83 protein-coding genes, 11 pseudogenes and 1 other annotated feature are annotated in these 92779 nt (G+C 58.4%); of the genes and pseudogenes, 38 read left to right on the forward strand and 56 right to left on the reverse strand.

What is annotated here, in order from left to right; translation table 11 throughout:
• Window positions 1–1040: biotin/lipoyl-containing protein (locus PRI8871_RS16220; protein ID WP_146188701.1), on the forward strand; the 1040-nt coding region annotated here is incomplete at its 5' end.
• A gap of 107 nt (window positions 1041–1147) precedes the next feature.
• Window positions 1148–1345, forward strand: a complete 198-nt coding sequence (locus tag PRI8871_RS16225; RefSeq protein WP_108887254.1) for a hypothetical protein — start codon at window positions 1148–1150, stop codon at window positions 1343–1345.
• A gap of 6 nt (window positions 1346–1351) precedes the next feature.
• On the opposite strand, the gene PRI8871_RS20020 is transcribed toward PRI8871_RS16225, so the two are convergent.
• From PRI8871_RS20020 to PRI8871_RS16280, 11 genes and pseudogenes are all read right to left on the reverse strand, one after another.
• Window positions 1352–1804, reverse strand: a complete 453-nt coding sequence (locus PRI8871_RS20020; protein WP_245897904.1) for a hypothetical protein — start codon at window positions 1802–1804, stop codon at window positions 1352–1354.
• Window positions 1805–1960: 156 nt separating this feature from the next.
• Window positions 1961–2311: pseudogene (locus PRI8871_RS20240) on the reverse strand (TniQ family protein); the annotation flags it as partial.
• A 125-nt stretch (window positions 2312–2436) separates the two neighbouring features.
• A complete protein-coding gene (locus PRI8871_RS16235) occupies window positions 2437–3165 on the reverse strand; it encodes a TniB family NTP-binding protein (protein ID WP_245897906.1) in 729 nt (242 codons plus the stop codon).
• Complete coding sequence (locus PRI8871_RS16240) at window positions 3143–4777, reverse strand: TnsB C-terminal domain-containing protein (RefSeq protein WP_108887256.1); 1635 nt, start codon at window positions 4775–4777, stop codon at window positions 3143–3145. The genes PRI8871_RS16235 and PRI8871_RS16240 overlap by 23 nt, the downstream gene beginning before the upstream one ends.
• Window positions 4778–5512: 735 nt before the next feature.
• Window positions 5513–6304: an AbiJ-NTD4 domain-containing protein gene (locus PRI8871_RS16250; protein WP_108887258.1), complete on the reverse strand. Its 792-nt coding sequence runs from the start codon at window positions 6302–6304 to the stop codon at window positions 5513–5515.
• Between the two features lie 12 nt (window positions 6305–6316).
• A complete protein-coding gene (locus PRI8871_RS16255; protein WP_219929035.1) occupies window positions 6317–7534 on the reverse strand; it encodes a type II toxin-antitoxin system HipA family toxin in 1218 nt (405 codons plus the stop codon).
• Entirely contained in the window at window positions 7527–8126 is a 600-nt protein-coding gene (locus PRI8871_RS16260) for a helix-turn-helix domain-containing protein (RefSeq protein WP_108887259.1), read from the reverse strand. Before PRI8871_RS16260 ends, PRI8871_RS16255 begins: the two co-directional genes overlap by 8 nt.
• A gap of 243 nt (window positions 8127–8369) precedes the next feature.
• A complete protein-coding gene (locus PRI8871_RS16265; RefSeq protein ID WP_108887260.1) occupies window positions 8370–9845 on the reverse strand; it encodes an argonaute/piwi family protein in 1476 nt (491 codons plus the stop codon).
• Window positions 9842–11269, reverse strand: a complete 1428-nt coding sequence (locus PRI8871_RS16270; protein WP_245897908.1) for a DUF4365 domain-containing protein — start codon at window positions 11267–11269, stop codon at window positions 9842–9844. The genes PRI8871_RS16265 and PRI8871_RS16270 overlap by 4 nt, the downstream gene beginning before the upstream one ends.
• 72 nt (window positions 11270–11341) lie before the next feature.
• On the reverse strand, window positions 11342–11932 hold the full coding sequence (scpB, locus tag PRI8871_RS16275; RefSeq protein ID WP_108887261.1) for an SMC-Scp complex subunit ScpB: 591 nt from the start codon (window positions 11930–11932) through the stop codon (window positions 11342–11344).
• Between the two features lie 2 nt (window positions 11933–11934).
• Window positions 11935–12819: a DUF1403 family protein gene (locus PRI8871_RS16280; protein ID WP_108887262.1), complete on the reverse strand. Its 885-nt coding sequence runs from the start codon at window positions 12817–12819 to the stop codon at window positions 11935–11937.
• Window positions 12820–12975: 156 nt separating this feature from the next.
• Here PRI8871_RS16280 and PRI8871_RS16285 point away from each other — a divergent pair, with 156 nt between their 5' ends.
• A complete protein-coding gene (locus PRI8871_RS16285; RefSeq protein WP_108887263.1) occupies window positions 12976–14091 on the forward strand; it encodes a tyrosine-type recombinase/integrase in 1116 nt (371 codons plus the stop codon).
• Here the strand turns inward: PRI8871_RS16285 and PRI8871_RS16290 are convergent.
• From PRI8871_RS16290 to PRI8871_RS20200, 3 genes and pseudogenes are all read right to left on the reverse strand, one after another.
• Window positions 14086–14421: a type II toxin-antitoxin system RelE/ParE family toxin gene (locus PRI8871_RS16290; RefSeq protein ID WP_108887264.1), complete on the reverse strand. Its 336-nt coding sequence runs from the start codon at window positions 14419–14421 to the stop codon at window positions 14086–14088. The two genes, PRI8871_RS16285 and PRI8871_RS16290, sit on opposite strands and share 6 nt — an antisense overlap.
• The gene (locus PRI8871_RS16295; protein WP_108887329.1) at window positions 14418–14675 is read right to left on the reverse strand and encodes a type II toxin-antitoxin system ParD family antitoxin; all 258 of its coding nucleotides are present in this window, start codon (window positions 14673–14675) and stop codon (window positions 14418–14420) included. The genes PRI8871_RS16290 and PRI8871_RS16295 overlap by 4 nt, the downstream gene beginning before the upstream one ends.
• Before the next feature lie 120 nt (window positions 14676–14795).
• Window positions 14796–14909 (reverse strand): annotated as a pseudogene (locus tag PRI8871_RS20200) (hypothetical protein); the annotation flags it as partial.
• Between the two features lie 217 nt (window positions 14910–15126).
• On the opposite strand from PRI8871_RS20200, the gene PRI8871_RS20030 reads away from it, so the two are divergent.
• A complete protein-coding gene (locus tag PRI8871_RS20030; RefSeq protein ID WP_245897910.1) occupies window positions 15127–15360 on the forward strand; it encodes a DDE-type integrase/transposase/recombinase in 234 nt (77 codons plus the stop codon).
• A gap of 197 nt (window positions 15361–15557) precedes the next feature.
• On the opposite strand, the pseudogene PRI8871_RS20150 reads toward PRI8871_RS20030, so the two are convergent.
• From PRI8871_RS20150 to PRI8871_RS16325, 5 genes and pseudogenes are all read right to left on the reverse strand, one after another.
• Window positions 15558–15683, reverse strand: a pseudogene (locus PRI8871_RS20150) (LacI family DNA-binding transcriptional regulator); the annotation flags it as partial.
• Between the two features lie 63 nt (window positions 15684–15746).
• On the reverse strand, window positions 15747–16898 hold the full coding sequence (repC, locus tag PRI8871_RS16310; protein WP_108887266.1) for a plasmid replication protein RepC: 1152 nt from the start codon (window positions 16896–16898) through the stop codon (window positions 15747–15749).
• 186 nt (window positions 16899–17084) lie between these two features.
• Window positions 17085–18086: a plasmid partitioning protein RepB gene (gene repB, locus PRI8871_RS16315; RefSeq protein WP_108887267.1), complete on the reverse strand. Its 1002-nt coding sequence runs from the start codon at window positions 18084–18086 to the stop codon at window positions 17085–17087.
• A complete protein-coding gene (gene repA, locus PRI8871_RS16320) occupies window positions 18083–19270 on the reverse strand; it encodes a plasmid partitioning protein RepA (protein ID WP_108887268.1) in 1188 nt (395 codons plus the stop codon). Before repA ends, repB begins: the two co-directional genes overlap by 4 nt.
• Window positions 19271–19427: 157 nt before the next feature.
• Entirely contained in the window at window positions 19428–20321 is an 894-nt protein-coding gene (locus PRI8871_RS16325; RefSeq protein ID WP_108887269.1) for a LysR family transcriptional regulator, read from the reverse strand.
• 108 nt (window positions 20322–20429) lie between these two features.
• On the opposite strand from PRI8871_RS16325, the gene PRI8871_RS16330 reads away from it, so the two are divergent.
• The gene (locus tag PRI8871_RS16330) at window positions 20430–21710 is read left to right on the forward strand and encodes a gallate dioxygenase (protein WP_108887270.1); all 1281 of its coding nucleotides are present in this window, start codon (window positions 20430–20432) and stop codon (window positions 21708–21710) included.
• A gap of 112 nt (window positions 21711–21822) precedes the next feature.
• Here the strand turns inward: PRI8871_RS16330 and PRI8871_RS16335 are convergent.
• Window positions 21823–22020: pseudogene (locus PRI8871_RS16335) on the reverse strand (tyrosine-type recombinase/integrase); the annotation flags it as partial.
• Window positions 22021–22075: 55 nt separating this feature from the next.
• Between PRI8871_RS16335 and PRI8871_RS16340 the strand changes: the two are divergent.
• The 5 genes and pseudogenes from PRI8871_RS16340 to PRI8871_RS16360 all read left to right on the forward strand — a co-directional run.
• Window positions 22076–22653 (forward strand): annotated as a pseudogene (locus PRI8871_RS16340) (transposase); the annotation flags it as partial.
• Window positions 22357–22473 (forward strand) — a sequence feature (AL1L pseudoknot). It overlaps the preceding pseudogene by 117 nt.
• Window positions 22649–22783: pseudogene (locus tag PRI8871_RS16345) on the forward strand (electron transfer flavoprotein subunit alpha/FixB family protein); the annotation flags it as partial. The pseudogenes PRI8871_RS16340 and PRI8871_RS16345, both read left to right, overlap by 5 nt.
• 504 nt (window positions 22784–23287) lie before the next feature.
• Window positions 23288–23494: a cold-shock protein gene (locus PRI8871_RS16350; protein ID WP_042463316.1), complete on the forward strand. Its 207-nt coding sequence runs from the start codon at window positions 23288–23290 to the stop codon at window positions 23492–23494.
• A gap of 97 nt (window positions 23495–23591) precedes the next feature.
• Window positions 23592–24563 carry a fatty acid desaturase gene (locus PRI8871_RS16355; RefSeq protein ID WP_108887271.1) on the forward strand — a complete coding sequence of 324 codons (972 nt, stop codon included), beginning with the start codon at window positions 23592–23594 and terminating at the stop codon, window positions 24561–24563.
• Window positions 24564–24612: 49 nt separating this feature from the next.
• Window positions 24613–25290, forward strand: coding sequence for a hypothetical protein (locus PRI8871_RS16360; RefSeq protein WP_108887272.1), 678 nt, complete (start codon window positions 24613–24615; stop codon window positions 25288–25290).
• Window positions 25291–25465: 175 nt separating this feature from the next.
• Here the strand turns inward: PRI8871_RS16360 and PRI8871_RS20245 are convergent, their stop codons facing one another.
• Window positions 25466–25750, reverse strand: coding sequence for an SIS domain-containing protein (locus PRI8871_RS20245; RefSeq protein ID WP_219929036.1), 285 nt, complete (start codon window positions 25748–25750; stop codon window positions 25466–25468).
• Window positions 25751–25774: 24 nt separating this feature from the next.
• Entirely contained in the window at window positions 25775–26701 is a 927-nt protein-coding gene (locus PRI8871_RS16370; protein ID WP_108887273.1) for a LysR family transcriptional regulator, read from the reverse strand.
• Between the two features lie 123 nt (window positions 26702–26824).
• Here PRI8871_RS16370 and PRI8871_RS16375 point away from each other — a divergent pair, with 123 nt between their 5' ends.
• The 3 genes from PRI8871_RS16375 (at window position 26825) to PRI8871_RS16385 (ending at window position 29546) form a co-directional block, all read left to right on the forward strand.
• A complete protein-coding gene (locus PRI8871_RS16375; protein ID WP_108887274.1) occupies window positions 26825–27814 on the forward strand; it encodes an aldo/keto reductase in 990 nt (329 codons plus the stop codon).
• 164 nt (window positions 27815–27978) lie between these two features.
• Window positions 27979–28977: an aldo/keto reductase gene (locus PRI8871_RS16380; RefSeq protein ID WP_281258641.1), complete on the forward strand. Its 999-nt coding sequence runs from the start codon at window positions 27979–27981 to the stop codon at window positions 28975–28977.
• A gap of 335 nt (window positions 28978–29312) precedes the next feature.
• A complete protein-coding gene (locus PRI8871_RS16385; protein ID WP_108887275.1) occupies window positions 29313–29546 on the forward strand; it encodes a DDE-type integrase/transposase/recombinase in 234 nt (77 codons plus the stop codon).
• Between the two features lie 54 nt (window positions 29547–29600).
• On the opposite strand, the gene PRI8871_RS16390 is transcribed toward PRI8871_RS16385, so the two are convergent.
• The 6 genes from PRI8871_RS16390 to PRI8871_RS16415 form a co-directional block, all read right to left on the reverse strand.
• On the reverse strand, window positions 29601–30932 hold the full coding sequence (locus PRI8871_RS16390; RefSeq protein WP_108887276.1) for a lyase family protein: 1332 nt from the start codon (window positions 30930–30932) through the stop codon (window positions 29601–29603).
• 16 nt (window positions 30933–30948) lie between these two features.
• Window positions 30949–32556 (reverse strand): dipeptide ABC transporter ATP-binding protein, encoded by a 1608-nt coding sequence (locus tag PRI8871_RS16395; RefSeq protein WP_108887277.1) that lies wholly within the window; start codon window positions 32554–32556, stop codon window positions 30949–30951.
• Window positions 32553–33467 carry an ABC transporter permease gene (locus tag PRI8871_RS16400; protein ID WP_108887278.1) on the reverse strand — a complete coding sequence of 305 codons (915 nt, stop codon included), beginning with the start codon at window positions 33465–33467 and terminating at the stop codon, window positions 32553–32555. The genes PRI8871_RS16395 and PRI8871_RS16400 overlap by 4 nt, the downstream gene beginning before the upstream one ends.
• The gene (locus PRI8871_RS16405; protein WP_108887279.1) at window positions 33464–34381 is read right to left on the reverse strand and encodes an ABC transporter permease; all 918 of its coding nucleotides are present in this window, start codon (window positions 34379–34381) and stop codon (window positions 33464–33466) included. The genes PRI8871_RS16400 and PRI8871_RS16405 overlap by 4 nt, the downstream gene beginning before the upstream one ends.
• Window positions 34382–34436: 55 nt before the next feature.
• Window positions 34437–35966 (reverse strand): ABC transporter substrate-binding protein, encoded by a 1530-nt coding sequence (locus tag PRI8871_RS16410; RefSeq protein ID WP_108887280.1) that lies wholly within the window; start codon window positions 35964–35966, stop codon window positions 34437–34439.
• Between the two features lie 108 nt (window positions 35967–36074).
• Window positions 36075–37607 (reverse strand): ABC transporter substrate-binding protein, encoded by a 1533-nt coding sequence (locus tag PRI8871_RS16415; protein WP_108887281.1) that lies wholly within the window; start codon window positions 37605–37607, stop codon window positions 36075–36077.
• 127 nt (window positions 37608–37734) lie between these two features.
• Between PRI8871_RS16415 and PRI8871_RS16420 the strand changes: the two genes are divergently transcribed.
• A complete protein-coding gene (locus PRI8871_RS16420; protein WP_108887282.1) occupies window positions 37735–38664 on the forward strand; it encodes a LysR family transcriptional regulator in 930 nt (309 codons plus the stop codon).
• Window positions 38665–38805: 141 nt separating this feature from the next.
• On the opposite strand, the pseudogene PRI8871_RS16425 reads toward PRI8871_RS16420, so the two are convergent.
• Window positions 38806–39168, reverse strand: a pseudogene (locus tag PRI8871_RS16425) (IS6 family transposase); the annotation flags it as partial.
• 665 nt (window positions 39169–39833) lie between these two features.
• Between PRI8871_RS16425 and PRI8871_RS16430 the strand changes: the two are divergent.
• Complete coding sequence (locus PRI8871_RS16430) at window positions 39834–40823, forward strand: hypothetical protein (RefSeq protein WP_108887283.1); 990 nt, start codon at window positions 39834–39836, stop codon at window positions 40821–40823.
• 111 nt (window positions 40824–40934) lie between these two features.
• On the opposite strand, the gene PRI8871_RS16435 is transcribed toward PRI8871_RS16430, so the two are convergent.
• A protein-coding gene (locus tag PRI8871_RS16435) for an IS3 family transposase (protein WP_108887284.1) occupies window positions 40935–42076 on the reverse strand; the annotation gives its coding sequence in 2 pieces (ribosomal slippage) (window positions 40935–41839 and window positions 41839–42076; 1143 coding nt in all).
• A gap of 60 nt (window positions 42077–42136) precedes the next feature.
• Here PRI8871_RS16435 and PRI8871_RS20040 point away from each other — a divergent pair.
• Window positions 42137–42457 (forward strand): annotated as a pseudogene (locus PRI8871_RS20040) (IS30 family transposase); the annotation flags it as partial.
• 45 nt (window positions 42458–42502) lie between these two features.
• On the opposite strand, the gene PRI8871_RS16445 reads toward PRI8871_RS20040, so the two are convergent.
• From PRI8871_RS16445 to PRI8871_RS16490, 10 genes are all read right to left on the reverse strand, one after another.
• Window positions 42503–43366: a PfkB family carbohydrate kinase gene (locus tag PRI8871_RS16445; protein WP_108887285.1), complete on the reverse strand. Its 864-nt coding sequence runs from the start codon at window positions 43364–43366 to the stop codon at window positions 42503–42505.
• Between the two features lie 7 nt (window positions 43367–43373).
• Window positions 43374–44237, reverse strand: a complete 864-nt coding sequence (locus PRI8871_RS16450) for a MurR/RpiR family transcriptional regulator (protein ID WP_108887286.1) — start codon at window positions 44235–44237, stop codon at window positions 43374–43376.
• Complete coding sequence (locus PRI8871_RS16455) at window positions 44234–45190, reverse strand: ABC transporter permease (protein WP_108887287.1); 957 nt, start codon at window positions 45188–45190, stop codon at window positions 44234–44236. The genes PRI8871_RS16450 and PRI8871_RS16455 overlap by 4 nt, the downstream gene beginning before the upstream one ends.
• 36 nt (window positions 45191–45226) lie before the next feature.
• A complete protein-coding gene (locus tag PRI8871_RS16460) occupies window positions 45227–46714 on the reverse strand; it encodes a sugar ABC transporter ATP-binding protein (RefSeq protein ID WP_108887288.1) in 1488 nt (495 codons plus the stop codon).
• A gap of 65 nt (window positions 46715–46779) precedes the next feature.
• Window positions 46780–47829, reverse strand: coding sequence for a sugar ABC transporter substrate-binding protein (locus tag PRI8871_RS16465; protein WP_108887289.1), 1050 nt, complete (start codon window positions 47827–47829; stop codon window positions 46780–46782).
• Between the two features lie 39 nt (window positions 47830–47868).
• Window positions 47869–48861: a TIM barrel protein gene (locus PRI8871_RS16470; RefSeq protein ID WP_108887290.1), complete on the reverse strand. Its 993-nt coding sequence runs from the start codon at window positions 48859–48861 to the stop codon at window positions 47869–47871.
• Window positions 48862–48956: 95 nt separating this feature from the next.
• Complete coding sequence (locus PRI8871_RS16475) at window positions 48957–49427, reverse strand: RbsD/FucU family protein (RefSeq protein ID WP_108887291.1); 471 nt, start codon at window positions 49425–49427, stop codon at window positions 48957–48959.
• Window positions 49427–50341 carry a carbohydrate ABC transporter permease gene (locus PRI8871_RS16480; protein ID WP_108887292.1) on the reverse strand — a complete coding sequence of 305 codons (915 nt, stop codon included), beginning with the start codon at window positions 50339–50341 and terminating at the stop codon, window positions 49427–49429. The genes PRI8871_RS16475 and PRI8871_RS16480 overlap by 1 nt, the downstream gene beginning before the upstream one ends.
• Window positions 50338–51414, reverse strand: a complete 1077-nt coding sequence (locus PRI8871_RS16485; RefSeq protein ID WP_108887293.1) for a carbohydrate ABC transporter permease — start codon at window positions 51412–51414, stop codon at window positions 50338–50340. Before PRI8871_RS16485 ends, PRI8871_RS16480 begins: the two co-directional genes overlap by 4 nt.
• Before the next feature lie 69 nt (window positions 51415–51483).
• Complete coding sequence (locus PRI8871_RS16490) at window positions 51484–53136, reverse strand: extracellular solute-binding protein (protein ID WP_108887294.1); 1653 nt, start codon at window positions 53134–53136, stop codon at window positions 51484–51486.
• A gap of 214 nt (window positions 53137–53350) precedes the next feature.
• Here PRI8871_RS16490 and PRI8871_RS16495 point away from each other — a divergent pair, with 214 nt between their 5' ends.
• The gene (locus PRI8871_RS16495) at window positions 53351–54430 is read left to right on the forward strand and encodes an ABC transporter ATP-binding protein (protein ID WP_108887295.1); all 1080 of its coding nucleotides are present in this window, start codon (window positions 53351–53353) and stop codon (window positions 54428–54430) included.
• A gap of 726 nt (window positions 54431–55156) precedes the next feature.
• Here PRI8871_RS16495 and PRI8871_RS16505 read toward each other — a convergent pair.
• Window positions 55157–55914 (reverse strand): IS5 family transposase gene (locus tag PRI8871_RS16505; protein WP_108887297.1). Its coding sequence is split into 2 segments (ribosomal slippage): window positions 55157–55578 and window positions 55578–55914, totalling 759 coding nucleotides; the frame shifts between segments, so codons are not numbered across the junction.
• A 440-nt stretch (window positions 55915–56354) separates the two neighbouring features.
• On the opposite strand from PRI8871_RS16505, the pseudogene PRI8871_RS16510 reads away from it, so the two are divergent.
• The 13 genes and pseudogenes from PRI8871_RS16510 to PRI8871_RS16570 all read left to right on the forward strand — a co-directional run bounded on the left by PRI8871_RS16510 (window position 56355) and on the right by PRI8871_RS16570 (window position 68203).
• A pseudogene (locus PRI8871_RS16510) lies at window positions 56355–57192 on the forward strand (IS5 family transposase).
• A 310-nt stretch (window positions 57193–57502) separates the two neighbouring features.
• Window positions 57503–58396, forward strand: coding sequence for an alpha/beta fold hydrolase (locus PRI8871_RS16515; RefSeq protein WP_108887298.1), 894 nt, complete (start codon window positions 57503–57505; stop codon window positions 58394–58396).
• Window positions 58393–58827 (forward strand): Zn-ribbon domain-containing OB-fold protein, encoded by a 435-nt coding sequence (locus PRI8871_RS16520; RefSeq protein ID WP_108887299.1) that lies wholly within the window; start codon window positions 58393–58395, stop codon window positions 58825–58827. The genes PRI8871_RS16515 and PRI8871_RS16520 overlap by 4 nt, the downstream gene beginning before the upstream one ends.
• A gap of 1 nt (window position 58828) precedes the next feature.
• Complete coding sequence (locus tag PRI8871_RS16525) at window positions 58829–59974, forward strand: thiolase family protein (protein ID WP_108887300.1); 1146 nt, start codon at window positions 58829–58831, stop codon at window positions 59972–59974.
• 39 nt (window positions 59975–60013) lie between these two features.
• On the forward strand, window positions 60014–61252 hold the full coding sequence (locus PRI8871_RS16530; protein ID WP_108887301.1) for a CaiB/BaiF CoA transferase family protein: 1239 nt from the start codon (window positions 60014–60016) through the stop codon (window positions 61250–61252).
• Window positions 61249–62067, forward strand: coding sequence for an alpha/beta fold hydrolase (locus PRI8871_RS16535; protein WP_108887302.1), 819 nt, complete (start codon window positions 61249–61251; stop codon window positions 62065–62067). Before PRI8871_RS16530 ends, PRI8871_RS16535 begins: the two co-directional genes overlap by 4 nt.
• Entirely contained in the window at window positions 62064–62840 is a 777-nt protein-coding gene (locus PRI8871_RS16540) for an SDR family NAD(P)-dependent oxidoreductase (protein WP_219929038.1), read from the forward strand. The genes PRI8871_RS16535 and PRI8871_RS16540 overlap by 4 nt, the downstream gene beginning before the upstream one ends.
• Before the next feature lie 16 nt (window positions 62841–62856).
• Complete coding sequence (locus PRI8871_RS16545; RefSeq protein WP_219929039.1) at window positions 62857–63618, forward strand: SDR family NAD(P)-dependent oxidoreductase; 762 nt, start codon at window positions 62857–62859, stop codon at window positions 63616–63618.
• 12 nt (window positions 63619–63630) lie between these two features.
• Window positions 63631–64161 (forward strand): type II 3-dehydroquinate dehydratase, encoded by a 531-nt coding sequence (locus PRI8871_RS16550; RefSeq protein WP_219929040.1) that lies wholly within the window; start codon window positions 63631–63633, stop codon window positions 64159–64161.
• A gap of 66 nt (window positions 64162–64227) precedes the next feature.
• Window positions 64228–65190, forward strand: a complete 963-nt coding sequence (locus tag PRI8871_RS16555) for a TRAP transporter substrate-binding protein (RefSeq protein WP_219929041.1) — start codon at window positions 64228–64230, stop codon at window positions 65188–65190.
• Between the two features lie 68 nt (window positions 65191–65258).
• Entirely contained in the window at window positions 65259–65783 is a 525-nt protein-coding gene (locus PRI8871_RS16560; protein ID WP_108887305.1) for a TRAP transporter small permease, read from the forward strand.
• A 10-nt stretch (window positions 65784–65793) separates the two neighbouring features.
• The gene (locus PRI8871_RS16565) at window positions 65794–67065 is read left to right on the forward strand and encodes a TRAP transporter large permease (protein ID WP_108887306.1); all 1272 of its coding nucleotides are present in this window, start codon (window positions 65794–65796) and stop codon (window positions 67063–67065) included.
• Between the two features lie 286 nt (window positions 67066–67351).
• Window positions 67352–68203, forward strand: a complete 852-nt coding sequence (locus PRI8871_RS16570) for an IclR family transcriptional regulator (protein ID WP_108887307.1) — start codon at window positions 67352–67354, stop codon at window positions 68201–68203.
• A 33-nt stretch (window positions 68204–68236) separates the two neighbouring features.
• Here PRI8871_RS16570 and PRI8871_RS16575 read toward each other — a convergent pair whose 3' ends face one another.
• The 15 genes and pseudogenes from PRI8871_RS16575 to iolG all read right to left on the reverse strand — a co-directional run bounded on the left by PRI8871_RS16575 (window position 68237) and on the right by iolG (window position 83474).
• A complete protein-coding gene (locus PRI8871_RS16575) occupies window positions 68237–69067 on the reverse strand; it encodes an N-acyl homoserine lactonase family protein (protein ID WP_108887308.1) in 831 nt (276 codons plus the stop codon).
• 31 nt (window positions 69068–69098) lie between these two features.
• On the reverse strand, window positions 69099–69806 hold the full coding sequence (locus tag PRI8871_RS16580; protein WP_108887309.1) for an ABC transporter ATP-binding protein: 708 nt from the start codon (window positions 69804–69806) through the stop codon (window positions 69099–69101).
• A complete protein-coding gene (locus PRI8871_RS16585) occupies window positions 69799–70605 on the reverse strand; it encodes an ABC transporter ATP-binding protein (protein ID WP_181389502.1) in 807 nt (268 codons plus the stop codon). Before PRI8871_RS16585 ends, PRI8871_RS16580 begins: the two co-directional genes overlap by 8 nt.
• Window positions 70606–70621: 16 nt before the next feature.
• The gene (locus tag PRI8871_RS16590) at window positions 70622–71653 is read right to left on the reverse strand and encodes a branched-chain amino acid ABC transporter permease (RefSeq protein ID WP_108887310.1); all 1032 of its coding nucleotides are present in this window, start codon (window positions 71651–71653) and stop codon (window positions 70622–70624) included.
• Entirely contained in the window at window positions 71646–72503 is an 858-nt protein-coding gene (locus PRI8871_RS16595) for a branched-chain amino acid ABC transporter permease (protein ID WP_108887311.1), read from the reverse strand. Before PRI8871_RS16595 ends, PRI8871_RS16590 begins: the two co-directional genes overlap by 8 nt.
• A gap of 112 nt (window positions 72504–72615) precedes the next feature.
• The gene (locus tag PRI8871_RS16600) at window positions 72616–73845 is read right to left on the reverse strand and encodes an ABC transporter substrate-binding protein (RefSeq protein ID WP_108887312.1); all 1230 of its coding nucleotides are present in this window, start codon (window positions 73843–73845) and stop codon (window positions 72616–72618) included.
• A gap of 788 nt (window positions 73846–74633) precedes the next feature.
• Window positions 74634–74825, reverse strand: a pseudogene (locus PRI8871_RS20255) (SMC-Scp complex subunit ScpB); the annotation flags it as partial.
• 558 nt (window positions 74826–75383) lie between these two features.
• Window positions 75384–75851: pseudogene (locus tag PRI8871_RS20260) on the reverse strand (ParB/Srx family N-terminal domain-containing protein); the annotation flags it as partial.
• 294 nt (window positions 75852–76145) lie between these two features.
• Window positions 76146–76979: a MurR/RpiR family transcriptional regulator gene (locus PRI8871_RS16610; RefSeq protein WP_281258642.1), complete on the reverse strand. Its 834-nt coding sequence runs from the start codon at window positions 76977–76979 to the stop codon at window positions 76146–76148.
• Between the two features lie 70 nt (window positions 76980–77049).
• Entirely contained in the window at window positions 77050–78120 is a 1071-nt protein-coding gene (locus tag PRI8871_RS16615) for a Gfo/Idh/MocA family protein (protein WP_108887315.1), read from the reverse strand.
• Window position 78121: 1 nt separating this feature from the next.
• A complete protein-coding gene (locus PRI8871_RS16620; RefSeq protein ID WP_108887316.1) occupies window positions 78122–79249 on the reverse strand; it encodes a Gfo/Idh/MocA family protein in 1128 nt (375 codons plus the stop codon).
• Window positions 79230–80204, reverse strand: a complete 975-nt coding sequence (locus PRI8871_RS16625) for a hydroxyacid dehydrogenase (protein ID WP_108887317.1) — start codon at window positions 80202–80204, stop codon at window positions 79230–79232. Before PRI8871_RS16625 ends, PRI8871_RS16620 begins: the two co-directional genes overlap by 20 nt.
• Entirely contained in the window at window positions 80204–81025 is an 822-nt protein-coding gene (locus PRI8871_RS16630; protein ID WP_108887318.1) for an HpcH/HpaI aldolase family protein, read from the reverse strand. The genes PRI8871_RS16625 and PRI8871_RS16630 overlap by 1 nt, the downstream gene beginning before the upstream one ends.
• Before the next feature lie 9 nt (window positions 81026–81034).
• A complete protein-coding gene (locus PRI8871_RS16635; protein ID WP_108887319.1) occupies window positions 81035–82465 on the reverse strand; it encodes an NAD-dependent succinate-semialdehyde dehydrogenase in 1431 nt (476 codons plus the stop codon).
• A gap of 1 nt (window position 82466) precedes the next feature.
• Complete coding sequence (gene iolG, locus PRI8871_RS16640; protein ID WP_108887320.1) at window positions 82467–83474, reverse strand: inositol 2-dehydrogenase; 1008 nt, start codon at window positions 83472–83474, stop codon at window positions 82467–82469.
• Window positions 83475–83591: 117 nt separating this feature from the next.
• Between iolG and iolD the strand changes: the two genes are divergently transcribed.
• The 8 genes from iolD to PRI8871_RS16680 all read left to right on the forward strand — a co-directional run.
• The gene (gene iolD / locus PRI8871_RS16645) at window positions 83592–85451 is read left to right on the forward strand and encodes a 3D-(3,5/4)-trihydroxycyclohexane-1,2-dione acylhydrolase (decyclizing) (RefSeq protein ID WP_108887321.1); all 1860 of its coding nucleotides are present in this window, start codon (window positions 83592–83594) and stop codon (window positions 85449–85451) included.
• Between the two features lie 6 nt (window positions 85452–85457).
• The gene (gene iolE / locus PRI8871_RS16650) at window positions 85458–86357 is read left to right on the forward strand and encodes a myo-inosose-2 dehydratase (RefSeq protein WP_245897918.1); all 900 of its coding nucleotides are present in this window, start codon (window positions 85458–85460) and stop codon (window positions 86355–86357) included.
• The gene (locus PRI8871_RS16655; protein WP_108887322.1) at window positions 86354–87169 is read left to right on the forward strand and encodes an SDR family oxidoreductase; all 816 of its coding nucleotides are present in this window, start codon (window positions 86354–86356) and stop codon (window positions 87167–87169) included. Before iolE ends, PRI8871_RS16655 begins: the two co-directional genes overlap by 4 nt.
• Window positions 87169–88206, forward strand: a complete 1038-nt coding sequence (locus PRI8871_RS16660) for a Gfo/Idh/MocA family oxidoreductase (RefSeq protein ID WP_108887323.1) — start codon at window positions 87169–87171, stop codon at window positions 88204–88206. The genes PRI8871_RS16655 and PRI8871_RS16660 overlap by 1 nt, the downstream gene beginning before the upstream one ends.
• Before the next feature lie 122 nt (window positions 88207–88328).
• Entirely contained in the window at window positions 88329–89288 is a 960-nt protein-coding gene (locus tag PRI8871_RS16665) for a substrate-binding domain-containing protein (RefSeq protein ID WP_108887324.1), read from the forward strand.
• A gap of 89 nt (window positions 89289–89377) precedes the next feature.
• Entirely contained in the window at window positions 89378–90421 is a 1044-nt protein-coding gene (locus PRI8871_RS16670) for an ABC transporter permease (protein ID WP_108887325.1), read from the forward strand.
• Between the two features lie 2 nt (window positions 90422–90423).
• Window positions 90424–91212 (forward strand): ATP-binding cassette domain-containing protein, encoded by a 789-nt coding sequence (locus PRI8871_RS16675; RefSeq protein WP_108887326.1) that lies wholly within the window; start codon window positions 90424–90426, stop codon window positions 91210–91212.
• A gap of 87 nt (window positions 91213–91299) precedes the next feature.
• Window positions 91300–92779 (forward strand): ATP-binding protein (locus PRI8871_RS16680; protein ID WP_146188703.1); only part of this gene is annotated, 1480 nt, incomplete at its 3' end.

Genomic DNA, 92779 nt, shown 5'->3' on the forward strand with positions numbered 1-92779 from the left:
TCTCGAACTATTGGGAAGCGGTGCGCGGCCAATATGCTGCGTTCGAGTCGAGCCTTCAGGCCCCCGCGTCCGAGGTGTACCTGCACGAAATGCCCGGCGGCCAGTTCACCAACCTCAAGGCGCAGGCCCGTTCGATGGGCCTTGAAGAACGCTGGCACGAGGTCGCGCAGGCCTATGCTGACGTGAACATGATGTTCGGCGATATCGTCAAGGTGACGCCCTCGTCGAAGGTTGTGGGCGATATGGCCCTGATGATGGTCAGCCAGAACCTGACCCGGTCCGAGGTCGAAGACCCCAAGGTCGATGTCAGCTTCCCGGATTCGGTGATCGACATGATGAAGGGCAACCTAGGCCAACCGCCGGGCGGCTGGCCCAAGGCCATTCAGTCCAAGATCATGAAGGGTGACAAGGCCTTCACCGTGCGCCCCGGATCCTTGGCGGCCCCGGTCGATATCGAAGACACCCGCGCCGAGCTTTCGGAAAAGCTGGATGGTCTGGCCGTCGATGACGAGGATCTGAACGGCTATCTGATGTATCCCAAGGTCTTCCTTGATTACATAGGCCGCCACCGCGACTACGGCCCCGTCCGCACCCTGCCGACGCCAGTCTTCTTCTATGGCATGGAGCCCGGCGACGAGATCAGCGCCGAAATCGACCCCGGCAAAAAGCTGGAGATCCGCCTGCAAGCCGTGGGTGAGACTGACGAAGCGGGCGATGTGAAGGTGTTCTTTGAACTGAACGGCCAGCCGCGCACCGTGCGAGTGCCGAACCGCATGGTCAAATCCGCCACCGCCGCGCGCCCCAAGGCGCAGACCGGTAATGCCGACCACATCGGCGCGCCGATGCCGGGCGTCGTCGCCTCGGTTGCGGTGCAGGTCGGCCAGCAGGTGCACAAAGGCGATCTGCTGCTGACCATCGAAGCGATGAAGATGGAGACCGGCCTGTCCGCCGACCGCGACGCGACCGTCAAATCGATCCACGTCACGCACGGCGCACAGATCGAAGCCAAAGATCTGTTGATTGAATTGGAGGGACCGTGAAATAGCCTAAAAGACATAATCAACCTTGTGCAAATTTGGTAACCCCCAAATTTCGCGGTAGAATTCAACCTCTACAACCCTTCCACGCAAATACAGATTTTTAACCCATGACTGACAAAACCCTTGATGTAGTGACGATTGGCCGGGCTGGCGTTGATTTGTATGGGGCGCAAATTGGCGGTCGGCTGGAGGATATGGGGTCTTTCGAGAAGTACATCGGGGGGTCTCCGACGAACATCGCCTGTCATGGTCACGTTATTCTTGAGACTCTTTCGAAGTGGCCCTTCATTTTCGATATTTGGTAAGGCTATTCATGAGATATCCACATTGGATTGGGATGCGCTTTCGAAGAACTTCACCGCGCAATTGAGCAAATCGGACCGCTCCGCGTTTTCTCCAAGCTGATCAATCGCTCTCCGTGCCGCCTGAAGATATTCCTGTCGTGGTGAATGGGTCATACCTGTGCTGTTCGTCCGTGATTGGTTCTTGGGGGCCCCAACCTCTCGAGACCTCTGACTTGGTAAGCTTTCAGCAAGTCGCGCAAGACGATCCACCAGTTTCCCCTTGTGCGGGAAGGCAATCCGAAGCTTGGTCTCGCCAACCCGGTCGCTCTTCATCGTCAACGCGGTTGCGAGCAAAGGGCGGGTCATTCCGAGATTGATGACGGCGAGGGCTTTGAAGCGATCTATTTGGTTCAGGGAAAAGAGCGCACCGTGACGGAGTTCCGGCGCGAGCACAGCAGCGACTTGCAACGTCAGGTCCATCCGTCGACCCGAGTGGACATTCCCATGTCGGTAGACAGTCCTTAGACGCACTGCCCCTTCTTGTGCACGGTGGCGAAGCCGGCTGGGCAGTTGCGCAAGCCCCTCGCGATTACCATGCAAAGGCACCAACTCAGACCCGCAGACTTTGCATCGCAACGACCATGCGAAGCGCCAATGGCGCAGCGATATCCCAGGCTGTTTGCCTGTGCATGTCGGGCAGTTCTGAAAATCCGACCACGAAATGCACTCGATCGGGAAATTAGCCCGTCTCTGGATCAACATGCTGTCGAGCTCCTCGAGCGGGAGACGTATCGTTGCACAGAACCCGCCGATGTCTACGCCAGCCAAATCTGATTGCGTTTCCGGCGGACGTTCTTGTGCAAGGCCCAGATATCGGCGGAGCTCTGGGACCGAACAATAGTTGGCCTCTGCCAGGCGAGCGATCCAGCTGGACAGCAGTTCGTCCCGAAAAGGTGCCGGACGCCTTGGCAGAGGATTGCGGGTCACTAAAATGCCGGTTGTGGTTGGTTCCGAACGGTCCAGCTGTGCTTGGCCCAGATTGGCTGCCAGGATTGGACGGCTTCGTCAGTGATCCTCTCTTCGCCGGTTTCAATGGCATCGATGGCTAGTGCCTAGATCATCGTGAACACGCGCGATGTGACGCCGCCGGTAATACCGAGAATGGTACGTAGAGACTGAACACACAGACCAGATCCGCGCTCCAATTGCATGGCGGCGATCAGTGTCTGGACCAGACGGGAAAACTCAACATCGTCATCCCAGAGTGGCAGAAAATGTTCGTCCAGCCGGCGCGCAAGTTGCTCGTCACCGCGAACCGCCTCAGCAGCTTCATTGACACCAAAGACGACAAGCGATGCGCACAGATCATTGGAAAGGAAGCGCAGCATGTTCAAGAACCGGCGTTGCTCCCGATAGCTTCCGGCAAGGAGATTATGGACCTCGTCGATCATGATCATCTTCAAGTCCATTCCGCGCAAATGGCTGAGAGCCCGCACCTCCAGTTCGGAGATTGTGTGACGGCCCCACATCGGTGCGCCGATCGACGCCAGGATGTGTTGATAGAACCGCCGTTCGTCCGGTGCGGGTGGCGCTTGCAACAGAAGGATCGGCGTTCGCGTCACCCCAAGGTCTGAGCGATAGTTGCTCGGGTAGAGGCTTTCCATCCGCTTGGCGATCATGGTCTTGCCGATGCCAGAGCTGCCATAAACCATGAGGCCCGGCATTCTGGACTGCCGAGGCATTTCCATCAGGGATATCAATCTGTTGAGAACAATGGTTGCGCGATCAAAGGCGATCCAACGATCACTGCGAATGAGATCAAGTCTTTCGTCGAGGTCCATCAAAATCATCTATCGGGTAAGTTGGGAGATTGGGGTTACTGGTATCAATAGCAAACATCTCGCGGGACGGATCACGCTTCGGTTTGTCGTTTGGCAGGCGCGCTTTTCGTTCTTCGTCCAGGCGCGTCGCAAGCGTTCGTTGCCGCGCCGCATTGGCGATACGACGTTGTTCGTCGATAATCCCGAAAAGAATTGCCTCCGATATCCTGCCGCCGTGACGCTCATGGAAAATTGCACTGGCGCGCCTCGACTCCCAAAGGGAAACTTTGGGGCGAGAAAGATCCTTGTAGCGCGCGGCAATTGTTCGACCATCGTCGGTGACTACCCATATCCGGGACATATCTCGCGGGTCGTACTTGACCGTAACCTTCCCCGCCCCGCGACCGATCATGGGCGCGAAGGCGTCGCTCCAATAACCGATGGAAAACAGGTTGATCCCGGTCCTGCCAAGTTGGCGGCGTTCGGAAGGAAGGAAACTGATCCGGAAGGCATCTGTATCCACGACCTGCCGGCCGGCATCGTCGCCCCCAAGATCGGCCCAGGCGGCCAGCGGGGTCCGCTTCAATCCGCTGTGGCGTGTATTATGATACCGACAAATCTCCAGCTGCAGCCAGTCCTCGAACTCGTCCAACGTCATTGAGGCCCTGGCAGCGCTGTCATACTCACCCTTGTCTTTTGGCGAGGATTGCGTCGTTCCGGGTAGTACATGCACGGCACCCATCGTCGTGCCGATCAACCGCTCGATATGTCCGCCAAAATGAACCCGGCCCGGCGGCCGGTATTTGATCGCGATCCCCCACTCCGCGCAGGCCGATCGGAAGGCGTCACTGCGAAAATCCCGCCCGTTATCGACATGGATGGCCTGTGGAATACCGGCTGTCGGCCAATAGAGTTGCTCAAGCGAACTCGGTGTCCGGATGGACTTCGGCTGCACACAGTGGTCAAGGCAAAGGCAAATGGACAAGACGGACGGCGCGTCGAAAGTGACATAGGCACCCAGGACCACACGGGTCGCGACGTCGATCGCGAGTGTCAGCCAAGGCCGTGCCAGAGGATTGCGCTCAACCTGATCAACTAGAATAATATCCGCCAACGTGTGATCGATCTGGACGACTTCCAGTGGCCGTTCCACCTCCAACCTCCCTGCCCTCGCTTCGAAAACTTGTTTTGCGGCCTTCGCCCCTTTCCGCTTCCGCAACACCTCGCGCTGATCCATGGCATCAAGGCGAGCCTTGATCGTTTGCCGTGCTGGCGGTTGAAAACCTCTGGCAACGCACTCGGCACGGATCTCGCCCACAATCCTGCGAAAGCTCGGGCGTTCAGGAACCAGATATCGTTCACGTAAGACCCGGGCGATCATGCTTTCAACTTGCGCTGGTAGACGGAGGGAGCCAGGCTTGGGGCCGCTGCGTTTGGGAAGGAGCGAACTTGCCCGGCCATCGTTCTCGCGCAACTTGCTCAAAATACGCCAAGCTGTACTCCGTGAAATGTCCAACTGAGCCGCCGCCGCATCCACCGCCCGCCCGATACTTTGGCCTTGAGCAAGCGGTGACAACAGTGGTCTTAGCACCTCTGCCCTTTCCAGCGCTTTACCACCTGCTTCTTCGGTCAAAATCTAAAGTTATCCACAATGAAAACCGTCTCACGGTTAAAGTTACCATCTCATTAATGACCTTACCATCTCAAAGTTAACCTTACCAAACCACCGCTGAAATCAAACAAGAAAATCAATCGTGAGTCTCACGAATAACGTGACCATGACAGAAGATCCCGCGCACATGATCTGTTAGGGCGAGTGTATGAGACCCTGGCTGCTCGAGGACTGGCGCCGAACCAATCCAAGACGACGATTGTTTCTCCGGGAGCACGGAAAGTCGTGCTCGGCCTTTTGGTGGACGGAGACACGCCGAAGCTGACACGCGATTTCCGCTCGCGGCTTCGAAAGCACCTGTATCACATAAGCGCTCCCGATCAGGGGCCGGTCCAACATGCAGCGCGGCGCGGATTCGCCTCCGTTGAAGGCCTCCGCCAACATCTGTTGGGCCTTATCGCGTTCGCCGGTCAGATCGACCCGGTCTATGCGGCGAAATGTCGGGCGATTTTAGAATCGTCAGATTGGTCGCAGACAAGGAGGTGAGTTTAGTCTGTTCGATGGGCATCTTCTACCTACGGATCTTCATCAATTTGGAGAAGCTTCTGAGCTCAAATCACCGCCGGAGAACCTAGAAGGTCTTTTCAGCCTGAGATCGCACTGATTTTGAACCGGTCCTGTGAATTAAGTGTCGGCCTTCTACGTTGCTCCAGTATCTCTGAAATCCCAGTCACTTCATCAGACTGTTCGGGCCGACTATATCACCGCGCGTTTGGCCAAATAGGTGCAGACCGCGCAGGCTACACTGACAACCAGCTCGGCCTCTGGCGTATCAACCTGCTGTCCTTCCAACCCGTGACGAGCATTATTGGACGCATAGCCCCACAGTTTCTCGGTTGCGGTATCAAGAGGTTTTGGAAGGTCCAATCGCTTTACAAGCTGGCCGAATGTTGCTTTGGAATCGCCGGCCAGATCCCGCGCGGTCGCTTCCATCGCAGCGCAGGCATGCTGGATTGCCCCGGTCTCATCCGGCTCCGGCCGCCGAGAAATATCGCGCAGCGCTTCGTGGATCTCGCGTGCGGCGGCACTGCGCCCGGTTTGTTCGAGGATTTCGACGGCCTCTTGTGTCGCGCCGGTAAATGCTTCGGAGCCGCGATAGACTATCTGGCCGTCGTTCATATGCCAGCCGATGCCATTTTCGACAAAAAACTGATTCAGCCGGTCATCGAACCTGCTTGCATTGTCGTTGAACCCTTGCGCGAGTGCCGTATGGAACGCTTCAGCAATGTCATAGACCTTGTACCAAGGACAGTCGGCAACAAGCCCGACGACCTCTTCCCAGATGTTGGGGTGCTCCGACCAGTTGTTCCGGTCAGGCGGGACGAGCAACACCTGACAGATGATCCGGCGCATGACGGACGGGCTCATGCCGATGTCCTGCCCAATCAGCGGGATCGCATAGCGCAGGTTTTCGGGCGCGTCCTCGTGAACGGTTATCTCCGCGGCTGCGCTGCGGTAGCCGTGCCGGTTCGAAAAACTCTCTGCCATTCTGTCAATCCCCTACGCTATCGGCACTGTGTGCAAATGGGCTTCAATCGCCTTGATCGCATCCGCGGTCAGCGGCAGGTTTCCCTTTTCGGCCTGCCAGTGCTCATGGAAGCGCGCGACAGTCTCGCGTGCGGTTCCCAGAACCAGCTTCTCGGATAGACCGGCGTTTGCAGCCAGGTGCGACAGCTCGTCCTGCGAGAACCCGGAGAACTTCTTGGTGCGGCTAAAGGTGAGCGCCGCCTTGTCGTCGTCTATGTAGGCAATAGTCGAGACAAAATCGTAGCACGGCGCGAGCGCCGCCTGCCTTCGATCCGGATAGATCAGCGACCAGTTCTTGAGGTGCATGTCGGCATTGCCGATCAGCACATTGAAAGTCAGCCGCCGGATAAACTCTGCGATGTCGGCCTCTCCGCATTCAGCGGCCAGTACCTGTGCGATGTTGCGCTGGCTTGCCTTCTCGTACTTGTCCTTGGGATAAACGCGAAAGACCTGCGCGAAGTCTTCAATGTGGACGGCACTGCCATCACTCAGACGGTCAAATCTTTCGACAGCCAGCGCCTGACCGCTGACCTTGTCCATGCCTTCTGGCAGATTGCCGATCTCGGCAACATCGATCAACCTGATAGGCGGAACGTCCATGCCGCAGAGACGCGCGAGCGTCATCATCGAGAATTCATTCTCGGGGACAGCATCGAAGCCTTGCGCTGGTAACTTGACGATCCAGGACCCGCCGACCCCCTTGGCCGGAATCGCAAGACCGCCTTGTTTGTCTCCCAAAGCCGAGAACTTCAACTGAACGCCTGCCAGCGAGAACCTCAGCGCCTGATCTCGATGATCATCGTGATGATCTTCACCATCATCAGCGTCGGGGGGCCACGCCTCACCATCGGCGGGCCGAACAGTGATCGCACCGGGAAGGTCCTCGCCGAGAACCCAGAGCAGAAAAAATTCACGGACGGGCTTCACGCCCGCGCGCTCGGCGAGATAGTCCCGCATGTGACCTTCGGGCAGAAGATTTGAGAAGAAGGGCAGCAGGTGCATGTTCTGCGTACCGAAATCAGTGGTTAGTTCCCCAAGCTCATTCTTGAAGCCGAGGCTCAGAACCGGCCTGCCCGTATCGGCGGCATAGCCTTCAGAGAAAGCAAAGAGCGAGGTATCACCGCTGACCCGCGTCAGCGTACCTATCGGCTCTCCGTAGAGCAGGACTTCAAGGACACTGACATCAGCCACGATCGTCACCGTCCAGACGATAGGCCGGACGCGGCAAGGATGGTGCAGATATACCCGCGCCATGGGCGAGTGCGTTGCGCAACATGCGCAACTGGCTCTGCGCCTGCTCGACCGCTTCCAAGTTGCGCGGATCGCTCAGAAACTCCTGCATGGCAGCAGACGCTTCTTGCAACTGAACAAGGTCATCGGCTGAAAGCTTGAAGTGCATCAATTCGCGCGCCCGGCGCTGCAATTCCTGAACGACAATCTCAGAGAGCGTTTCACTGGGAAGCGCTGCTATCTGGTCATCAAGGCGCTGCAATAGGTTCGTCGCCTTACGCGCGCTCTGAACGTCAAGGTGACCATCGTCATCACCGCGAATGATCGCCCGAACGGCAGGCAGCTTCTTGCGCGGGACTAGAGTCAATTCCAGATCAAGTACACGTGCAAGCTCGACCAGACTGGACAGACGCAGATCGACCGCCCCGTTCTCGATCTTGGAGATGTGGCTCTGTGGAACCCCAGCCTTCGCACTGAGCGCGCGCTGAGAGAGCCCCTTGCGTTCCCGCGCGACTTTGAGCGACTCTGCTATGTGCTCTGTTGCGTAACCCATGATCTATCTTGCTGCTTCGTTTTTCACCCATGATGTGCAAAAACATATCACTCACTGAAGCAGACTTCAAGATTGATGTAGATTTCTACATCAAGAGATGCGCATGATATCCTTTTATGCATCAAACGCCAGAGAAGTCACTTGCCGAAAAAGATCCGCTGGAAACTCGGGAGCTTCGAGGATCGACAATCAGATGCTCTTAACAGCAGCCATGGAGCCGACGGCGTGCTCCGTGTGCAGCTTCTAAATGTACTTCCGATAGTCACTGCTGACCCTTTGCCCCAAGGGAACGTATTTCAACACGTCACCAACCTTACGGGCTGCTCGGATCGGAATCGGCAAGCGTTGGTTCATCTGGGTCGAGTTCCAGTTCACCTTCGTGAGGCTGAAAACTTCCTTCGCAATCTGTTCGATCGTGCTCTCGCTTTGCGGGTGCGGACAGAGCAACAGGGGGTTCGGGACATAGAGGCCAGGATAGGTCCCATAGTAGGGAATGCTGCCGTTGGTATAGAGCAGCCCATTGCCGTCCAGTTCAACGAAGGTGCCGCGGAGGACAGGGAAGTCACCGTCGCGCAGCACCTTGACTGAATAGCTCTCATGAATCCAAACGAGATCGCGCAGTTCCACACCTGCCTCGTCGAGCGCCTTGCCAACACCCTCGGCCTCGTCCTCGCGAAAGCGCGACGTCTTCATGACGATCACGCGTGCCGGCATCGTTCTATGGACCGACTTGTAGGCAGCCAAGGCGCTCTCGGTGAGCTTGTGAGCCTCATCGATAGTGAGGAACGGGTGGCGACCCCGCGACTCTAACTGCGCAGGACCGCCTCTAAGAATGAACCCTCTGCCCCGCTCGTCGAACATTTGCGCAGCACTGGTCCATATCTCGTCGGTGTCGGCATCCTTGAAGAAGCTGATGCCAATGTAACAAGCGGTGAACTCGCCTTCTTCCGGCAATCTGCGCCAGGGCACCTTGCCGCTGCCCTTGTAGTAGAGCGTTGTCATAAGGTTCCATGCGAGATCAGCTCGATCTTGGGTTTGGCGGTCAGAGTTCTCCTTGATCTTGCGAGGGATCTTGGCATCGGGGTTGATGACATCCTCCCAGACAATCTCAATTGAGAATCTGAGATTCATCGCTCTGGCCTTGAGCAAGCCGCGGAAGTTCGGAGAGGTTTCCTTACCAGCTTTCGCCTCGGCTGCTTCGTACTCTACGACCTCGTCATCGCGCGCCTGCTCGTTCCTCCAGACTCGTTCGATCAGCTTGACAGGGAGCGAAACCATGACCACGTCCGGCCGTTCATGATGCGCCTCCAGCTTTTCCAATTGCTCCATAACTGCATCGACCGCCATCTCCACAGCACGCGCATCGCTCGGTTCCTTGGCAATCTTCTCGATCTGACCTTTCGTCAGCAGACCGACGTCGGCAGCCACCATTTCGAACCGGCACCGATAGGGGTTCTGATTTCTCAACCCGGGAAAGTCCGGGTGCAGGTTCGGGTGCTTTTCGGTCTTCCCCTCGAACCCATCTTCGATCGCATCCAGAAATTCGCCTGATTTTTCGACGGTAAGAGCGCTGCCAACAACGCCGACTTTGATGGTGTCCCCCAGGTTTGTTTGCAGTGGGCCCGCCTGTAGCAACCCTAATCGCGGATCAGGATGATGGTGTTGGTCACCAAATTCCAGTTCAGGCTCAGGGAAGATTTTTGTCTTGAAGTCGCTCATAGGTCTAAGCTGCCTTGTTCATTCGAGCCGGACGGCTTCCTCGACTTCTGCGCCTTCGCGCCCCACACGTCCTCGGGCACACTCTTTGGCAGTTCAACGGAAGGCGGAAGACCAAACTTGATGATGCGATCCGTCTTGGTGTCGGGCGTCAGCAGTTCGCCGGCATCTTCAAAATCCATACCCGATAGCAATCGATGCCACATGATCACCTGGCCTCGAACTGTGCTGTTCGTGTCGAGGCGTTTCTTCCCGGACAACAAGGCATCTGGATAGTTGAGCGCGCGTTCTCCATCTGAAGTGAAGTAGTAGGATGGGTTGACGATCAGGTACCATTTATCCGCCAAGCGCTCGAACCGAGGGTGGAATGAATGGTGCCGTACATAGTCGACGGGCCCCTCCCCCTTTGACTTCTGATAGACGCTGACAACGTCGGCCTGCGTCTTCTGCTTCGCTCCAAGATAGCGGAACTTGCGCGCGACGCCTCCAGGTGATGGCAAGAAGTAGAACTGCTTTTTCTTTCGGTCCCACCCAAGCAAGTCCCGAAAGTCATGCGCCAGAGTATGTCGCAACAGGCCCGCAAATTTGTGCTGCTGATCTACGGCGTCGTGTTGCGCCAGAAAATCGGTTTCGATCCGTTCGACCTGATCCCGTTCGACCAAGTCGCGAACGGTTGTGGTTAATGGGTCGCAGAATGTCCAAAGCGAGGTTTCATCGATCATCCAATCGTACCGCTGGCCCTCCCGGACCTTATTCATCCGGGCGAGCGCCTTCTGGGTGGAGAGCTGAGTCTGTGCGACGAAGATTTCCTCAGGAAGCTGCAATGGCACCATGTTGATGATCGCTTCCTCCCCTCCCCCAAGTGGCGGGACGTAGTAGCCGTGTCCTTGCTTGGCGACGGTCAGGGCAGCAAGGCGATCCTTCGCACGTCCGTCCAAGACGTCGCGCTCTTTGTCGATCTGCAATGTGCGTTCGGCCTCGCCAACGAGGTTTTCGAGTGACTTCCAGAAGAACGTGTCATCCGATTGCCTGTAGAGAACGAGAATTACGGGTAGGTTGGAGCCGCGCCAGTACTCAAAGTCCGAAGCGCGGACACGATAGGTGAACCCGGCATCCGTCTCTCCAGCATAGCTGCCGCTCTCGGTAGCCTTAACCTGCACAGCAATCATCTTCGCCGTCGGTTGATCATTGTCCATCACCTCAGCGATGCCGTCTATCCCTGCTTCCAGCCGTGAACGCCCATCGAATTGGAACCCAATTCGCAAGAATTGAAGATTAGCCGCCTTCTCCCCGATTTCGCCAATGCGCTGACTGGCAGTAATCTTCTTGTTCACGCCAATAACCCGTACCGACCAGATTTCAACACGACTGACGTTGTCCTCACGATGGAATTCGTTGCTGCCGACGATGATGCCCCGAGGTAGCATCCGCGAGAGCAAAGTCGGGATGAATTCTATGCCGAGGATTCCAGTTCGTCAGCCGACGCCGACTTGAAGCAGCTACTCCACAACCCCCGCATCCTCCAACTGCTCCCGATCGGGAAGATCGCGCAGACTCTCCAACCCAAAAGCGACCAGGAACTGCTCGGTGGTGACGAAGGTATAGGGGGCCCCTCGCCTGGGCGACTTTGGCCCGGTCCCGATCAGGTCCCGCGCATGCAGTCGGCCGATCAGGTCGCGGCTGATCTCCTTGCCAAAGATGTCCTTCAGCCCGTCGCGGGTGATCGGCTGGTGATAGGCGATGGCGGCCAGCACCGCGACGTCGAACTCGCTCAGATCGAGCAGTTGGTCCCCGACATCCGCCGCAGCGCGGATCGCGGGCGCATAGGCCGCCCGCGTCCGAAACATCCAGCCGCCGGCGACCTGGGCAATCTCGAAGGCCCGCCCTTCCAGATCGGCGGCAAGGTCCTCGACCAGCAGGTCGACCGAAGCCCTCTGCCCCACCACGCGTGCTAGGTCTTGGCGCGGGACACGCGAGGCGGAGGCAAAGAGCACAGCCTCGATCCGGCGCATCCATTCCCGCCAGCGCAGCTCGGGCGGCAGGTCGGCCAATTCGAGGTCCAGGTCAGGTTCCGAGCGATCCTTCGCCATGCTCACACCCCGTAGAGCCGGAAGGTGTCGCGCCCGGTCAGCTCGCGCACAGCGCCGAGGTCGACCAACCGATCGCAGAGCCGCCGCGCGGCGCGATCCGGCAAGGGCAGCGCCGAAGGGGCAACCGCATCGCTGGTCAGGAACAACTCGACCGCCTGCCCTGCCCCCTTGGCCCGGAGTTTCGGCGCGACGGATTTCAGATGCGTCGTTCGGCGCGCGAGGTCAGCGGCAAGGCGCACGGCCTCGACTGCCGATGAGACGAGCGCCCGATGACTGGCGAGACGCAGGTCTACGCCATGCTTGCGCAGGTCGGCGCGTTTCAGGGCTGGGGCCAGCAGCGGCACGAGATGATCCCAGCCGAGGGCTTGAGCGAGGGCCGCATCCGCGAGGATCAGTCCTACTACATCTGCGCGCGGCACCTCGTGCAGTACCGCCTCCAACACCATCGCGGCCCGGGTTACCGGCGCCCCTTTCCCCACATCAAGCCACGCGGCAATTTGGCGGAGGTCGAAGCTGGGCAAGGCTCGACCCAGAGCCTTGATCGATACCGGCCGTTCCACAGCGCGCCGCCAGGCGAGGCTAGTTTCGCCCGCCGGTCCGGGCAGATCGCCGGGTCGCAGCAGGTGCACCGCGTCGCGCAGGTCCCCTGCCCGCTCCGGCCGCCCAGAGAACGCGATACAAGCCTCGGCCGCGCGCAGCGCGAGCCGGTCCAGCAACAAGGCGTGGGGCACTTCCTCGCGTCCCAACACAAGATGCAGGTGGTTCAGCGCGGCGCCCGACAAAAACGCAACATTTTCAAGGGTTTCAGCGCGTGCAGAGGTGACCCAGACGGGCATCCGGGGTAAGGTGTCGAGGTCGCTGGTGTGATCCGGGTGGGCAAATGTCATGCCCAAAGACTACACTTGCGCGGCGCTTTCTGCCAGAAAATAACATATAAACCGCCCTACTCTGCGGCGCTCCGCTATGTCCAATAAGTTTGCATTATCGGACATGCAGAGATATGCTCGGAAGCAGTTGAATTTCATTGCCGGATTCAGTGGAAAATGGTCTCAGAGACCGAGAAATCGACGTCAGCGCACTCTGGTGAGGTGGATGATGCTCGCGTCTACGAGAGAGATCAAGAGGAAGGCGATGGCATTGCTTTGCCGTCTCATGTCGCTGGCTCCGGCACGCTTAATCGACTGGTCGACACCGCCCGAGACTACGCACGTGCAGCGGCTTCAGAGAACACACTGAAAGCATACGCGAATGACTGGGCGCATTTTGCGCGCTGGTGCCGGATGAAGGGCACCGAGCCCCTGCCCCCGTCGCCCGAAATGATCGGGCTCTATCTGGCAGACTTGGCGTCCGGATCGGGCCCCTCCCCTTCGCAGTCGGCGTCCCGACCCCTTTCGGTCTCGACAATCGACCGGCGCCTTTCGGGTCTTGCCTGGAACTACGCACAGCGGGGCTTTTCCCTCGATCGCAAGAACCGCCACATCGCCACGGTGCTGGCCGGGATCAAGCGCAAGCATGCGCGTCCACCGGTGCAGAAGGAAGCCATCCTGGCCGAGGACATCCTCGCGATGGTGTCCACCCTATCCTACGACCTACGCGGGTTGAGGGATCGCGCAATCCTGCTGCTTGGCTATGCCGGTGGTTTGCGCCGTTCGGAAATCGTCAGCCTGGACGTCCACAAGGACGACACGCCAGATTCCGGCGGCTGGATCGAGATATTCGAGAAAGGCGCGCTGTTGACCCTTAATGCCAAGACCGGCTGGCGCGAGGTCGAGATCGGCCGCGGCTCCAAGGAGCAGACCTGCCCCGTGCGCGCGTTGGAACAATGGCTGCACTTCGCGAAGATCGACTTCGGTCCAGTCTTCGTCGGCACGTCGCGGGACGGCAAACGCGCCACGGAAACACGGCTGAACGACAAGCATGTCGCCCGGCTGATCAAGCGCACGGTCCTCGACGCTAGCATTAGATCCGACCTGCCCGAGAAAGAGCGCCTGGCGCTGTTCTCCGGCCACAGTTTGCGCGCAGGTCTCGCCAGCTCGGCGGAAGTCGACGAACGCTACGTCCAGAAGCAGCTGGGGCACGCCTCGGCCGAGATGACCCGCCGCTACCAGCGCCGCCGCGACCGATTCCGGGTGAACCTGACCAAGGCCGCAGGGTTATAATTCTTTACTTTTCAGGGCTGCCAACGCCGCGACATGGCGCGGAAAATCACTGCGAGAATGCATGATATCTACGATGATGACCTCGTCGGACCGGTCCATGAAAACCAGGAAATGCTCCCCTGCCCTGACGAACCGCAGATCGGCCGCATCATCGACCAAAACCGCACAGCTTCGGCTATGCGCCTGACCGTTCAGGATTGTCTGACAACGGGTGAGCACCTCATTCTCATAGAGTTCAGCCTGTTTGAGCCCGAATTGTTCGATCGTCCATTTGGCAATCTCGACCAAGCTAGCCTCAGCGCGGCGCGTCAGCCGAAGGGATCGGCTCATGAAGTTGCGCGCGCTTGTCGAAAGGCCCGGCGGATTGCGTCCACTCCGTTGCCTTCAGCGAACTCACCCGCCTTTGCCTGCGTCAATCCCTCGAACAAGCCCTGTCGGATACCGGCGATCTGAGCTTCTTCCTGTTCCAGCAGACGGAGCCCCGCCCGCATCGCCTCGCTGACGTTCTGGTAACGTCCGGACGCCACCAAAGCCTGCACCAGCTGGTCCTGAGTTTCTGTCAGAACGACATTGCGCGTAACCATCGATCGGCACTCCTTTGATGGCAATATATGCCAATACCCCCATTTGATCAACAACTCATGCCGCCTGCCATCAAAGCTGCGCTCGAGTTGCAGTTCCCCTGCTTCGGCCTTTTCGAACATGCCGCGCAGGTATCCACTCGGCGAGCAAACTTCCCCTGCGCTATGCTTCTCGAACACAAGCGCCAGCGCCACTGTCGCCACTTGTTTGCCCAATCGGTCTGGGCAACGTTCCACGTATACTCCTGCAAGGGTTTCAAAGCACCATCGTCCTCGTCGTAGGGCACGTTGACGTCTGTCCGTGGCTCATCGCATGGGTCTGTAGCATTCACTAGCCTTCCGCCGCAGGCTCAGTGTGTTCATGATAATGGAGGAGCCGATGGCACAGCTCCAGAACCCGTTCAAGCGGCATCGGTTTCCGGGTGAGATCAATGCCCAGCTCTGACCGGAAGATGTGATCCGGCACGTGGATCGGAAGTCCCTGAACAACCGGATAGAAAGCGATCACGCCGCGTTGAAGCAGCGGCTGCGACCAATGCGGTCCTTCCGAACTTTGGCCGGCGCCAAAGCGGCCCTCGCAGGGATCGAGACTTTCCGCACAGTCAGAAACGGCCAGTTCGAGAACTGCAAAGTCTGCGTGGCCAATGAAATCATCTTCGTCGCCAATCTCTTCCCCGAAGCCGCATGATGGAAACTAGGCACGCCCCTATTGTGCGGTTCCCAGGTTAATGCAGCAGACCCGCTTGAATCGAGCGCTGCCGAAATCCGTTTGAACGCTCGGGCAAGCCGGTCAAAAAACGATGTCTCGGGCCGAACCAAAACCACCTCAAGCCGCATGATCCCGCGATGTCGTTCCGGCATCCTCCCTGGCCAGTCCAAAGCCCGCGCGGCCACGATGACTTTCTCAACCGTTTCTGCACGCACACCGCCTCGCCCATTCAGGACACGTTCAACAGTTGCAGTGCCTACTTGGGCTTTGGCGGCGATATCGGTGTATGTTGGTTTGGGCATGAGACTACGGGATTGAGTTAAGTTCACAGCTGTGAACCACCGTCGAATTCACAGCTGTGAACTTTAGGCAGCTCGTCGAACCAAGGCCATGACCATGGGTTCCAGCGAAAATTGATGCGCTTTTGCCTTCTCTGTCAAATGCCGCAAATATCCGCCCGGCGATTGAATTGTGCTGATCCGTTCCAGAATCGACATCAAAACCACAGATGCAGCCTCAATACCCATGGTGCGTTTGGCCATTTCCCAAGCATCTTCTCCTACGCCCATCATTGGTCGCAAAGTGTTGGCTAGGTGTACAAACTCATGCCAGTGACGGATTGGGGTTTCGGCGTAACTTTGGCAGTCTTGGCAAGCGGACAGGACCAAAGACAATGAGACCTTCGGCGGGGTAGGGAAGGCGATTGCCGGTTCGATTGCTGTTTTTCGTTCTTCAGATTCAATTAAATCTTTTTTTAGAGTCTTATGGTGCTGCTCATTTTGCGCAGGCTTGATGCTCATTTCTTCTGAATTTTCGGTCAAGGCATCGCGCGCTTGGGTCAGGGCGTCTGTCAGGCGGGTTTGCCATTCCGTCAGGTCTTCGAGGTTTGGCTTGCGGCGCAGGGCGCGGGCTGAGAGTTGGGCAAGGTCGTCAACCGCATCCCACAGGCCGAGATCGGGCGCTTGGATGCGGCCCAATTCGGCCAAGCCCATCAGATCGCGGCGCATCAGGCTGACCGTTTCACGCAGCCGTTGCAGGCGCTGTTCCTCGGCGCGGACCGCCTCGGCGGCATCGCAGAATTCGGCGTAGCGGGTGACCAGCGGGCGCAGGTCAAACCCGAAGGCTACCTTTTCGGTGCCATACCGGCGGGCGTAGCGTTTGCCGTTGGGGCTATCGCGGCGGATCAGGATACCGGCGTCGATTAGTTTGGCCAGATGCCGCCGCATGGTCGAGCAGGGCATGCCATTCAGTCGGGCGCATAGGGTCTTGTTTGAGGGATAGACAATCAGCCCGTCCAAATCGCCCAGCGTGTCCGAACGGTGAAAGCTGATGAGTGCCTGAAGCACCGTGATGTCGCGGTCCGATAGCCCATAGGCTTTGCGGGCGGTGGCAAGCAGTTTCAGCGCTTCCCATTTGTTGACGTCACAGGGAAGCGATTGCGCAGGCGCATGGGTTTGCTGCGACAACATCGCAGCAGTGACCGGCCGCCGGAACGGCGAAATAGGGGTGTAAGTCATGGTCGATCATCGACGACAAGAAAAATGACGCAAAAATCGGTTCCGCGAATCACTTTGGACTTGCGGTTAAACGCTCGGGTCACTACCTTGAAGATGCTAAAAACAAGTTAGGGTCTCGTAGAGCGTCGCTTTGCGGGGCCTTTTCTTTTGTCGGCGTATGCCTCCTTTTTATTTGTTTGCTCGTCCTCAGTCTTCCGCGCGCTGCCAGCGGGCGTGAAGATCGTTCAGTACCTCTTGCGCATTGGCTTCGAACCAATTGGCAAAGGCGCTGTCATTCAATGTCATGGTCACCCCTTTGGGGCCGCGTTTCAGCGTGCCGCCCTGCGCATCGCCCAAATGCAGGGCACGGGCAGGGGCGGATTTGGCTTTGGACGGGGCAGGGGAGGCGGTCTTGGGCTGGGGCAGGGCGGACATCACCGCCTCAAACGCCTGCACCGATACATCCGCCGGATCTTGGTCGCTGCCTTCGACCAGCGCCAGATCCGCTGCGGTATAGGCCTTTTCGACCACGGCAATCAGGCTGTCAGGGTCGACGCCTGTTGCCTCCAACGCTTTGCCCAAAGCTTCCCACCGGGGGCGGCCAACGCCATGGGCGGGCCCGATGGCGCGGATCAGGTCCGGGCCGACCATTTCCACAATGGCCAGCGCCATTGAGATCGCCGATTTTGTCACCGTCAGCACTTCGGCGACCTGCGATTGATTGCCAAAGCCCTGCGCCACCAGTTCCTGCGCGAATAGGGCCTTTTCAATATAGGACAGATCGCGCCGGGCCATGTTTTCCGAGATTTGGGCGCGGACGGCGGAGTCTTCGTCCAAGTTGGCCACAAGGGCACGGACCTTGGTCACTTTTTCGGAGAGTTTGATCGCCTCAAGACGGCGGCGGCCATAGACCAGTAGGTATTGATCGGCCTCAGTCGGGTGACGGCGTACCAAAATCGGGACGGTCTGGCCCGTTTGTTCAATCGAGGCTTTGAGATCTTCGACATCTTCCGGCTCTAGCCGGTCTTTGACGCGCAGGTCGCGGATGGTGTGCGGGTCCAGTTCCCAGACGTGGTGGGAATCCACCGCATCGCGGGCCGACCGAAGCGCCCGATTGGTGGACATCATCGAACCGGGCGATGCGCCACCTGCCCCCGCTGCCGCGAGGCTGTCGAGCATGGACAAACGTTTTTTCTTACTGGTCGTCATGTCCGTCCCCATGTCTTTTGGATCAGGTCCGCGATTTCATCGTTCACCGCGTTCACGCTCTCGATAGCGCGGTCATAGGTGGTGCGGGTGAAGGCGCTGCGTTCGACTTCGTAGAGCGTTTGCTTGGTCAGACCGGCGTCAGAGATGGCGGTCGATTTCAGCATTGGGGCATTCAGAACGTTGTCGCCGTACATGGTGCGCAGGAAGGCAACGATCCGGTTTTGCGGTGCGTCTGACGGTTCATACCGGGTTAGGACATAGCGCATCCAGTCGTGGCTCATGTCGGCGCCGCTCTCGGCGATCACGTCCATCAGATCGGCGGTCATGCGCAGGAATTGCGACATGGACATCACGTCGAGCATTTCGGGGTGAATGGTGACCAGCACGCCGGTGGAGGCCGAAAGCGCCGACATGGTCAGGAAGCCAAGCTGTGGTGGGCAGTCGATGATGACCACGTCATAGTCTGATTCAACCTGTGTTAGAGCCTCTTTTACCCGGAAAAAGAACAGACCCGCGTTGCCTTGGGATAAGGCGCGGGGGGTTTCATGTTCAAATTCCATCAGTTCGAGGTTACCGGGGATCAGGTCGAGATTCGGCAGGTAGGTCTTGCGGATCACGGCCGAAATGGGCGCGGGATCATCGTAGCGGATCGCGTCATAAAGCGTGCCGCCATCCACGAGATCAAACTCGGGCTGCACGCCGTAAAGCGCGGTCATCGACGCCTGGGGGTCAAGGTCAATCGCCAAAACCCGGTAGCCCAGAAGGGCAAGGCGTTGCGCCAGATGGGCCGAGGTGGTGGTCTTGCCCGAGCCGCCCTTGAAGTTCATAACGCCGATGACTTGCAGATGGTCGCCTTCGCGGCGTCCGGGCAGGTAGTCACCGGGTTTTCTGGCCGTCTTTTCAAGTAGATCGCGCAGTTCTTGGATGTCATGGACGGAATAGAGCCGCCGATTGCCCGGTGTCATTTCGGGCGAGGGGCCTTTGCCATCCAGATGCAGTTTGCGCAGGTAGCTGTCGTTCACGCCCAGCAGGGTCGCGGCCTCACCCGAGGTGAATTTGCGCATGGCCTTTTCGGCGTCGGGGGGAAAGAGGCTTTCGCGCTGCGAATGCAATTGGCCAGCGAGCCATTCGGAATGGTCGCGGATGACAGAGTTGAGATCTGCGGTCTTTGTGTCTTTGCTCATTGCCCGACTGCCTTTGTGGCGTGTTCACGGAGTTTGACGTTTATCGCCAATTTTTCGTGACTATTGCCCAGACCGTGGGTGGCGTGCAAGTGTTTTCTAGTCTGGCCGGTATGTTGGGCGCGGGGATTGGTGCCTGAAAACAGGCTCTAACACAGGGCTAAACGCCTGAACAGACCTCGGTCAGGAAGTCCAGAAACACCCTCAGGCGGGGGGACATCAGGCGGCGACTGGAGTAGACGGCCGAGAGTTGCGACGCCGCCAGATCCAGCGAGATATTGGCAAACACCTCTTTCAGCGTACCTGCGGCCAGCTGATCGCGGCAGTACCGGCGGGGCAGGAGCGCGGCTCCGCCGCCGCTCATGACGGCTTGGCGGACGATCAGCGGGTCGTCGGTGCGGCTGATCCCGGTCTGCATGTCGATCTGCGCGGCGCGGCCTAGCACGTGCACCGGCAGGCGGGGCAGGGCATATCGGCGTTCGCAGATGGCGACATAGGCCGGAACCTCGGCGGGGTCTGGCGCGGCGGGAAGGGCGGCGGCGACCTTGGGCGAGGCGACCCAAACCAAAGGCCCGGCAATCAGCTTGCGCGCCACCAGATCGGAATCTTCCAGCGCGCCGACCACAACGGCGATGTCGCATCCTTCGGGCAGCACCTCTTTGCCCGGCGAGGTGCCAAGATCGAGAGCGACTTCGGGATAGCGGGCGTGAAAGGCGGGTAGGCGCGGGGCCAGCACCTCTTGGGCGAAGGCGGGGGGCAGAGATACGGTCAGCCGTCCGCGCGGCGTCTGGGTCAGCCCCATCATCAGCGCATCGGCTTCGCGGGCCTGTTCGCTGATGGCCTGCGCCAATTGCACAAAGGTTTCGCCTTCGCCGGTCAGCCGCAAACTGCGGGTGCTGCGTTCAACCAAGCGCAGGCCAAGCGCCTCTTCCAGGCGCGCCAAGGCGGTCGAAACCGATGACTTCGGCATATTCAAACGGGTGGCGGCGGCGGTGATCCCGCCGGTTTCAGCAATCGCCACGAACACAGGCAAATCGTCGATCTTCCAGCGCATGAGGGCCCTTTATTGTCCGAATAATTGAACGCTGATGACGGTATTAGCATGATTGTTCGGATATATGGAAGGCGTTAGCGAGTAGAGAACACGATAGGAGGACATATCATGGCTCGACTCATTGGCGGCATCGGCGCGTCACATTCCCCCACCATTGGCTTTGCCAAGGACACCGGCAAACGAAATGATCCGGCCTGGGCGCCGATCTTTGAAGGGTTTGACGTGGTGCGCGACTGGGTCAAGGAAAAGGAAATCGACGTCATTTTCCTGATCTACAATGACCATGTGACCTCGTTCTACTTCGACCATTATCCGTTCTTCTCCATGGGGATAGACGCGGAATATGTGCCAGCGGATGAAGGTGGCGGCCCGCGTGATGTGCCGCCCGCCAAGGGGCATCTGGGGCTAAGCCAGCATATCGCCATGGCCCTGACTGCGGATGAGTTCGATATGTCCTTCTTTCAGGGTAAGCCGGTTGATCATGGGTTTTTGTCGCCGCTGTCGATGCTCGGCGATGAAAATGGCGCGTGGCAGGGCAAGGTTGTGCCGCTGCATTGCGGTTTGCTGCAATTGCCGATCCCCACGCCCAAACGCATGTGGAAGCTGGGCAAATCGCTGCGCAAAGCGATTGAGAGCTATCCCGAGGATATCAACGTCGCGATCATGGCAACCGGCGGGCTGTCGCATCAGGTGCATGGTGAACGCGCCGGGTTCCTGAACGAAGACTGGGACGAGCGGTTCTTGGATCTGCTTCATTCTGAGCCGCAGACCTTGGTGGATATGCGCTTGGCCGAGTATGTGGTCAACGGCGGCATGGAAGGGGCCGAGGTGATCATGTGGCTGATCATGCGCGGGGCCTTGTCGGACGATGTGTCCTTGGTGCATCGCGCCACCTATGCGCCATCGGTGACCAATATCGCGACGCTGATTTTCGAAGATCAAGGCACGACCCCCGATGCCGCCGAGCTTGAGGCCTATCGCGCCCATATGGGCTATCATCTGGCCGGGGCCGAAACCGTGGCGGGCACCTATCCGTTCACCCATGCGGTCAGTCAGGCGAATTTCCGGCTCAACAGCTTTTTGCACGATCTGATCATTCCGGCGCACCGGGCGCGGTTTGTCGATGACTTCGATGCGCTGGCGGCGGAATGGGGCCTGACCGATGACGAGATTGATTTGGTCAAGGGCCGTAAGTGGATTGAGCTGATCCGGCGCGGCGTGTCTTTCTTTATGCTGGAAAAGATGGCCGCCGTGGTCGGCGTCTCCAACCCGGAGGTCTATGCCGCCTTCCGGGGCGAAACGCTGGACGAATTTCTGGCGACGCGCAAAGTGCCGATGAAATACTCGGTCGCTGGGGGCGATAAGGTCCGCCAGATCGACAAGGCGTAATTGACGAAACCTTTGACCCATGGGCCTAGGCCTGTGGGTCTTGTTGTTTGCGGGGGCAGTACTGTTTGCCTGTCCAGAGAGTGCGCGGCAGGCGGCGTGATGGGGCAGGGCGTCAGAGACCGGCAGCTTTGGTCAGGTTCACCCGGAACCGGTCGCGGCGGCGCTGGTAGCGGCGGGTCATCTCGGCCGAGGCGTGCCCCAGTTGCTTCTGGACGTAGCGCTCATCGACTTCTGCCGAGCTGGCGAGACCGGCGCGCAAACTGTGGCCGGAGAACAGCGCCAGACGCTCTTTCTCGGGCAGGTCGGATCGACTGAACCGCGCCGGGTTTTCCGGAGGCTCCAACTGCTGAGTGGGATGGAGCATCATGAGCAAGCCTACGAACAAGTTTTCCCCGGAAGTACGCGAACGCGCGGTGCGGATCGTACTCGACAATGAGGGTCAGCACGGATCTCGCTGGCAGGCGATCACGTCGATTTCTGCGAAGATCGGATGTTCGGCGAACACGCGGAATGACTGGGTCAAGAAGGCTGAGGTCGACGGCGGCAAGCGCGCGGGCGTCTCGAGCGAGATGGCCGAGAGGATGAAGGCGTTGGAGCGGGAGAACCGGGAACTGCGCCAAGCGAACGAGATCCTGCGCAAGGCGTCGGCTTATTTTGCAATGGCGGAGCTCGACCGCCGGTCGAAGTGATGGTGGATTTCATTGAGGCGCATCGTAATGCGCACGGGGTCGAGCCGATCTGCGCGGTGCTGCCGATCGCCCCTTCTACCTATTACGATCACCTGGCGAAGCGGGCTGATCCAGCGCAATTGTCTTATCGCGCCGGTCGTATTGTCGCCCTGCGTCCCGAGATCGAACGCGTCTAGGAGGAGAACTACCAAGTCTACGGCGTCCGCAAAGTATGGCGCCAGCTTGTCCGGGAAGGGTTCGATGTCGCGCGTTGCGGGCATGAAGGACTCAAAGGTCATCGTCGCGATCAACAAAGACGAAGAAGCCCCGATCTTCCAAGTCGCCGACTTCGGCCTCGTCGCGGACCTCTTCGACGCCGTCCCCGAACTGACCGGGAAGGTGTGACTATGTAATTTCGACTATTTTGCGATATTTCGTGCATCATGTCCGTCTCAACGGCATGAACCTGCGGAACCGTGTGGCACTGTACATCAATAGGGCCAGACGCTACGCCGACAGGATCCGAGGTCGCATTCTCGGGAACCAGAGACCCACCGTTGGCCCAAAGCAAAGCCGACAATACGCCGTTAAGCGGCGATCCGTTCCGGGCGTCACGATGGCCCCGCGACGTGGTTTCCGTCTGCTCATGCGAAAGAACGATGGCGAGACGCGGAGCTTGAAAGGAATTTTGTCATTGGCCGCAAAAAATGTACGGTGATTTCGGAAACAAATTCCCATCCTTCGGTCTTGGCTCTTGTGTTTCTGCTCCCAAGTCTCCATCTGTGGCGTGCTAACGTGATTCTCTGCGACCCTCTGCTTCCGTTCATCCGGCTACAGTCGATCTCTAAGTCTGACTTTGCCGGGCTGCCGCATGTTGTGGGCAGCATTCTAGAACAGGAGACCACGGATATGGCTAATGGCACCGTGAAATTTTTCAACACTCAAAAAGGCTTCGGCTTCATCGAAACCGAAACCGGTGGCAAGGACGTTTTCGTCCACATCTCTGCTGTTGAGCGCGCTGGCCTGACCGGCCTGTCGGACGCCCAGAAGGTGACTTTCGACGTAGAAACCGGTCGTGACGGCCGCGAAAGCGCGACCAATCTCGCGCTCGCATAAACGCGACGCTCGGGCTCTCTCCTCAGAGAGCCCGGGCACCGCGACCGACTTCAGTTCCAGCACCGAAGGTCCGGTTGATGCCGGTCAATGGAACCGTGTGCTGACCCGGTATCGGGCGCCCGACCCCGTGCGCAGCGTTCTGGAATTGATCGTCACGCTTGTGCCGTTTTTCGCGATCTGGGCAGTGGCGTGGTGGGTGCTTTCATACAGCACCGCGCTGGCCTTGTTTCTGGCGCTCGTGAATTCGGCCTTTGCCGTGCGGCTGTTCGTGATCCAGCATGATTGCGGCCATGCCTCTTACTTCCGCAGCAAGCAACTTTGCAATTGGCTCGGACGCGCTATCGGCGTGATCACCCTCACGCCCTATGACGTCTGGCGCGAAACCCACGCCATCCACCATTCCTCCACTGGCAACCTCGACCGGCGCGGTGTTGGCGACTTGCCGACCCTGACTGTGGATGAGTACCGTGCGAAAAGTCTGGTTGGGCGGGGCCTGTACAGGCTTGTCCGGCATCCGCTGTTCCTGTTCGGAATAGCGCCCTTCTACACCTTCTTCCTGCAGAACCGCCTTCCGGTCGGTCTCATGTGGTCGGGGTGGAAATACTGGCTTAGCGCCATGGCCACGAACGCCGCAATCGCTGCGTTCCTCTCTGCTGTGATCTGGTTCGGCGGATGGCAAGTGGTACTCATTGTTTACCTTCCCACGATGTTCCTCGGGGCAAGCATCGGCGTATGGTTTTTCTACGTCCAGCACCAGTTCGAGCACACCAGCTGGAACAGCGAAGCGGACTGGGCCATTCAGAACGCTGCCCTTGAGGGCAGCTCGCACTACGATCTTCCGCCAATCTTGCGCTGGGTCACGGGAAACATCGGCGTTCACCACGTCCACCATCTCGCCAGCCGGATCCCGTTCTATCGCCTTCCTGAAGTGCTTCGCGACCATGACGCGCTGGTGAATTTGAACCGTGTGACCCTGCGCGAAAGCCTAAGTTGTGCCCGCCTCGCGCTTTGGGATCAGAGCGGACGCCGGTTGGTGACATTCGCGGAGGCACGACGTCTGCCGGCGTAATCCGGCTACAAGTTAATATCGCCTACAACCATCTCGGGAGAAAGCCATCATGACGCGCTTCAGCACGGAAGGTAAAACGGCAACGGGCCGGGATCTCTTCAAGGACACAAAGGAAAAGAAGGCGGTGGAACGGTCATCGGATACGCCGGTGGCGATCCAACTGGGCGAACATGGGCGGTACCAGATCAAATCCGGTCGCCTTTCCGGGGAATACGTAGCCCGGGCCTTTCCGAAACCGCCGACAAACGCACGCGGCCTGATTGCCGAAGCAAGAGGGGCGACGGAAGAGGCTGCGATCGCCGCATTGCACGAAGTCATCGACGCACGGGAAGTCCGAAGAACAGACGATCGTCGGGCCGATCCGACAACAGGCTTTTCAATTCCGAGCATTGAAGAATATGCCGAAGCGATGGCCCAGGTCGCGCTTTCGCGCCCGCAACACGCTATGCTGACCGCCTTGGCCTTTGCCGAAGATGGCGGAATGTCAGAAGCAAGCTTGGCAAACGCGGCCGGATACAAATCAAGGGCGTCATCCAATCGCGCTTTTGCCTCTGCTGGCCTGTTGATCGCCAATTATCTTTCCTTGGAAGCAACGTCTTCCGTCGCAACAGACGAACACGACGGCACAAGGTTCTTGGGATACCGCGGCAAGCAAAGAAACGATGAAGATCCGGGGAACTGGCTACTTCACGCAGAGCTGCGCGACGCCGTCAGAAACGCACGGTAACGCCCTAGTTGCCAAGGCCCCTACCCTTCCGAGTTTGCGCTGTGTCGCTTTGAATTCAACGAGGGACAGCAGGCCACTGCGTCGACTTCGGACTCGCCCGATCAATCGACGCCAGAACGGCCAAGCGAAGCGTCTACAAATCGGCAGGCTCTTCTCAAGGTCGATCAGCCTTGCGTCACAATTGGAATTTCAGGGTGTGTTGACCCGCTCTGCAAACGGGCAGCCGTCGCAAGGACAATAGCATCGCGACGCAAGGTGGCGCTGCAATCGACCTTGAAAACCTGTGCCTAGACTCTGGCACAGCGAAAAATGCATCAGCGGATTTTGCGAGTGGAGAAAGTGTACTGTCAGAAATCGCGACGGTTTCCACTTCTTTTTCGCGGGTGTCATGCACGATTGAGACCACTTCGTTGGCATAACAACGAAACGAGACCCCGACCAGAACGTCTTGGTTTGTCATCACCAGTGCCGTACGCTCATAAATTCAGTGAAGGTCGGTCCGCACTTTTGCGGCCACGTCCGCCCCCCCACGCAACGCATCCACCACCAGCGAAAACGCGGCAGACGGTTGTCGCCGCGTGGGGTAGTAGAGGTGATATCCGGAAAATGGCGGACACCAGTCTTCCAGAACGCGGACGACCGAGCCATCGGCGATCATCGGGCTGGCAATGTCGTCAGAGACCATGGCGATCCCGTAGCCTGCTTTCACTGCTGCAAGCACGAGCGGCGAGCCACTGAATGTCAGTTGGCCGTCCACCCGGACGCGAACCTCTCGGCCATCCTTTTCGAACTCCCAGGCAAACAGCCCCCCCAAGGTGCTCTGACGGATGTTAATGCAACGATGCTGGGCCAGATCGTAGGGCGTTTTCGGAATCGGGTTTCGGGCAAAATACTCAGGCGAGGCGATTGCGGCCATGGTCAGATCAGGCCCAATCCGCATAGAGATCATGTCTTTGGCGACGGATTCGCCAATGCGCACTCCGGCATCGAAGCGATCGGCGATGATATCGACCAATTGATTGTCGATGCTGAACTCGACATGCACATCCGGGTAGTTACGCAACATGGGTTCCAACCGTGGCCAGATAAGCGCACTGGCGGCATATTCCGGCATCGTAATCCTGATCGTGCCTGAGGGTTTGTCGCGCAATTCAGTCGCGTCCTTTAGCCCGGCTTCGATCTCGCTCATGGCCGGTGCGAGCCGCGCAAGAAGCCGTTCACCGGCTTGGGTAACGGATACCTTGCGGGTCGTCCGGGTCAGCAATCTGACACCAAGCCGTTCCTCCAGCTTTCGGACCGTGTAGCTCAGCGCCGATTGCGACGTGCCTGATTTTGCCGCCGCGCGGGTGAAGCTCCGCTCCTGTGCCACTGCCAGGAACGCCGAGAGTTCACCCAGTTCATCGCGCTTCATTTATCGAAATCCAATATTACTTCATGCCAACTATATCATCTAATCTAACAATGAAAAAGACGATAACTTCTCCACACAGACAAATCCCGGTGGCGATGCGCCGTCGTGTAGAAGGAGAAAACCGTGGAGAAACGGCGACTTGGCGCTCTTGAAGTGTCCGAAATCGGCTATGGCTGCATGGGGTTGGACGGCTCTTACGGCCAAACAGTTGCGCGGGACGAAGGCGCAGACCTCATCCGGGCGGCGTTCGACCGCGGCGTGACGTTTTTCGACACTGCAGAGGCCTACGGACCTTTCACCAACGAAGAACTTCTGGGCCAAGCGGTGAAGCCGTTCCGCGATCAGGTGGTGATCGCCACCAAATTCGGTTTCGGCATCAACCCCGATGGTTCACGCTATGGGCTGGACAGCCGCCCGCAGAATATCCGCGACGTCGTCGATGCCAGCCTGTCGCGGCTGAAGGTCGATTATATCGACCTGCTCTTTCAGCACCGTGTCGACCCAGAGGTGCCGATCGAGGATGTGGCCGGGACCATCAAAGACCTGATCGATGCGGGCAAGCTTAGACATTACGGCCTGTCGGAAGCCAGCGGGACGACCATCCGCCGCGCCCATGCGGTACACCCCGTTGCGGCCGTGCAAAGCGAATACTCGCTCTGGACCCGTGACGTTGAGCAAAACGGTGTACTGGCGGCCTGCAACGATCTGGGGATCGGCTTCGTACCCTGGAGCCCGCTCGGGGCTGGCTTCCTGACCGGGACCATTACGGCAACGACTCCGCTGGACGCGACGGATTTTCGCGCGATCTCGCCACGGTTCACGGCGCAAGCACGTGCGGCGAACATGGCGTTGGTCGACCTGATCAAGGCGATCGCCACCCGCAAGGGGGCCACGCCAGCCCAGATCGCACTCGCATGGCTGATGGCGCAGGGCCCCAGCGTTGTCCCCATCCCCGGCACGACCAAGCTCCACCGCCTGGAAGAAAACCTAGGCGCGGCAACGGTGGTTCTGACCACCGAGGATCTGGCAGAGATCGAAACGGCCACCCGGCAGGTCGTGATTGAGGGCGCGCGTCTGCCGGAATTTATCCTGACAATGACAGACAAGGACTGATCACTATGACAAACAAAACCAAAACTTCGATGGACCGCCGGACATTTATGGGTACGGCCGGGATGTTGGTGGCGGCGCCTCTGCTGGCCGCTGGCACGGCAAACGCTTAAACGGCGACACCCCAGACGCCGCTGACCTCTGGTGCCGTCGGCAACCATCGCCTCTTGGGCGGAAAACTGGACGTTTCAAGCGTCGGCCTCGGGGTTCAGAACATGACCCGAACCTACCAGACCCTGATCCCCAATCGATCCGAGATGCTTGAGATCATCCGCCGAGCCCATGACGAAGGCGTGACCTTCTTCGACGCAGCCGAGGCTTATGGCCCCTTCGTCGTCGAAGAGCTTTTGGGCGAAGCGATCGAACCCTTCCGCGACGAGGTCGTCGTCGCCACGAAATTCGGTTGGAACATTGACCAGGATACCGGAGCACGGCTGCCGGGGTTGAACAGCCGTCCGGAGCATACGCGCGTTGTGGTCGAAAACATGCTTCGCCGCCTGCGGACCGACCGGATCGACCTGCTATATCAACACCGGGTCGACCCCGAGGTGCCGATCGAGGATGTCGCCGGGACCATCAAAGACCTGATGCAGGAAGGCAAGGTTTTGAACTGGGGCATGAGTGAGATGGGGCAGGCAACGCTGCGCCGCGCCCATGCCGAAACGCCGCTGACGGCAGTGCAGAACGAATACTCGATGCTGTGGCGCGGGCCCGAAGATTGGGTGCTGCCCACCTGCGAAGAGCTGGGCATCGGCTTTGTTGCCTGGAGCCCGCTCGGCGTCGGCTTCCTGACCGGTGCCATCGACATGCAAACGAGCTTCGCCCCAGCCGATACCCGCGCGATGGAGGGCCGCTTCGATCCGGAAAACCGTGAAAACAACCTTGCGCTGGTTTCTCTTACCAAGGAATGGGCCGCGCGCAAGCAGGTCGCACCGGGGCAGATCGCGCTGGCGTGGTTGCTGGCGCAGAAGCCCTGGATCGCGGTGATCCCGGGGACAACCCAGATGGCGCATATGATGCAAAACACCGGTGCGCGCGACGTCCGTTTCACACCCGAGGAACTGGCCGAATTCACCACCGCCCTGAATTCGATCGAAGTCCGCGGCGAACGCCTTCCGGCATGGGTGCTGGCCTTCTCAGAAGTCGAAGCACCGCTGAAAAAGTGATGGGCCTCATGCGGCATAATTGCTGACTTTCGCCCCGTGGGTGCGATTTGATGAGCGACCTTCATCGGACCGCACCCTGAGGTGAGATAACAACGTCAACCGCCGACAGTCTCTCGCAGCAGGTTTCCTAGCCGGCAAATGACAACAACCGCGCAAGCGATGCCAAAGCGAAGTACTTTTCGGAACCAATCAATACGGGTCTGTAGCATTCACTAGCCTGCCGCCGCAGGCTCAGTGTGTTCATGATAATGGAGGAGCCGATGGCACAGCTCAAGAACCCGTTCAAGCGGCATCGGTTTCCGGGTGAGATCAATGCCCAGCTCTGACCGGAAGATGTGATCCAGCAGGTGGATCGGAAGTCCCTGAACAACTGGATAGAAAGCGATCACGCCGCGTTGAAGCAGCGGCTGCGACCAATGCGGTCCTTCCGAACTTTGGCCGGCGCCAAAGCGGCCCTCGCAGGGATCGAGACTTTCCGCACAATCAGAAACGGCCAGTTCGAGAACTGCAAAGTCTGCGTGGCCAAAAAAATCATCTTCGTCGCCAATCTCTTCCCCGAAGCCGCATGATGGAAACTGGGCACGCCCCTATTGTGCGGTTCCCAGGTTAATGCAGCAGACCCATTACAATCGTTCGGCCGTTCTCCGACCCGCGATGGCCGCGTCGCGGGCGATGGATGAACTGTCTCCGCAATAGCCCGTAGGATCGAGCGCATCGGCGATCTGGGCGTCGCTGAGATGGGCGAGAACCGTACTGTCATTCCGGAGTGCGTCAGCGACACTGCACTGTTCCTCAGAGTGGTTCTCTATCGCATGATGGACCAGATCGTGGGCCTCTGCGCGACCGATCATCGGGGCAAGCATCATCATCAGCCGTTCCGTGGCGATGGCACCGCCAGTCAGGTTGGCGTTGCGCGCCATGACCGGCGCATTCACTTCGATGCGGGCGATCAGCCCTTCAAACCGCCGCGCCATGTCCCAGGCCAGCGGGATCGCGCGATCCAGGATCGAGCCCAGAAGCTGGTTCGTGGCCGAGTCGCCTTCGTGGCTTGACCGACCCGTTTCCATGGCGGGAGCGGCAAGGCCACGCAGTTCGGCCGTGTCGGCCAGAACCCGAACCACGTATTTCGGATTGATCTTGTGGGGCATGGTAGAGGACCCGACCGTACCATGATCGAGCCGCTCGGAGATCTCGCCTATCTCCTGAGACATGAGCAGGTAGAGTTCTGATGCGATGCGTTCCACCGTCATTGCCAGAAGCGACAGTTGGACGACATAGTCGGCGAAAAGATCGTTGTTGGTCCGTCCGGGCACAAGCAGTTCGCGCAGACCAAGACGGGCCGCTAGCCGACGATTTAGTTCGCGCCCCTCGGCGCCGAAGGCATGCATCGCTCCGACCGCTCCGCCGAACGGCAAGGCAAAAAGGCGTCGGGCCCCGCCATCCAGCCTGTCGACCGACCGGGTCAGTTCTTCGATCCAGCCGGCAACCTTGAAACCGAAGGTGATGGGCAGCGCATGCTGGCGATTGGTCCGGCCCGCCATGAGCGTGTCTGCATGTGTATCGGCCAGATCCGAAAACCGGGTCAGGACCCCGGCCAGCGCCTTGCGGATTTCGCGATCGGCTTCGCGGACCAGAAGGATGCGCCCGGTCTGCATCACGTTTTGCGTCGTTGCACCCCAGTGAACATAGGCTCCCGCCTCGCCTGCCGTGCGCGCCAGCAGGCGGGTGAGCGACAGGATCGGGGCATGCGTGACCTGGATGTCGGCCTCCAGCGCCTCGATACCGATCACATCAAGCCGTGCTGCGTCGCGGATGCCCTGAGCGGCGGATTCAGGTATGACCCCCATTTCAGCCTGAACTTCGGAAAGCGCGGCCTCTACGTCCAGCCAGGACTGCCAGAGGGTTTCGCGGGCGAACAGGGTGCCTGGCGTCAGGGCCGGTGTGTTCAGCATCATGGTCTTCCTTCGGAGGTCATGCGATTTCAAAGCGCGGGGCCGCCGCAAGCAATCGCGCCGTGTAGTCGCTGGTCGGGCGGGACAGCACCGCCGCCGCAGTGCCCTCTTCGACAATCCGACCGCCGCGCATGACGACGACGCGGTCGGCAGTCTGGTGTACCACGGCCATGTCATGCGTGACCAGCAGCAGGGTCAGGTTCATCCGTTCGCGCAGGTCGTCCAACAGGTCGAGGATCTGCGCCTGCACCGAGACATCGAGCGCCGAGGTCGGTTCATCGCAGATCAGCGCCTCCGGGCCGGTTACGAGCGCGCGGGCGATGGCCACGCGCTGTCTCTGGCCACCCGAGAGCTGAGACGGATATGTGTGGATCAGCCGTTCGGGCAAACGGACCCGTTCCATTGCCTCGCGCACGGCCTCTAGGTTGGCAACGCGATCACGTTCGCCGCGCAGGACCAGCGGCCGGGCAATGATTTCGGACAGACGCCTCCGCGGATTGAGCGAGGTGTAGGGATCCTGAAAGACCGGCTGGACAAAAGCCGCACGTTCCGCCGTCGGGATGTCGTGGATCGGGCGCCCGGTCATCAGGATATCGCCCGAGGTCGCTTGGTCGAGCCCCAGCAATATCCGCGCCAGGGTCGACTTGCCCGATCCGCTTTCTCCGATCAGCGCCAGGGTCTCGCCCCTCTTGACCGACAGCGACACGCCGTCCAGCGCCCGGATCTCGCGCTTCGGTTCGAACAGGCCCTTGCGCGTCATGTAGACGCGGGTGATGTCGCGGGCGACGATCACCTCGTCGGTCCTCGGCAAGGTCGGGGCCGGTCGACCGGGCGCCCCGTCCAGACGCGGCACGGCTGCTAGAAGTCTGCGGGTGTAGTCGTGCCGGGGGTCGAACAGCACGTCCCGTGCCGTCCCCTGCTCCACGATCTCTCCGCCATACATCACCGCCACGCGGTCGGTACGCTGCGCCACCACGGCCAGATCGTGGCTGATCAGGATCAGCCCCATCTGACGTTCGCGCCGCAGGTCATCCAGCAAGTCGAGGATCTGTGCCTGCACCGTCACGTCAAGCGCCGTGGTCGGTTCGTCCGCGATCAGCAGGTCGGGGTCGAGCATCAGGGTCATGGCAATCATGACTCTCTGGCGCTGGCCACCCGACATCTGGTGCGCGTATTGGTTCATCCGGCCTTCGGGGTCGGGAATGCCGACACGGTCCAGAAGGTCGATCGCCTTCTTGCGCGCCGCGGCGGAGGACAACAGGCCGCGCGCCACCGCAGCTTCGGTCATCTGCCGCCCGATGGTGTAGACCGGGTTGAGCGAGGTCATCGGTTCCTGAAAGATCATGCCGATGCGCGGCCCCGCGATCGTCCGGGAGAACACCCCGTCCTCGAGAGCCGGCAGGTCCTGTCCGTCGAAGCTCAGCCGGATCGCGCTGCATTTGGCACTGCGCGGCAGCAACCGCATCAGGGCCAAGGCGGTCATCGACTTGCCGGACCCGCTTTCGCCGACGATCCCAAGGGCCTCGCCGCGATCCAGGGCCAGTGTCACGTCGCGCACGACATGAAGCGGTCCATCCGGCGAGCGTAGGAAAATGTTTAGGTGGTCGATATCCAGAAGCGTTTTCATTCGTTGCGCCCTTCCGGCGAGGTGATGTCTCGCAGCCCGTCGCCCATGAGGTTGGCGCCTATGACAAGCAGGAACAGGCAGATGCCCGGCAAGATCACCAGCCAGGGCCGATAGAACATCGCCTGCTTGCCTTCGGCGATCATCAGACCCCAGGACGGGGTCGGCGGTTGGATGCCAACGCCCAGAAAGCTCAGCGAGCTTTCTGCCAGGATCGCGATACCCAGTTCGAAGGTGAAAATCACGATGATCGACGACATGAGGTTCGGCATGATCTCGTACCAGATGATCTGGCGCGGGCTCGCCCCGGCGGCTACGGCCGCCGCCACGAAGTCGAGCGAGCGGAAGCGCTGCGTCGCGGCGCGGGTCACGACCAGATAGTAGGTCCAGTGCAGCACGCCGACGATGCCGATCACCACCCAGATGGAAGGGCCGATGATGAAGACCAGCGCCATGGCCAACAAAAGGCCAGGCAGAGCAAGCTGTGCCGTCAGCAGGAAGCTGATGCCGTGGTCGATCCAGCCGCCGAAATATCCGGCGATCACGCCCAGTGTCACGCCAATGATCAGGCCGACGGTCGCGGCGCCGATACCGATGGTGATCGACACACGGGTGCCGTAGATCAGGCGGCTGAGGTAATCGCGACCGTTCTGGTCGGTGCCGAGGATGTGGTCCCAACGTCCGCCCTCGCTCCAGACCGGGGGCAGCATGCGGTCGGCCAGCGACTGTGCGAAGGGATCGTGCGGCGCAAGCACCGGGGCCAGGATCGCCACAACGGCGATGATCAGGATCAGGCCTGCGCCGATCAGGAACCCGGTGTGACCGAACATCCGCCTGCGGAAGATCTGGCCCGGTGAGAGGGTCGTGGTCCTGTCGAGTTCCACGGTTGTCAGGGTGATGTCTGTGTCGGTCATCCGATGCGAATCCTCGGGTCGATGGCCGCATTCAGGATGTCGGCAAGTAGGTTCATGGCGACGAAAACGATGGCGAAGACGAAGATCAGCATCTGCACGGTCGGGATATCCGCCCCGAGGATGGATTCCAGCGCCAGCCGTCCCAGGCCGTTGATGGCAAAAATGGATTCCGTGATGACGGACCCTCCGAACTTCTGGCCCAGTTGCACTGCAAGGACTGAAATCACCGGCAGGATCGCGTTGCGCAAGGCATGGCGGCGCAGCAGTTGCCACCCGCGGAACCCCTTGGACCGGGCGGTTCGGATATAGTCCGCGCCCATCACTTCTATCAGGCCGGTGCGGGTCAGGCGCATCACCGCCGGGACGGAGGACGAGCCGAGGACGAAGGCGGGAAGGACGAAGTGACGCCAGGTGCTATCGCCCGAGACCGGGAAGATCGGGATCATTACCGCAAAGACGATGATCATGATCAGGCCGAGCCAGAAGTTCGGCACCGCCTGTGCCGACACCGCGACTCCAAGCGCGAAACGGTCGATCCAGCTGTTGGGATTGAGTGCGGCGAGGGCGCCGAGAGGAATGGCAATCACGATGGTCACGGCCAGGGCCGACAACGCCAGTGTCAGCGTTTCGTCGAGCCGGTCGGCCACCAGCGCCGCCACCGGCTTGTGCCAGTAGTAGCTTTCGCCGAAATCGCCTTGCAGTACCCCGCCGAGCCAATCGAAATACCGAACCGTCAGCGGCCGGTCGAGCCCGTAGCGGGCGCGGATGGTCTCGACCACGTCGGCGGTCGCGTCTTCGCCAGCGATGGCCTGCGCCGGGTCGCTTGCGACGTTCAGCAGTAGGAAGGCAGCCAGCGAGACGGTGAAGGCGACCAGGATCGCAAGACATCCGCGAAGAAATATGTAGCGCAGCATGGTGTGGGTTCCTCAGGTTCACAGGGGGCCGCGCAGGCCCCCTGCCCGTCAAGTCTTACTTCCAAGTGGCATTCTGAAGCCTGGGCATCCCGTCGGGATCGAGCGGAAAGTCAAGGTTCGGGGATACGAGGTAGTTGGCCGAATAGCTGAAAAGTGGCGCCCAATAGGCCTGATCCGCAATGACGCCAAGCGCTTCTGAATAGATCGCCTTGCGCTTTTCCTGATCGGCAGTCTGTTCTGCCGACAGGACCAGATCGGCGAGCGCCGTGTCGCCCGACATGTTCCGGTCACTATCGATGTCGAAATGGATCCGTGCGATGGCAGCGGTGTCGGCTGTGCCACCTGACCCCCAGGTGCCGAAATAGGCCGGTATCTCACGCGCCGCCCGCGCCTGATTAAGGCTTTCAAGCTTCACATAGCGCAGGTTCAGATCGATGCCCACGGCCGTAAGGTCGGCGGCAATGGCTTCCGATGCTGCCTTGTCGCGATAGGCCCAGACCTCCAACGGGAAGCCATCAGGGTATCCCGCCTCGGCCAGCAGGGCCTTGGCCTTCTCGGGGTCATACTCATAGCGGGTGACGCTTTGGTCACAGCCAAACTGGGCGGGATGGCAGGCGGCGTGGATCGGCTCTGCCGAACCGCCGATCAGGTGCTTGGCCATGTCCGGCGTATTCAGCGCATGATTGATCGCACGACGGACAAGTACATTGGTAAGCGGTCCGTCCGGATCCGTATGTCCGGCCGCATCCAGAACCATGAACCCGACACGAAGGTCAGGTCCACTCAGATGTGTGGCCATGGGCGTGGCCCCCAGGCTTTCCGCAAGATCGAGCGGCACCTTGAACATCCAGTCGATGCCGCCCGACATCAATTCCGCCTGCTGCGTGCCGATGTCAGGAATATTTCGCACCACGATGGTCTTGATCTCGGGTTTTTTCCCGAAGAACGCCTCATTCCGCTCAAGCACCAGTTCGGTGCCGGGTTCAAAGCTCTTGACCTTGTAGGGGCCGGTGGCGATCAGGCTGTTGGCCATGGCATCGCGGTTGATGCCGTCACCTTCGCCATAGGTACCCGACTTGCGCAGCATCACCCTGTTGGCCATGTCGCGCAAAACCAGGGGATAGACCGACTTCAGCTTGAACCGGACTGTATTGGGGCCAGTCACCACAGCTTCGTCCAGCCAGCGCGAGACAACGCCGTTCGCGTTGGACTCGCTTCTCTGGTCGGCGATCCAGTTGTAGGTATAGGCCACGTCGTCGGGAGTCAGCACGGTTCCGTCATGAAACTGGACGTCGTCCCTCAGGGTAAGATCGAGCGTCAGGTCGTCGATCCACTCATAGCCGGTCGCGATGGCGGGCCGGTACTCCTGCGATACGGGGTCGAGGTCGAACAGCGTCGCATCGGTCAGCTGCGCGAGGATAATGTATTCGCGTTTGGTCGTGTAGTTGTAGTCGAGGTTCAGGATTTCCTCGGTCATTGCCGCACGCAGCGTGTCGTCGCCGGGGCCGGCGGCGGCCGGTCCCGACGCTGCTATCAATGCGATGGCGCTGGCCGCGCAAAAGGCTTTCAACTGTCTTATCTTCATGGGTTCCTCCCTATGGGCGTGCCGCGCCGCTGCGGCGCGTAGACCAGTTTTGTTTGTTCGCGCCGCCGCAGCCGGATGGCCCGCCGGCGGCGCTGATGTCGCGCGTTTCTATTGGGTCCAGCTGGCCTTGTAGAGCCGCGGGAAACCGTCGTCGTCCAACGGGAAGACAAGCTCCGGATCGGTCAGGTAGTTGACCGAATACGACCAGAGCGGGATCCAGTAGACCTGATCGGTGATCCGGGCATGGATCTTGGCGAAGAGTTCTCCCTGCCGGTCAGGATCAAGTTCTGCGTAGGCCTCGGTTACCATCGCGGACAGCTCGGCATCGCCCGACAGGTTGCGGTCTGTCTCGGGGTCGAAATGCTGCCGGATCGGCGGCGCCGTGTCACCGCCCCAGGTTCCGAAATAGGCCGGAATTTGGCGGTTTGCCCGCGCGACGTTCAGGCTGTCCAGCTTCACCTGTCGCAGGTTGACTTTGATCCCGACCGCCTTGAGGTCTGATACGATCGCCTCGGACATCGGCTTGTCACGATAGGACCAGATCTCGGTTTCGAACCCTTCGGCGAACCCTGCTTCGGCCAGCAATGCGCGAGCCTTTTCGGGATCGTGATCATAGATCGTGACCTCCTGGTTGCACCCCAGCTCCGACGGATGGCAGGCACCTTCGATGCGCGCCGCAGCCCCGCCGATCAACGCGCTGGCAATGCCGGCGCGGTCGATGGCATGGGCCATGGCGCGGCGCACCTTGAGATTGGTGAGCGGACCTTCGGGATCGACCAGTCCGCCCGCGTCAAGGATCAGGAATCCGATGCGCCGGTCGGGCCCGGACAGATGCTTTACGTTCGGCATCTTCCCAAGGCTTTCCGCCACATCACGCGGCACACCGTTGATCCAGTCGATGCTGCCGGACATCAGTTCGGCCTGCTGCGTGCCCTCGTCCGGCAAGGACCGGATGACAACGGTTCCGATCGCCGGATCGCCCTTGGGACCGCCAGCATAATAGCCGTCGTACCGCTCCAGCACGAGCTCCGAGCCGGACTCGAACGAGGTGACACGGTATGGTCCCAAGCCCACGGGTCCGCCCGATGCCGCATTGGGATCAAAGCTGCCCCCGGCCTCATAGGTGCCCTGTTTGCGGATCGGCACACGGATCGCCATATCCTGCAGCGCCAGCGGGTACTGCGTCTTGAAATGGAAGCGCACCTTTTGCGGCTCCAGCGCCTCGGCCCTGTCGAACCAGACCGCGATGCGCCCGCCCGACAGGGTTTGCGATGCCTGTGTTGAGATAGTGTTGTAGGTATAGGCCACGTCATCGGCTGTCATCGCGGTGCCGTCATGAAAGGTCACGTCATCGCGGAGCGTCAGGTCCATGGTGACGGGATCAAGCTGCTCCCAGGCGGTCGCCAGCGCAGGCAGATAACTTCCATTTGCCGGATTGATTGCCAGAAGCGTCTCGTCCACCAGTTCGGAAATGATGATGTATTCCCGCTTTGTCGTGTAGTGGTAGTCGAGGTTGATGATGTCTTCGGTGAAAGCGACACGCAGCGTGTCATCGGCCTTGTCGGCATGGGCGATGCCTGCCAGCAACGGCACAACGGCAAGTGTGCCGGCGGCAAGCCGCTGGACAGCTTTCTTCAACATGGTTTCCTCCCAGTGCCATGCGTTCACACAGTCCGGTGCACGGCTAGGGAAACCTTAGCGCTGGCCGGTATTTGAAAAAATTGCTAATCTGATTGCAATAGTTGCAAAATTCGAAAGAGTCATCGGTATGAATCTCCGTGGTCTTCAGCTTTTCCGCGACATTGTGCTGACCGGAACGCTGGCCGATGCGGCCGAGCGGTCGAACATGTCGATCTCTGCTGCCAGTCGACTGCTGAGCCAGCTTGAAGGGCAGCTTGGCCTGGCTCTGTTTTCGCGATCTCGCAGAGCACTGGCGCTGACAGAGGACGGCACGCTGTTCTACCGGCAGATATCCAGCACCCTCGATGCGTTGAACGAGATCCCGGACATTGCCCGGCAGGTGGCCACGCGGGGCAGTCGCACCCTGTCGATTGTCGCCGCCACACCGATTGCCAACCAGCTTGTCGTTCCGCCGCTGGCCAGGCTGCGGTCCACCGCATCCGAAACCGAATTCAGCCTACATGTCGAAAGCCGCTTTGCCATCGAAAGCAAGGTGGCTGCGGGGGGCTATGACCTTGGGCTGATCTCGCTTCCGGTCGAGAACGAGATCGTGCCGCTGGACATCGTGCCGCTCATCCGCGCCCGGCTATGCGTCTTCCTGCCCAAGGATCATGCTTTGGCGCGGCAGGAAACGGTCACCGTCGACCAGATTGCGGGCGAAGACTTCGTGACGCTGGCCGCAAACCAGCGCTGGCGGGACAGGCTGGATGCCTTACTGGGCGCGGCCGGCTATCGCCCCAACATCAGCCACCAGACCGGATCGACGGTGGTGACGCTTGAAATGGCCCGCCACGGGATCGGCATCACGTTGAGCGACGCGGTCTTCTCGCCTCCCGACGACGCAGGACCGATGACCCTTCGCCCGATCGAGGAGGACACCTGGATCACGTATGCTGCAATCCATGCCCGAGACCGTCACCCGCCGCACGCAGATCCCTTTCTCGATGCCCTGAGCGATCACGTGGAACGGCTTCGCGCGTCGAGCCCCGAGACAGCGCAGCTCCTGCATCTGATATAGGGGGTCTGTTGCATTAGAACCGCACAATAGAGGCGTGCCCAGTTTCCATCATGCGGCTTCGGGGAAGAGATTGGCGACGAAGATGATTTCATTGGCCATGCCGACTTTGCAGTTCTCGAACTGGCCTTTTCTGATTGTGCGGAAAGCCCTTGCTGCTTTGGCATTTCGCCGCGGGGTCAGCCTGAAATCGATCAGCTGACCGAACTGATCGACGGCCCGCCACAAGTAGCACCATCGGCCACCAACCCTAATGTACGTCTCGTCCACATGCCACTGCAACCCGCGCCAGGAACGGTGCGCCCCATAGGCCCGTTTGCGGATCTCGGGGCCGAACTTCCTGACCCAACGGTCGATGGTCGAGGCATCAACCATCACTCTGCGCGCGGCCAGCATGTCGCGGACGTCGCGGCACGACAGCGGGTAGCGGCAGTATCAGCGCACCGCTAAAAGCATGATCTCACGCGGAAACCGATGCCGCTTGAACGGGTTCTTGAGCTGTACCATCGGCTCCTCCATTATCATGAACACACTGAGCCTGCGGCGGAAGGCTAGTGAATGCTACAGACCCATTGAAGCGCAGACGCAACCAATTACGATTCTACGCCTAAAGTTAAGCGTTTAGTTAAGTCACCTATGTCTTCTCGTGACTATGTCGCGGATATCATTTCATCCTACTACCGCAATGAGCCAGTGTTGCTCAAAGACACGCCGGATGAGGCTTTCGAGCGTGCAATGTTTGATGTGTGGTCGCAGCAATGGCCTCGCTTGCGCTCGGAGTATTCGTTTCGAACCGTCCAGTCTTCGGAAACCGTGCTAGACAAAGGCCTGACGATCAAGGTGTCGGTGTGGAGGGGCCAGAACAGGCGTGGGTCGAGGCGGCGGTCGAGGACGCTACCTCTCAGACCATAACGTCGCTGCGGCGCTTCTTATGGCCATACTGAAAAGACGTTGCCGCGCCGCGTCGATCCTTTCCGCATATCGTCGAAATCCATCAAGCCTCGTCTGAGGCCTCCACTGGTCTGGCTCTCGTTGTTACCGAAAAGGTTCTGGCTCGGTTTCCTGAGGCCTCTGACGCATTGACTCTCAAGCGAGACACCCTTGGAATCTCGCCGCCTGCTCTCGCGATCATACCTAGGGCGCGATCATCAGACATGCTCAGGATACTGGCAATGTGGCATGCGGTTGACGATGGCGTTGTTGAAGCTGACCAACTAAGCCGCGTCATCGCCAGCTTCGAGAAGGACGATCTGATTGCGATCGCCCAAGGTTTTAGCGAGGTAGAACAGCCCTTCTCTCGAGAAGTCGAGATCGCCATGGATGCGCTGGTGGCCACGCTCGTCGTCGACGTGATCGAAACCGCGAATCTGTGGCAGCCGCTCTTGCTGAAGGTTCTGAAACGTCGCCCCGATCTGCTCGAAACTTTCGATGTCGAGCGTCTTACGCCGAGCGACGCCATGGATCTGATCAGTGTTGCTTCATCACCGAAAACGATTTCGAACCTGATGCGCAGGATTCTATCATTGCCGCCGAGCGAAGATACAAGCGCCAAGGTGGCAGAGCATGCAGAACTTGCGTTCGGCCGAGCAATCGACTTGTCGATCAGCGGCGGTCTCGCTGAGGGTTGGGAAGGGATGTTCAAGCGGATGGCCGGCGATATCCTGCCGCATGGCATCGCAATGCTCGCAGGCGACTCCGATCGTGCTGCTCGCGGCTTGTCCCTGCTCAACTTCCCCATGCACGGCTCTCCGTCGGCAACGGTATGGGACGAGGGTCTGGGCGATAAGGTCGACGACGACTTGTCGTGGAGTCGATCGACTGTTGATGCTTATCTCTTGGCGTTATGCCTGAGGGACGAAGTTGCCCAAAGGGTCCCGATCCTGGTCAAGACGCTACCGCGGCTTAGGTATATGGCGGTCAACGATATTCTATCGCCTGACGCTCGAGCGTTGCTCGACAAGCACCTTCCGTCGATCGGCGAAAGCTGGGACCTCAATAAAAGGATGCTCAAGGTGTTGCGAAGGGCCAACCGTGACGCCATCGACATAAGCACTGTCATTTCTCGTCTGTCACTGACGGAGCAAGAGCTCAGCTATGTTTTCGAGGAGGACGACGAAAAGAGCAACTCGTTTTCCTTAACGCGTTTCTTCTGGCCGTGGTGATCCTTCGCGTTGACGAAAGTTCGGATACAAGAACCCACCTTGACCAGTCTCGCTACACGATACGACTTTGATCGTGCGGGCTTCGCGTTACTGTGAATAGCCCCGCGTTTTTTAGACGCCTTTGTTGTTCAGTTTCTGTTGCCGTTCGAACTCGATTGGCGACAGCATGCCGTTATGCGCGTGCTTGCGTTTCGGGTTGTAGAACATTTCGATGTAGTCGAACACATCCTGCCTTGCCTCCGCGCGCGTGCGGTATGTCCGCCGTCGGATCCGCTCGCGCTTGAGCAGGTTGAAGAAACTCTCGGCGACGGCATTATCGTGACAGTTCCCCCGCCGGCTCATCGAATGTTCCAGTTTGTGGGCGCGGAGGAACGCAGCCCAATCCATGCTGGTGAATTGGCTTCCCTGATCCGAGTGGATCAGGACCTTTTCGCGGGGTTTGCGACGCCAGATCGCCATCAGCAGTGCTTGCAAAACGACATCGGTCGTCTGCCTGCTTTGCATCGACCATCCGACGACCCTTCTGGAATAAAGGTCGATGACAACAGCCAGATAGGCGAAGCCTTCATGGGTCCGGATATAGGTGATGTCTGTCACCCAAACAATGTCTGCAGCGGCAACGTCAAACTGTCGGTCCAGCGTGTTGTCCACGATGATTGATGGCTTATCACCATACTTTCCGGGGCGGCGTTTGTAGCCGATCTGCGCCCTGATCCCAGCCAGCTTCGTTAGACGGGCAACACGGTTTAGACAGACACTCTCACCTTGCTCGAGCAGGTCATCGTGCAGCTTGCGATGTCCGTAGACCTTGCCACTTTCAACCCACGCTTCTTGCAGCATCGCAGTCTGGCGTTGGTCTTCAATGGCTCGTCGGCTCAGCGGTGCCTTCAGCCACGCATAGAACCCACTCGGCTGTATCCTCAGACAACGGCACATCGCACGAACCGAGAATAGCCCACGATGCTCGGCAACGAACGCGTCTCTCACTTTGCATCCCTGGCGAAATACGCGGTCACCTTTTTTAAAATATCCCGCTCCTCCGTCACACGAAGCAGTTCGCGCTTCAGCCTGCGTATCTCGGCGTCCTTGTCGCTGTCGCCTGACGCCGACTTCGCAAACTTGCGCTTCCACGCGTAGAGCGAGTGCGCGCTCACACCCAAACGCTCAGAAACTTCCTTCACCGGATAGCCCCGTTCGGTGATTTGTGCGACCGCATCGCGTTTGAAATCGTCTGTGAAATTCCCTGTGCACATCATGGCCTCCTTGCCTCAAAATTAGCGAAGAAGGCGTCCACAATACACGGGACTATTCAGTCTCCCCTGCCCGCAAAAGCCCGACGCAGCATCACGTTTGACCGGGGGTTTGAGTTCACATCCTGGCGCGAGTTGCAAAACGGCATGGGCACATAAGCCTGGTTCTGTCACCCCTAGGCGCCTTGGCAAAAAGGTTCGGTAGTAAATATGAACAAACGGGTCCGCCGATACCTTCCGCGAGACACTGCCCTCCTGTCGCTCCAAAATCGACATTTGAAGTCGCTTTGCGATCGTCTGAACGCGACCCCGCGCAAATGTTTGGGATACAGAACACCGGCCGAGGCGTTCAGAGATGAATTGCTGAAACTGGAGAGGCGATAAAGTATCTTTCCCACGCAGTCCGATGCAATCGAAATGGAACTCACACTAAGCTTTTACGCAGGACACATGTGCTGCCGCTGCGACAGAAGCGGTACGACAAGCCATTGCGAGGTCCGCCCCTTCAGCCAGTGCTCGTGCAAGCGCTCCAGTAAAGCAGTCACCGGCCCCATGTGAGCTAACGACTTTGACCTTTTCCGCTGGCAACGCTATTGCAGTGCCACCCCCAGACACCCATGCAAGTCCGTGCGAGCCCGCCGTTACAACAACTGCCGGAAATTTCTTGCCAAGAACCTCGGCAGCGCCGCGAGCTGAAGCAAGATCTTCAACAGGTTCAGTACCGAACATCTCGGCTTCGACTGCGTTGACGACCAAAACATCTATCAGTTCCTGAAACTCGGGCGAAAGGTCCCGCGCGGGCGCTGCGTTGAGAAGCACCGGGACCCCGCGACGACGCGCAATTCGAGCCGCAGCATAGTTGATGGCCTCGGGGATTTCGTTTTGCAGCACCAGAATACCAACATTCTCCCAAACATCAGCCTGATCAAGAACCGCTGCATCGATCTTTAAGTTGGAACCTGAGACGATCGTCGCAGCGTAATCGCCCGCGGCATTCATGACAGCAACGCTCATACCTGACGCCGCATCTGACAGAGTCGTTACAAACCGGCTGTCGACACCCACGTCATGCAAATGCCCGCTCAGGAAACGCCCGAAATCATCTGCCCCGACAGCCCCAACCATCCGCGATGGAAAAGCCGCCACAGCCTGGTTGCCGCCTTTTCCACCAAATTTCGGAAACCAACGCGTCCCAACAGCGGTTTCATCCAACCTAGGCAACTCGGTCGTCTGAACAACAATGTCATAATGAAGGGCGCCAACGACTAGCGGCAGAGTATCGGTCTGGGACAATTTATTCTCATCTTTCTCGTTTTTTCGATACCGCACTCATCGTCTTGATAAGATTTGCATCCGCTGCGGCGCGATCTCGCTGCGCCGTAGCAACAAACAGGGCGTCGAGAAGGTTCAATTGGGCGATACGCGCAGTTGCGTTTTCCCCCAGCAAAGCCGAATTTTCAGCTGTAGAGCATAGAACCACATCAGCAGTTTGGGCCAATGTGCTGTCGTGATAGTTCGTAAAGGCGATCACGCGCGCGCCATTCTTGCGTGCAAGCTGCACCGCCTCTAAAAGGATCGACGTCTCGCCCGAATGAGAAAATGCCGTCACAACGTCCTCGGGCTCGAGCAACGAGGCGGACATCAACATCATATGAGCATCATCAAATACTGACCCCCGCAGACCAATACGCAGAAACTTGTGGCGGGCGTCACGGGCGATTTGGGCTGACCCGCCAAAGCCATAGAAATCGCGCTGCTTGGCCCTATGAAGATAATCGGCAGCCCGGTCAAACGCAGCGAGATCGAAGATCGCAAATGTCTCTTCAAGCGCCTGCATCGAGGTGCGGAAAACCTTTTGCACAATCTCGCTTGATGTGTCGTCGTTCGAAATCTCGGTATGCAGAGCTGCCGCATCAGATTTGTAATACTCGATCAAACCCTTGCGGAACTCGCGGAACCCAGCGAAGCCAAGTTTTTTGGCAACCTTGACAACCATTGCCTCGGACACACTCGATTTTTCCGCAACATCCTTAAGCGGTGTATCGTCGTTAATGTCCTTGCGGGCCAGAATGTCACCTGCCACTTTGCCCTCAAGAGGGGTCAGCTTCGGCAGACGCATTCTAATCTGAGCCGCTACAGTTTCAGGGTCGCCTAACATCATCATTTTCCACTTGTTGCCCGGTCAATCAGCATTGCGACAATGATGATAATCCCCGTGGCAAGCAATTGGTAGAAAGCTTGTACGTTTAGCAAAGTGAGCCCGTTTCGCAGGGCACCCAAGATGACGCAGCCAAGCAAGGTTCCCACAATCGACCCGCGCCCGCCCATCAACGACGCGCCACCAATAGCAGAAGCCGCAATCGCATCCAGTTCCCAAAGATTGCCCAAGGTCGGCTCAGCCGCTCCGAGACGGCCAATCAGGATCAACGACGCAATCGACGCCAATGCACCGGAAATCATATAAGCCGAGATCTTGGTCAACGAGACCGGGACGCCAGCGACACGTGCAGCTTCAGGGTTGCCACCAACCGCCATCAGATATTCGCCGAGCGGAGTTTTGGTCAGTACCACCCACGCGATCAGCGCAAGGATTGCCACGATGATGACAGGCGTCGGCACCCCCATAACGGCGCCATTAGCGATCGAACGGAACTCGCTGGGGATCCCAAAAATTGGCGTCCCACCTGTGTAGATAAGCGCCAACGCCCGGTACAGCGACAGCCCACCCAAGGTCACAATAAACGGTTGCAGTCCACCCCATGCAATCAGTGCGCCATTCACGAAACCACAGCTCACACCAACGGCTATTGCACCCAACATCGCGATCGGCACTGGCACGCCGGCGACCATCATCGCCGCGCCCAAAGTTGCAGACAACGCTGCAACAGGGCCGACCGACAGGTCGATACCACCCGAGATGATGACCAAGGTCATACCCAAGGCAATGCAGGCATTGATCGAACTTTGCTGCAAAATATTGCCGATGTTCGGCATCGTCAGAAAGCTGGGAGAGAGGATCGAAAACACCAACGCGATCAGCAGCAGCCCGACCAGTGTGCCTGCATCCCGAAAGCGGACGTTTGAGACAAAAGGCAGCTTCGTCAGAATATTGTTCATAGTTTTTCTCGCTTATTCAGGTGCGAAACAGAAGTCTCAGGCACCGGGAATGGCATGCCGTGCGATATTCGCTTCGTTGATATCCTCGGCGGACAGATCTGCGGCGATCTGACCCTCGCGCATAACCAAAACACGGTCGGACAGGCGGATCACCTCGGCCATTTCCGACGAGACCACCAACACCCCACAACCGCTATGCGCCAGAGTTTCGATCAGATCATAGATCTCGGCTTTGGCACCGACATCAATGCCGCGGGTGGGTTCGTCAAACAGATAAATCTGCGTTCCGGCGGCCAGCCAGCGGCCTATGATCGCCTTTTGCTGATTGCCCCCGGAAAAACTTCCGATGGGTCGTGTAACATCCAATGGACGCAGGTTCACCTCGCGCATCAGCTCTTCGCTGCGCCGATGCAATTTGTGTTTGCGGATCACCCCGGCCCGCGAAAACTGACGCATCGCGGGCAAACCAATGTTGGCGGTGATCGGGCGATGACTGACAATCCCATCACGTTTGCGTTCTTCGGGCACCAATCCCAATCCTGCACGGATTCGCGTACGCGGCGAGTTACCTGCAACCGGTTGGCCCTCGATCGAAACCTCACCGGCATCAGCAACATCCACGCCAGCGATCAGCCGAAGCAATTCGGTCCGCCCTGAACCGACCAGTCCGGCAATGCCCAAAACCTCGCCCTTGTGCAAAGTCAGGTCAACACCGCGTACGGCGGTGCCACGGGTCAGTCCCGAGACCTGCATCATGACCTCGTCGGTCGCAAAACTGTTGTGATGGGCGTGGGCCAGTTCACGTCCGACCATGAATTCAATGACTTGCGGCAGAGGCGTGCTGGGGATGTCCACGCGGGTCACAAACCGTCCGTCACGCAAGATTGTCGCGCTGCTGCACAGCCGATAAACCTCGTCCATTTTATGAGACACATAGATGATCGACACACCGCGCGCAGTTAATTTTTCGATCACCTCGACCAGACGCTCGAACTCAGCAGGCGTCAAACTCGATGTCGGCTCGTCCATGGCAATAACACGCGCATTGGCGCGAAGGGCCTTGGCGATTTCGACGATCTGTCGCTGCGCCACACGCAGGTCGCGCACTTGGGCTGTCACATCAATCGTCGGGTCCAACGTTGACAGCAGATCGCGCGCCTCGGCCTCCTGGGCTTTTTTATCAACAAAGAGTCCACCTTTGCGACGCGACGCCCCCAAAAAGATGTTCTGCGCCACAGTCAGTTCGGGCACTTGCTGCAATTCTTGATGGATCATCGCGATACCAGCCTGCGCTGCATCGGCCGGTGAATTGATCGTCACTTGCATGCCGTCAATTTCGACCGTACCCGCGTCGGACCGAACTACACCACACATGACATTCAGCAAGGTGGACTTTCCAGCGCCGTTCTCACCCAGCAAGCCGTGAACTTCGCCCGCAGCCAGAGCAAGTGACACGCCGTGCAGCACTTGAATCGAGCCATAAGACTTGTCAACGTCGGATAGTTTCAAACGATGATGTGTCATGTATCTCTCTTGAAATGGAACCCCGCAGGCCCAAGCCCGCGGGGTCTGTTCTCAGGACAGTGCGATCACTGAGCCATCAAAGTTGCACGCAGAGCTTTCAGATCGGTCGTCGCATAAGTATCGACGTTCTCGCTGGTGATCAGCGCCTGCGGAGTGGCAACCACTCGGGGCAGATCTTGCCCGGCAAGCAGACGCAGGGCAACTTCCATCGCCACTTCGCCAGTCAGCACGGGGAAGCTGTCGACAGTGCCGGTCAAATCGCCAGCACGCACCGCAGCATAAGCATCCGAGATACCGTCGGTGCCGAAAACAGCAGTCTGTTCGGCCTTGCCGGCCGCCTTGACCGCTTCGACCACACCCAAGGCCATGCCGTCGTTGTTCGCATAGAAACCGATCAAATCAGGGTGCTGCTGAAGGATCGTCGCAGCGGCGTTAAACGCCAATTCACGCGACCAATCAGCCGGAACCGATGCCACAACTTCAAAGTTGCCGGCAGCTTCGATTGTCTCGGTAAAACCTGCGGTACGCTGACCTGCTGCAAAGACGCCAGCCTGGCCCTCGATGACGGCAACCTTACCACCCTCGGGGTGGTTTTCGATGAACCATTTGGCGACACGAACGCCGTTGTCTTTCTGGACGTTACCGACGTAATGCGCGACCGAGGGGATCACGGCGTCGTTCACGTTGACCACAGGTACGCCTGTCGCCATCGCTTTTTCCAGTGCCGGGATCAGGTTGGCATCGGTCTGCGGCGAGAACAGAAGTGCGCTGAAGCCCTGCGAAATCAGCGTTTCGGCAATCGAAAGCTGGCCCAGCTGATCGCCTTCGCTTTGTGCCGCCTGATAGACGACATCGACGCCATGAGCGCTGGCAAAGCTGCTATAGCCCTCGCCCAACGAACGCCAGTATTCGTTCGTCAGCGTCTTAGAGACGCCGCCGACTTTGGTGCCATCCGCAACGTCGGGCAGTGCGCCAAATTTGGCATCCAATTCGGACCAGTCCATCCGGTCCGGCTCGCTGTCAGAGTTCAGCGGCGCCAAGTCCTGTGCCTGCGCCATGCCCACGCCAAGTGCCAGAGCACTGGCGATCAGTGCGGATTTCAGAAAATGTTGCATTCGGGTCTCCTCCCTTTTGTCAGTTTAAAGATTTCTCGATCACGCCAGAACTTCGTCCCGAAGAGCGAGTTGCGCGATTTCAGTTCCAACCACAGGGTCTTGAGCGGCAAGTGCCTCACCCAGGCGATTGTTGGATTCGATCAGGTCAACGGCCTGCAACATTCGGCGAACGGTCCGAATGTTTGCTGCGCACTCTGCGACAGGGTCCAGGCCGGATGCGTCCGGGAAAGTGTCAAAATAGATGGCACCATCGTATCCGCCGCGTTTGACTTCGCGGAGCAGTTCCAGTGTCGCCTGCACATGCACCGCAGCCACCATCAGCCCGTCGTCGCGCTTGGCATATCCATCGTTCAGGTGCATCCCGAGCAGCTTGGAGCGCCGCATGATATGCGAGGCCGACAGTGCAGGCTGTTCATTTGCATAAAGCGAATGAGCGAAATCGATGGTTACACCCAGATTGGGCGCGCCGACTTCTTCGATCGCCATAAGCGTTGTCGCGGCATCGGGCAAAAGGGAATAGGACCGCGGCTCATTCGGCTTATATTCGATCGAAATCTGGCAATCCGGGTCATGAGCCGCAACTTCGGCAATACCCTCAATCTCGTCGGCCCAAAGCGCTTGGTAGTCACACTGAAAGCCATAGTCGAAACCGTCCTGGCCGAGCCAGAGCGTCATCATCGGGGCTCCCATCTCACGCGCGGCATCGATTCCCCTTTTGGTCAGATCAATAGCCTCGCGGCGCACGGCGCGGTCAGGGTTTGTGAAAGCGCCTCGTTTGAACGCCGGGTTGGTGTAATACCGCATTGCAAGCCCGGACACGCTCAACCCATTGTCGCCGACCATATTTGCGACATCGCGCGGTTTTTCCGCGACATGATCAGGATAGTTAAGGTCCAACTCCGTCAGGCCATCGACCGTAGCTGCACGGGCGATCATTTGGGCCAAACTTGGCTTACCCGACAGATCCGGCCAGTAACTGCCAGCATCCGATGCGAATGAATTGATACGAGTGGCGAAGCGTTGTCCAAGCATGTGATTCTCCTTGCTTCACAAATTATCGTAAGTTCGTAAAGTTGGAAAGATAAAAAGTGGCCGAATGGCAGACAGGCATGAATTTTCCTTATATATTAGAGATTTACAGAGATGACTGGAGGCAAGTTGATGACCCCCTTGGTCAAAATGAAGCAGCCATAGGGGCCACTATCCGAGGTGCGGATCACACCGAAACAATTGCGCGCAGCCGCATAGAATTCGAAACGATCCAGAGCGCCCATACCGACATCACGACCTTCGATTTCATTAACCACCGACTGAATTTCACTAAACAGAGGCAATTGCGCCTCAGGGTCGCCAACAACCTTCATGCGCTGAACCGGCTCAGGTATGAATGTATCCAGCGGCATCAGGCTGAGCAGCGCCCCGATTGCCGCAGGCAAATCCGACCCCGCCATATGCAGGACCTTTCCCGCAACAGTGTGGCGGGCAATCTCTGCTGCCGGATGATTGACATCGCATAACAATACGCTGTCGCCATGCCCCATCGACATCAACATGTGAAGAATTTCGGCGGTCAGCCTTTGGTCAATCCCCTTCAACATTACTTCACCGCCCCCGCAGCCATCCCTTTGATGATAAAACGCTCCAGCAATATCCCAACCAAAAGCAGTGGCAGAATTGCAGCAAAGGAAAGCGCGGCCATGGACCACCACGAGATGCCTTGCGACCCTGTTTGCGAGGCGACCATGACTGGCAAAGTATTTGCGTGGGTCGAGGTCAGAAGCGCCGCAAAGAAATATTCATTCCAGGTCAGAACCAGGGAAATTATGAAAGCAGACACCATGCCCGGCAAAGACAGCGGCAAGATGATCGTCAGAAAGGCGCCCCATATTGACAAACCATCAACCAGCGCGGCTTCTTCCAATTCGCTAGGGATCGCGGCGAATTGGTCCTTCATGATCCAAACAACTATCGGCAAAACACTAAGAGTATAGAGCAAGATCAAACCAAACCGCGTGTCCAGAAGGGCCATTGATTTGTACAGCACCAGAAATGGCAGCGCCAAGACGACGGGCGGCAAGATCAGCTGGCTCAGGAAAAAGAACGAGATATCATCGTTCTTCATGAACCCGAATTTATAGTCGAACCGCGAAAGGCCATAGGCAGCCGTACCGCCCAATCCAACAGCCAGCAGTGAGGCCGTCACGGCGATCACCGCCGAGTTGCTGAATCGCTTCAGGAACTCACCCCGAACCGAGGATGGCTCGGCGATTGTGTCGGGAGACAGTCCAAGTGATCGCCAGCCCAGCCAGTTTGGCTTGAAGTCTATCCAAGGCAGAATATGCCCCTTCATCACGTCGGGCGCCGTCTTGAAGGCTGTGGTCAATGTCCAGAAAATCGGCATCAAACAGACGAAAGCCCAAAGCCCAAGCGCTGCGTAAAGTGCTAGACGCCCAAATCTTCGCTTTACCGGGATACGATCGGCAGGGTGGTCGTGAAAAATCTGAACACTCATGCGTCAGCCCCTTTCCAGCGATTGGTGAATTTGATCAGGCCAGTCATTCCTATGACAATCACCACCAGATAGAACATCGCCAACATCGTCCCATAGCCAACGTTCGATCGGTCTCGATATTCGCGATAGATGAAACTGGTGACACTATCGGTCGCGCCCCCCGGACCGCCACCAGTGACGGTGATGATGATGTCAGCCAGCTTCAACTTGAAGATCACACGGATCAAAATTGCTGTGATCGACACCCGTGCCATTATGGGAAAGGTGATCTCGAAAAACCTACGGACACCTCGGGCTCCATCAACATCTGCAGCCTCGTTCAGATCCTTGGGGATCGCCTGCAGGCCTGCCAACAGCATGATCATCATGAACGGAATATAGGTCCAGGCATCCATCAACATGATGGTCAGCTTTGCGATAGCGGGATCCCCAAAGAAGGTTGGATTGTCGACACCCAGACTTCGCAGGAGCCGGGCGACTGGACCAAACCGGTTTTCCAGCATGGATTTGCCAATCATCCAGCTGACCGCAACAGGCGACAGCATCAGCGGCAAGAGAAATGCGACGCGAAAAAATTTGCGCCCACGGATCTCGGCGTTCAGCATTAAAGCCAGACCAAAGGCGACGATGTACTCGGCAAGGATTGCAAGCACATACCAACCCATATTGCCCATCGAGCGCCAGAAATACGTATCGCCGAACATTTGCTTGATGTTGGCGAGCCCGTTGAATTGCCGGCCGTCAGGATTGGCGAGGTTCCAATCGGAAAATGCAATTGTCAGCCCAAAAACCAGCGGAAAAAGCGCCAGCGATGCAACAAACAGAGCCGCAGGCAACACGAACAAGACCCGCTTACCTTGCTCCCCGCGCACGATCACCTGACTGGCACAAAGCGCAATCGCCCACAGGACATAGGCATATAGTGTTGGGCGCCAATTTGTGAGGCCGAGAGGCAAATACTGCGCGGCAATCGTGCCAAGAAGCAGCAAAGACGCCGCCGCGTTCAGACCATAGCCTAAGCGCAGACGCCGGGCCGAATCCACCTGTGTCGCAACAATATGAAGCTTGCTCATTACGGGTCTTTCCTAAAATCCAAGTCGGTGATGGCGTTGGGAGTAGCGCCATCACCGTGATTACAGCGATCAGAGACCGAGCGACGCGCGATACAGAGCGATCTGGCTGTCGCGACCGATCTGGTCGGTAATCTTCTCCCAGGCTTCAGCGATAGCATCGCCGATAGCCTGCGCGCTCTCGTACTGGCCCGCAAACCCTTTGGCCAATTCGTCCTCGGCCGCCGAATAGTACTGGAAGATCCCCGGAATGCGCGGCTCGACCGCAGCATTAGGATGGTTATAGCTGTCTAGGTTCGACCCAAGGAAATCCTCGACAAAGGCGCGATCATAGCCAGCAATTTCCCATTCATCGTAGTTGAAATGAGACTTGCGATAGGGCTGGTATCCCGACGGATAGGCCGAGGTCCAAAGCGAGATGTCCTTACCGCCCAGATGAGCCGCAGCAGACCAAGCCGCCTTGCGCTTCAATTCGTCACCCGACACACGCGAGGTCACATAGATACCCCACCCAAGATAGGCCATGTTGGGGGATTCATTGTACCGCTCTTCCCATTCTTGGGTCTTCGAATTGTACACCCGGTTCGCGCCCGGCAGGATATCGAAACCGACGACATCACCGACAACTGAACTGTCCGAGGTCCGCGCAGAAGAACCTACATCACCCCACCACGTCAGCATCGAGCCGGTTCCGGCCAGAAACTGCTGGAAGGCAGTCGTGCCGGGATCTGCATTTATCTGATCGGCAGGATAGGCGCCGGGCGTCGCGATCAGGTCCAGCACATCCTGAATGGCCTGCACGAAAGCCGGATTGTTGACCCGCGGCTTCATCGTCTCGGGATCGAACAGCCATGCAGGATCGTCGGGATGCTTGGCATATGCGGTTGCGCGGTCTTCAAGGAAATAAAAGCTGAAGCCACCCCAACTTTTCATGGGGTCAAGGAAGCCATGCGCCGGCAAGCCGGTCAGCGGATCGTCTTTGCCGGCAAGGAACTTGGAATAGGCGTTGACCTGCTCCCAAGTCTTGGGAACCGACCAATCGGAACCGTCGCCTTCTTTGGCCCAAGCCTGTGCAAAATCAGCATTGTCATAATAATCGGTCCGATACGAGAACGTGTGACAATCGCCATCCACGGTGACACGATAGGTCTTTCCATCCCAAGTCCCGACAGGAGCTTTGAGATAGTCTACCAGATCGTCCATATCGATCGCATCTTTGACCCACTCGGGCATCTCATCCAACAAGCCACGACCAGCCGTATCCCCTTCGAAGGGCGCGCCCATTTCCAAGAGATCGAAATCCACCGTTCCGGTGGCAATCGACTGTTGCAGTCTGGCGTTATAGTCCCCCTGCGCCAGATCGATCCAATTGATCTTTGCGCCGGTGTATTCTTCCCATGACGATAAGAACGCGCGGAATAGCACGTTGTGCAGGTTCTGGTTGTTGGTCCCCATAAAGGTAAGCTCAACACCAGCAAATTCGCCCGGCGCAACATTGGCTTTTGTCTGCCCGAGGCACAACGCCCCAACCTTGCGCCAGTCAGCCTCTGTCGGCGCGCCATTCCCGACGCCAGGGATTTGCAAAATCTGCTCGCGGACAGACCCAGCCTGTGCCAGCGCAAACTTTGGCATCGCCGCCAGCGCGCCGGTTGCAGCCGCCCCACGCAACATTGTCCGTCGGCTCATTCGCCCCGAGGTCATGGCTTTGTAAATATCTGTTTTCACAACGTTCCTCCTAGTTGGTCACCAAAGACCTTATCCAAACCGCCATATCGAACGGTTTTTGCGACCCTCCTGCCGCATGGCAGGGCCTGCAATTACACGCCCTGTCGCAATAGCTATTCGATGCTTTATGGGTTGTCAAACTTTTGTAAAGTTGTGATGTTACCGCAAATCAATTCTGATTGACGATGCGACAAGGCATTGGGAGGACGCGCCAGTGGTTAACATCACCATCAATAATCTTAAGAAGAAGTACGGCGAGATGCAGGTCGTACACGGCATTGACCTCGATATCGCTGACGGGGAATTCGTGGTGCTCGTCGGCCCGTCGGGCTGCGGAAAGTCAACGTTGCTGCGGATGCTTGCAGGCCTAGAGGAGATCACTTCAGGGACTATCGCGATTGGTGACCGGGTCGTGAACAACCTGCCTCCATCGGAAAGGGACATCGCTATGGTATTTCAAAGTTATGCCCTCTATCCGCACAAGACGGTCGCGCAAAACATGGGGTTTGCCCTCAAAATGCGCGGCATGGAGGCCGCGGACATCACTGAACGTGTATCAAATGCCGCCGAGATTCTCGGGCTGACACCCTATCTGAATCGCACCCCTCGCGCCCTGTCCGGCGGCCAGAGACAGCGCGTCGCCATGGGGCGTGCAATTGTCCGCGATCCGGCCGTTTTCCTGTTTGATGAGCCACTGTCAAACCTCGACGCTAAATTGCGTGTTCAAATGCGGGGTGAGATACGGTCCCTGCAACAACGCCTGAAAACGACGACCGTTTATGTGACTCACGACCAAATCGAGGCCATGACAATGGCCGACAAAATTGTCGTCATGCAAGGCGGACAAATCGAACAAGTTGGATCGCCGCTTGAGCTCTACGACTATCCGGCCAACACTTTTGTCGCCAGCTTTATTGGTTCGCCTGCAATGAACCTCTTGAGTGGCGTGATTGATAATGAATCGGTCAGGATTGGCGCTGATACTCTTCCTGTGCCGAAGGGCATGTCCCTCCAGAATGGTCGCGACGTGACCTTTGGCTTTCGCCCTGAAGCCCTGACAATCAGCGACGACGGCGCCGGCCTCAAAGCAACCGTCGAAGTCGTCGAACCAACGGGCGCCGAGACCCATCTTGTTTTGAAACACGGCTCCGAGAAATTCGTCGCCGTCCTCCGGAGCCGAATTTATTGCGAGGTCGGCCAACAGCTTACAATCATGCCAAATACGGAAAAAACGCATCTATTCGACGCCACATCAGGACAACGGCTTGCAAATAGCGCAGAAGATCAGGTGTAACGCGGCATTTACATAAATTGAGACACCGAGGAAACAAATTCAATTTGTGTCGTCAAAGGTAATCCACCAGGCGCATTTTGTGCGCTGCGCCAAATTTGCGACTGGCAACACTATCGCCTCCAATAGTCCAGTATGCGTTTTGGACTGGCCCAAGATTCCCCATAGAATTCGCCCTCTACAACCTCCCTGTGGACGAACGACTGGCAGCACCGGTATTGCCGGTGCCGCCTTTTTCCGAATGATCGATTGAACGGTCCAATATGTTCGCAAGACGAATCATCGCGTGACCTAAGTATCGGCAGGCATCCCCTGCCGGCGATCTCGCGGCGCTCCAAGATTTCTTCTTTGGCCCGCCGAATATAACATATATCGCTTGGCGATATTTCGCGTATCGTGTCCGTTTCGCGGGCATGAACTTCCGGGACCGTGTGGCACAGAACATCCCGGACTTGATACGCGCCCGCGGCCTCAGCCAGGAGGAGCTTGCTCATCAGGCCGATGTGAGCCGCGGCCATATGGGCCAGGTCGAGACGGCCAAGTTCGCGGCCTCCTTCGAATGGCTGGAAATAGTAGCGCGGTCTTGCTTGCAATCAATGTATCTTCGGTTTCGCCTTTCTTCTGGCGGCAACTTCCGTTAGATAACGGCAACCAGTGATTGAGTTGCTGTATTTATGGGTTCCGTGGCGAAGAGAAATTCAGGCTGGCCTTTCTAGGGTCTGTGGACATTCATCTTGACGCAATCAAAGCAGCGGCAAGGTTCCAACTGGTTGTGTAGCTGCAATCAGTTTTGTCGTAGCGTGTTGCTATACCTCTGAATTCCTTGATCTTCGCGAAGTAGTTTTCAATCAGATGCCGCCACTTGTAAGCTTCTGTGTCATAGTCGCGCTGGTGCTTGCGGTTCGTTTTCGGCGGGATCACGGCACTTGCGCCGCGCTCATCCAACTCTTCCAGAAGCCCTTTCGCATCGAACGCTTTATCCGCCATGAGCGCGCCGAAGGAGATGTCCCGGATCAGCGGTGCGACTCCTTTCATGTCGTGCGCCTGACCCGGCAGCAACAGAAAGCGGACCAGGTTGCCAAGCGCGTCTACCAGCGCGACGATTTTGGTCGTCAGGCCGCCGCGCGAACGTCCGATGGCCTGAGCTTGAGTCCCCCTTTTGCGCCGGTTGCCTTCTGGTGAACCTGAACGATGGTGCCGTCGATGAGTGCGTATTCAAGGTCGGGCTCACCGCTTATGGAGTTGAAAAGACTCTCGAATACGCGGGCTTTGGCCCAGCGGCGGAAACGCCGGAACTGACTGTTCCAGTTGCCGAAAGCCGGCGGCAAGTCACGCCATGGCGAGCCGGTCCGAACCCGCCAGAAAACTGCTTCCAGGAACAGGCGATTATCCTTTGCCGTGGCCCCCGCGTCGCCGGCCTTCACCGGCAGATGCGGCTCAAGCCGCTGCCATACACGATCCGTCACCACAAAGCGCTGCTCGTTCATTCAAACCTCCATTTGGGAGGTTTGAATCAGAAATCAGACCCGATGGGAATCCTGATTGTCCACAGGTTCTAGCATGAATGCCTGGGCGCTACCTCAACTCAACCTCCGCGGCACACGCACCTCACCCTGAAAGAGCGTCGCGCCGGTGCGCGCCGAGCTTTTCGGTATCGAAAGGCTGGAGCAACATGCCGCCTGCCTGGCCGAGGTACAACGTATCTGCGCCTCTACACCGCGTGTCGCGTCACTGCGCCAGCGACTGGACAATAATGCGACGGCTCTGCGGGCCACCCGCAAGGCCTGTCCCTCAGAGTCGGCAGCGGGAAAACCTATTGTCCCCGCTGCCCAATGGCTGGTGGACAATTTTCACAGAGTCGAAGGGCTCTATTGCACAAATCGCGTGAGGGATTCATCTCGTGTATCCAGCGTAGTAGCTGGGATGTATGAGCAGACCCATACCGCCGACCTACAAGACCCGGAACCGGCCAGCCTACAATGAAGCGTTCAAGCGCCGGGGCTTGCTGACGATCTGATTTGACCCCGAGATGAGCTGGGACGCCGTGCCGACAGGCAGGCGTGGCCGTGAACATTCTCTACCGCGATTCCAAGGGACCGTTGCACCTGCTGATGGACAGCACCGGGATCAAGGTCGAAGGTGAAGGCGAGTGGCACGCCCGCAAGCATGGCGGCCCGAAACGGCAGGTCTGGCGCAAGATCCACATCGGGATCGACGAAGAAACGCTGGAGGTCCGGGCTGTCGAGATCATAGGGAGCCACATCGGTGATTCGCCGATCCTGCCCGACCTTCTCGACCAGATCCCGCAGGACCAAGAAATCGGTAGTGTCGCGGCTGATGGTCCCTATGACACACGTAAATGCCACGATGCCATTGCCGACCGCGGCGCCCATGCCGTCATCCCGCCCCGCAAGAACGCGAAGCTCTGGAAGACGATCACCGCCGGAGCGCTCGCCATTGTCCTCGGACCAATGGCAGACAAAGGCTCGCCGCGAAACGAGGCCCTGCGCGCGGCGAAATACCTGGGCCGCGCGCTCTGGCGACCCCTCTCGGGCCATCGCTTCGCGATGCCCTGCCGGGCAGTGGATGGAGCGGATACCACCGCTGATGCCGCGTCGAGACAAAGATCCATTGTATGAAGTTGCTGGACCAGCGGCTCATAGCGCGGGAGTTCGACCGACAGGTAGCGGAACGCCAGGGTCCGCATCGCCGTCCTGAACGGTTACACCGCGCTCGGCATACCCGTCACGGAAGCTGTGGGATAACTCCGTCCGAGGAAAGGGGAAACTCGGCGCTCAGCCGATTTGTGCAACAGAGCCGGGCTGCGGGCCAAAAAATGTTTGCATCAACCTTCCGTCAGAACCGAGCGGACGCATTTTGTCAGTGGGACATATACGCCGGTGAACTCGCCGCATGAGCTGAAGTAAACCGCCAATTTCTCAGTATTAGGCAAAAACTTGACGATGCCGGGGATTCCGTTGGCGGCTGGCAGCGCCTTTATGCACCCCTTCGGGACTGAATTAAACGCTTGACATCAGCTCATATCTTCCATTAATTGGAATTATATCCTATTGAATGGAATTTGAGGTCAAGAGGAGGACCTTGGAAGTGAGTACGGGGGAGGTGCGAAATTTTCCGGCGCCGGACGGCGCAGACATGGCTGTCCACGTCTGGCCCGGCGCGGATTCTGGCACCCCGTTGCTTTGCCTCCATTCGCTCTTTTTTGATGGTCGCATGTTCCAACCCGTCGTGGCGCTGCTGGACCAGATGTTGACCGCCCGCCCGACAGTCTATGCCCCCGATTTTCGAGGGCAGGGTGCATCGTCGATGGGGGATCTGCGTCCTTTGATGCAGACGCTTGCCAAAGACGTGCTGGCCCTGCTGGACTACGAAAATTTAGAGCAGGTTCATGTTCTGGGCAGCTCGATGGGGGGCTATGTGGCGATGGAACTGATGCGGCTGGCACCAGAGCGGATGTCGGGTGTCGTTCTGTCGTGTTGCACCGGCGAAGCCGAAGCCGATCCCGCGCGGTTTTTCCAACTTGCCGACAGACTGCAACATGAAGGTGCAAAGGCGCTGACAGAGATGCTGTTACAAACGATGTTCGGAGACAGCTTTCTCGCTGCGAACTCGGATCTGCTGCATCTCTGGCGCAAGCGCTTCAGCGAACTGCCCCCGTCAATTGCCGAGGTCGTTCGCGGTGTATTCGAACATCCCGATTACGGCGGCACGCTTTCTGGTTTTACGAAACCGATCTTGTCGATTGGCGGCGGCGAAGACCGCGCAAAGAGCCCCGCGAATGCACGCTGGATCGCAGATCGCGCTTCAAATGGCACGTTCGCGGTTATCGAGAAATCCGGCCATACACCACCTGTTGAGGCCCCGAATGTCTATGTCGACCTCTTTACACCGTTCCTCAGTCAGCTGGGTGCGTGGCGCAATACTTCACTAGCAAAGGACATGAAATGAGTGGAAGCACTGCCAATGCTGAACCCCGCGGCGAATACATCGTTGCCGACGCGGGTCCGATTGCCGATCTGGACTTCAGCTCTCGCCAAGATTTTACGCGCCGCGACGGTGCGGTTTTTCTGAACGCCAGCCGTTCGGCCTCGTCTGGTAGTATGGCCTTTCCGGCCCGAACCATCTGTCAGGAAACGGCGGCCCGCGATATGGAGCCAATCGAGGTTGGTCCCGCAGGTGTTCTTTATTCGCACTCCACTATCCATGTCTCGGCCACCCGCCAGACGCCTTACACCATTGGCTACGTAGATTTCCCGAACGGTTTGCGGGTTTTGGCGCAGGTGCGCGGAATTGCGGCCGATGCGGGCTGCGACATCCCGGTGGTTCTGGATGCCGATGCCGACGGATGGTTCGTCGTTCCGGCCAAGAAGGAGGTGTAAAATGACCCAAGTTCACATGATCGGTGCGGGCATGATCCCCATGGGCAAGCACCGCCAGTCCAGCTATTCCGGTCTCGCAGTCCCTGCCGTTCTGACGGCCCTAAAATCAGCGGGAATTGCGCCAAAGGATGTTCAGTCCGTGGCCTGTGGCCACGCCTTTGGCGGGATGTTGACCGCACAACGGATTGTAAAGGAAGTCGGCATCGGCACGGTTCCCATGGTCAATGTCGACAACGCCTGTTCGGGTGGTGCGACAGCGCTCAGCTTGGGTACACGTGACATTCTTGAAGGGCGGGCAGAAGTCGTCTTGGTCATTGGCGTCGACAAGCTGACCCAGTTCGGCGGCGGCACCTTGCCCTTAGTTGCTGAGGATCCTGAGGTGCAGCAAGGCATGGTCATGCCGGCCGTTTATGGCATGCGCGCCCGTCGTTTTCTGCACGACCGGAACGAAACACCGGCGACGCTTGCGGAGGTCTCCGTCAAGGCCCGTCGGCATGGCAAGGCCAACCCGTTCGCTCAGTTTCGCGAAGATACAACTGTCGAAGCGGTGCTTGCCTCACGCCCGATCGCGGATCCTTTGACCTTGCTGCAATGCTGCCCGACCGGTGACGGGGCAGCGGCTGTGGTACTTGTCTCTGATGCCTATCGCAAAAAGCTTGGGGCGGCCGGGGTGCGGATTGCTGCATCGATCTTGCATGCGGGGCAGGCAACATCGGGATTCCGCAATATGCTTCACCCGGACATTTCATATCATTCGGCGCATGACGCCTATGAGCAAGCCGGCTTTGGCCCCGAAGATCTGGATCTGGCCGAACTGCACGACGCCTTTACCATCGCGGAGTTGGTCTATTACGAGGCCCTTGGCTTCTGCCCTGAAGGCGAGGCTGGCATTTTCTTGAAATCGGGCCGCTCGACCTACGGTGGTGATTTGGTCGTCAACCCTTCGGGCGGGCTGCTGGCCAAAGGGCATCCGGTTGGTTGCTCTGGGGTTGCCCAGGCGGTCGAGGTATTCTGGCACCTGACCGGACAGGCCGGGGCACGCCAAGTGCCCGATGCCAAGCGCGCGTTGACCCACGTGACCGGCGGCGGCATCGCCGGAATGGATCACGGAGCCTGCACCGTTCATCTCTTTGAAGCTTCGGCATGACGACCGAGATCGTGACAAAAAATGACACATCTATCGGACATGGCCTTGCTTAATTCGCAGCAGATTTCAAAGCCGTTGGCAGGCTATCGGGTTTTAGACCTGACTACCTTCCTTTCCGGCCCATATTGCACGCAAATCCTCGGTGATCTGGGGGCCGACGTCGTCAAGGTCGAGGCGCCTGACGGCGACAGCAGTCGAAGCATTCCACCACATTTCGTGGACGGCGACTCGGCCTATTATCTGGCCAACAACCGAAACAAACGGTCTATTTCGGTCGATCTGAAAGAGGCCAAGGGTATCGAACTGGTGCGCCGCCTAATTGCTGAAGTCGACGTTGTGGTCGAAAACTATCGCCCAGGCGTCGCCTCGAGATTGGGGTTGGATCCACAACGGATGACAACAGATCATTCGCGGCTGATCTGGGCCTCGATCAGCGGGTTCGGGCAGCATAGCCCGTGGAAAGACCGCCCAGCTTACGACATGATCGTGCAGGCCCTGTCCGGCGTGATGAGTTTGACAGGCGAGCGCAACAGCACCAAGTCTGTACGACTGGGCATTCCCGCCGGGGATACCGTGGCGGGGCTTTATGCCGCGATCGCAGTGAATGCCGCTCTTGCCGACCGGGAGCGCACTGGCGCAGGCCGGCTGATTGACGTGTCGATGCTGGATTGCCAACTTTCCATGCTGTCGTATCAAAGCGCTTATACTCTGATAGCGGACGTCACGCCCGGCCATCAGGGCGCAAGCCACGACTCGATCCCGACATATAGATCGTTTCTGGCGGGTGATGGGCGCGAGGTGGTGATCACCGCCAATACCGCACGGATGTGGCGGGGGCTTTGCAGTGCAATTGGTCAGCCCGCGCTGGCCAATGACCCCCGGTTCGACGATGGCGGCAAGAGACTCGAGAACCGTCAGGCACTTTGGGACATCCTTGAGCCCGCTTTTCTTGCGCGAAGTGCGGCTGAATGGGTTGACGTGTTGAACGAAAACGACGTCCCCTGCGCGTTGATTAAGTTGGTCCCCGAAGCATTGGCCGACGCGCGCGAGTCTGGGCGGGACATGGTCGTGTCGATGCGCAATGCATCCGGTAAGGAAATTGAAGTTGTCGGCAATCCGGTCCACTTCACCGGCGGAACGCGCGAGGCACCGAATTATCCCCCCAGCCTCGGTGGCGATGCCAGCAGCGTACTCGGGGAATGGTTGCAGATGGGCGATGAAGAGGTCGCCAGCCTAGCCAAGGCGGGCGTGTTGCGAACGGCGGCACAATCGCAATGAAACAACCGGTCACCATACCGGGCGCTCTGAACCTGCGCCGACTGTCGCCAACCCCCGGTGGGGCACCTGTTTTGGCCTTGCATTCGCTTGGGCTAGACGGCGACAGCTTTGCCGGAATGGCTCAGGCTCTGGCCCCGACTTTCGAGGTTTGGGCCTTTGATCAACGGGGACATGGCGCACAACGTAATCGGCCCGCAACAGGCTTTGACGATCTGGTTGCGGATGCCGAGTTGGTCATTGACCATCTGTCTGCATCGCAACCGGTTCATCTGATCGGGCATTCTATGGGCGGCGCAGTTGCCGCGACGGCGGCCGCGCGCCGCGGCGGGCGCGCTCGATCGGTGATGACAATCGCCACACCAGCGCGCGGAATGCCCGCGTTTCTGGATCGCGCGACAGCGCAAAAAAGCGGTCTGGAGGTCTGCATAGGCACGACCATGTCGAGGTGGTTTGAACAACCCGATCGGGAGGTGCCTGCGGTGCAAATCGCCCGCGCGGCCTTGGCGCGGATGACCCCTGCGGGGTTTGACGCATCATGGCATGCCTTGGCCGAGTTTCCGGGCTTTGCCGAAATCGCGGCGTCTCTGCCTGCGCTGTGCGCTTTGGCGTATTGCGATGATCGGTCAACACCGCCTGCCGTGCTTGACGATATCGCGGATTCCGTCGCCACATCAGGCGGACATGCGCAACGCGTCGATATCACAGACGCCGGGCACATGGGGTTGTTAGAAAAACCTGGGCCAACCGCCGAAGCCTTTGCCATGTTCGTCGCGAACCTGCCGGTGGCCACAGCAAGCAAGGATGATGCAAGTTGATAGACACTGAATTTTTTCCCGGCCTATCTGGCCGCGTCGCGCTTGTGACCGGAGCCGCCTCAGGGGTTGGTCAGGCCGTGACCGAAAGCCTTTTGCGTTATGGCGTGATCGTGGCCGGCCTCGACATAACCGCCGAGGGCATTCCGCAGGGGGCAAAGGTGATCTTGGCCGATGTGCGGGATCAGGCTGCGGTGACAAAGGCGATTGATGATTTCGCGGCATCGCACGGATGCCTTGATGTCCTCGTAAACAATGCTGGCGTAAGTTACACCGGCAAGGTCGAGGACGGAGACGAGGCCGATTGGTCCCGTGTATTCGACATCAATGTTTTCGGGCAACTGCGCGTGATGCGGGCGGCCCTGCCTTGGTTGCGCAAATCTGGGTCCGCTTCGGTGATCGTCATGTCCTCTTGCACGGCCATCAATGGCATACCCGAGCGGGTGGTCTATTCCGCGACCAAAGGTGCTGTGCAATCGATGTCGATCGCAATGGCCACCGATTTGGTGGCAGAAGGAATTCGGGTCAATACGATCAGTCCGGGAACAGTTGACACGCCCTTCATGCGTGAGCTGGCCTCGCGCACACCGGATCCCGCCGCAACGCGCGCGGCGCATGAGGCCCGCCAACCCACCGGCAAAATGGTGGATCCAAACGAAATCGGGCTCGCGGTGGCCTATCTGGCCAGCACTATTTCCAAATCTGTTACGGGAACGACCTTGGTCGTGGACGGTGGAATGGGCGCGCTTCGGCTGGCCGCCAAAGCCAAACAGTAAGATCAATTCGGGAGCTATGAACGTGAGATTTCAAGACAAAACGGTGTTGGTGACAGGCGGAGCGCAGGGGATCGGCCGGGCCTATTGTTTGGCATTTGCCAATGAAGGCGCAAAGGTTGTTGTGGCCGATTTCAACGACGTGAAAGCGGAAGCAGTCGCGGAAGAAATTCGGGCGGCGGGCGGCAAGGCCACGGCGGTCAAAGTCGATGTTTCTGACAAAGGGTCGGTTCTGGCCATGATTGCCAAAATCGAAGGCACTTTCGGCGCAGTCGATGTTCTGGTGAACAACGCCGCGATTTTCTCGACGCTGAAGATGAAACCCTTTGAGGAAATTGACGCTGACGAATGGGACAAGGTCCAGGCTGTCAACGCACGCGGGGTCTTCTTCTGCTGTCAGGCCGTCGCACCGGGAATGCGGGCACGCAAAAGCGGCAAGATCATAAATATTTCATCCTCGGTCGTTGTGACCGGGCGCGCCAATTACGCGCATTACGTCGCCTCGAAAGGGGCCGTCGTCGCGCTGACACGTGCGTTGGCCACCGAGTTGGGGCCGGATGGGATCAACGTCAATGCGATCAGCCCCCACGGCATTGTGACCGAAGTTCCGCGCGATACCATTCGTCCCGAACAATGGGACGAGATCATCGCGGCGCAGGCGCTCAAGCGTAAAGGATCGGTTCAAGACATGATCGGAACCACGATGTTTCTTGCCTCGAGCGAGAGCGACTACATCACCGGCCAATGCATGAACGTGGACGCCGGTCTGCGGTTCAACTGAGGAGACACCGATTTGGAACAGTTTACAGCAACCGTTCAACGTGCAGGCGACAGAAGACACAAGATCGCTGTCATCGACGGACCCAATATGTCCAGTCTCGGTCGGCGGTCGAAAAAGGTCTATGGCAAAATCGCCTCGCTCGATGATCTCAAGCAGTGGGTCACCGATTTCGGAGCCGGACTTGGCGTCGATGTCGAAACTTTTTCATCTAACTACCAAGGCGCGATACTGGAATTCATTCACGAAAGCGCCGAACGCGTAGATGCCTATATCATCAATCCGGCTGGTCTTACGACTGTCGGTGAAGGTGTGCGCCACGCGCTTGAAGATACCGGACTGCCCGTGATGGAGGTCCATTTCTCCAATATTTCCGCAAATGCCGGGGCCGCGCGCGGTCTGGGTGGCGGAGCGATCAATTCGAGTTTCACCCATACGGCCACAGGCCTGTCGATGGGGATGCGTCACTACAGCTATGCGGCTGCTTTGACGGCACTAACGCTTGGGCTCGATGATCAAGACTTTTTAGGCGCAGAAGCGGACTAAAATCGGCGGCGCGACTGGCGCCGTCAAATTCCAAAGTAAATGGGAGGACACCATATGAAACTTCGAATGACCGCAACTATTGCGATGGCTCTTTGGGGCGCGATGTCCAGCATCGCGTCCGCAGAGTTCGACAACGTGACGCTGCAAATGGCGCACATCTATAACCCCGGCGAGCACTGGGGTGATGTCGCGGATGATTTCAAAGCCCGCGTCGAAGAGGCATCGGGCGGCACTGTCAAAATCAATATTTCGCCCAGCGGGACCACAGGTGACTGGCCCCAGTCCATTGAAGGCCTGAAGATCGGTACCAACGACATCGTTCTGCAAAGTGTTGGCGCGCTGGATCGCTATGGCTCGATCGCTGGCATCGAGGCGTTCCCCTATCTGCTGCGTGACGTCGGCCATTTCGAAGCCTTCTATTACGGCCCCGTTGGCGCAGAAGTTTTCGATGCAATCGAAGAGCAAACCGGCTTTCACCTGATCGGCGCATCTTACCGTGGTGCGCGGCATCTGTCCGCCAACCGCGAAGCTGGGACACTGGAACAGCTTGCCGGTCTGAAACTGCGCGTTCCGCCGCTGAAAATGTACCGTGAAACATGGGAAAATCTTGGCGCAAGCCCGGTTCCCATGGGCTTTGCCGAGGTCTTTACCTCGCTGCAGCACGGCCTGATCGATGGTCAGGAAAACCCGCTTGAAGTGATCCAGAACGTCAGCCTCTACGAGGTACAAGATTACGTGATGGAAACGGGTCACGTGATGGGCGCAATGACTTTCATCTTCAACGGCGCACGTTTTGACCAACTGTCGGCAGACACTCAGACCCTGCTGAAAGAGGCGGGTGAAGCCGCAATGAAAGCCGGAACCGAGCGCATGATCGCGACCGAAGCCGACTTGAAAGCCAACCTCCAGGAAAAAGGTATGACCTTTATCGAAGTCGACAAGAAGGCCTTTGCAGCCAAGCTTGACGGCTATGCCAAAGAGTTCCCCGATCTGGAACCGTGGGTCGAGAAGATCCAGGCAATCGAATAATACAAAATGGTGCTCCGGGATTTCCCCGGGGCACCAGAAACGCTTGCGAAGATTTGCGGAGGGGTGGGATGACTGCACAAAATGAACTGTCTGCAGATTGGCCAGACAAGATAAGCCGCTGGATAGGCGCACTGCTGAATGTTTTGATCGGGTCGATGCTGTTTGTGATGTGCGCCGTGATCGCGTGGCAGGTCTTTGCGCGTTACGTCTTGAATAATGCATCATCTTGGTCAGAAGAGGTCGCCCGCATCATGATGACCTGGATCGTCATGATGGGATCGGCCGTGGTGATTAGATCAGGCGGACATATCACCGTGACGGTGGTGATCGACAGGATGCCGCCCGCCATGCGCCGTGCTGTGCTTTGGATCCGCGACATTGCGATGTTCCTGACGCTGATCGTCATTGCAAAGAGTGGCTTTGAATTTGCGCAGTTGAACGCGGTCCAACTGTCTGCCGCAATGGACCTGCCTATGGTTTATATTTACGCAGCACTCTGGATCGGTGCTGGGCTGATGCTGCTGATGCTCTTGCTGGTCCGTTTGCGGCGCGACCGCGCCGACTGGACCGCGGACCCAGACGGCTTCGAATAAGGAAACACTCATGGATTCCATCGCCATTCTCTTGGGCTCGACATTTGTTCTGATGCTCTTGGCGCTTCCGATTGCCTTTGCGGTCATCGCAGGTTCAATCATCACACTTCTGTACATTGGCGGCATCAATCTGATGGCCATTCCGCAGAACCTTTTTTCCGGGTTGGATAGTTTTTCACTGCTGGCCATTCCCTTCTTTGTTCTGGCCGGCAGTTTAATGACCTCCGGAGGGATCACCGAACGGCTGCTGGCGTTGGCCAATGCGTTGCTTGGGCGGTTTCGGGGTGGTCTTGCCATGAGCGCGGTCTTGTCCTCGGCCCTGTTCGCAGGGATCTCGGGCTCGGCCGTGGCCGACACATCGGCACTGGGGCGCATCTTGATCCCGTCGATGATCCGGTCTGGCTATGCACCTAACTTTTCGGCGGGCCTTTTGGCTGCCGCAAATGTCATGGCCCCAATTATCCCGCCGTCGATCCCCTTTATCGTTGTCGCGACTTTGACCCACCAATCAATTGGCACCCTGTTTCTGGCAGGCGTCATTCCCGGCTTGTTTTATATGGCTGCGATGATTTTCCTTGCCTGGTGGCTCAGCCGAAAGCGCGGCTATCCGGTGCAGGAACCGGCCAGCGGACGAGAGATCCTGATGGCACTTCGCGACGCGTTTTTTGCGCTTGCTCTGCCAATTTTTGTATTAGTCGGCATCCGCAGTGGCGTTTTCAATATCACCGAATGTGCTGTTGTGGCGGCACTCTATGCCTTGTTGGTCGGCACGTTCGTCTATCGTCGAATTACGCTGCGAGTTCTAGTTGATGCCTTTGCTTCGGCGGCGCGGACTACGGCTGTGATCATGATCGTTGTCGCGGCGGCGCGGCTCTTCAGCTGGGTGCTGGCCTATCTTGGCATTCCAGGTCTGATTTCGGATTTTGCCTTGGAGAATTTCTCGGATCCTCTGATGTTCCTGTTGGCCATGAACCTTTTGCTGCTGGTCGTGGGTATGTTCATCGAGACCAATGCAGCAATTGTGATGCTTGTACCGGTGCTCTATCCAATCGCGCTCAAGCTGGGCGTCGATCCCACGCATTTCTCGGTGCTGGTGGTCGTCAACCTGTGTATCGGCCTTATCACGCCCCCTGCTGGTCTGTGCCTGAACATTGCGACAATTCTTGCCAAGACCGATCTTGAGGATGGCGTCAAAGGGGTTCTGCCATTTCTGGCTCTGGCCATTGGGATCCTTGCGATCCTGACTTTCTTCCCGGGACTGTTCTTGTGGTTCGTGGCCTAACGGAATGTTGGCCTTTCCCCTCAGAGGCCGCGCTGCGCGGCCTCTGAATGCATTTTGCCTCGGACGCAGTAGGTGTTGCGCGGATTGAGAACAGAAAGTTCCCTTTGCCCGGTCCAATTTGATCTGCCATCGACATCGATCGACTTGATCTGCCATCTACATCGATCGACGATATTGGACGGAAGAGTAAGTCATTGGTTGCAAACCATTCAAAGATTGAGGAACATGCCTAAAATTCATTCAATGGATTGTCATTCCGGTGTGCAGCCATCTGAATCGCGGTGTGATGAAGTTCGACAGGAAAGTACGGCAGATTATGGCCCCAGATACGCGTGAGACCAATCAAGACCGTTCGCAGGCCCCGGTCGGCACAGTAACCCGCACTCTCAGGGTTATTTCGTTGCTGGCGGATCTGGACGAGCAGTTCACCGTCAAGACCGTTGCAGACGGGTTGAATCTCGCCCCCTCCACGGCGCACCGGCTTTTGAACCAACTGGCCAGCGAAGGGTTTGTCGTTTCGATTCCGCGCACTCGCAGCTACGAAACTGGCCCCGAATTTTATCGGATTGCCTCGCGGATCTTGGCCAAGGCCACGGCCATCCATCTTGCCGAACAGACGATGAAAGAGATCGCTGCGAAATATGATGAGACTGTCGTGTTCGGCCTGCACGATCCCAACCGGCATGCGCTGGTCTTTATCGCGCGTGCCGATGGCAGCAATGCACTGACCTATCGCATCGAACTGAACAAGCCGTTGTCATTGGTTTGGGGCGCGTCCGGGAAAGCGGCACTTGCCTATGTGTCCGACGACGAGGTGGCTGCTGCTTTGGAGGCCGAGGGGCGCTCTCCCGCCAGCAACGCCCCGCCGCCGACATTAGTAGAGCTTGCGGCCCAACTGCATGCGGTCCGCGAAAAAGGATTTGCCATCAGCAAGGGCGAAAAGCTTGCGGGGGCCCGCGGCATTGCGGCGCCGGTTTTCGGCCCGGGGGGTCTGGTAGGGTCTATCTGCCTGACCTCTCCGGCATCTCAGCTTGAAGCAAGCGGTGTAGATATCGAATCCATAGGTCAGGACATCGCACAATACTGTGCCCAGCTTTCGCACACCTTAGGCGGCAACGTGCCGGGCAAGCCGGGATAATTCCGGCACCCGGCACTTTGCGCGTTCAGGCAATCAGGCGTAACAACCCTCGGTCGATTTGCGCAACGTGGCGAACTGGTCAAGGTCGTGACCAAACCAAACCTGCGCGTTATGGCGGGTTTCCAGTTCTCGAATGCGGCGAACGGTGCGCATTGCGCCAACTGAGTCTTTGACCACACCCGGCATTTGAACAGGATCACGGTAGTTCGCAGCTGTATAAACAGCATCAGACGTCAAGATCACGTTTCCTGTCTCAGGCAGTTCGACCCGCAAGCCAAGCATGCCATCGGCATGGCCCGGTCCGAAATTCAAGATCTCGACGCCATCGGCCAGCATCAGGTCGCCCTCATCAGGTTCGACCAACCGCCAGTTCAGATCCGTATGGGTCCAGCGCTCGATGTCTTTGCGAACATAGGGCGTGTTGTCCTGTCGCATTCCATAGGCACTGAGCGCGGCAGCAAACTCATTCCTGTGAACGATCAGCTGTGACTTCTTGAAATACTCAACACATCCGGCGTGATCGTTATGCAGATGTGACAGCACCGCGTAGCGAATATCATCCGGGCCAATCCCCATTTGTTCTAGCCGGTTCGGTAGCTGGCATTCTTCGCCGCCGGAATAGGGGCACAATTCTTGCAAGAACGGGTCCCAACGCCCTTGCTCGCCCATGGCATTCGGATTGCAGCCGACATCGAACAAAATATGCCCATCGGTGTGGTGGATACAGTAGCTCGATACTGGGACATCAATCAGTTTGTGCTGCGCATGGGGATTGCTGTGCGTTGCCAATGAGCTGTTCCCAACCATCAGGTTTTGATCCAGCGTCAATCGTCCCAAGTCCAGGACATCCATTGTCGTATGCATCGGTCTTTCCTTTCGGTTCTACTCTTTTGGGTTACATCCCAAGATATGCAACACGGACTTCATCGCTGCTCGCCAGTTCCTTTGTCGATCCGCTGACGGTAATTCGGCCCGATTCCAGCAGGTATCCCCGATCCGCGACCCCCAGTGCCATGACAGCGTTTTGTTCGACGATCAGCGTCGTCAAGCTGCGGTCCTGGCGCAGTGCGTGCACGACATCAGCCAGTTCATCGACCATCCGGGGGGAAAGCCCGGATGAAGGTTCGTCCAGGAGCAAAAGCTTGGGTCGCGAGATCAGGGCGCGGCCAAAGGCCAGCATCTTCTGTTCTCCACCGCTCAGCGATCCAGCCTTTTGGCTGGCGCGCTTGCGCAGAATTGGAAAATAAGTGTGGATACGATCAATCATATCGCTGTGGTCCATACCGTTTTTATGACGATAGGTTCCAAGCAAAAGATTTTCATGCACCGACATGTCGGGGAACAAGTGCGAGCGCTGTGCCACCTGTGCCACCCCGAAACGTGAAATCACATGCGGCGGTTTTCCGGTCAGATCGACACCGTCGACACTGAAAGTTCCGCCGATGGTGGGGTTGATGCCTGACAGAGCCATCATAAGCGAGGTTTTCCCAGCTCCGTTCGGCCCGATGAGAGTGACAACCTCGTGCTCTGCGATCTCAAGTGAAATGTCATGCAGCACACGTACCTTGCCATAGGCCAGATCAAGGTTCGAAATATCAAGCATGCGCGTGCTCCTCAGGGTGGTCCTGTTTCACGTCACGGCCCAGATAGATTTCCCTGACCTTCGGATTTGCAACGATCTCTTCCGGGCTGCCTTCGGCGTATTTGCGTCCGTAATCCAGAACGCAGATGCGCGCGCACAGTTTCATAACAAAGCGTGTGTTGTGTTCGATCAGGATGATTGTGATGCCCTGCTGGTTAAGCGTCTGGATCAGCACGCCTAGGTCTGCTGTCTCCGAGGGGCTCAGGCCCGCGGCCGGTTCGTCCAGCAACAACATCGTCGGGCGGGTTGCGATTGCCATAGCGATTTCTAGCCGGCGCTGCTGCACAAAGCTGAGCGCATCGACAGACGCTTGCTCGGTCCCTGCAAGGCCAACCGTCGCAAGGATGCGGCGTGCCTCGTCGCGCAACTGGTCCAGTTCCTCGCGATAGCCTTTAGTATAGAATACTGACGCCAAAAGGCCCTTTTTGACATGCAGATGCGCGCCAACAAGCATGGTGTCGATAACGGTCAGCCCGGCGAACAGATTGGTCAATTGAAACGTCCGCGCCAAACCGCGCTTCGCCATATCAAATGGCTTGAGTTTGGTGACATCCTCGCCCTTGAAAAAGACGCGACCCGATGTCGGCGTCAACGCGCCACTCAGAAGGTTGAAAGATGTACTTTTGCCGGCACCGTTCGGGCCGATCAGACCAAATATCTCGCCTTTGCGCACCTCGATATCCAGCGCGTCTACGGCCTTAAGGCCGCCGAACTGGATGCCCAGTCCTTGCGTCTTCAAAAGCGTTTCGGAAGGTGTCATGTCCATTGCCAATCGCCTATTTGGTCTTGGTGGTAAGTGAGTTTGGTGTCAGCGCGCCTGCATCCTTGCCTTTGGAACGCATCCACGATGTCAATGAGTCTTGTAGCGACGGGATAATCCCCTTAGGCAGGACTAGGATTGTCACCAGCAGCAACGCCCCAAAGATGATGGTCCGCCATTCCTGAGCAAACGAAAGAAACTCGGGGACAAAGACGAAGATCCATGCACCAACAACAGGACCGATAAGCGAGCGCGAGCCGCCGACGACCACCATGACCAAAAGCCAGAACATATAGTACAGACCCAGGCTTTGCGGACCGACTTGGCCGCTGAAATGTGCAAAGATCACCCCAGCCACACCGGCAAGCGCGCTGGCAAGCGTGAATGCAGCAACGTAATGCCAATAAGGGTTGATCCCAAGCGCGCTGGATTGTTGTTCATTGTCCCGGATCGCAGCAACCGCGCGGCCGTTGCGGGACCGGCGCCACGCATGCACGACATAGGCGCTCAGGCAGAGAATAGCCAATGCGACGTAATACGACCCCAGCTCGCTATAAAGCGGGACCCAGCCGTTGGTGGAACTGTAATAGCTGACAGGAGGCACCATCGGAATTCCACTGATCCCGCCAGATAGCTCGTACCAGCTGGTCATGACGACCTGAATAACTTGACCAACGCCAAGCGTAATAATCGCCAGATACAGCCCGCGCGCCCGTTTCAGCGCAATGAGCGCCACGATAAAACCCAGCAACGTTGAAAACAGGATGCCGAACACCATCGACGGGCCAACAGGCATATCCAATTTTACGCTAAGGATCGCGGTCACATAGGCGCTCATCCCGAATAGGGCCTGATGGCCAAAGGAAAACTGACCCATGTCGCCGATGATGATATCCAGGCTGATCGCCAAAGTGCCGAAAATTAGCGTCAAAACAAGTAGGTAACGCCAATATGGGTCGTTCATCGCAAGCGGAAGCACAGATGCGACAGTGATCACCGCAAGCCAGACCAGAGGGCGTTTTGATTGAGAAGTGAGGATCTTATGCATTCTTGAAAATTCCTTGCGGCCGGATAAGACACATCAGAACAAGCAGGCTGAAAGCAAAGGCGCTTGTATAGGCGGTCGAGACGTATTGGCCGAACAATGCTTCGGATACACCCAACCCAAGCCCAACCAAAACCGCACCGCGGGCGCTGCCCATCCCGGCAACGATGATGACCGCGAACCCTTTGAGCAGGATATTCTCGCCCATTGTCGGGAAGGCTGACCAGATTGGCCCAATAATGCCGCCGGCAATAGCGGCAAGCGCGCCCGACACGGCAATGGTGATCGAGTAAATCGCGCGGACATTGATCCCGATCAGTGCCGCACCGGTCTCGTCTTGCGCGACCGCGCGCATGATTCTTCCCGTAGCCGTCTTTTCGATAAAGAACCAAAGCGCGACCAATGCCACGATACCAATCAGCGACAATACCAACGCAGTCTGGGAAATCGTGACGCCAGCAAATGTGTACTGGCCCGAAAACGGCGTCGGAATAATCCTGGTGTCGGTGTTCCAGACAATGGTCGCAAGGTTTACCATAATCACACTGATCGCCATGCTCGAGATCATGACGTTCAGTGGTTGGGTATTGAGCAGTGGCTGGACCGCGATGCGGTCAAATATGACCGAGAACAAGGCGACTATTGCCGCCGCGAATATCAGGGCCAGAAAGAACGGCACATGCAGCACCGCCGTCATCGTGAATATCAGCATGGCGCCCATCATGAAGAATTCGCCATGCGCCATGTTGATGACCCGCATCATCCCGAAAATGAGCGTCAGCCCCATCGCAAAAATGCTGTAGCCCATACCAACGACAAGGCCGTTCACGACCTGCTGCCCGAAAGTCCACATTCTCGTTTTCCTGATCAGATTTCGTCTACACCCATGCCTTTAAAAGAACTGGTGCCGGGGAGGCAGATGTCCGCCTCTCCGGTCCATTATCGGCTGGGTGCCAAGGCGGGCTTCAGAGTTTCGCCCAATCGTCCGGCAGTTCTGCAAGCCAATCGTTCGGCGTCATATCCAGATACTTATCGATCTCGATCTTGCCGCCGCGGACTTGTACCAGCGGTGTACGGGGCAGAATGCCCAGGCCGCGATCGCTCAAGACCACTGCGTCGCCGGTCGGGGCGACCCACTCCAGCTCGCGCATTGCTTTCGAAATCGCCTCAAGCCCATCGGGGCGTCCGTTGCCCTCGGTGCCGGCAAGATCCATCGCACGCATCAGAAATACGCTCTGCGCGTAGATGACTTCGGCAGACCGCCAAGGCTGCGCGCCTTCGCCATATTTCGCCGTCCAAAGATCAAGGAAAGCAGCATTGGCAGGAACCGAAGCGTCTGGCGCCCAGTCCATTTTAGAATAGACGCCTTCGGTCAGTTCGGTTGGCATGTTGTCGACGTCGTCTTGAGTGAGGTCTGCCGTAACACTGACTTCACCCGAGTAGTTCAGATCGTTAAGCTTTTTCAGCATCGACGCTGCAACCTGCGCCGACCATTCCTCGGCCCAGATAAAGTCGGGCGACTGACCGACAGCCTTCGTAAGTTCGGTATCGAGCTGCGTCGAACCCCAGGGATAATATATGATGTCCAGCAGCTTGACCGGCGAGTCTGCGCGTTCCCAACGTTCGCGGACCAGCTTTTCAACATCCCGGTTGTAGTCGATGTCGACCATCAACATGACAACGCTTTCGATGCCTTTTTCTTCCAGCCAGCGCAGCTGCGGCATGGTACGGGCACGTGCGTTACACGACAGGCCCAAAGTGCCCGGATAGCCCTGGTCATACAGCCACATGCCGCCCTGATCAGGGGCGAACGGCAGGTTATAGCGTTGTGCAACTGACAAGCCTGCCGGTGCTGTATCCGCCCAATGCGGGCCAACCAGCGCATGAACGCCCTCGCGCTGTGCCAGTTTCAACGCCGCAGAACGGGCCGTCTCGCCGGTTGTGCCCTGCGAGGCGAAAACCATTTCGACCGGACGACCGCCCAGAATGCCGCCCGTTTCGTTGACATGCTGGATCGCGGTTTCCAGGCCCTTCGTATATTCTCGGCCGTCCTTGAGGGCTTGCCCCTCGGTCGGGGCGATCATCCCGATCTTGATGGCGTCACCGGCGGCAAAGGCCGCGCGTGACAAATACGGCAAGGCAAGTGTCGAAGTTGCCAAAGTCGCAAACTTACGGCGGGTGATTTGGGTATTCATTAGGTCTCCTCCCCCTGAATTCCACTCAGTAGAATAATATTCTATTCAATGGAGGTTAACGAGAGAGGCGATTTTTTGCAAACATTTTTTGGCCCGCAGCCCGGCTCTGTTGCACAAATCGGCTGAGCGCCGAGTTTCCCCTTTCCTCGGACGGAGTTATCCCGCAGCTTCCTCGCCAAACCTAAACAGTCGCTCGGTCTGCAAAATATCGTAGGTGTTCCCCTCCATCCTGGACGACGCTCAGCTGAGATCGACCAGAGGCTGTTCAAGGATCCGGCGCGCGTATGTTCCGGCCGGAACTTCGCCTCCCTGCGGACGGCCAGCCTCCAACAGTCTTTCGCGGTCAAGTGCAGACAGATACCAAGTCTTTCCCGGAACGTATGCATCGGGAAACTGCGGTCGATAGCACACCGGTGCTCGCCTGCTGTACGGCGTCGACAAATGCGCCCGGACGACCGCAACCCCGGCGATCCTGTATCCAGTGGCCCTACCCTTGCCGGATACCTCGAGGCGACCTTCTTCCACCATGCGTTTCAAGAGGCACCATACAGTGGTTTCGCTCACATCCCTTGCAACGCCCTACCGGATTGCATCGCATCCGGCACCCGGGTTCTCGCCGACAAAGTCGAGAATGACTTGATCCGACATGGCCATGAAACGATATCCCATAGTATGGTACGATTATCGCCTTGAAATAGTGCATATTTCTGAGATTTCGCATGAGTCGCTCTACGGCGAATGAAACGACAAGCGGAACGGCGGACTTCACCCTCAGCATCGGCAGCGCGTTAACCGAAATCGACCTGTGGCGCTCCACCTGCAACCCCCGCATCCTCTAGCTGCTCACGATCTGGAAGATCGCGTAGACTTTCCAACCCAAAGGCGACAAGAAACTGCTCGGTCGTCACAAAGGTATAGGGCGCCCCGCGGCGCGGCGATCGTGGCCCGGTCCCGATCAGGTCGCGCGCATGTAGCCGCCCGAAACTGCGAAACGCGCCGTAATCCACCGAGAGGTGAACCTCGACCCATTTCCACGCCGCCTCGAAGGGTTTGGCCGCAGCCTGCAGCTTTTCGATGGCGAGGCGCTCGAGGAGCTCGGAATTTTCCATATGGGCGCTGGCACGATCGTCGAAGAGATCGCGCAGGAGAACCCCGCCCGCCGCCTCATAGGCCTCGATTCCGACAAAGCGCCCGAGGGCCGAGTTCGCCGAGTACGCGGTCTCGGTCAGATGGCGTTTAATGCTCTGCGGGTGCATGTGATAGCCGCCTTTCACCGCGTTCCAGACCGCCAGTTGGCGATCGTGACCGTCTGTCAGCGTGAACGCCATCACGCATTCGAGGGTCAGATCGCCCGCGCGGAACTGCTCGATGATCTCGGGCGCGACACGGGGGAGTTTCAAACGACGGCGCACGAGGTCGACGGAAACGCCGAACTTCAGCGCGATTTCGTCCTCGCTTCGCCCCTCGGCGATCATCTTGTCGAACGCTTCGAACTGGTCGGCCGGGTGCATCGCCGCGCGCTGGAGGTTTTCTGTGGCGGAAGTGAGGACGGCGTTGCGCTCGTCTTCCACAAGGCAGGGCACCGGGTGGTCTGCGGGGACTACGCCGTCCTCGGCAAGCTGTTTCAGCGCCTTGAGGCGACGACCGCCGGCATCGACCGCAAAACGTGTCTCGGAGAGCGGATGAACCACCAGGTTCTGTTTGATGCCCGTCTCGCGGATGCTGGCGAGGAGTTCTGCATCATCGCTGGCGCTTGCCGCGACTTTGCGGACGTTGAGCGGGCTCGGCTCTAACTGATCGAGCGGGATCATTCGGATGTCGGCGGCGCCGTCAGGCGCGGCCAACCCGGTGCCTTCGGTTTTCTTCGCGCTGGCGGGCTTCGGGCGGGTCGTGGTCTTGGCCATGGTCAGGGTCCTTGTCACGCCGGACCCGGATGAGCCTCTCTCTATCCTTTCAAGCCCGGCACCCGGGCTTCCCTTTCTCTGGCTCTTGCCAGGAACAGCCATCCGCCTCTGCCCGCCAAAAATTGTATAAGCCCATGTATATATTACCTAATGTCGTTTGGGGATCGCCAGAGAAGCCTGATGAAGAGACCGTCAAGGCCGCGCCCATTGCAGTTAATCGCGACCCTGGCGCCGATCAGTGTAAGTCGTTCGGTCGCTTCGAAGGACGTAAACTGCGAGCCCTGCACGATATTCATGATCTCGAGTGGGGCAAACTCTTAGAAGGCCGTGTAAGTTTAAGGAATTCAATACGTTGAGAATGGGCGGACTACCACATTGAGAATAAGACAGAGACGATCAAACTTGCGTCACGATCGGAATTTCAGGATGCGCTGAGCCGCTTTGCAGGCGGGCCGCCGTTGCAAGGACAATAGCTTGCGCGACGCATGATGGCGCCGCAATAGACCTTGAAAACGTATGTCTATGCTCCGGCACCGCGAAAAACGCATCAGCAGATTTAGCGAGTGGGGAAAGTGTACTGTCAGAAATCGCAACAGTTTTTATTTCTTTTTCGCGGGCGTCATGCACTATTGAGACGACTTCGTTGGCATAATAGCGGAACGAGACAGCAACCAGTACGTCTTGTTTTGTCATCGTTTTGGCCATGTGTGTGGCAAGCCCGCCGCTCGGATCGAGCATCACGCAGCGTTTTCCGATCATGGTGAGCATATAGCGGAGGAATTCGGCAACCGGGGCCGACCGGAGTTGACCCAAAAGATAAACGGTATTTGCTTCACTCAGTAGATCAGCAGCATGAGACAATTGCGCGGCGTCTACGTCATCCAAGAGCGACTGAAGTGCTGCAATGTCTTTGACGACCAGTTCGCGCAAAAAACCGAAGTCAGTCGGGTCGTCCCGATTTTCAAGCTCATCTTCCAATACACGGATGCGCGCTTCAAATCCCGGAGCGGCCGTTTCCAGGCGTTTTTGGAAAAGCATCTGGACATCTTTAAACCCGGAATACCCAAGGGCCTGTGCAAAGCGGACAAAGCTTGAAGCGTGCGTGCCACATCGCTGAGCAATAGCATTCACCGAATGAACCGCCACTTCATTCGGGTTTTGCGTCAGGAAACGCGCGATTTGCTGATAGGTCTTGCTCATGGTTTCGAAGCGCTCGTGTATGAGCAACACAAGCGCTTCGTAATCCTTCGGCGGGGGTGTCGTCGTTTTGTCCAGCGGTTTGCTCCTCCAAGCCCCTGCCTTAGACCATCAACCGTCTCCCAGTCGGGGCAAAGCGGCGGACCATAGTCGCGTCAGGATGTCTCGTGCGTTGGTCTAGCTCAATTTTCTGTGCGGTTCCAGTCTTGGCCGCTTCCTCCATAGCCAAGAGGATCTCGACATCCGCGAGCCCCTCTTCGCCGCAGGCCTCCGGCGCAGCCCCTGCGGCGATGCAGTCGGAGAAATAGCCGACTTGCCCCGCAAACTGGTCGGTTTGCTCGAAGACATGCTCGATGACCTCCGCGCCGCGCGTCAGTCGAACGATGGTCGGCGATTGGAAGTCATACGCGCGTTCGACCGCGATTTCGCCCTCAGTTCCGGCGATGCGGTACATATCAAGCTGTTCTGCTCCGAAGCTTGTAACGAATTGTGCCACGCGGCCCTTGGGGAACATCATCGTGGCGGCAAAGGTTTCCTCGACTTCGCTGAACCGCGGGTCGTCAGTGTGATTGCGAACAGCGGTGACTTCGACAGGTTCGTCGGCAAAGATATGGCGAACGGCATTCACGCAATAAATGCCTATATCTTGCAAAGGCCCGCCCCAATGGGAGGCTTTGAGCCGATGATTGTCCGCGCCGGCCTGAAACGAGAACACTGACGAAAAGACCCTCGGGTCCCCGATCGCACCGGACCGGATAAGCTCCAACGCATGGACCGTTCCCGGCTCGTTGTGCAACCGGTACGCGGTCATCAGGTAAACGCCCGCTGCCTCGGCCGCCTCGATCATCGCCTGGCATTCGGCTGCGGAAATCGCGAGGGGCTTTTCGACGATTACATGTTTGCCCGCCTTCGCGGCACGGATCGCATAGTCGGCATGCATGGAATTGGGCAGAGCGATATAGACCGCATCCACCACATCGGCGGCAAGCATTTCCTCATACTGGTCGTACGTGAATGTGTGCTCGATATCGTAGAATTCCGCGAGACGCCTCGACGTCTCGCGATTGCCACTGACCAGGGCAGTGGTCTTGGAGTTTCCGGTCAAATCCACACCGGGCAGAAAGGCAATCTGCGAAATCCATCCTGCGCCGACGACGCCATAACGTACAGTCATCTTATCCGCTCACTTTGCGCCAGGCGCGTTCCCGGGAAGACTGCTGGATGTCCTCTAGCAATGTCTGGATGCGAAGCCCTGCGCGGAAATTGAACGGCTCTGCGCCGTCTCCGTTGATGGCGCTCAGGTAGCCTGCGACCTCGATCGCCTTGAGGTCGTTGAACCCGATCTGATGCCCGGGCGCGACGCAGAACAGCCCGTAAGGAGGGTGCGCAGGCGCGGCCTCGATCCTGCGAAATCCCTGACGCCCTGCGGCATCGTCCGTCGAATAGAAATGCAGTTCGTTGAAGCGTTCCTGGCTGAAGGCGAGCGCGCCTTTGGACCCGAACACTTCGAAATCGTGCTGCATTTTGCGGCCCGTCGCGACCCAATTGGCTTCGATGGAACCCGAGGCCCCGTTTTCGAACCGCAAAAAGGCACGTCCGATGTCGTCGACCTCGACCTTGCGCGTCGCGCCGCTTGCGTCCTTGCGGGCGTCGATGACCGTCACGCAATCGCCCATGACATCGGTCACGGAGCCCAGCAGGAATTCGGCTGTGGCCAAGGCGTGGCTGCCGAGATCGGCCAGGGCGCCGCCGCCGGCCGGGTCATGGCGGAAGGTGAGCGGGCCAGTGGCATCCGCCATGTAATCTTCGGCGTGCAGCCCGCGATAGCCGCGGATTTCACCCAGCTCGCCCGCCTCGATCATGGCGCGGGCAAGTTTCAGCATCGGATTGCACAGATAGTTGAACCCGACTTGCGTTTTCACGCCCGCAGCCTCGGCGGCCTCGGCCATCTCACGTGCATCCTGCGCAAGCGGTGCAAGGGGCTTTTCGCAATAGACATGCTTGCCCGCGGCAATCGCCGCCAGCGCCATCTCCTTGTGCAGGGCGTTGGGCGCCGTGATCGAGACGATCCCGATTTCAGGGTCGGCAATGATGTCACGCCAATCGGCGGTCGCCTTGGCAAATCCGAAGGCACGCGCCGCACGCCCGGCTTCGGCCTCGTTGATGTCCGCGACGGTGTCCAGCTCGACTTCGACCGGAAGATCGAAGACGCGCGAGGCATTGGTGAACCCGAAAGCGTGGGCCTTGCCCATGAAGCCGGTGCCGATCAGACCGACTTTGATTTTAGTTTTGGAGGGCGACATTGAACTTGTCCTTGTTTACGATCAACGCGGGATCGATCGTCCCGTTGAAATAGTCGAGAATGTTTTCTGCCGAGGAAACGGCCATGCGTTCGGCGGCATCCAGCGTCAATCCACCGATATGAGGCGAGAGCAGGACCTGGTCGAAGCCTGCCAAGGGATGGTCATGAGGCATCGGTTCCTGGTGGAAGACATCAAGTCCGGCCGCGCCGACCTTGCCGCTGGCGAGGGCCGCGATCATGGCATGTTCATCGAGGATGCCGCCGCGAGAGGTATTCACCACCACGACACCGTCGCGCATCCGCTCGAATTCCGCCGCGCCGATCAAGGGCGCGCCCGTGTGCGGCAGGCAAAAGCACAGGACATCCGCCCAAGCCAGCCCATCGTCGAGCGTTTCCACGCAAGGAACGCCGTTTTCGGGCCAACCTTGTTTCATCAGGTAGGGATCAAAGGCGCGCACATTCATGTTGAATGCCCGCATCATGTCCGCGGTCCTACGGCCAATGCGACCGTAGCCGACCAGCAGAAGGTTCTGCCCGCTCACATCCCGGGCCTCGAGCTTATTGCGCCATTCCCACGGCCCAGTCCGCACAGATATATCGGACCGGAGCGCGCGTTTGCACGCGGCAAGGATCATCATGGCGGAATGTTCGGCAACCGAGGTGGAATTGACATCGCCACAAACCGACAAGGCAATGCCGCGACGGTTGAGCGCCGCCAAGTCGACCGCGTCATAACCGACGCCGTGGCGCGAGACTATCTTGAGGTTCGGCGCAAGATCGACGGTCCGCGCGCCCAAGGGCTGCGTTCGAAGCAAGACCGCATCCGCGCCAGCGATCTCGGCGGCGAGGCTCGCCTCGGAGGTCTCTGCGATATAGGTGACCGTCACGTCTTTGGCATTGTCCAGAATGGCTCTGCCCGATGCATGCAAAGGCCCCGCAACAACAATATGTACCATCAGTATGCTCCTCCTTTTGAGACCGCCCCGGCCGCCGGAGCCTCCTGGGTGCCGGTCAGATCGCGAAAACGCTTGACGCTGGCGGCTGCGGCTCCCGCCAAAAGTCGGGTGTCCCCGGAGACGGTTGTCAGGCTATAGCCCCAACCGATGGCCTTGGCGGCGTATTCCGGAGTGCCACAATGCAGGCAGGCCTTGATGCCGTTCTTTTCACAGACCATTGCGATGTGCTGGATAAGCTCGATCATCTCCGGTTCTTCACGATCGAACCCCGGAGCGAGCCGGCCTTCCTGAGTGCCGAGCGTCAGATCGGCAGGGCCGACGTAGATCCCGTCAAGGCCCGGCGTCGCCGCAATGGCGTCCAGGTTTGCGACACCTTCGGCGGTTTCGATCATCGCAAGGGCCAGGACCTCTGAGTTCATCCTCAGACCGTAGCCGGGTAGGGCGACGCCCGCCCGGGTGGGTCCGAAACTGCGCTGGCCGTGCGGCGGGTAACGCATGTAGCTGACAAATTCGGCGGCTTGCTCGGCGGTGTTGATCATCGGGCAGATGATGTTCATCGCCCCCGCATCGAGGGCTTTCATGATAATACCGGGTTCGAGCCACGGCACACGCGCCCCGATGGTCACGCCGCTGGCGCGCATCGCTTGAAACATCGGCAGCACCGCAGAATAATCGAGCGCGCCGTGCTGGATGTCGATGGAGATTGCATCATAACCCTGCGCGGCCATGATCTCGGCGGTGAACGGGTTGCCGATGGAAAGCCAGCCATGCAACACGGGTTTGCCCTCGGCCCAGAGGGTTTTCACTTTGTTAATTGACATGATGGCTCCTCAGAACACGATCTGGGCGAGCTTGGTGTCAAGGTAGTCCTCAATGCCTTCGCTGCCGCCTTCCCGGCCCAGACCGGAGAAATTGGTGCCGCCAAAGGGGGCTTCGGAAGCGGCCAAAGCAAAGCTGTTGATCCCCACCATGCCGGCCTTCAAAGCCTTGACCGTCCTGCGCGCGCGCTCGGGCGAGGCGGTAAAAGCATAGGCAGACAGCCCCATGGTGGAGTTGTTCGCCCGGGCCAGAACCTCGTCGTCACTGGAAAACGAAGTGATGGCCGCGACGGGGCCGAAGTTTTCCTCTGCGAACACCTCCTGATCGTCGGACACATTGGTCAGGACGGTTGGTTCGTAGAAGTGGCCCGTGTTGAAGGCCGAAGCCCGCTTGCCGCCAAAAGCAAGGGTCGCGCCACCCGATACGGCATCCTGAACGATCCGGTCGATCGTCTCGAGGCTGCGCGCATTGATCAGCGGCCCCATCCCCACGCTCGGATCCAGGCCATCACCCAGCTTGATCTTGCTCGTGCGGGCCACAAAGCCCTCGACAAACCGCTCATACAGGGCTTCGTGGACGAACATGCGGTCAGGGGTCACGCAAACCTGCCCGCAGTTCGCGTATTTCGTGGCAACGATCGCGTCGAGCGCCATATCCAGATCCGCATCATCGTACACGATCAGCGGCGCGTTGCCGCCAAGCTCCATCGAGACTTTTTTGACCGTCTCGGCCGCATCGCGGATCATTTGCTGTCCGACGCGCGTCGAGCCCGTGAGCGAAACCTTGCGCACGCGTGGGTCTGCCATGATGGGGCCATAGGTCTGGTCGGTGTTGCCGACGACGAGGTTGACCGCCCCGTCCGGCAGGCCCGCCGCGCGCAGACAGTCAACCATGACCATTGCAACGCCGGGGGTCTGCGACGACGGCCGCAGGACCACGGGGCAGCCGGCCGCAAGGGCAGGGGCGAGTTTGCGCGCCGGAAGAGCGGCCGGAAAATTCCAGGCGGTGAACGCGCCGACGATGCCCACAGGCTCGCGGCTAATTTCAAAGCGCCCACCGGGCACACGGCTTTCGACGGTCCGCCCGTAGATACGGCGCGCCTCTTCCGCGTACCAACGGAACTGGTCACAGGCGAGGACCCATTCGCGTCCCGCCTGTGCAATGGGTTTGCCGGTCTCGGTCGAGATCATCGTCGCGGCCTCGTCGGCCCGCGCGATCATCTCGTCGGCCGCCTTGTGCAGCGCGTCAGCCCGGCCGAACCCGCCCATGGCCACCAGAGCCGGGAGGGCCTTGGCCGCCGCTTCGATCGCGGCTTGCGTGACGGCAACGGACGCGGTCGCGATCGTCCCGAGCGATTTTTCCGTGACGGGCGACATGACCTGGGCGGTGCCTGAACCCGAAGTCCAGGCACCGTCGATGAAAATTCCGAATTTTTCATACATGTCAGGCAAACTCGCTTGTCAGTACGGTGCGGCCCTCGGCCACAGACTTGAAACAGGCATCGGCCAGCAGCAGGGCCAGACGACCATCCTCGAAACCGACCGGCACCGGCGCTCCGTTTTCGATGGCATCGACAAACTTGCTGATCTCGATGTCAAAGGCTTCACCGTAGCGCTCGATAAAAAAGTGCTGCAGGGGCGAGGACACATTGGTCTCGTTCGCCAGATACTTTTTCATCGAGTGATTGTGGTGGTTGTCGGTGATCAGCATGCCCTTGGAACCCAAGAGTTCGATGCGCTGGTCATAGCCATAAACCGCTTCGCGGGAGTTGGTGATCACAGCCTGCTTGCCGCTGGCGGTCTTCAGGATGACCACAACCGTGTCGTAGTCGTTGCATTCCTCCATCAGGGCAGGATTCACGAGGCGCGAGCCGGTTGCTGTAACCTCTATCACCTCTTCGCCAAGCAAGAACCGCGCGAGATCCAGGTCATGAATCGTCATGTCACGGAATATACCGCCCGACGTCTTGATGTAACCGTCGGGGGCCATGCCGGGGTCGCGCGACGTGATTGTAACCTGATGCAGTTCACCGATTTCACCTGCCGCGCGCGCCCGTTCGGCAGCCGCATGACCCGGATCAAAGCGGCGCACAAAACCCAGCATAATTGGCACGTTCGTGCCTTCGATTCGCTTGGCCAAAGCGTTGACCCGTTCCAAAGACAGGTCGATCGGCTTCTCACAAAGTACTGCTTTACCGGCTTTGACGCATGCCTCAAGGAACTCGACGTGGGTCGAGGTCGGAGTCGCGATCAGAACTGCGTCAACGCTGTCTGAATTGATCGCCTCTTCAGCGGAAGCAAAGTTGGCAACCCCATGTTTTTCGGCGATCTCCGCAGCGAACGGGGCATGAGTATCAAAGACACCAGCCAGTGTTGCTTGCGGATGAGCTGCGATGTTGTCGGCATGCATACGACCAATTCGTCCGCATCCGAGTACAGAAATTCGTGGCATTGTGGCCTCCCATTTTTCTTGTTGCAATGATCGTTGCAAACTGCAATATTTGTCAATATATATTTCGCACAGCGTCGGTGGAGCGGCGCATGCGAAACAATCCGGGAGGGACCCTACATGGACTCGAAAACCGTGCGCCTCACTATGGCGCAAGCTCTAGTGCGCTATCTTTGCGCCCAAAAGACTCGAATCGACGGAGAAACGGTGCCTCTGTTTGCGGGAGTTTTCGGGATTTTCGGTCACGGCAATGTCACCTGCCTTGCGGAAGCGCTAGAGCGCGTACAAGACCAACTGCCCACCTGGCGCGGTCAAAACGAACAGTCCATGGCGCTTGCCGCCATTGGATATGCCAAGTCGAAAAAGCGCCGTCAGATCATGATCGCGACCTCGTCCGTCGGGCCTGGTGCCACGAATATGGTGACGGCCGCCGGCGTGGCGCATGCGAACCGTTTGCCCGTTCTGTTGATCTCGGGTGACACCTATGTGAACCGCCTGCCGGATCCCGTGCTGCAACAGGTCGAACACTTTGGCGATCCCACTCTGACCGTGAACGACTCTTTCAAGGCCGTGACCCGGTACTGGGACCGCATCGTGCATCCGGCGCAGATCATCCAGTCGTTGCCGCAGGCGATTGCCACGATGCTCGATCCTGCCGATTGCGGCCCTGCGTTCATCGGTCTGCCGCAGGACACGCAAGAGCTGGCCTATGACTATCCAGAGGAATTCTTCGAAGAAAAGATCTGGACCATCCCGCGCCCGCGTCCCTCTGTCGATCAGGTGGCCGAAGCCGTCGAGATTCTGAAGTCCGCGAAAAACCCGCTGATCATCTCGGGCGGCGGCGTGCGCTATTCCGGTGCCGAGGAGGCGGTCGCAGCTTTCGCTAAGAAACGCGGCATTCCAATGGCCGAATCCATCGCGGGAAAAGGGGCGGTCTGCCACGACCACCCGGTCTATGTCGGCGCGATGGGCATCGAAGGTAGCGAAGCCGCACGGAAACTATCCGAATCCGCGGATGTCATCGTCGCAATCGGCACGCGCATGCAGGATTTCACTACGGGGTCGTGGACGACTTTTCCCAAGGACGCCAAATTCATCAACATCAACGCCGCCCGTTTTGACTCGCTCAAACACCGCGCCACGCCCGTCGTCGGAGATGCGCTGGAATGCATAATCGAACTGGACGCGGCGCTTGGTGCCTGGACCGCGCCGGCTGCGCGGATGGTCCAAGCGCAGGCTTGGTACAAGGAATGGAACGAACTCCTGGACGAAGGGCAAGCCCCGACCAATCAGGCCGTTCCGTCCTACGCGCAGGTCATTGCGGTTGTGAACAAGGTCGCGCGGCCCGACGACGTGCTGATCACGGCCGCGGGTGGCCTGCCGGGTGAGACCATCAAGAACTGGCGCTGCAAGTCGCCGCATACCTTCGACTGCGAGTTCGGCTTTTCCTGCATGGGCTACGAGATCGCGGGCGCCTGGGGTCACGCGATGGCAATGGGCGGCAAAGGCACGCCGATCGTCATGTTGGGCGACGGGTCCTACATGATGATGAACTCGGACATCCATTCGTCCGTGATCGCCGGACACAAGATGATTGTCGTCGTTTGCGACAATGGCGGCTTCGGGGTCATCAACCGGCTGCAAACCGGCATGGGCGGCGCGGGTTTCAACAACCTGCTCAAAGACAGCCGCGTCCTGGATCCGACTAACGTGCGCCATGTCGATTTCGTCAAGCACGCCGAGGCGATGGGAGCCTATGCCCGCCAGTGCGACAGCCTCGCCGACCTTGAGGCCGCAATGGAATGGGCGCAAACCACCGATGCCACCACCGTCATCTGCATCAATTCCGACGCCTACACTTGGACCCCCGGCGGGGCCGATTGGTATGTCGGCGTTCCGGAGGTCAGCCCTCGCGCTTCGGTCAACGAGGCCCGCAAGGGACAAGAAGAATTCCGCAAAAAACAGCGGCATGGAGTCTAAACAGTAATGTTGAAAGCGAAACTTGGCATTGCCCCGATCGCGTGGTGGAACGATGATCTCGAGGAACTCTCGGATGATGTCAGCCTCGACGAGTGCCTAAGGCAGGCCTCCGAGGCCGGGCTCACCGGCATGGAGACCGGCCGCCGCTTCCCCATGAACATGGCGGAGTTGGGTCCGGTGCTCGACAAGCATGGCGTCTCTGTCTGCGGCGGCTGGTTCTCCGGCCTGCTGCTGGATGACGACATCGAGGTGGAGAAGGACCGCATCGCAGAGCAGCACGCCTTCTTCAAAGCGGCTGGCGCGCCTTGCATCGCCTATGGCGAGACCGCGCGCTCGGTTCAGGGCGAACGCCACACGCCTCTGGCGCAAAAGCCCAAGCTGTCTGAGGCCGAGATGGCGGCCTACGGTCGCAAGATTTCCGATTTCGCGGACTGGTGCGCCAAGGAGGGGATGCCACTGAGCTATCACCACCACATGGCTGCCGCCGTGGAAACCGAAGCCGAGCTCGACCTCTTCATGAAGCATTCCTCGGTCCCGCTTTTGTTCGATGCAGGCCATATGGCATTTGCCGGTGGTGACAATTTCCGTGTGATCGAAAACCACCACAAACGCATCAGCCACGTCCATGCAAAAGACATTCGGGGTGACGTCGTGGGTGGTCTGGACCGTTCGAAAGAGAGCTTTCTGGACGCGGTCATAAAAGGCGCCTTTACGGTGCCCGGTGACGGCAGCCTGGATTTCGAGGCCATTGCAAAGGCACTGGCTGGCAAAGGCTATGAGGGGTGGTTCGTCATCGAAGCCGAACAGGACCCCATCGCAAATCCCCCCCTTGAAATGGCCAAAAAGGGCCGGACTGAGCTTTTCCGCGTCCTTAACGCGGCTGGTTACGAGGTCGTCGGAGCATGAACAGAATTGACGGGAAAATTGCGGTCATCACGGGTGGCACGCAAGGCTTAGGAGCCACCGCGGCGTTGCTGTTTGCGCAGGCCGGTGCCGCAGGTATCGCCATCGTCGGTCGCGGACTAGAAAAAGGTCAAGCCAAAGCGGCTGAAATCAGCGCCGAAACCGGCGTGCCGGTCGAAATGATCGCTGCGGATCTAGCGAATATCGATGATGTTCTGCGGATCATCCCGGCTGCAGACAAGGCCTTTGGCACGGTCGATATTCTGGTCAATGCAGCCGGACTGACGGATCGCGGGAACCTGTTGAACACGACCCCAGATCTGTTCGACCGGATGTTCGCGGTCAATACCCGCGCACCGTTCTTTTTGATGCAAGACACAGTCAAAATCATGGAGCGCGACGGCAAAGGCGGCCGGATCGTGAATATCGGGTCCACCTCGTCCAATGCCGGACAGCCCTTTATCGCGCCCTATTGCGCGTCCAAGGCCGCACTGTCCACGCTGACCCGCAGCTCGGGCTATGCCCTGATGCGCAATGGCATTCACGTTAACCAGCTTGATATTGGCTGGATGGCCTCGGACCACGAGCGCGAACTTCAACTTGCGGAATCCGGAGATCCGGATTGGGAATCGAAAGCCAATGCAGGTCTACCTTTCGGGCGTTTGATCGATCCGCGCGAAGTTGCGCGGGCGGCCTTGTTCCTCGCCTCCGAAGACGCCGGAATCATGACTGGTGCTGTCATCCATTATGACCAATCGGTTTGGGGCGGATACGACGGACAAGCCCCCGGCCCCGCGGTGAGGCTCGTAGAATAATGTCGGTTCGTGTTGCAGTCATTGGAACGGGCGTGATGGGCGCAGACCATGCAAGGATCCTTACATCCGATGTTCCGGGTGCGGCCTTGCAGGTTATTTGCGATGCCAACGGCACCCGCGCGCGGGAACTGGGCGACCAGCTGGGCGCAGCGCATGTCCTGACGGATCCCCTCGAGGCGCTCAGCCGTGCCGATGTCGATGCGGTTCTGATTGCAAGCCCCGACAGCACCCATGCCGATCTGACCATCGCGGCGATGGAAGCCGGCAAGCATGTTTTGTGCGAAAAGCCGTTGGCACCGACGTCGCAAGATACGCAGCGCGTGATCGAGGCGGAGAACCGCCTTGGCGAACGTCGGGTTCATGTAGGCTTCATGCGTCGGTTCGATCCCGCCTACGGCGCAATGAAGTCCGCCATGGAAGACGGCTTAGTCGGTGACGCGCTGATGATGCATAATTTTCATCGCAACGTGACCGCGCCCGAATGGTTCACGGGCGAGATGGCGATTTCCAATTCCGCGCCACATGAGTTCGACATTTGCAGATTCGTGTTGGGTTCCGAATATGTCTCAGTGATTGCGGTTCAAATGCCCAGCAAGAATGCCATCGCTCCGGTGTTTCTGATTCTGAAAACCGCCGATGGCCAGATGGTCAATATCGAGGTGAACAACAATGCCGCTTACGGCTATGACGTGCGCTGCGAATTGGTCGGCAGCACGGGCAGCGTGGATCTGAAGGCGCCCGTTCACGCGACCTACAACGCGTCGCTTAAATCTGTGCAACGGTTCGATGCCGACTGGCGCCCGCGATTTGCCGATGCCTACCGGCTGCAAAACAAGGCGTGGATTAACGGAATCTCACGCGGTGCGACCGACCCGAGGCTAGCAAACGCCTGGGACGGGTTGTGTTCAACACTCGTCGCAGAGGCCGGTGTAGTCTCGTTGCAAACGGGCACGTGGCAACCAGTTTCGTCTCTGGACGTACCGGCCCTTTACCAAGGAGCAAAAGCGAATTCTTCGCTGATCGTGCCAGCGGAATGAAAACGGTCGAGCAAATTTCGACCCATCGGATTGCACTCGATTTCAGTGCATAAATGGCCATTTCGGCCAAACTTAGATGTCGTACCGCAATCTCGCGGTCCAAATCAGGGAGGAGAAACGACATGAACTTTAAGAAAACTATCGTAGGAGCAGTGGTCGCGTCGATTACAGCGGGGTCGGCCATGGCGGCAGACATCGCACTTGTGATCGGCTCGAACCAGGATGCGTTCTGGAACGTTGTGAAAAAAGGTGCGGAAGACGCCGCGGTTCTGGTGGAAGCACGGGGTGGTTCGCTGACCATCCTGCAAACCCAAGGCTACGAAAACTACGGCCCCGATTTGGCCGTTCTGATCGAACAAGCCACCGCGCAAGGTGTCGACGGGATCGCGACTGTTCTTCCGGTGCCCGAAGCCCAACTTCCCGCGATCAAAGCAGCGATCGACGCCGGGATCAAAGTCACCCTTCTGAACGGCGGCAGCGACTCTCTCGAAGAATCCGGCGCGCTGAACTACTTCGGTTCGGAAGAGTACACTGCCGGATATGAAGGCGGGAAATACCTTGCCAAGGCCGGCGCAAAGAACATTCTTTGCCACAACCAAACCCCCGGCACTGCAAACCTGGACGCGCGCTGCCGCGGCGTCGTAGACGGCGCCACTGAAGTCGGCGCAAGCGCTCGCGAACTGCCGTTGCCCGCCAACCTCGACCAAGACGTCGCAGGCACGTCGGCCGCGATTGAGGCCGAGCTGAACGGTGATCCGTCCATTGATGCGGTCATCACTCTGGCAACTTGGGCTGCTGACGCCGCCTATGGTGCGATCAACAGCCTTGGAAAGACAGACACCGTCAAACTGGGCACATTCGATTTGAGCCCGTCCACATTGGATCGGATCAAGGCGGGCACGCAAACCATGGCGATTGACCAGACCCCTTACTATCAGGGCTTTCTGTCGGTCTCCACGCTTGCTGCCCACATCGATTTTGGCACCAAGATCGCTACCGCTCCGGTGCTGACTGGCCCGGCAATCGTTGACGCCTCGAACATTGACGCCACCTTCGCCGGTGTTGAGGCAGGCACTCGCTAATCACAAAGAAGCCGATGATCTGGCCGGGTGACCTGCCCGGCCAGATTAATCCGCTGCAGCGCCGTAAACAAAAATAGGGGAGTGAGCTCATGTCAGACGCCATTCAAGTAGCCAAAAGCTCAAAACCAAAAGCCAGCCATTTTTCGGTCGGCGAACTCATGCGCAGCCCAGCAATGGGTGCCTTTGTCGGCATGGTCTTGGTCTTTTGCATCTTTGCAGCATTTGGCTTTCACAAGAACTTTCTTAGTGTCTTCGGGATCGCCAACTGGATGAATTTTGCATCCATGATTGGAATTGTCGCAATCCCGGTCGGGTTCTTGATGATTGCGGGTGAGCTCGACATTTCCGTAGGCGCAATTATGCCCGCATCCGCAATGACTCTCGGTATTTTGTGTGGCCCGTACGAATTGCCGCTTGGCCTTGGAATGATCATTACCTTCGCCATGGCCGCAGGCATTGGTTTGATCAACGGCATTCTGGTCACACGCACGCAAGTGCCCTCATTCATCGTCACTCTGGCGACGCTGTTTGCTGTCGGCGGTCTGACACTGACCCTATCGGTGATCTTTGTGAACCGCCCTCAGGTTGCCTATGAAGCCCCCGAACTCGCTAAGGCCTTGCTTGGTGACCGCTATTTCGGCTTCCGCGCCTCGGTGTTTTGGTGGATCCTATTGTCGGCGGCCCTCTACTTCGTCTTGCATAAATCGCCGTGGGGGAACTGGATTTTCGCAGTCGGCGGTGACGCTGAGAGTGCACGTAATGCCGGTATCCCAGTGAATCGACTGAAGATTTCACTCTTCGTGCTAAGCGCCGTGTGCACAGCCTTTGCCGGGATGCTGCAGGTGGCGGCGTTCAATTCGGCGCAGTCCGCGACGAACTTTCCGCTGATCTTCAATACGATCATTGCCTGCGTCGTGGGAGGCGTTCTTCTGACCGGCGGCTTTGGCACACTGATTGGTATCTTCTTTGGCACCATGACTTTGGGAATCGTCCAGCAAGGTATCGGCTATACCGACATCGACCGAAACCTGTCCCAGTTGATCATCGGGGTAATGCTGCTTGCTGCGGTTCTGATGAACGGGACGTTCCAGAAGTTGGCCACGAGCTGGTCCACAAGCAAGAAGGAGGACTGATTATGTCCGACACAAAAAACGTCCTCGAATTGCGCAATGTCGACAAATCCTTCGGACCAATCGACGTGCTGCACAAAATCAACCTGTCTGTAAGAGCCGGCGAAGTTCTTTGCCTGCTGGGTGACAATGGCGCAGGAAAATCCACCCTGATCAAAACCATGGCCGGGGTGCACGCGCCGACGCGCGGCGAAATTTTGATGGATGGCAAGCCAATCAGTTTCAGAGGCCCGAAAGCGGCGCAAGAAGCTGGCATCGCCTGCGTTCACCAATTTGGCGGAACGTTCCCACTGATGTCGATCAGCCGCAGTTTTTTCGCCGGAGTCGAGCCTACCATAGGTTGGGGACCATTCAAGGTCTTTGACCGCAAAAAGGCCAATGACATCGCCGTTCATGAAGTGCGTAATTTCGGGATCACGCGGATCGAGGATGGAGACCGCCTCGTCGGTGGCCTGTCGGGAGGTGAGCGTCAGTCTCTTGCCATTGCCCGCGCGGTCTATTTCGGAGCGCGCGTGCTGATCCTGGACGAGCCTACAGCGGCACTCGGTGTGAAGCAGTCCGCGCATGTTCTGCGTATCGTCAATGAAGCCAAGCGGCGTGGCCTTGCTGTGATCTTCATCACGCATCAAGTCATGCATGCATTGGCTGTGGGTGACCACTTTGCTGTGCTTATCCGCGGCTCGATCGCGGCCGACTTCAAAAAGGGTGACAAAACCCGCGAAGAAATCGCCGACCTGATGGCCGGCGGTGAAAGCATGGCGGACCTTGAGGAAAAGGTTGGCATCGAAGCCTAACAACATTTCGAATGCTCGCTTCGCGCCCTTTTCCTGGATTGGGGCGCGAATTTTTTTAAGACCTTCCGATACGAGGAGCTTTGCCGAATGAGTAGTTTCCAGAAAGTCCTCATAGCCAACCGTGGTGAAATTGCCATCCGCGTGATGCGGGCTGCCAATGAGATGGGGAAACGGACAGTCGCGATTTATGCCGAGGAAGACAAACTCTCGCTGCACCGCTTTAAAGCGGACGAGGCGTATAAGGTCGGCGAAGGTCTTGGCCCCGTTGCTGCCTATCTGTCGATCCCCGAGATTATCCGTGTTGCCAAGGAAAGCGGTGCGGATGCGATCCATCCGGGCTATGGCCTGTTGTCGGAAAACCCCGATTTCGTGGACGCCTGCGCCGCCAATGGCATCACCTTTATCGGCCCCAAAGCCGAAACCATGCGCGCGCTTGGCGACAAGGCCTCGGCCCGCCGCGTGGCGATCCAGGCGGGCGTGCCGGTCATTCCCGCCACCGAAGTTCTGGGCAATGATTTCGCCGCCATCACCAAGGAAGCCGCCGAAATCGGCTATCCCCTGATGCTGAAAGCCAGCTGGGGCGGCGGCGGTCGCGGGATGCGTCCGATCAACGGCCCTGACGAGCTGAAGGAAAAGGTTCTGGAAGGTCGCCGCGAGGCCGAGGCCGCCTTTGGCAACGGCGAAGGATATCTGGAAAAGATGATCCTCCGCGCGCGCCACGTCGAGGTGCAGATCCTTGGCGACAGCCACGGCCAGATCTATCACCTGTTCGAGCGCGACTGCTCGGTGCAGCGTCGCAACCAGAAGGTCGTCGAGCGCGCCCCCGCGCCGTACCTGTCCGAAGAACAGCGCGCCGAGATTTGCGAGCTTGGCAAAAAGATCTGTCAGCACGTGAACTACGAATGCGCCGGCACGGTCGAGTTCCTGATGGATATGGAAACCGGCAAGTTCTATTTCATCGAGGTGAACCCCCGCGTTCAGGTGGAACACACCGTCACCGAAGAAGTCACCGGTATCGACATCGTTCAGGCGCAAATCCTGATCGCCGAGGGCAAGACGCTGGCCGAGGCCACCGGCGCCGCCAGCCAGGCCGATATCAGTCTGCACGGCCACGCCCTGCAAACCCGCGTGACGACCGAAGATCCGACCAACAACTTTATCCCCGACTATGGCCGCATCACCGCCTATCGCTCGGCCACCGGTATGGGCATCCGTCTGGACGGCGGCACGGCCTATGCGGGCGGGGTGATCACCCGCTATTATGACTCGCTGCTGGTCAAGGTCACCGCCCATGCGCAGACGCCAGAAAAGGCGATTGCCCGGATGGACCGCGCCCTGCGCGAATTCCGCATTCGGGGCGTCAGCACGAACATCGACTTCGTGATCAACCTGCTCAAGCACCCGACTTTCCTGACGAACCAATACACCACCAAGTTCATCGACACGACGCCCGAGCTGTTCCAGTTCAAAAAGCGCCGTGACCGGGGCACCAAGGTGCTGACCTATATCGCGGATATCACGGTAAACGGGCACCCCGAGGTGCAGGGCCGCCCGCGCCCGGCCGAAG

The sequence above is a fragment of the Pseudoprimorskyibacter insulae genome (assembly GCF_900302505.1).
Lineage (GTDB): Bacteria > Pseudomonadota > Alphaproteobacteria > Rhodobacterales > Rhodobacteraceae > Pseudoprimorskyibacter > Pseudoprimorskyibacter insulae.

What these genes read in the sequence shown, in the direction of transcription:
- PRI8871_RS16535 (WP_108887302.1), top strand. Translation starts at nt 61,249, where the DNA reads ATGAAACAACCGGTCACCATACCGGGCGCTCTGAACCTGCGCCGACTG.
- PRI8871_RS16580 (WP_108887309.1), bottom strand. Translation starts at nt 69,806, where the DNA reads ATGCTTGATATTTCGAACCTTGATCTGGCCTATGGCAAGGTACGTGTG.
- PRI8871_RS16655 (WP_108887322.1), top strand. Translation starts at nt 86,354, where the DNA reads ATGAACAGAATTGACGGGAAAATTGCGGTCATCACGGGTGGCACGCAA.
- scpB (WP_108887261.1), bottom strand. Translation starts at nt 11,932, where the DNA reads ATGGCGAAGGATCGCTCGGAACCTGACCTGGACCTCGAATTGGCCGAC.
- PRI8871_RS16450 (WP_108887286.1), bottom strand. Translation starts at nt 44,237, where the DNA reads ATGATGATGTTAGGCGACCCTGAAACTGTAGCGGCTCAGATTAGAATG.
- repA (WP_108887268.1), bottom strand. Translation starts at nt 19,270, where the DNA reads ATGAGCAAAGACACAAAGACCGCAGATCTCAACTCTGTCATCCGCGAC.
- PRI8871_RS16235 (WP_245897906.1), bottom strand. Translation starts at nt 3,165, where the DNA reads ATGGACCTCGACGAAAGACTTGATCTCATTCGCAGTGATCGTTGGATC.
- PRI8871_RS16665 (WP_108887324.1), top strand. Translation starts at nt 88,329, where the DNA reads ATGAACTTTAAGAAAACTATCGTAGGAGCAGTGGTCGCGTCGATTACA.
- PRI8871_RS16590 (WP_108887310.1), bottom strand. Translation starts at nt 71,653, where the DNA reads ATGCATAAGATCCTCACTTCTCAATCAAAACGCCCTCTGGTCTGGCTT.
- PRI8871_RS16395 (WP_108887277.1), bottom strand. Translation starts at nt 32,556, where the DNA reads ATGAAAACGCTTCTGGATATCGACCACCTAAACATTTTCCTACGCTCG.
- PRI8871_RS16595 (WP_108887311.1), bottom strand. Translation starts at nt 72,503, where the DNA reads ATGTGGACTTTCGGGCAGCAGGTCGTGAACGGCCTTGTCGTTGGTATG.
- PRI8871_RS16250 (WP_108887258.1), bottom strand. Translation starts at nt 6,304, where the DNA reads ATGGCAGAGAGTTTTTCGAACCGGCACGGCTACCGCAGCGCAGCCGCG.
- PRI8871_RS20245 (WP_219929036.1), bottom strand. Translation starts at nt 25,750, where the DNA reads ATGACAAACCAAGACGTTCTGGTCGGGGTCTCGTTTCGTTGTTATGCC.
- PRI8871_RS16225 (WP_108887254.1), top strand. Translation starts at nt 1,148, where the DNA reads ATGACTGACAAAACCCTTGATGTAGTGACGATTGGCCGGGCTGGCGTT.
- PRI8871_RS16460 (WP_108887288.1), bottom strand. Translation starts at nt 46,714, where the DNA reads ATGACACATCATCGTTTGAAACTATCCGACGTTGACAAGTCTTATGGC.
- iolD (WP_108887321.1), top strand. Translation starts at nt 83,592, where the DNA reads ATGGACTCGAAAACCGTGCGCCTCACTATGGCGCAAGCTCTAGTGCGC.
- PRI8871_RS16520 (WP_108887299.1), top strand. Translation starts at nt 58,393, where the DNA reads ATGAGTGGAAGCACTGCCAATGCTGAACCCCGCGGCGAATACATCGTT.
- PRI8871_RS16555 (WP_219929041.1), top strand. Translation starts at nt 64,228, where the DNA reads ATGACCGCAACTATTGCGATGGCTCTTTGGGGCGCGATGTCCAGCATC.
- PRI8871_RS16350 (WP_042463316.1), top strand. Translation starts at nt 23,288, where the DNA reads ATGGCTAATGGCACCGTGAAATTTTTCAACACTCAAAAAGGCTTCGGC.
- PRI8871_RS16575 (WP_108887308.1), bottom strand. Translation starts at nt 69,067, where the DNA reads ATGCATACGACAATGGATGTCCTGGACTTGGGACGATTGACGCTGGAT.
- PRI8871_RS16405 (WP_108887279.1), bottom strand. Translation starts at nt 34,381, where the DNA reads ATGCTGCGCTACATATTTCTTCGCGGATGTCTTGCGATCCTGGTCGCC.
- PRI8871_RS16465 (WP_108887289.1), bottom strand. Translation starts at nt 47,829, where the DNA reads ATGCAACATTTTCTGAAATCCGCACTGATCGCCAGTGCTCTGGCACTT.
- PRI8871_RS16615 (WP_108887315.1), bottom strand. Translation starts at nt 78,120, where the DNA reads ATGACTGTACGTTATGGCGTCGTCGGCGCAGGATGGATTTCGCAGATT.
- PRI8871_RS16570 (WP_108887307.1), top strand. Translation starts at nt 67,352, where the DNA reads ATGAAGTTCGACAGGAAAGTACGGCAGATTATGGCCCCAGATACGCGT.
- PRI8871_RS16670 (WP_108887325.1), top strand. Translation starts at nt 89,378, where the DNA reads ATGTCAGACGCCATTCAAGTAGCCAAAAGCTCAAAACCAAAAGCCAGC.
- PRI8871_RS16625 (WP_108887317.1), bottom strand. Translation starts at nt 80,204, where the DNA reads ATGGTACATATTGTTGTTGCGGGGCCTTTGCATGCATCGGGCAGAGCC.
- PRI8871_RS16455 (WP_108887287.1), bottom strand. Translation starts at nt 45,190, where the DNA reads ATGAACAATATTCTGACGAAGCTGCCTTTTGTCTCAAACGTCCGCTTT.
- PRI8871_RS16565 (WP_108887306.1), top strand. Translation starts at nt 65,794, where the DNA reads ATGGATTCCATCGCCATTCTCTTGGGCTCGACATTTGTTCTGATGCTC.
- PRI8871_RS16530 (WP_108887301.1), top strand. Translation starts at nt 60,014, where the DNA reads ATGGCCTTGCTTAATTCGCAGCAGATTTCAAAGCCGTTGGCAGGCTAT.
- repC (WP_108887266.1), bottom strand. Translation starts at nt 16,898, where the DNA reads ATGACTTACACCCCTATTTCGCCGTTCCGGCGGCCGGTCACTGCTGCG.
- PRI8871_RS16410 (WP_108887280.1), bottom strand. Translation starts at nt 35,966, where the DNA reads ATGAAGATAAGACAGTTGAAAGCCTTTTGCGCGGCCAGCGCCATCGCA.
- PRI8871_RS16420 (WP_108887282.1), top strand. Translation starts at nt 37,735, where the DNA reads ATGAATCTCCGTGGTCTTCAGCTTTTCCGCGACATTGTGCTGACCGGA.
- PRI8871_RS16390 (WP_108887276.1), bottom strand. Translation starts at nt 30,932, where the DNA reads ATGATGCTGAACACACCGGCCCTGACGCCAGGCACCCTGTTCGCCCGC.
- PRI8871_RS16400 (WP_108887278.1), bottom strand. Translation starts at nt 33,467, where the DNA reads ATGACCGACACAGACATCACCCTGACAACCGTGGAACTCGACAGGACC.
- PRI8871_RS16585 (WP_181389502.1), bottom strand. Translation starts at nt 70,605, where the DNA reads ATGACACCTTCCGAAACGCTTTTGAAGACGCAAGGACTGGGCATCCAG.
- PRI8871_RS16415 (WP_108887281.1), bottom strand. Translation starts at nt 37,607, where the DNA reads ATGTTGAAGAAAGCTGTCCAGCGGCTTGCCGCCGGCACACTTGCCGTT.
- PRI8871_RS16480 (WP_108887292.1), bottom strand. Translation starts at nt 50,341, where the DNA reads ATGAGTGTTCAGATTTTTCACGACCACCCTGCCGATCGTATCCCGGTA.
- PRI8871_RS16675 (WP_108887326.1), top strand. Translation starts at nt 90,424, where the DNA reads ATGTCCGACACAAAAAACGTCCTCGAATTGCGCAATGTCGACAAATCC.
- PRI8871_RS16430 (WP_108887283.1), top strand. Translation starts at nt 39,834, where the DNA reads ATGTGGCATGCGGTTGACGATGGCGTTGTTGAAGCTGACCAACTAAGC.
- PRI8871_RS16545 (WP_219929039.1), top strand. Translation starts at nt 62,857, where the DNA reads ATGAACGTGAGATTTCAAGACAAAACGGTGTTGGTGACAGGCGGAGCG.
- PRI8871_RS16660 (WP_108887323.1), top strand. Translation starts at nt 87,169, where the DNA reads ATGTCGGTTCGTGTTGCAGTCATTGGAACGGGCGTGATGGGCGCAGAC.
- PRI8871_RS16620 (WP_108887316.1), bottom strand. Translation starts at nt 79,249, where the DNA reads ATGTCGCCCTCCAAAACTAAAATCAAAGTCGGTCTGATCGGCACCGGC.
- PRI8871_RS16630 (WP_108887318.1), bottom strand. Translation starts at nt 81,025, where the DNA reads ATGTCAATTAACAAAGTGAAAACCCTCTGGGCCGAGGGCAAACCCGTG.
- PRI8871_RS16525 (WP_108887300.1), top strand. Translation starts at nt 58,829, where the DNA reads ATGACCCAAGTTCACATGATCGGTGCGGGCATGATCCCCATGGGCAAG.
- PRI8871_RS16290 (WP_108887264.1), bottom strand. Translation starts at nt 14,421, where the DNA reads ATGAGCCGATCCCTTCGGCTGACGCGCCGCGCTGAGGCTAGCTTGGTC.
- PRI8871_RS20020 (WP_245897904.1), bottom strand. Translation starts at nt 1,804, where the DNA reads ATGGACCTGACGTTGCAAGTCGCTGCTGTGCTCGCGCCGGAACTCCGT.
- PRI8871_RS16360 (WP_108887272.1), top strand. Translation starts at nt 24,613, where the DNA reads ATGACGCGCTTCAGCACGGAAGGTAAAACGGCAACGGGCCGGGATCTC.
- iolE (WP_245897918.1), top strand. Translation starts at nt 85,458, where the DNA reads ATGTTGAAAGCGAAACTTGGCATTGCCCCGATCGCGTGGTGGAACGAT.
- PRI8871_RS16260 (WP_108887259.1), bottom strand. Translation starts at nt 8,126, where the DNA reads ATGGGTTACGCAACAGAGCACATAGCAGAGTCGCTCAAAGTCGCGCGG.
- PRI8871_RS16515 (WP_108887298.1), top strand. Translation starts at nt 57,503, where the DNA reads ATGGAATTTGAGGTCAAGAGGAGGACCTTGGAAGTGAGTACGGGGGAG.
- PRI8871_RS16265 (WP_108887260.1), bottom strand. Translation starts at nt 9,845, where the DNA reads ATGAGCGACTTCAAGACAAAAATCTTCCCTGAGCCTGAACTGGAATTT.
- PRI8871_RS16370 (WP_108887273.1), bottom strand. Translation starts at nt 26,701, where the DNA reads ATGAAGCGCGATGAACTGGGTGAACTCTCGGCGTTCCTGGCAGTGGCA.
- PRI8871_RS16285 (WP_108887263.1), top strand. Translation starts at nt 12,976, where the DNA reads ATGGTCTCAGAGACCGAGAAATCGACGTCAGCGCACTCTGGTGAGGTG.
- PRI8871_RS16475 (WP_108887291.1), bottom strand. Translation starts at nt 49,427, where the DNA reads ATGTTGAAGGGGATTGACCAAAGGCTGACCGCCGAAATTCTTCACATG.
- PRI8871_RS16325 (WP_108887269.1), bottom strand. Translation starts at nt 20,321, where the DNA reads ATGCGCTGGAAGATCGACGATTTGCCTGTGTTCGTGGCGATTGCTGAA.
- PRI8871_RS16280 (WP_108887262.1), bottom strand. Translation starts at nt 12,819, where the DNA reads ATGACATTTGCCCACCCGGATCACACCAGCGACCTCGACACCTTACCC.
- repB (WP_108887267.1), bottom strand. Translation starts at nt 18,086, where the DNA reads ATGACGACCAGTAAGAAAAAACGTTTGTCCATGCTCGACAGCCTCGCG.
- iolG (WP_108887320.1), bottom strand. Translation starts at nt 83,474, where the DNA reads ATGCCACGAATTTCTGTACTCGGATGCGGACGAATTGGTCGTATGCAT.
- PRI8871_RS16600 (WP_108887312.1), bottom strand. Translation starts at nt 73,845, where the DNA reads ATGAATACCCAAATCACCCGCCGTAAGTTTGCGACTTTGGCAACTTCG.
- PRI8871_RS16270 (WP_245897908.1), bottom strand. Translation starts at nt 11,269, where the DNA reads ATGCTACCTCGGGGCATCATCGTCGGCAGCAACGAATTCCATCGTGAG.
- PRI8871_RS16560 (WP_108887305.1), top strand. Translation starts at nt 65,259, where the DNA reads ATGACTGCACAAAATGAACTGTCTGCAGATTGGCCAGACAAGATAAGC.
- PRI8871_RS16635 (WP_108887319.1), bottom strand. Translation starts at nt 82,465, where the DNA reads ATGTATGAAAAATTCGGAATTTTCATCGACGGTGCCTGGACTTCGGGT.
- PRI8871_RS16330 (WP_108887270.1), top strand. Translation starts at nt 20,430, where the DNA reads ATGGCTCGACTCATTGGCGGCATCGGCGCGTCACATTCCCCCACCATT.
- PRI8871_RS16485 (WP_108887293.1), bottom strand. Translation starts at nt 51,414, where the DNA reads ATGAGCAAGCTTCATATTGTTGCGACACAGGTGGATTCGGCCCGGCGT.
- PRI8871_RS16295 (WP_108887329.1), bottom strand. Translation starts at nt 14,675, where the DNA reads ATGGTTACGCGCAATGTCGTTCTGACAGAAACTCAGGACCAGCTGGTG.
- PRI8871_RS16470 (WP_108887290.1), bottom strand. Translation starts at nt 48,861, where the DNA reads ATGCTTGGACAACGCTTCGCCACTCGTATCAATTCATTCGCATCGGAT.